This is a genomic window from Streptomyces sp. NPDC049585, from assembly GCF_040675615.1.
Lineage (GTDB): Bacteria > Actinomycetota > Actinomycetes > Streptomycetales > Streptomycetaceae > Streptomyces > Streptomyces luteosporeus.
Genome location: NZ_JBFAPE010000001.1, coordinates 168,827 through 283,197, shown reverse-complemented (window position 1 = coordinate 283,197; position 114,371 = coordinate 168,827). Strand labels below are relative to the sequence as shown.

Sequence of the window (114,371 nt, the reverse complement as noted above, 5' to 3'; positions counted from 1 at the left end):
ATCATGGATCCGCCCGGGATCACGCCGATCTTCCTCGCGCTCACGGCGGGCCGCCCCGCCAAGGTCCAAAAGCGCATGGCCTGGCAGGCGGCCACGGTCGCCTTCGGTGTGATCACCGTCTTCGGCATCTGCGGCCGCCAGATCCTGGACTACCTGCACATCACCACCCCGGCGCTGATGATCGCGGGCGGTCTCCTGCTGCTGCTGATCGCGCTCGACCTGCTGACGGGCAAGTCCGAGGAGCCCAAGCAGACCAAGGACGTCAACGTCGCCCTCGTGCCGCTCGGCATGCCGCTGCTGGCCGGCCCCGGTGCGATCGTCTCGGTCATCCTCGCGGTGCAGCGCGCCGACTCCTTCGCCGCGCAGACCTCCGTGTGGTGCGCCATCGCCGCCATCCACGTCGTGCTGTGGCTGGTGATGCGCAACTCGCTGCACATCATCCGCGTGATCAAGGACGGCGGCGTGGTGCTGGTGACCCGGCTCGCCGGCATGATGCTCTCCGCCCTCGCCGTCCAGCAGATCATCAACGGCATCACCCAGGTGATCGCCAAGCACTGAGGCGCCGCGGCGCGCAGCACGCGAAACGCCCCCGTACGGACCTTGCCGTACGGGGGCGTCGTGCGTACTCGGAGGTGACGCCGGGCGCTACCGGACCGAGGAATCTGCTGGGCGGATGTAGATGCGCTGGCCGATGGAGGCGGCCTGCTGCACGATCCGGTTGACGGAGGCGGCGTCCACGACGGTGCTGTCCACGGCGGTGCCGTCGACGTCGTCCAGGCGCATGATCTCGAAGCGCACGGCTTCTCCCTTCGTCTGATCCTCCTGAGGAGAACTGTAGGTTTCACCCTGTCCAACGGGTTGAGGGACTCAAACATTCCCTACGCTAAAGAAATTTTTCTGCTGTCTAACGACTGGGCTCGTGGGCCGCGCGCCGGAGTGCGCTCGGGGAGTGCGAGTGGAACCCTGACAGTGGGGCGGTCGCCGCATGGCCGGACGGCCTCCTCGCCACCTGTGGCATCCCCGGAACAGAAGCGAGGTGATCGGCCATGTCCGCCACGGAGCGCACGGGGCTCGGCCAGCCCTGCTGGGTGAGCCTGCTGACGGCCGACCTCCCCGCCGCGCAGGACTTCTACAGCGCCGTGCTCGGCTGGACCTACCGGCCCGGCTCCCTCGGGGAGGGCTTCATGGTGGCGCTCTCCGACGGCCAGCCCGTCGCCGGCCTCAGCGACGCCGCCCGCGGCCTCGGCGTCGCCGTCAACTGGACCTGCTACTTCGCCGTCGGTGACGCCGACCTCGTCGCCTCCCGCGTCCGCGAACGCGGCGCCACCGTCGCCGTCGGACCCCTCACCGTCGGCCGCGGCCGCGTCGCCCTCGCCGCCGACCCCGCAGGCGCCGTCTTCGGCTTCTGGGAGGGCGAGAAGCTCTCCAGCTGGAGCATCGGCGCCGGCTCCGCCCCCGCCTGGCTCGAACTGCGCACCCGAGACGCCTTCGCCGCCGCCATGTTCTACGGCGAGATCTTCGAGTGGGCCGTCGAACGCCCCGACCGCTGCGAGGTCCGCTACGAGGACGACGCCGTCACCGTCGAGTCCCACGGCCGCACCGTCGCCTGCCTGCGCGGCGGAGCCGTCGAGGCCGACCCCGACCCCCGCATCCGGCCGCGCTGGCACGTGTACTTCCGCGTCGAGGACGTGGAGAAGGCCGTCGAGGCCGCCCTCGCCGCGGGCGGCGCACTCGTCTCCGAACCCGCCCACTCCCGCGCCGGTCGCGCAGCGACCCTGCGCGACCCCGAAGGCGGCCTCTTCACGATCACCGACCGCGACGAGACGGGTTGCGCGTAGCGCCCCGTAGGGGCGCGGGGAACTGCGCGCTCGGCCAGCGACGGCCCGCAGCCTAGGCGCCGGGGCGCAGCGCGGCACCCCCTCTGCGGGTGCGTCGTGGCTTGTCGCGCAGTTCCCCGCGCCCCTGACGGGGCGCCGTGGTGGCGCGTGACGAAGATCCGCCGGGCACGGGCTAGGCCGAGGTCGAAGTCCAGAAGGCGAGCAGGGCGCGCGCCGTTGCCGCCGGTTGCTCGGCGTTGGGGGAGTGGCCGGCGCCCGGCACCACCGTGCGCACCGCGCCCAGCTCCTCGGCCATCGCGTCGATGTGCGGCACCGGCCAGGCGTAGTCCAACTCCCCCGAGATCACGTGCTTGGCCAGCGGCACCCGCGCCAGCTCCGCGGTACGGTCCGGCTCCTCGGTCAACTGCCGCCCGGTGACCAGCAGTTGCTCCGGCACCGTGCCCAGCCAGCGGCGGTGCAGGAACTCCGTCACGCCGGGCGCGGCGGCGGCAACGTCCGTGTCCTCGGGCGGGTTCGCGGCGCCCTCGCGCTGCATCTCCCGCCAGATGCTCTCCATGTCCAGCACCGGCAGCGCCTGCAGCAGACGCCGCGTACGGGCCTGCTGCGACGCGGAGATCGCCCCCGGACCGCTGCTCATGACCGTCAACGAACGGAACGGCGCCACGTCCTTCAGGACGGCGGCCCGCGCGATCAACCCGCCCAGCGAATGCCCGAGCAGATGCACACCGCCGCCCACCGCCTCAGCCTGGGCCAGCACGTCGAGCGCCAGCTCCTGCTGGTCGTACGCCGCCTCGTCCCGCGGCCCCGGCGTCTCGTACTGCCCGCGCCCGTCCACGGCCACGGCCCGGAAACCGGCGTCCGCCAGGGGTGCGAGCAGGGCGATGAAGTCCTCCTTGCTCCCGGTGAACCCCGGCACGAGCAGCACGGTGCCGCGCACGTCACCGCCTTCGGGGCGGGCATCGTGCACGGCGAACTCACCGCGGGCGGTACGGAGGCGGTACGCGGAGGCGCACCCGGGCAGGGCGAGGAACGGGGGCCGGCTCATGCGCCGAGGCTAGCGCGGCCCCACAACGCACGGTGCCGGCCACCCCCGAGGGAGTGACCGGCACCGTCACGGCGTGGCGCGAACCTTACGCGTCGGCCTTCTTCGCGGCCGCCCGCGTCCGTCGCGGCTTCGGCACGGTGGCCTCGACCGCCTCGACGACGGGCTCGGCCGTCTTCTTGGCGACGCGGGTCCGCTTGGGCTTCTCCTCGGCCGCCTCGACGGTCTCGACGACCTTCTTGGCGCGGGTGCGCTTCGGCTTCTCCTCGGCGACCTCGACCGTGTCCACGACGGCCTCGGCAACCTTCTTCGCGCGGGTGCGCTTCGGCTTCTCCTCGACGACCGCCTCGACGACGGGCGCCGCAGCGGCCTTCTTGGCGACGCGGGTGCGCTTCGGCTTGGCCTCGGCGGCTTCCGCCGTCTCGACGGCGGCCTCGGCCGTCTTCTTGGTGGTGCGGGTGCGCTTGGGCTTCTCCTCGGCCGCCTCGACGGTCTCGACGACCTTCTTGGCGCGGGTCCGCTTGGGCTTCTCCTCGGCGACCTCGACCGTGTCCACGACGGCCTCGGCAAACTTCTTGGCGCGGGTGCGCTTCGGCTTCTCCGCGACCGTCTCGACGGCCTCGACCGTCTCGACGGCGGCCTCGGCGGCCTTCTTGGTGACGCGGGTGCGCTTGGGCTTCTCCTCGGCGACCTCCACCGTCTCGACGACGGGCTCGGCCGTCTTCTTGGCGGCGCGGGTGCGCTTCGGCTTGGCCTCGGTGGCCTCCGCCGTCTCGACGACGGTCTCGGCGGCCTTCTTGGCGCGCGTGCGCTTCGGCTTCTCCGCGACCGGCTCGACGGCCTCGACCGTCTCCACTGCCACAGCCGACTCCGTCGCCTCCGTCACCTCCGGCGCCGGGCGCGTGGTGCGGGTGCGGCGGCGGCGCGGCGTGGCCGGGGTCTCCGGGACCTCGGTGGCGACGGTCTCGACAGTCTCGACGGTCTCCGTCGCCGCCTCCGCCTCCGGCACCGTGGCGAGCGGCGTCGCCGCCGCGGTACCGGCCGCGCTCAGGCCGCCGCGGGTGCGGCGGCGCCGGCGCGGGCGGGCCGGGGTCTCGGGCGCGCCCGGTGCGGTCGCGGTGGTCTCGGCGACCGGCGCCGCGTCCACGGCCGCGAGCGGGGCCCCGCCGCGGGTGCGGCGGCGCTGGCGGGTGCGGGTGCGGGCCGGCCGCTCCTCCGCCACCGCCTCGCGGCGGTCGCGGTCGCGGTCACGGCCGCGGCGGCCGCGGCCGCCCACCTCACCGAGGTCCTCGATCTCCTCGGCCGCGAGGCCGGCGAGGGTGCGCTCGGAGCGGGGCAGGATGCCCTTGGTGCCGGCGGGGATGCCCAGCGCCTCGTACAGGTGCGGGGACGTGGAGTACGTCTCCTCCGGCTCGTCGAACGACAGCTCCAGCGCCTTGTTGATGAGCTTCCAGCGCGGGATGTCGTCCCAGTCGACGAGGGTGACGGCCGTGCCCGACTTGCCCGCGCGGCCGGTGCGGCCGATGCGGTGCAGGTAGGTCTTCTCGTCCTCGGGGGTCTGGTAGTTGACCACGTGGGTGACGTCGTCGACGTCGATGCCGCGCGCGGCGACATCGGTGCAGACCAGGACGTCGACCTTGCCGTTGCGGAAGGCGCGCAGCGCCTGCTCGCGGGCGCCCTGGCCGAGGTCGCCGTGGACGGCGCCCGCGGCGAAGCCGCGCCGGGTGAGCTGCTCGGCGATGTCGGCGGCGGTCCGCTTGGTGCGGCAGAAGATCATCGCGCGGTTGCGGCCCTCGGCCTGCAGGATGCGGGCGACCATCTCCGGCTTGTCCATGTTGTGGGCGCGGAAGACGTGCTGCGCGATGTTCGCGTGGGTCTGGCCCTCGTCGTCCGGCGCGGTGGCGCGGATGTGCGTGGGCTGCGACATGTAGCGGCGGGCCAGCGAGATGACCGCGCCCGGCATGGTGGCCGAGAACAGCATGGTCTGCCGCTTGGCCGGCAGCATGGTGATGATGCGCTCGACGTCGGGCAGGAAGCCCAGGTCGAGCATCTCGTCGGCCTCGTCGAGGACGAGGGACTTGACGTGGGCCAGGCTCAGCTTCTTCTGGCCGGCGAGGTCGAGGAGGCGGCCGGGGGTGCCGACGATGACGTCGACGCCCTTCTGCAGGGCCTCGACCTGCGGCTCGTAGGCGCGGCCGCCGTAGATGGCCTGGACGCGCACGTTGCGCACCTTGCCCGCGGTGAGCAGGTCGTTGGTGACCTGCTGGCACAGCTCACGGGTGGGGACGACGACCAGGGCCTGCGGGGCGTCGGTGAGGTCCTCCGGGGCCGCGCGGCCGGCCTCGACGTCGGCGGGGACGACGACGCGCTCCAGCAGGGGGAGGCCGAAGCCCAGGGTCTTGCCGGTGCCGGTCTTGGCCTGGCCGATGACGTCGGAGCCGGAGAGGGCGACCGGGAGCGTCATTTCCTGGATGGGGAACGGATGCACGATGCCGACGGCTTCGAGGGCCTCGGCGGTTTCGGACAGAATCCCGAGTTCGCGGAAAGTGGACAGAATCTTGCCTCTTCTGTGAGACGCGGCGCGAGGCGGCGAAGGGGGTCGTACGCAAGGGACGTACGGACCGCGCCGGGGTGGCGCACCGGCCACGGGGGGCCGGGGTGGCGCGGGACCACTGCCTTCGCTCGTGCACACGAGCCGCGAGCGGACCCTCCTGGTATGCGTACGTCTCGTACGCACCGCGGGGAGGGCGGTCGGTTGTGTGGAAGCCGATCGGGCCACCGACCGGGCATCCGCTGGAGCCCTGGAGACTCGCCTCCAGAAGACACAGCATGAGTTGGGCCGGCCGAATACTCGGCTGGCCTTTTATCACTGTACCCCGGAATCGCGTATCCGTGTCGGGACGATCGCGTGTCCGGATCGGTGCGAACTGTCTGACCAGGGGCTTCGTCGTGGCGCGCGGCGGGCTATCGTTCGCTGCATGGACACGCCCGACACGCCAGAGAACGTCACCGGTGCCCCTGCCGAGGACACCGGCATCGCCGCCCAGGACTGGGCCCAGGCCTCGGCCGACCCGCAGTACCGGGCGGCCGTCGTGGACCTGCTCGGCGCGCTCGCCTACGGCGAGCTGGCCGCCTTCGAGCGGCTCGCGGAGGACGCCAAGCTGGCGCCCACGCTGGACGACAAGGCCGCCCTGGCCAAGATGGCCGCGGCGGAGTTCCAGCACTTCCAGCGGCTGCGGGACCGCCTGGAGGCCGTCGACGCGCCGCCGACGGCGGCCATGGAGCCGTTCGCGGCGGGCGTGGACGAGTTCCACCGCCAGACCGCGCCCTCGGACTGGCTGGAGGGCCTGGTCAAGGCGTATGTGGGCGACTCGATCGCCAGTGACTTCTACCGCGAGGTCGCCGTCCGCCTGGACACCGACACCCGGGCCCTGGTGCTGGGTGTGCTGGACGACACCGGGCACGCCTCCTTCGCGGTCGAAAAGGTCCGGGCCGCCATCGAGGCGGACCCGCGCGTCGGCGGGCGGCTCGCGCTGTGGGCGCGCCGCCTGATGGGCGAGGCGCTCTCCCAGGCGCAGCGCGTGGTGGCCGACCGGGACGCCCTGTCGACGATGCTGGTGGGCGGCGTGGCGGCCGGTTTCGACCTGGCCGAGGTCGGCCGGATGTTCTCGCGGATCACCGAGGCGCACACCAAGCGCATGGCCGCGCTGGGCCTGGCGGCCTAAGGGTCGGGGGCGCAGCACCGCGGGATCCGCAGCGGGCGCTCAGGCCGTCGCTGATCGGCGGGGCCGGCCGGCGGGCCGCAACAGCAGGGACAGCAGCGCCACGGTCACTCCCAGCGACACCCCCAGGGTGCCCAGGGTGTGGCCGGGGCCCAGCACCGTGTGGCCCAGCAGGGCGCCGAAGAGGGCTGCGACCGGGCCGGTGGCCAGGGTCAGCGGCCGGGAGCGGAACTGCCCGTAGCGCGCGGGAAGCCTGCGCAGGGCCGTCCAGGAGACGGCGAGTCCGATGAGGACCGAGCCGAACGCTTCCCAGAGGATCATGTCTTCACCCTCCTTTGAGGTGGCCGAGAAGCGGGGTGCAATTCGGTCGTAGCGGTCCTACCCCGGGCCCGCCGCGGGCAACCCTCGCGCCCCGGCCGTGCACCACGACGCGTGAACGGTGCCACGCGAACGACGACGGGTGAACGGCGGCGGCTGAACGACGACGGGTGAAGAAAAACGGTGGGGCCCCGGGTGCTCGCGCACCCGGGGCCCCACCGTCACGTCGCCGCAGCGACGCGTCGCATCACATCGCGCCGAAGCCGACCTTGCGGACCGTGGGCTCGCCGATCTCGACGTACGCCACGCGGTCGGCCGGGACGATGACCTTGCGGCCACGGTCGTCCTCCAGGGTCAGCATCTGCGTCTTGCCGGAGAGCGCCTCGGCAATCGCGCGCTCGACCTCCTCGGCAGCCAGTCCGCTCTCCAGAACGATCTCGCGGGGCGCGTGCTGCACGCCGATCTTGACCTCCACGGCCTGTCCCTCCGAAGGTGTGCGGTCCCCCTGGCCCTGGGCCATGGGGAGGGGTGCGCGGCCAGCCGCGCCGTACGCTGCACACATTAGCCCGCGACCACCCGGTGCCGGGCGCCCGCCCGCACGCTCGCAGCGAACACGGCGACGTGGCCGAAAACGCCCGTACCCGGCGTCAGTGCTGCTCGGGGGCCACCTTGGGGAAGCCGGCGATGCCGCGCCAGGCCAGGGAGGTCAGCAGCTGCACCGCGGTCTCGCGCGGCACGGTGCTCTCGCTGGAGAGCCAGTAGCGGGCCACCACCTGGGAGACGCCGCCCAGGCCCACGGCCAGCAGCATGGCCTCGTCCTTCGACAGGCCGGTGTCCTCCGCGACGACCTCGCTGATCGCCTCGGCGCACTCCAGCGACACGCGCTCCACGCGCTCGCGCACGGCCGGCTCGTTGGTCAGGTCGGACTCGAAGACCAGCCGGAAGGCGCCGCCCTCGTCCTCGACGTAGGCGAAGTAGGCGTCCATGGTGGCCGCCACGCGCAGCTTGTTCTCGGTGGTGGAGGCGAGCGCCGTGCGCACGGCCTGCAGGAGGTTCTCGCAGTGCTGGTCCAGCAGGGCGAGGTAGAGGTCCAGCTTGCCGGGGAAGTGCTGGTAGAGCACGGGCTTGCTGACACCGGCGCGCTCGGCGATGTCGTCCATCGCCGCCGCGTGGTACCCCTGCGCCACGAAGACCTCCTGGGCGGCGCCCAGGAGCTGATTGCGTCGGGCTCGGCGCGGCAGGCGCGTGCCCCGCGGGCGCGCCTCGGTCTGCTCGATGGCTGTCACGCCGCCTCCCATGAGTTCTTCTGTGCACGGTGTGCACCGCGTCCGCCATCGTACTTTTCGGTAACCGGGCCGTGCGTGGCCGGAGCGGAGAATTTCACGAACCCCCCGCTGTGGGGAGTCGACAAATCCGCGCAATCGGCACGATGCGCCCGGCGACCGGGCCCCGCGGCGAGCGGGCCGCGGGGCCCGGTGCCGTCAGCGGTAGTCGTCCTCGTCCAGCTCCACCACCCGGGCCTGCTCGGCGCGGTCCGCCTCGCTCGCCGAGGCCGGGTCGATGTGGGTCAGCGGCTCGTCCTCCTCCGGCCTGATGTCGGCGTGCTGTTCGGCGGCGTCCGCTTCGGGGGCCTCGACGTCGAATTCCATGTCCTCCGCCTCGTCCTCGTCCTCGAAGGTGTCAGGGTCCGTCGGATCGACAGGCATATCGGAATCCTTCCGGCATCCGGTGTGGGGTGCCCTCAGCACTCCTTGATACCTCTCCCTCACCGCAGCCTAGGAGACAGCGCCCCGGGCCGCCAGGCGATCTGTGAGCGCCGCCACAAGGGTTCGCGCGTGACCCTCTCGTAACATTGCCCGCATGTCGTCGATCGAGCCGTCCGATGCCCGTGCCGTACCGGTGGTGCCACCCACGCGCCCCGCGCGGGTCGCGCCCGGCGAGACGCTGCGCTCCGTGGCGCTGCCCGGCGCCACGCTGACCGTGCGCTCCCGGCCGCCCGCCCGGCCGGGCCTGGCCCCGGCGCTGTTCGTGCACGGCCTGGGCGGCTCCTCGCAGAACTGGTCCCAGCTGATGGAGACCCTCGCGGGCGACGTCGACGGCGAGGCCCTGGACCTGCCGGGCTTCGGCTACGCGCCCCCGCCGGACGACAGCGACTACTCCATCACGGCCTACGCCCGCGTCGTCATCCGCCACCTCGACGCAAGCAGCCGCGGGCCGGTGCACCTGTTCGGCAACTCCATGGGTGGCGCGGTCGTCACCCGGGTCGCCGCCGTCCGTCCCGACCTGGTGCGCACCCTCACCCTCGTCTCGCCCGCCCTGCCCGAGCTGCGCCCGCAGCGCTCCGCGGTGCCCACGGGACTGATGGCCGTGCCCGGCCTGGTCTCGCTCTTCGCCCGCATGACCAGGGACTGGACCCCCGAGCGGCGCACCCGCGAGGTCCTCGCCCTGTGCTACGGCGACCCCGCCCGGGTCACGCCGGAGGGCTTCGCCCTCGCGGTCGCCGAGTACGAGCGCCGGCTGCAGCTGCCGTACTTCTGGGAGGTCATGGGCCGCTCGGCGCGCGGCATCGTCGACGCCTACACGCTCGGCGGACAGCATTCGCTGTGGCGGCAGGCGGAACGCGTCCTTGCCCCTACTCTGCTCGTGTACGGAGCGCGCGACCAGCTCGTGTCCATCCGCATGGCCCGCCGGGCGAGCAAGGCATTTCGCGACTCGCGGCTGCTGACGCTTCTCGAAGCGGGACATGTCGCCATGATGGAGGACCCGGACGCGGTGGCCCGCGCCTTCCGGGAACTGCTCGCGGACACTGCCACGACATCTGAACGGAGCGCCCCGCCCCGTGGGTAAACACAGCGCACGCGCCGACCGGTCCCCCTCGGGGCCCGCCGCTGCCGCCCCCGGTACGGGCCGCCGCCGCGCCCACGACGGACCGGGCCAGCCGGCCCGCGGCCACGAGACGGCGCCGCCGCCCGTGCCCGGGCCCGGCCCCGGACGCCGGCGCGGCGGTGGCTGCGACGAGGAGGCCGCACGGCTCGCGGACGCCTTCGACTCCTTCGACCCGGGCCTCGCACCGGGCATCGGTGCGGCCGTCGACTCCGGCTTCGGGCCCGACTTCGACGCCGGGTACGACGCGGGCTACGGGGCCGGCCCCGGGGCCGAGGGCGGCACCCGTCCCTCCGCCCGCACCGGCCACCCCGAGCCGCGCGAGACCGCGGGCTGGGGCGTCATCGGCGCCCAGCGCGACGGGGCCACGGCCCCGGCCGCCCCCGCGGGGCCCACCCACGCGACGACCGGCTTCCTGCAGGGCGCGCCCGTGCCCGCGCCCGTACCCGCCCCCGCGCCGCCCCCGGCCGCACCGGCACCGGCGTCCGCGCCGCCGCGCCGGGTGTTCGGCGGGGCGCTGCGCACCGCGACCGGCGTGGCCGCGGCGCTGGTGACCGCCGTGCTGGCCGTCGCCGTGGCCGGGCAGGTGCAGGACAGCACCCAGAGCAAGGCGCAGGCGCGCGCGGCGGACCCCACCGGCCAGCGCGACGACCCCGAGGCGCCCTCGCGCTCGGACTCCCGGCCCACCCCCAACGGGGGCGCCCGGCCGCCCGCCACCTACGAGGAGGCGATGGCCAGGAAGTACCCGCTCGCCCCGGATGCCCGAGGATCGGGCGACTTCGTCACCATCGAGGGGCACGACCGGGCCCCCGGTAAGGGTGAAGTGCGGCGGTACCGCATTGACGTGGAGAAGGGGCTGCCGCTCGACGGCTCGCTCTTCGCCACCGCCGTCCACCGCACCCTCAACGATTCCCGCAGCTGGGGCCACGGCGGCAAGTACACCTTCGAGCGCGTCTCCTCGGGTGACGCGGACTTCGTGGTGACCCTGGCGAGCCCGGGCACCACCCACGTCTGGTGCGCCAAGTCGGGCCTCGACACGTCCGAGGACAACGTCTCCTGCGACTCCGCCGTCACCGACCGGGTGATGATCAACGGCTACCGCTGGGCGCAGGGCTCGGAGACCTACGGCGACGCCATGCACGCCTACCGCCAGATGCTGATCAACCACGAGGTCGGCCACCGGCTCGGCCACGACCACGAGTCGTGCCCCGCCAACGGCGCCCTGGCCCCGGTGATGATGCAGCAGACGAAGTTCCTCAACACCGGGGACAAGGTCTGCCGACCCAACCCCTGGCCCTTCCCCTGACCTGGCGCCCTCTCTTTTCATCTCTCTTTTCGAGACATCCGATCTCGCTTCATGAGACGCCTTTGCTGCGCGGCGAAAATTCGTTCACTCTTCTCCGCATGTCGTACCGCCACGTCCCCGCGAGCAACGCCGGCCTCGAGCTGGCGCTGATCGGCGTGGCCGTGCACTCGGTCGCCGACATCCTCTGTCGCTGAACCCGCCTGTTCCGGCATCTTCCCCTGCGCCGTCCGCGCTTGCGCGGCGTTGCGCCCGGGGGCGGTACGGCGCCGTTCGCGCTGCAGGTCCTTCGCGTACTCCTCGCGTACTCCACCGCCTTCACGGGTGCCGCCGTGCCTCCCGGCATCTCCGCCACCCCTCCACCCGTGAAAGGGCTGACCCCTCATGCGTCAATTGTCCGTCGTGTCCCGCAGTGTGGCCGCGGCCGCCGTCAGTGCGGCCCTGATCGGCGGCGCCGTGGCGTGCGGCCCCGAGAAGAACGGCGCCGGATCCGGCAGCGGCGGGGAGGGCGGTGCCCCGAAGAAGGGCGGCACCCTCACCGTCCTCAACCGCGGGCCGCAGAAGCAGTTCGACCCCGCCCGCCTGTACACCTCCGGCGGCGGCAACCTGCCCTCCCTCGTCTACCGCACGCTGACCACCCGTCACCGCGCGAACGGCGCCGAGGGCACCAAGGTCGTCCCCGACCTCGCCACCGACACCGGCCGGCCCACCGACGACGCCAAGACCTGGACGTTCACCCTCAAGGACGGCCTGACGTACGAGGACGGCACGCCCATCACCTCGGCCGACATCAAGTACGGCGTCGAGCGCTCCTTCGCCCCCGAACTCTCCGGCGGCGCGCCCTACCTGCGCGACTGGCTGGTGGGCGGCGACACCTACCAGGGCCCCTACAAGGAGAAGAAGGGCCTCGACTCCATCGAGACGCCGGACGCGAGGACCATCGTCTTCAAGCTGCGCAAGTCCGAGGGCGACTTCCCCTACTTCGCCACCTCCACCCAGTTCGCACCCGTGCCCAAGGCCAAGGACACCGGCGCGAAGTACGCCGAGCACCCCGTCTCCTCCGGCCCGTACAAGCTCGTCAAGAACGTGGGCGACGGCCAGCAGATGCTCTTCGAGCGCAACACCCACTGGTCGCAGGACACCGACAAGGAGCGGCACGCCTACCCCGACCGCATCGAGGTGAAGTCCGGCCTGGACTCCGCCGTGATCAACCAGCGGCTGTCGGCCGGCCAGGGCGCCGACGCCGCCGCCGTCACCACCGACACCAACCTCGGCCCCGCCGAACTCGCCCAGGTCACCGGCGACAAGAAGCTGGCCGCCCGCGTCGGCACCGGCCACTTCGCCCAGACCAGCTACCTGGCGTTCAACCCCGAGGCCAAGCCCTTCGACAACCCGAAGGTCCGCCAGGCGATCGCGTACGCGATCAACCGCACGAGCGTCGTCAACGCCGCCGGCGGCTCCTCGCTCGCCGAGCCCGCCACCACCTTCCTGCCCCACCAGAAGCCGCTCGGGTACACGCCGTACGACCCCTTCCCGGCGGGCGCCAAGGGTGATGCCGGCAAGGCCAAGGAGCTGCTGAAGGAGGCCGGTTACGACAACGGCCTGGAGATCACCCTCACCCATTCCACCGCCCAGAACTTCGAGACCAGCCCCGAGATCGCCACCGCGATCCAGGCCGCGCTCAAGGAGGCCGGCATCAGCGTGAAGCTGGAGGGTCTGGAGGACAACGACTACGACGAGAAGATCCACAGCCTGGAGAAGCAGCCGGGCCTGTTCATCGCCCACTGGGGTGCCGACTGGCCCTCCGGCGGCCCCTTCCTCGCCCCGATCTTCGATGGCCGCCAGATCGTCAAGGACGGCGCCAACTTCAACACCGCCCGCCTGAACGACGCCTCCGTCAACGACGAGATCGACGCCATCAACAAGATCACCGACCATGACGAGGCCGCCCGCCGCTGGGGCGCCCTCGACAAGAAGATCGGTGAGCAGGCGCTGACCGTGCCGCTGTTCCACCCCGTCTACAAGCGGCTGTTCGGCAAGGACGTCAAGAACGTCGTCATCAGCGACTGGACCGGTGTCCTCGACGTCTCGCAGGTCGCGGTCAAGTGAGCACGCTCGTCACCGTGAAGGAGACGGAGACGGAGGCGGGGGCCGGCGCCCCCGCCTCCGGGGCCCGGCAGTTCCGGCGGCGGCTGCGCAGCCGCAAGGCCGTCCTCGTGGCCGCCGCCGTGCTCGCCCTCCTCGTCCTGCTCGCCCTCTTCGCCCCGCTGCTCGCCGCCCTCGAAGGCCAAGACCCGGGCGCGTACCACGACACCCTCGTCGACTCCGCGCGCGGCGGCGTGCCCCTCGGCGACCTCGGCGGCGTCAGCGCCGAGCACTGGCTGGGCGTCGAACCCGGCACCGGCCGCGACCTGTTCGCCCGCCTGGTGTACGGCGCCCGCGTCTCGCTGCTCGTCGCCCTCGGCGCCACCCTCGTCCAGGTGCTCGTCGGCGTCGGCATCGGCCTGGGCGCCGCCCTCGGCAACCGCGTCGTCGAGTCCGTGCTCAGCCACGTCACCGACGTGATGGTGGCCATGCCGCTGCTGGTCTTCGCCATCGCGCTCATGGCCGTCGTCCCCGCCGACTTCCCCCGGCCCCTGCTGCTCGTCGTCGCCATCGGGCTGCTGCAGTGGGGCGGCATGGCCCGCATGGTGCGCGCCCAGGCCCTGAGCCTGAAGAAGCTCGACTTCGTCGCGGCCGCCCGGCTCACCGGCGCCTCCACCTGGCGCGTCGCCCGCCGTGAGCTGCTGCCCTCGCTCGCCGCCCCCGTCATCACCTACGCGGCCGTGCTGCTGCCCACCAACATCGTGCTGGAGGCGAGCATGTCCTTCCTCGGCGTCGGCGTGAAGCCGCCGACCCCCTCCTGGGGCCAGATGCTCTCCACCGCCACCACCTGGTTCCGTGCCGACCCCCTCTACGTCCTGCTGCCCGCCCTGATGCTCTTCACCACCACCCTCGCCTTCACCGTCCTCGGCGACGGGGTGCGCACCGCCCTCGACCCGCGCGAGGCGTCCCGCCTGCGCGTCGGCACCGGCCGGCGCACGGCCCGCGGGCGCGGCGCGGGAGGCCCCGCGTGATCGGATACCTGCTGCGACGCGCCCTCGGCGCGCTCGTCGTCGTCCTCGTCCTGACCGCCGTCGTCTACGCGACCTTCTACATCGCCCCCGGCGACCCCGCCCGCCTGGCGTGCGGCCCGCGCTGCAACCCCGAGCAGATCGCCCAGGTCCGCGAGCAGCTGTCCCTGAACGACCCCGTGTACGTGCAGTACTGGCACTTCCTGCAGGGCATCGTCACCGGCCACGACTACTCCACCGGCACCGGCACGCTGCACTGCGACGCGCCCTGCTTCGGCCTGTCGTACCAAAGCGATCAGCAGGTCACCGACCTGCTGATCCAGCGCCTGCCCGCCACCGCCTCCCTCGCCGCCGGCGCCATGGTCGTGTGGCTGGTCCTGGGCACCGGCACCGGGCTGGTCTCCGCCCTGCGCCGCGGCGGCGCCACCGAGCGCGTCCTGACCTGGCTCACCCTCGCCGGCACCGCCACCCCCGTCTTCCTCAGCGGCCTGGGCCTGCTCATGCTCTTCTGCGCCTACCTGCAGTGGCTGCCCTTCCCCTCCTACGTGGCGCTGACCGACGACCCCGAACAGTGGGCGTGGAACATGCTCCTGCCCTGGGCCGCCCTCGGCCTGCAGGAGTCCGCCAAGTACGCCCGGCTCACCCGCAGCTCCCTGCTGGAGACCCTCGCCGAGGACCACATCCGCACCTTCCGCGCCTACGGCATCGGCGAGAAGGCCCTGATCGGCCGGCACGCCCTGCGCGGCGCCCTGGCCCCCGTCATCGCCCTGACCGCCGCCGACTTCGGCTCGATGTTCGGCAACGCGATCCTCACCGAGATGATGTTCGGACTTCCCGGCATCGGACAGCTCATGGTGGGCGCCACCCGCACCATCGACCTGCCCGTCGTCGTCGCGATCGTCACCGTCACCGGCACCGTCGTCGTCCTCGCCGGCATCGTCGCCGACCTCCTGTACGCCGCCGCCGACCGAAGGGTGGTCCTGCGATGACCGCACCCGCCACCGAACCCCTCGTCAGCGTCACCGACCTGACCGTCGCCTTCCCCACCGGCGGCGAGGGCGCCGTACGGGCCGTGGACGGCCTGTCCTTCGAGCTCGCCCCCGGCGGCGCCCTCGGCATCGTCGGCGAATCCGGCTCCGGCAAGTCCACCGCCGCCTACGCCCTGCTCGGCCTGCACCGCGGCACCGGCGCCCGGGTCACCGGCTCCGTGCGCGTCGCCGGCCACGACGTCGAGGCCCTCGACGAGCGCGGACTGCGCCGGCTGCGCGGCGGGGCCGCCGCCATGGTCTTCCAGGACCCCCTCTCCTCCCTCGACCCCTACCAGGCCGTCGGCGACCAGATCGCCGAAGTGCTGCGCGCCCACCGCCCCGGCACCACCCGGCGCGCCGCACAGGTCCAGGCCGTCGCCGTCCTGGACCGCGTCGGCATCCCCGACGCCGCCCGCCGCGCCCGCTCGCGCCCCCACGAGTTCAGCGGCGGCATGCGCCAGCGCGTCCTGATCGCCATGGCCGTCGCCTGCGAGCCGAAGCTGCTGATCGCCGACGAACCCACCACCGCCCTCGACGTCACCGTCCAGGACCGGATCCTCGCCCTCCTGCGCGAGGTGCGCGAGGAGACCGGCGCCGGCCTTCTCCTGGTCACCCACGACCTGGGCGTGGCCGCCGGCAGCGTCGACGAACTGCTGGTGATGAAGGACGGCCGCGCCGTCGAGCACGGCTCCCTGCGCACCGTCCTCGACCGCCCCCGCGAGCCGTACACCCGCGACCTGCTGGCTGCCGTGCCCCGCGTCGGCGACCGTCGCGAGCGGCCCGCTCCGCTCGCGGACGAGGCGCCCGTGCTGCTCCAAGCCACCGGCCTGCAGCGGCGGTTCGGCCGCGGCCGGCACGCCGTCACCGCCGTCGACGACATCTCGCTGACCGTGCGCGCCGGGGAGACCGTCGGCATCGTCGGCGAGTCCGGCAGCGGCAAGACCACCCTCGGCCGGATGCTGGTGCGCCTCCTCGAACCCACCGGCGGCACCCTGCACTACCGCGGCCGCGACATCGGCACTGCGAAGGACCGCGCCCTGCGCCCCTTCCGCAGTGAGCTGCAGATGGTCTTCCAGGACCCGGTCTCCTCCCTCAACCCCCGCCGCAGCATCGGCGAGTCCATAGCCGACCCGCTGCGGGCCGCCGGCACCCTCGACGACGCCGCCGTCCGCGCCCGCGTGCGCGAACTGCTCACCCGCGTGGGCCTGGACCCGGACGCCTACCACCGCCACCCGCACGAGTTCAGCGGCGGCCAGCGCCAGCGCGTGGGCATCGCCCGCGCCCTCGCGCCCGAGCCCCGGCTGATCGTGTGCGACGAGCCCGTCTCCGCCCTCGACGTCACCACCCAGGCCCAGATCGTCCGGCTGCTGGGCGAGTTGCAGCGCGAGCTCGGCCTGGCGCTGGTCTTCATCGCCCACGACCTCGCCGTCGTCCGCCAGGTGAGTGACCGGCTCGTCGTCATGCGCGGCGGTCGCGTCGTCGAGGAGGGGCCCGCCGACCGGGTCTACGAGGACCCCCGCGACCCCTACACCCAGGGCCTGCTGGCCGCCGTACCGCGCCTGGAGGCGGTGGCCTAGGGCCCGAAGGGGCGCGGGGAACTGCGCGATCGGCCACCGACGGCCCGCAGCCGACACGCCACCTCCGGACCCCGTCTGCGGGCGCGTTGTGGCTTGTCGCGCAGTTCCCCGCGCCCCTTACGGGGCGTAGCCCAGAAGAACGCCCCAAGGGGGCGGAAGTCACGCCCGTTCACCCCTTCCGGTGGCGCGACGGACAACCGTCCGCCGCGCCACGGGCGAGCCCGCATAGCGTGCTCCCGCTGCCGCAACGGCGGCTTCCGACAAGGGAGAACGGGGGTGCTTTCGTGCGTGTGGGCCTGCTTTCCGAGGGCGGCTATCCGTATGCCGCGGGCGAGGGCGGTGAGTGGTGCGACCGGCTCGTGCGCGGGTTGGCCCAGCACGACTTCGAGCTCTACGCCCTGAGCCGGACGGCCCGTCAGGAGGACAGCGGCTGGCCCGCGCTGCCCGGCAACGTCCGGCGCGTCCGGGCGGCCGCGCTGTGGGGCGTCCCCCCCACCGGCGCCGCCGGGCGCGGGTACGGGCCCGGTGGCCGCGACCGGCGCCGGCGCTTCGCCGCCCACTTCGGGGACCTGGCCGCGGCCATCACCCTTCCCGGCGATCAGGCGTACCGTTTCACCGACGGTCTCAACGGCCTGGCCGACCTCGCCCGCGACGAAGGCGGACTCGCCACCGCCCTGCGCTCCGAGGACGCCCTGCGCGTCCTGGAGAACGCCTGCCGGGCCCCCGGCGCCCACCCCGCCGCCTACGACATCCGTGTCCCCGACCTGCTCCTGGTCACCGGCCACCTCGAACGCGCCCTGCGCCCGCTGTCCCTCGACTGGTACGGCACCGCCGACGGCGACCGGGGGCTGGCGGCCGTCGACCTGTGCCACGCCACCTCCGCCGGACCCGCCGCCCTCCCGGGCCTGATGGCCAAACGCTTCTTCGGAACCCCCCTGCTCGTCACCGAGTACGAGGTCGGACTGCGCGCCCACCACCTCGCCTCCCTCGACTCCGCCGACGACCTCTCCCGCCCCGTCCGCACCCTGCTCGCCGCCTTCCACCGGCAGCTCGCCGCCCTCGTCTACAGCGAGGCCGCCCTCGTCACCGCCGGCGACGGCCAGGGCCGCCGCTGGCAGGAGCGCTGCGGCGCCGACCGCTCCCGGCTGCGCACCGTCCACCCCGGCACCGACGCCGGCCTGTACGGGACCGCCGGCGAGACCGAGGAGGCCGAACCCCCGGGCGACCCCCTCCTCGTGTGGACCGGCGGCCCCACCGAACCCCACCTGTGGGAAGCCCTCGCCGCCCTGCGCACCGACCACCCCGGACTGCGCCTGAGAGTCGTCGGAGCACCCCCGGATACCGCCGACGGCGCCGACCGGGTCGAATACACCCCCGCCCGCGGCCCCGAGGACTACCCCGCCGGCAGCATCGTCCTGCTCTCCGGAGCCCAGGACGGCTTCCCCACCGCCCTCACCGAGGCCATGTTCTGCGGCCGCCCCACCGTCTCGCCCGACGTCGGCGCCGTCCGCGAGGTCATCGGCGGCACCGGCCTCGTCGTCCCCGCCCGCCGGGCCGGCCACCTGGCCGAGGCCTGCCGCGCCCTGCTGGAGGACCCCGCCCGCCGCGCCCGCCTCGGCGCCGCCGCCCGCGCCCGCGCCCTCGAACTGTTCACCGTCGAGCAGAACGTCGCCGCCTTCGGCGCCCTCTACCTCGAAGTCCTCTCCCGCGCCCCCGTCACCCACACCGCCTGCGACCCCGCCGTCCCCTTCTCCCGCGCCGCCGGCGACAGCACCCCCCTCGCCGTGTCCCCCCGCTCCGCCTCACCCACCTGGGCAGGACGCCCGTGACGGCACCCACCTCCTCCCTGCACCCCGCCGCCCCCGCCCCGGCCGGGATAACACCGGACCCCACCCCGCCGCCCACGCCCGCCGACCCCGTCAAGGCCCTCCTCGCCCGCCACCACGCCCTGTGCGCCCGCGCCGTCGAACCCCTGGAGATCGCCGCCGGCCTCGAAGCCCACGGCATCGACGACCGGCAGGCCGCCGAGTACCGCCACCGCGACGTCTTCTCCCTCGCCGAGGAGCTCCACGCCCGCGTCGAACGCACCGACGACCCGCCGCCCGCCCCGGGCCCCGCCCCGCACACCCCCGCGCGCCCGTACGCGACCTGCGCGACCCTGCGCGGCCCGGGAACCGTCCCCGTCGCCCTGGCCTGCCTGTGGCTCGTCGCCTACGGACTCCTCGGCGACTGGCTCCTCACCGCCCTGCTGCACGGCCGGCGCGCCCTCGGCGGCCCCACCCTGCTGTCCTCCGCCGCCCATGCCGCCGCCCCCACCGCCCTCGCCCTGGCCTGCGCCACCGTCCCCGCCGCCCTGACCGCCCACTGGTTCGCCGCCCACGCCCGCCGCGCCCTCGACGACCGCGACCTGGCCGGCTTCGCCCGCCGCGCCCGGCCCGCCCTGCTGCTGGCCGCCACCGCCTTCCTCGCCGCCCTGCTCGCCTTCTGGTGGCCCGCCCGCACCGGCCTGCCCGCCGGCCCCGCGCAGAGCACCGCGCCCCTCGCCGGCGCCGCCCTCGCCGGCCTGGGCACCCTGCTCTACCTCGCCCTGCTGCTCACCGCCCACGGCCTGACCCGCCCCGCCACCACCGCCCTCCTCGCCGCCGCCCTCGCCGAGGCCCTCGCCCCCGCCTCGCTGCTCGCCGCCCGGCTTCCCGGCTGCGAGGCCCTGCGCTGGCCCGTCGCCTGGGCGGTCACCGCGCACGGCCCCGCCGCCGTACCCCTCCTGGCCTGTGTCCCCACCGCGCTGGCCCTGCTCGGCCACGCCGTCCCCGCGCTGTCCCGGGCCTCGGTGCACGGGCGCCGCCCGCACCCCCGCCACCCGGCGGCCGCCGCCCCGCCCCGGGAAACCGGTGGCCGCCCGGGTGACCCCCCACCGTGTCAGAGGAGACCCACGAAGATGACACCGCAACCCGGCACCGCCGCCACCGTCAGCCGGCCCGAGCGGGGGCACGACCGATGAGAGTGCTGCTCCTGGGCGCCAACGGCTACATCGGCCGCTTCGTGGCCGACCGGCTGCTCGCCGACCCCGCCGTCCAGCTCACCGCCCTCGGCCGGGGCGACGACGCCGACGTCCGCTTCGACCTCGCCAGCGGCAGCCCCGGCGCGCTGACGCGCTTCCTCAACGCCGTGCACCCCGGCGTCGTCATCAACTGCGCCGGCGCCACCCGCGGCGGCGCCCGCGACCTGACCCGGCACAACACCGTCGCCGTCGCCACCGTCTGCGAGTCCCTGCGCCGCAGCGGCTGCGGCGCCCGCCTGGTGCAGATCGGCTGCTCCTCCGAGTACGGGCCCTCCCAGCCCGGCTCCTCCACCGCCGAGGACGCCGTGCCCCGCCCCGGCGGCCCGTACGGCGTCAGCAAGCTCGCCGCCACCGAGCTCGTCCTCGGCTCCGGGCTCGACGCCATCGTCCTGCGCGTCTTCTCGCCCGTGGGCCCCGGCACCCCGGCCGGCTCCCCGCTCGGCCGGCTCGCCGAGGCCATGCGCCGCGCCATGCAGAGCGGCGACAACGAGCTCAAGCTCACCGGCCTCGGTGTCCAGCGCGACTTCGTCGATGTCCGCGACATCGCCCGCGCCGTCCACGCCGCCTCCCTCTCCGCCGCCCAGGGCGCCGTCAACATCGGTACCGGCCGGGCCGTGCGGCTGCGCGACGCCGCCACCCTCCTCGCCCGCGTCGCCGGCTTCGGCGGCGCCCTGCACGAACTCGACGACCCCCACCTCGGCGCCCCGCCCGCCTACCCCTACCCCGACGGCTGCGGCAGCTGGCAGCAGGCCGACGTGCGCACCGCCCGCGACCGGCTCGGCTGGCGGCCCCGCATCGGGCTGGAGGAGTCCCTCGCCGACATCTGGATGGAGGCTGCGTGTCGCATCTGATCCCCTCCGGCCACCGCCGCCCGCTCGCCGCCCGCCCCGCACCGCTGCGCCTGGCCGTGCCCGGCTTCGCCCACCCGCTGGTCGCCCCGGCCGAGTGGGGCGGCCTGCAGCGGGCCGGCCTCCCGCTGGACTGGGTCACCCTCGGCAGCACCGCCCTGCGCGAGGCCGACGGCGTCACCGGCGGCCCCGGCGCCCGCCAGGACCCGTACTGGCTGGCCGCGGCCGTACCGCTGCGCACCGCCGGCATCCGGGTGCTGGGCCACCTGGACCTCGCGCACGGCGCCCGGCCCTTCGGGGAGCTGCTCTCCGACGCCCAGCGCTTCCTCAACTGGTACCGCGTCGACGGCTTCCTGCTGGCCCGCTGCCCCGCCGACGCCGATGCCCTGCCCGAGGTGCGGCGCGTCGCCGGCGCCCTGCGCACCGTCCTCGAACGAGCCCACCTCGTGCTCGCGCAGGGCACCCACCCGAGCCCCGGATACGCGGAATTTGCCGACCAGTTGGTCACCTTCGCCGGCCCCTGGTCCGGCTACCGCTGGTCCAGGGCGGCCGAGTGGACGACCGACCACCCGCCCGAGCGCTTCTGCCACCTCGTCCACGGGGTGCCGCGCTCCCACCTCCAGGAGGCGCTGCGCGTGGCCCGCTGGCAGGGGGCGGGCACGATCTACTTCACCGACCGCACCGACCACGGCGCGGTCGACCCCTGGGAATCCCTGCCCGGCTACTGGGACGAGATCGTCTCGACCATCGGACCCGGTCTCTCGGAATGAGACGGCGCGTGGCAGTGTTGCACCGAAGAACACTGCCTGCGTTCCCCGTCCCACGGGGATGACCCTGGAGTCGCCGTGTCGCTGCCACCCCTGGTCGAGCCAGCCGCCGAGCTCACCGTCGACGAGGTCCGTCGGTACTCCCGCCACCTGATCATCCCGGACGTCGGGATGGACGGGCAGAAGCGCCTGAAGAACGCCAAGGTGCTGTGCGTGGGCGCCGGCGGGCTCGGATCCCCCGCGCTGATGTACCTCGCGGCCGCGGGCGTGGGCACGCTCGGCATCGTGGAGTTCGACGAGGTCGACGAGTCGAACCTGCAGCGGCAGATCATCCACAGCCAGGCCGACATCGGCCGCTCCAAGGCCGCCTCCGCCCGCGACACCGTGCTCGGCATCAACCCGTACGTGAACGTCGTCCTGCACGAGGGCCGGCTCGAGGCCGACAACGTCATGGAGATCTTCTCCCAGTACGACCTCATCGTGGACGGCACCGACAACTTCGCCACCCGCTACCTGGTCAACGACGCCTGCGTGCTGCTGAACAAGCCGTACGTGTGGGGCTCGATCTACCGCTTCGACGGCCAGGCGTCGGTGTTCTGGAGCGAGCACGGGCCCTGCTACCGCTGCCTGTACCCCGAGCCCCCGCCGCCGGGCATGGTGCCCTCCTGCGCCGAGGGCGGCGTGCTGGGCGTGCTGTGCGCCTCGATCGGCTCGATCCAGGTCAACGAGGCCATCAAGCTGCTGGCCGGCATCGGCGACCCGCTGGTCGGCCGGCTGATGATCTACGACGCCCTGGAGATGACCTACCGCCAGGTCAAGGTCCGCAAGGACCCCGACTGCGCGGTCTGCGGCAAGAACCCCACCGTCACCGAGCTCATCGACTACGAGGCGTTCTGCGGCGTGGTCAGCGAGGAGGCGCAGGCGGCCGCGGCCGGCTCCACGATCACTCCGCGCCAGCTGAAGGAGTGGATCGACGGCGGCGAGAACATCGACATCATCGACGTCCGCGAGCCGAACGAGTACGAGATCGTCTCCATCCCCGGCGCCCGGCTGATCCCCAAGAACGAGTTCCTCATGGGCAACGCCCTGCAGGACCTGCCCCAGGACAAGAGGATCGTCCTGCACTGCAAGACCGGCGTCCGCTCGGCGGAGGTGCTGGCGGTGCTGAAGTCCGCGGGCTTCGCGGACGCGGTCCACGTGGGCGGCGGCGTGATCGGCTGGGTCAACCAGGTCGAGCCGCACAAGCCGGTGTACTGACGCCCCGAAGGGGCGCGGGGCAGGGTGGAGTGTCGGCTGCGGGCCGCCGGTGGCCGATCGCGCCCGCGGACGAAGTGCCGTGCGGCGGCAGCCGCAGATCGAACGCTGCCCCGCGCCCCTATGGGCCGCAGGTCGTCCCGTCCGCCGGGATCCTGCCGTCCAGCAGATGGGCGTTCACCGCCCTCGTCGCGCAGGAGCTCACCCCGTACGTCCCGTGGCCCTCGCCCTGCACCGTGAGCACCACGCCCACGCCCTTGCCGAGCTGCTCCGCCATGCTGCGGGCGCCGGCCACGGGCGTCGCCGGGTCGCCGGCGTTGCCCACCACCAGGATCGGCGGCGCGCCCGCGGCCCGGACGTCCGGGGTGCGCCACTTGCCCTTCACCGGCCAGTCCGTGCACGTCAGCAGCGACCAGGCCGCGGACTCCCCGAAGACGGGGGAAGCCGCCTTGAACTCCGCCATGGACCGGCGCACGTCGTCGACGGTGTAGCGCTGCTCGGCGTCCGCGCAGGAAATGGCCCGGTTGGCGGCCGTGAGGTTGCTGTAGCGGCCCTCGGGCGAGCGGCCGGACATCGCGTCGAAGAGCAGCAGCAGGGTGTTGCCGGTGCGCTTGACCATGGCCTCCTGCAGGCCCGCCGTCAGGTATTTCCAGGTGTCCTTCGAGTACAGCGCGGCCGCGATGCCGCCGGTGGCCTCGTCCTGGGTCAGCCTGCGGCCCTGGCTGGTGGGCAGGGGGCGCTCGTCCAGGTCGCGCAGCAGCGTCGTGATCTGCCCGAGGGTCGGGCAGCCGGCCGTACCGCGGCAGTCCTTGAGGTAGTCCTCCAGGGCCAGCTGGAAGCCCTTGGTCTGGGCGATGTTGCCCTGGACCGGGTCCTGGGTGGGGTCGACGACGGCGTCGAGCACCGTCCGGCCGACGTTGCGGGGGAACAAGTGGGCGTAGACACCGCCCAGTTCGGTGCCGTACGAGATGCCGAAGTAGTTGAGCTTGGCGTCGCCCAGTGCCGCGCGGATGCGGTCCATGTCGCGGGCGGCGCTGGCGGTGTCCACCTGGGGCAGGACCTTGGCGGAGTTCTTGGCACAGGCGTCGGTGAACGCCTTGTTCGTCGCCAGCGTCGCGCGCAGCTCGGCGTCGTCGTCCGGCGTGCCGTCCACCTGGTAGGCGGCGTCGAGCTCCTTGTCGCTCTGGCAGCGCACCCCGGCGCTCTCGCCCACCCCGCGCGGGTCGAAGGAGACGAGGTCGTAGCGGCGGTGCAGCGTGTCGTAGGTGTCGGCGAGCGAGGGCAGCGTCTGCACCCCGGAGGCGCCCGGGCCGCCGAAGTTGAAGACCAGCGAGCCGATGCGGTGCGCGGTGTCCGTCGCCCGGCTGCGGATCAGGGCGAGCTCGATCTTCTCGCCGTCCGGCCGGGCGTGGTCCAGCGGCACCGGGAGCTTTGCGCACTCCCACGCCTTGCCGGGTGCCTTGCCGCCGCCCTGGGCGGGCGTGGGGGCGGCGCAGCGCTGCCACTGCAGGGCGGGGGAGGCGGCGGACGTGGCGTTCTTGCCGTCACCACTGCCGCCGCCGCTTCCGCCGTTGCCGGGGCTCCCGTCGTCGCTGCCGCACGCGGTGGCGGTGAGGGCGATCGCGAGGGCCGCGGAGGCGAGGGCCGCCGCCCTGGGCCGTGGCCGCTGGATACTCATTCCACCGACTCTACGGAGGAATGGGCCATTCCCAACGCACTGGCCCCCGGCGTACGGTCGCCGTCGGAGGGAGCGCAGGGGCGCACGGGCGACGCTGCGGCCCGGCCGGTGGGCGGTGCGGAGGCCGTTCCGGGGGCGGGCCCGGCCCCGGGGCCGGTGGGCCAGCCGGGGACACCGGTGGCCGGCGCCGGTAAGCCGCTGTTGCCCGCGGGCGTGCCCCGGCACTGGTCGGGCTGCTCGTCGAGCGGCCTGGACTGCGTCTGCCACAGTGCCATCAGGGCGGCCAGCAGCGCCGCTATGGCGAGGGCACCGGTGAGCATCCTGTACCTGTCGTCCGCGGTGTGCTCGGCGTCCGGCTCCACCTCGGCCCCCTCCCCGGGCGTTCGTACGACCTGTGTTACCAGTCTTATGTGTTACCAGTCTTACCCGTGTGAAGTGCTATGGGTGCTATGAGCACACCTTCCCGGGTGCCGGAACAGTACCTTCCAGCAGGTATGCGTCAACCGTGCTCTTCACGCACGCATTGCCGCTGTCGTACGCTCCGTGCCCCTCTCCCCGGTACGTCATCTCGACTCCGACGCCCTGGCCCAGCTCCTGCGCCATCTTGTGCGCTCCCTCGTAAGGAGTCGCCGGGTCACCGGTGTTGCCCACGACGAGGATGGGTGCGGCCCCCTTGGCGCTGACGTCCGGCGTCTGCCACTCGCCCTTGGCGGGCCAGCCGGTGCACTGCAGCAGGCTCCAGGCCATGAAGTCGCCGAAGACGGGACTGGTCCTGCGGAACTCGGCCGCCTTCTTCTGCACGTCCGCCACGGTGTAGCGCTGGGCGAAGTCGGCGCAGGTGACGGCGTTGAGCGAGGCCTGCAGTGAGCTGTACTTGCCGTCCTGGCCACGGCCGTTCATGGTGTCGCCGAGAGCCAGCAGGATCTTCCCGTCGCCGTTCTCGGCGTCCTCCACGCCCTCGGTCAGGTAGTCCCAGAAGTCCTTCGAGTACAGCGACTGCGCGATGCCGCCGGTGGCCAGGGTCTGTGTGAGGTCGCGGCCCTCGCCGCCCGGGATCGGCTTCTTCTCCAGGCGGTCGAGGAGACCGGTGATCTGCTGCTCGGTCGGGCAGTTGTCGGACGTCTTCCCGCACGCGGTCATGTAGTTGCCGAGCGCCAGCTGGAAGCCGCCGGCTTGGGCGAGGGCGCTCTGCACGGGGTCGCTCGCCGGGTCGACGACGGCGTCGAGCACGGCGCGGCCGACGTTGCGGGGGAACAAGTGGGCGTAGACGCCGCCCAGTTCGGTGCCGTACGAGATGCCGAAGTAGTGCAGCTTCGCGTCGCCGAGCACCTGGCGCATCAGGTCCATGTCGCGGGCGGCGTTCGTCGTGCCGACGTACGGGAGGATCTTGCCGGAGTGCTTGCGGCAGCCGTCCGCGTAGGTCGCGATGCGGTCCTGGAGCTCCTTCTCCTGGTCCTTGGTGGTGGGGGTGGCGTCGGCCGCGTAGTACGCGTCGAGCTCCTTGTCGGACAGGCAGGTGATCCCGTTGCTGCGGCCGACGCCGCGCGGGTCGAAGGACACCAGGTCGTAGCGGGTGCGCAGGGTGCTGTAGTCGTCCGCGAACGCCGGCAGCGTCGTGACGCCGGAGCCGCCGGGGCCGCCGAAGTTGAACACCAGCGAACCGATGCGGTGGGCCTGGTCGGTGGCACGCGCCCGGATCATCGCGATGCCGATCGTGTCCTTGTCGGGGTGCGCGTAGTCCAGCGGGGCGCGCAGCGTCGCGCACTCCCAGTCGTTGCCCGGCGGGCGGCCGGCCGCGTTGCTGTCCTCGGCGCGGCTGGGGGCCGGGCACTTCTTCCAGTCGAGCTTCTGGGTGGAGAAGGGGGTCGGGGCCGCGCCCGCCGTGTCCGCGGCCGGTGCCGGGGTCGCGGTGGCCGCGTCGGCGTCCGGGCGTCCGCCGCCGGAGCAGCCCGTCGCCGTTGCCGCGGTGAGGAGCAGGAGCGCGGCTGCGGGGAGGGCTGCCGCCCGTGCGGATCTGGACACGGGGTCCATCCTGGGCGCGGGGGTGGGGGTGTGCGCGCGGGGTGGGGCGTACGGGTTACGTGGCCGGATTGCGTGGCGTGGTTGCGTAGCTGGGTTGCGTGGTCTGGTTGCGTAGCCGGGTCAGGTGGCGATGAACGTTACTTCTGTGGCTTTGACCGTGATCCAGACGGTCCGGCCCTCCTTGAGGGCCAGGTCGGCCACCGCCGCCGGGGTGACCTCGGCGATCACTTGCGGCTGCCCTTCGACGAGGACGCGGACGCGGCTGCCGTGGGGCGTCAGCTCGCGGATCGTGCCCTGCCAGATGTTGCGGGGCGAGCCCGGGGACGGGTGGGTCGTGTGCACGGCCACGGCGGCGGGGTCGACCAGGGCGATGCCGGTCGTGCGGGTCGTACCGGTCGTGCGGGTCGTGCCGGTCGTGCGGGTCGTGCCGGTCGTCCCCGGCGGGGGTGGGTCGGCCGGGGTGAGGGTGCCGCCGCCGTGGAGGTGCAGGGTGCCGTCGGCTGCCGCCGTGGCGTGCCACGCGTTGCGGCCCAGCATGCGGGCCGTCCACGGGGAGCGGGGGTGGCGCGTCAGCTCGGCGGGGGGTGCGTACTGGGTCGTACGGCCGTCCTCCAGGACGAGGACGTGGTCGGCGAGGGAGACGGCCTCGACGGGGTCGTGCGTGACGATCAGGCACACGCCGGGGAAGTCGGCGAGATGCGTGCGCAGGGTGTGGCGCACGTGGGCGCGGGTCGACTGGTCGAGCGCCGCCAACGGCTCGTCGAGCAGCAGGAGTCGGGGCCGGGCGGCGAGGGCGCGGGCGAGCGCCACGCGCTGGGCCTGGCCGCCGGAGAGGTGGGCGGGTCGGCGGTGGGCCAGGTCGCCGACGGCCAGGGTGTCCAGCCAGTGCTGGGCCTCGGCGAGGGCTTCGCGTTTCGGTACGCCCTGGGCGCGCAGGCCGTACGCCGTGTTGGCGAGGGCGGTCAGGTGCGGGAAGAGGGCGCCGTCCTGGGGGACCCAGGAGATGCGGCGGCGGTGGGGCGGGGTGGTCGAGCCGTCCGTGGCGCGGGTGGTGAGGCCGAGCAGGGCGCGCAGGAGCGTCGTCTTACCGGCGCCGTTGGGGCCGACCACGGCGATGGTCGTGCCGGCGGGGGCGTCGAGGGTGGCGTGGACGGTGCCGGTGACGGTGGTGCGCAGAGGGTGCGGGGTGGGTCGGGGGCGGGGCGGGGACGACCCTCCGGGGACTGCCATATTCGCGGCCGTTGCCCCATGTTGCTCGGAGTGCCCCGAACTTGGCCGCAAATATGGCTTTACGTCCCTCTCCGGGTCATCCCCGCCCCGCCCCCTCCGGTCCGTCGGCGGGTGCAGCCAGTTGCCGCGGAGGGAGATGAGGACGGTTGCGGCTGTGGCGAGGAGGAGGAGCGAGAGTGCCGTGGCTCCTTCCGGGTCGTCCTGGAGGAGCAAGTAGACCTGGAGGGGGAGGGTTTGCGTCTCGCCCGGGAGGTTGCCCGCGAAGGTGATCGTTGCGCCGAACTCGCCCAGCGCCCTTGCCCAGCAGAGCGCGGCACCGGCCAGGAGGCCCGGGGCGATGAGGGGGAGGGTGATCGTGCGGAAGGTGCGCAGCGGTGAGGAGCCGAGTGTTGTCGCTGTTTCTTCGTAGCGGGGGTGGAGGGTTTTGAGGGCTCCTTCGATGCTGATCACCAGGAACGGCATCGAGACGAACGTGGAGGCGACCACTGCGGCCGGGGTCGAGAAGGGGAGGGTGATGCCCAGTTGCGCGAGGGTGCCGCCCAGGACGCCGTTCCTGCCGTAGCCCTGGAGGAGGGCCACGCCCGCCACCGTGGGGGGCAGGACCATGGGCAGCATCACCAGGGAGCGGATCAGCGCCTTGCCGCGGAACGTTCCCCTGGCCAGCACCCATGCCAGGGGGACGCCTAGGGTGAGGGAGAGCGCCAGTGCCGTCAGGGACACCTTCAGGCTCAGCGTCAGTGCCTGGGTGACCGGCTCGCTTGTGAGGCGGGACGGCAGGGTGCTCCAGGGGGTGCGGGCCAGGATGCCCGCGAGGGGGACGAGCAGGAACGCCACCGCTACGGCGGCGGGGAGGGCGAGGGGCAGGGGAGTGCGGGCCCTCATGGCTTCTCGAAGCCTGCTTTTCGCAGAAGTTGCTGGGCCTCGTCGGACGTCAGCCACGTGATGAAGTCGTCGGCTTGCTTGGTGTGTTTCGCATTCCTGAGCGTCGCCGCGGGGTAGGTCGCCACGGCGTTCTGCGTCGCAGGGATCTCGACCGTGGTGGTTTTTGCTGCGGTGGCGTCCGTTTGGTAGACGATGCCTGCGTCGGCCTCCTTCATGGAGACCTTGCTCAGAACCGCGCGGACGTTGGGCTCCTGCGACACCGGTTTCACCGTGATGTGCTGGTTGTCGAGGATCTTCTTGCTGTAGCGGCCCGCGGGGACCTCCGGGGCCGCCAGGACCACCTTGAGGTCGGGGCGGGCGAGGTCCGCGAGGGTGTGGATGTTCTTGGGGTTGCCCGGGGTGGTGACGATCGTCAGTTTGTTCCTGGCGATGGTGACCGGCGTCGTCGTGCTGCTTTTGAGGCCGTCCATCGTCTTGGTGTCGGCCGTCACCAGGGCGTCCGCCGGGACACCCTGGCGTACCTGGGCGGCCAGTTCCTGGGAGCCGGCGAAGGAGAACGTGAGCCTCGTGCCGGGGTGCGACTTTTCGTAGGTCGCCCGGGCCTGCTTGAAGACGTCCGTCAGGGATGCCGCTGCCAGGACTGTGACGGTGGTCTGTTTCTCCTCGGTGGCGCTGCAGGCAGCCGTCAGGGTGATGAGCAGGGCTGCGGCCAGGGCCGCGCGGGTGCGGTTCATCGGGTCTCCGTCAGGCGCGATCGATGTGCACGTTGGTGGCCTTCACCCGGGCCACCGCTTCCATGCCCACCTCGAGCCCCAGCTCCTCGACGGCCTCGCGGGTCAGGAGCGAGACCAGGCGGTGCGGGCCCGCCTGGATCTCCACCTGTGCGGCCACGTCGCCGAGCTTGACGGCGGTGATGATGCCCGGGAAGGCGTTGCGGGCCGTGGTGTACGCCGGTTCGTCCTCGGTGGCGGTGAGGGTGACCGAGAACGCCGCCAGGTCCTTGCCGGAGATGTGGCGTTTGCCTGCCTCGTCCCGGGTGGTGGGGAGGCGGCCGGCGTCGGCCCAGCGACGGACGGTGTCGGGGCTGACGCTGAGCAGACGGGCCGCCTGCCCGATGGTGTACGACCGCATGTGCGGCACGGTATGGGGTTCAGGGTTGCAGGTGCAAGCCTAGATGGCTGCTTTACGTGTCAGGTGCGTGAAGGACGCCCAGCCGGGGAGGACGGGCAGCCACAGGGTCATCAGGCGGAAGAGGAGGACGGCGGGCGCCGCCTGTTCGGCCGGCAGGCCGGCGAAGGTGAGGGCACCGGTGAGGGCGAACTCGACCGCGCCGACGCCGCCGGGAGTGGGCGCTGCCGAGCCCAGGGCGTTGGCGGTCAGGAAGACCACGGCGATGCTCGCGTAGCTCAGCTCGCCGCCGAAGGCCCGGATCGAGGCGTCCAGGCACATGACGTTGGCGGCGGTCAGCAGCAGCATGCCGCCGATGCCGATGCAGAGCTTCTGCGGGCGCTGCAGGACGTCGAGCATGCGCGGGACGACGCCGGCGAACAGCGAGCGCACCCGGGTGGAGACGAACTTGCGCAGCACCGGGATCGCCGCCACGACCAGGACCAGCACGGCGGCGGTCAGCAGGCCGCCGATCACCGTGCGGGAGGGGCCGAGGGAGTCGCTGCGCTCGGTGCCGGTGATGTAGCCGAAGGACAGCAGCAGCATGATGTGGCAGGCCAGGCCGAACAGCTGGGAGGCGCCGACGCTGGCGACCGCCAGGCCCGGGCGGATGCCCGCGCGCTGCAGGAAGCGGGTGTTCAGGGCCACGCCGCCGACCGCGGCCGGGGCGACGATCTTGACGAACGAGCCGGCGACCTGGGCCAGCACGGTGCGGCCGAAGGTCACCTTCTCCGGCACGAAGCCCAGCAGGCTCATGGCGGCCGCCACGTAGGTCAGCGCCTGGAAGGCCACGGCGACCGCGACCCAGCCCCAGTTGGCCTTGTCGACGAGGTCGCCGAACTTGACGTGGGTGAGCTGCGAGAGCAGGAAGTACGCGGCGATCGCGCCCGCCACGAAGCTGATCAGCGTGCGGGGCTTGATGCGCTCCAGGCGTACCGGCTCTATGGGCGCCTGGGGGCGGACGAGGAGCACCTGGCGGCGGATCTGCGCCAGCAGGTCCTCCTCGCGGGCCTCCTCCAGCGCCTCCTCCAGGGCCTTCTTCTCGGCGTGGCGCTCGGCCTTGAGGGCCTTGCGGCTCTCCGGCTCGCGGGCCTCCTTCGCCGCCTTCAGGACGCGCTCGCGCTCGCGCTCGGAGCGCTCGCGGGCCAGCTGGCGCAGTGTGGCGCGGCTGATGCGGGTGAGGGCCAGGGGCTGCAGCAGGGGCAGGCTGTCGGCGATGGCGTCGGGGCCCAGGACCGCCACTCCGGTGGCCACGGCCCGTTCGGCGCCCACGCGCAGGCCGAGGGTCACCAGGAGCTGGGCGACGTCCATGCGCAGCACGAGGTCGCCGGCGGCGATCTCGCCGGAGCGCAGGTCGGTCAGGACGACATTGCCGGAACGATCCACCAGGAGGGCGTCGCCGTCGAGCCTGCGGTGCGCGATGCGGCGCGACTGCAGGGCCCGCAGCTGGCGCCAGGCGGAGGTGAGCAGCTCGTCGGTGATCTTGTCGTCCGGCACGGCGTCCAGGGGACGGCCGCCGGTGTGCTCGTAGACGAGCATCACCGCGTCCGGGCCGAGCTCGGAGGTGGCGATCAGCTTGGGGGCGTTGGCGCCGGCCGCGATGGCGGCGTAGGCGAGCAGCGCCTCCTGTTCCAGGGCCTGGCGCAGGGAGAGCAGGCTGCGCCGCTGGATCGTCTCGCGCAGCGCGAGGCGCTGCCAGACGCGGTAGAAGAAGCCCTGGGCCTGCTGCTCGCGGTCGACGACGGTGACGTCGAGGGGCGGGCCGTCCTCCAGGGTGACGATGTAGCGGCGGCCGCGGTCGGGGTGGGCCTCGTCCGCGGCGGTGTCCTCCGCGCGCAGGGCGCTCTCCGGCCGGAAGCCGACGCGCCGCAGCCCGGCCAGCAGGTGCCGGCCGGTGGGGCGGACGTTGGGGGAGCCGACCGCGTACAGGGTGCCGTACGCCACCGTCCAGCCGATCAGGACGGTGACGGCGATGGAGAACGGCGTGGTGTAGCCGTTGACCAGCACCGCGAAGGAGTCGAGCAGCAGGACGGCCCACATGGCCACGCGCCAGCGGGGCCGGCGGGACATGCCGACGGCCGTCATGTAGGCGATCACGGGCGCCAGGTAGCCGTGCACCGGATCGGTCACGCCGCCGCTGGGCGCGCGCTGGGTGAGCGCGTCACGGATCGAGTCCGGGGCCGCCTCGGCCACCCACAGGGCGGTCGCCAGCGACACCCCGTGCGCGAGCACGGCCGCCAGCACGCCGTCGGCGATGCGCAGGCCGTCGCGTTTGACCAGGCGCTCGACGGCGAACGCCACCGGGACGATGAAGACCGCGATGTTCGCCGTCAGGCCGGCGAAGTTCGCCAGCAGCTCGGGCACCGTGCCCGTGCTCTGCCGGATGTCCTGCGCCACTCCCTGGGTGGTGGAGTGGGCGAAGGCCGCGAGGGCGAGCACCAGGGCGATCCCGAGGATGCCCAGGAACAGCCGCACCAGGTCCGCGGGACGGTGGACCCGGGCGGGCAGCAGCGGCTCGTCGCCGGAGACCTTGTCGATGCGGCCCTCCCCGTCCTTGGCGCAGTCCTTGTCCCAGGACAGCACTCGACGGGCGCGCGCCCCGTCATGAGGCTGCGCGCCCTGCTCGTCGTCCGTCTCGTCTCGGTCTCGTATCACCAGTCACCGCCCGGAAGATGGTGGCACGACCCGGCCGGGCAAGGGGGTATCAGGGTGCATTTCGGGGGCGCGGACTGGAGATCGTACGCCCTGTAGTGCGAAGGCGCACTCTGGGTGATCTTGCAGAGGGCTGCTTCCGGCCCCGAGCGGCACTGTCGGTGGCCTGCGGCAGTATGGACCGGATGAGCGAGCTTCCGGAGTACGCCGAGCGGGTCCTGTCGCTCGCCGAGCGCATCCCGCCCGGCAAGGTGATGACCTACGGCGACGTCGCGGAATGGCTCGGCGACGGCGGGCCCCGGCAGGTCGGCCGCGTCATGGCCCTCTACGGCGGTGCCGTGCCCTGGTGGCGCGTCGTGCGCGCGGACGGCCGGCTGCTGCACGGCCACGAACGGCGGGCCCTGGAGCACTACCGCGCCGAGGGCACCCCGCTGCGCCCCGGCGACACCCCGCGCGTGGCCATGGCCACGGCCCGCTGGGACGGTGTGACGCACGACACGTGACCGGGGCCACGGCCGCGGTGTTTCCCCAGTAACCCGAAGGGATGAGCCACCGGCCGCCGGACGGCACCCCGCGGGACGCCCTGCGTCCCGGGCCGCTCCTGGCGTAGCGTCGGTGACCGCCCTGCGCACCGGGCCCCTCCCGACACACCAGACCCACCAGGACCGGCACCACACGTGAGCTCCTCCACCTCGTCGCCCCAGCCCGCCCCGGGCGCGTACCGCCTGGTGCGCACCCGGCCGGGTCCCGCGGCCCCCCTCGAGCTGGACGCGGCCCAGCGCGCGGTGGTTGAGCACGAGCGGGGACCCCTGCTGGTCCTCGCCGGCCCCGGCACCGGCAAGACCACCACCCTCGTCGAGGCCGTCGCCGAACGGGTGCGGCGCGGCACCGACCCCGAGCGGATCCTCGTCCTCACCTTCAGCCGCAAGGCCGCCGTCGACGTCCGCGACCGCATCGCCGCCCGCCTCGGCGGCACCCTCGGCCCCCAGGCCACCACCTTCCACTCCTACTGCTACGCCCTCGTGCGCGCCCACCAGGACGCCGAGGCGTTCGCCGAACCCCTGCGCCTGCTGTCCGGCCCGGAACAGGACGTCATGGTCCGCGAGCTGCTGGAGGGCGAGCTCGCCCTCGCCCGCGAGGGCCGCGGCCGCGTGCGCTGGCCCGACGAACTGCGCGCCTGCCTGACCACCCGCGGCTTCGCCGACGAGATGCGCGCCGTCCTCGCCCGCACCCGCGAGCTCGGCCTCGGCCCCGGCGACCTCGGCGCCTTCGCCCACCGCAGCGGCCGCCCCGACTGGCGCGCCGCCGCCGCCTTCCTCGCCGAGTACCTCGACGTCCTCGACGCCCGCGGCGTCCTCGACTACGCCGAGCTCGTCCACCGGGCCGTCCTCCTCGCCGAACGCGACGACGTCGCCGCCGACCTCGCCCGCCGCTACGACGCCGTCTTCGTCGACGAGTACCAGGACACCGACGCCGCCCAGAACCGCCTCCTGCACGCCCTCGCCGGCGGCGGCCGCACCCTGGTCGCCCTCGGCGACCCCGACCAGTCCATCTACGCCTTCCGCGGCGCCGACGTCGGCGGCATCCTCGACTTCCCGCACGCCTTCCCCACCGCCGACGGCACCCCCGCACCCGTGGCCGTCCTCACCACCTGCCGCCGCTCCGCCGCGCACCTCCTCCAGGCCACCCGGCTGCTCACCCGCCGCATGCCGCTGACCCGCCTGCCCGCCGACGCGGTACGCGCCCACCGCGACCTGACGGCCGTCCGCGACGGCGGCCGCGTGGAGACGTACACCTACCCGACGGCCGGCGCCGAGACCGACAACATCGCCGACATCCTGCGCCGCGCCCACCTGGAGGACGGCGTCCCCTGGCAGGACATGGCCGTCCTCGTCCGCGCCGGCACCCGCTCGATCCCCACCCTCCGCCGCACCCTGACCGCGGCAGGCGTCCCCGTGGAGGTCGACGGCGACGACATCCCCCTCCGCCACGAACCGGCGGTGGCCCCCCTGCTGACGGCCCTCCGCGTGGCCGCGGAGGCGGCCCTGCGGGAGGCGGTGGGGGCCGCGGAGGCCGCGGACGGCACGGGCCCGTCGGGGCCCTCCGTGACGGCCGAGGCCGCCGGGGCTGCCGGGTCTCCTGCGGCACCCACGACCCCCGGATCCGGCGGGTCTCCTGCGGCGGCCGGGTCCGCCGGCTCCCCGGCGGCGCCCGCGGCGCCGGTGACGTCCGCAGCTGCTGCGACTGCCGGGGGCTCCGGGGCTTCCGAGGCGGCCGGCTCCGCCGGCTCCGCCGCTCTTGCGGCGACCGTGCCGTCAGCGACGTCCACAGCCGCCGCTGCGGCTCCCGCGGGTTCCGAGGCTGCTGGCGCGGCGCCTGCGGCAGTCGGCGCGGCCCCCGGGGCCAGTGGGGCGGCCGAGGCCGCCGGTCCCGCCGCCCGCGCGGCGGCCGAGGTGCCCGGGGGCGCCGCCGCTTCCGCGGCCGCCGAGGAGGCCGTCGTGGGGGGCGCCCCCGCGCCGGAGGCGCGGGGGCGGCTGGCCGCCGAGACGGCCATCGGGTTGCTGACGTCGCCCCTCGGCGGCATGGACGCCGCCGATCTGCGGCGGCTCGGGCGGGCTTTGCGGGAGGAGGAGCGTGCCGCCGGGGAGGTTGCTCCACGGCCCTCGGACGAGCTCATTGCGCGGGCGCTCGCCGAGCCCGAGCGCCTCGTCGCGCACGACCCGGCGTACGCGCGCGCCGCCCAGCGCCTGGGTGGGCTGTTGCGGGACGCGCGCGCGATCCTGGTGCGCGGCGGCACCGCCGAGGACGCCCTTTGGGCGCTGTGGGACGGCACCCCGTGGCCCTCGCGTCTGCAGCGGGCGGCGCACCGCGGCGGTCCCGCGGGCCGCAACGCCGACCGTGATCTCGACGCGGTCTGCGCCCTGTTCGAGACGGCCGCCCGCGCGGAGGAGCGCACCGGCGGGCTCGGTGCCCTCGGTTTCCTCGACGAGGTCGAGGCCCAGGACATCGCCGCCGACACGCTCACGCGCCGCCCGGTGCGTCCGGACGCCGTACGTCTGATGACCGCGCACCGCTCCAAGGGCCTGCAGTGGCGGCTGGTCGTCGTCGCCGGCGTGCAGGAGGGCCTGTGGCCGGACCTGCGCCGGCGCGGTTCCCTGCTGGAGGCCGACCGCATCGGGCGGGACGGGCTTGCCGAGCCGCTGCCTGCGGGCGCCCTGCTCGCGGAGGAGCGCCGCCTGTTCTACGTGGCGGCGACCCGTGCCCGCGAGCGGCTGGTCGTCACCGCCGTGCAGGCGGCCGCGGAGGACGGCGACCAGCCGTCGCGGTTCCTGGCCGAACTGGGCGTCGAGCCCGTGGCCATAGCGCACCGTCCGCGCCGGCCCCTGGCCGTGGCCGCGCTGGTGGCCGAGTTGCGTGCGACGACCGTGGACCCGGCGGCGACCCCGGCGCTGCGCGCCGCCGCGGCCCGGCGGTTGGCCACCCTGGCCGCGCTGCGGGACGAGGACGGCCAGCCCCTCGTACCCGCCGCCCACCCCTACCGCTGGTGGGGGCTGCACGAGACGACGCACAACGAGACCCCGCTGCGGGATCCCGAGCGGCCGGTGGCCCTGTCGCCGTCGGCCGTCGGCCAGCTGACCGGCACGGGCTGTTCGCTGCAGTGGTTCCTGGGCCGGGAGGTCAAGGCGGACGCCCCGGCGACGGCGGCGCAGGGTTTCGGCAACGTCGTCCACGTCCTGGCCGACGAGGTCGCCTCCGGCCGTACGCCCGCGGACCTCGCCGTGCTGATGGAGCGCCTCGACGGCGTGTGGGACGCCCTCGCCTTCGACGCGCCGTGGAAGTCGCAGCAGGAGAAGGAGACGGCCCGCGCCGCCCTGGAGCGTTTCCTGCGCTGGCACGTGATGGAACGCGGCCGGCACCCGGTCGCCACCGAGCACCCCTTCGACGTGACCCTCAAGGCCGAGCAGTACCTCGTGCGCGTGCGCGGCTCCATGGACCGCGTCGAACGCGACGACCACGGCCGCGCCTACGTCGTCGACTTCAAGACCGGCAAGAACGCGCCGACCGCCAAGGAGGTCGCCGTCCACCCCCAGCTCGCCGTCTACCAGCGGGCCGTCGCCGAGGGCGCCGTGGACGACGTCTTCGACGGCCGTCGCCCGGAGCCGGGCGGCGCCGAACTCGTCCACCTGCGCCAGGGTGCGGCCAAGAAGGAGGGCGGCGACGCCCTGCCCAAGGTCCAGGCCCAGGACGCCCCGGACGGCGAGTGGATCGGCTCCCTCCTCGCGGAGGCCGCCGGCCGTGTCCTCGAGGAACGCTTCACCCCCCGCCCCGGCCAGCACTGCACCCACTGCACCTTCCGTGCCTCGTGCAGCGCCCGGCCCGAGGGCCGCCACGTCGTCGAGTAGAAGCAGCGTCGAGTAGAAGCAGCGTCGAGTTAGAAGCAAGAGTGATGTCAGTGGCCCCCGGTAGCGTTCCCGGTGTGACCCCGCGCCTGACCGATCCCGAGGAGCTCAAGGAGCTCCTCGGCATTCCGTTCACCCCGGAGCAGACGGCCTGCATCACCGCGCCGCTCGCCCCGCAGGTGATCGTGGCCGGTGCGGGTTCCGGCAAGACCACCGTCATGGCCGCCCGTGTCGTCTGGCTCGTGGGCACCGGGCAGGTGGCTCCCGAGCAGGTGCTCGGCCTGACCTTCACCAACAAGGCCGCGGGCGAGCTGGCGGAGCGCGTCCGCAAGGCCCTGGCCGCGGCCGGCACGGTTGCGGAGGACGCCGACGGCGAGCCGCGCATCTCGACGTACCACGCGTTCGCAGGTCAGCTGCTGAAGGAGCACGGCCTGCGCATCGGCCTGGAACCGAGCGCCCGGCTCCTCGCGGACGCCACCCGCTTCCAGCTGGCCGCCCGCGTGCTGCGCTCCTCCCCGGGGCCGCACCCGGCCCTGACCCGCTCGTTCGCCGACCTCGTCGCCGACCTCCTCGCGCTCGACGGCGAGCTGGCGGAGCACCTGGTCACCCCCGCCCGTCTGCGCGCGTTCGACCAGGGCCTGCTGGAGGAGCTGGACGGGGTCCGGCTGACCAACGCAGACCTGCGCAGGATCCCGGAGACCGCCCGCGCCCGCGGGGAGCTCCTCGGGCTCGTCGAGGACTACCGCCGCGAGAAGCGCTCCCGCGACCTGCTCGACTTCGGCGACCAGATCGCGCTGGCCGCCGAGCTCGCCGGCACCCGGCCGGAGGTCGGCCGCATCCTGCGCGAGAGTTACGCCGTCGTCCTCCTCGACGAGTACCAGGACACCTCCGTCGCCCAGCGCCTGCTGCTGGCCGGACTGTTCGGCGCCGGCAGCGGCCACGCCGTCACCGCCGTCGGCGACCCCTGCCAGGCCATCTACGGCTGGCGTGGCGCCTCCGTCGCCAACCTCGACGACTTCCCCCGCCACTTCCCGCACGCCGACGGCACCCCCGCCCGCCGCCAGGCCCTCAGCGAGAACCGGCGCAGCGGCGGCCGCCTCCTGGAGCTCGCCAACGGCCTCGCCGCGCCCCTGCGCGCCCGGCACGAGGGCGTGGAGGCCCTGCGCCCGGCCCCCGGCGCCGAGCGCGACGGCGTCGTGCGCTGCGCCCTGCTGCCCACGCACGCCGAGGAGCTCGCCTGGCTGGCCGACTCCCTCGCCCACCTGGTGCGCACCGGCACCCCGCCCGGGCAGATCGCCGTCCTGTGCCGTACGGCCACGGATTTCGCCGGCATCCAGGCCGCCCTCGTCGAGCGCGACGTCCCCGTCGAGGTCGTCGGCCTGTCCGGGCTGCTGCACCTGCCCGAGATCGCCGACCTGGTCGCCGTGTGCGAGGTCCTGGACGACCCCACCGCCAACGCCGCCCTCGTCCGCCTCCTGACCGGCCCCCGCTGGCGCATCGGCCCCCGCGACCTGGCCCTGCTCGGCCGCCGCGCCCGCACCCTCGTCCCGTACGCGGGCACGGGCACCGATCCCGGGCGCCGGCTGGCCGAGGCCGTCGAGGGCACCGATCCCACCGAGACCGTCTCGCTGGCCGACGCCCTCGACACCTTCCTGACCACCGCGCCCGACGACGGCCTGCCCTTCTCCAAGGAGGCCGCCGTCCGCTTCGCCCGGCTGGCGGCCGAGCTGCGCGACCTGCGGCGCAGCCTCGCCGACCCGCTCATGGACGTCCTGCACCGCGTTCTGGCGACCACCGGTCTGGAGGTCGAGCTCTCCGCCTCCCCGCACGCCCTGGCCGCCCGCCGCCGCGAGACCCTCACCCGCTTCCTGGACGTGGCCGCCGGTTTCGCCGCCCTCGACGGGGAGGCGACCCTGTCCGCCTTCCTGGGGTTCCTGCGCACGGCCGCCCAGTACGACAAGGGTCTCGACGGGTCCCTGCCCGGCGGCGAGGACACCGTCAAGATCCTCACCGCGCACAAGTCCAAGGGCCTGGAGTGGGACGTCGTGGCCGTGCCCGGCCTGGTGGCCAAGAGCTTCCCGAGCGAGCAGGGCCGCGAGGCCTGGACGGCCCAGCCCAAGGTGCTGCCGCATCCCCTGCGCGGCGACGCCACCACCCTCCCGGAGCTGACCGGCCCGGACGCCAAGGGCATGACCGCGTTCAAGGAGGCGATGAAGGAGCACCAGCACACCGAGGAGCTCCGCCTCGGCTACGTCACCTTCACCCGCCCCCGCTCCCTCCTGCTGGCCTCGGGCCACTGGTGGGGGCCCAGCCAGCGCCGGCCGCGCGGACCCTCCGTCTTCCTGGAAGCCCTGCGCGAGCACTGCGAGGCGGGCCACGGCGAGATCGAGGCCTGGGCCCCGGCCCCGGAGGAGGGCGAGGAGAACCCCGCCCTGGCCGAGGACGACCGCGAGCACTCCTGGCCCCTGCCCCTGGACGCCGCCTCCCTCGCCCGCCGCCGTGCGGCCGCCCGCGCCGTCCTGGACCACCTCGCTGCCGACGGCACCGATGCGCAGGAGGCGGAGGACGACGAGCTGCTCCCCGAGGAGGCCCGCGTCGTCGCTTCCTGGGACCGCGACCTCGACGCCCTCGTCGGCGAGCTGCGCCGCGCCCGCGCCACCGTGCGCGAGGTCGAGCTGCCGGCCGCCCTGACCGCCTCCCAGGTCGTGCGCCTGGCCGCCGACCCCGACGGTTTCGCCCGCGACCTGGCCCGCCCCATGCCCCGGCGCCCGCAGCCCGCGGCCCGCCGCGGCACCCGCTTCCACGCCTGGGTCGAATCCCGCTTCGAGACGCTGCCGCTGCCCCTGCTCGGCCCCGACGAGCTGCCCGGCGGCGAGGACGACGATTCCCGCATTGCCGACGAGCGCGACCTGGCCGAGCTGAAGGAGGCCTTCCGCCGCACCCCGTACGCCCACCGCACCCCCTACCGCGTCGAGGCGCCCGTCCAGATCACCCTCGCCGGCCGGGCGATCCGCGGCCGCATCGACGCCGTCTACCGCACCCCCGCCCCGGACGGCGGCCACCATTACGAGATCGTCGACTGGAAGACGAGCCGGGAGGGCGAGGCCGACCCCCTCCAGCTCGCGATCTACCGCGTGGCCTGGGCCGAGCAGCACGGCATACCGCTGGAATCCGTCGGCGCCGCCTTCGTGCACGTCCGCGACGGCCTGACCGTTCACCCGCCGGGCCTGCCCGACCGCGCCGGCCTCGAAAAGATCATCCTGGGGGAGGAAGTGTGAGGAAACCCGCTCCGAGCCGCACCGCGGCTCCCGATAGGCTCGATGCATGAGCAACACCCCGGACACCGTCGTCCGCGCGTACCTCGCCGAGCACCGCGCCGCCTTCCTCCAGGACCTGGCCGAGTGGCTGCGCATTCCCTCCGTCTCGGCCGACCCGGCCCACGCCCCGGACGTACGCCGCAGCGCGCAGTGGCTCGCGGACAAGCTCAAGGAGACCGGCTTCCCCGTCGCCGAGGTCTGGGAGACCGGTACGCAGGAGGCCCCCGGCGCCCCCGCCGTCTACGCGGAGTGGCCCTGCGGCGACGCCGCCGCCCCCACCGTCCTGGTCTACGGGCACCACGACGTGCAGCCCGCCGCCCGTGAGGACGGCTGGCACACCGACCCCTTCGAGCCCACCACCGTCGGCAACCGCCTCTACGCCCGCGGCGCCGCCGACGACAAGGGCCAGGTCTTCTTCCACGCCCTCGGCGTACGGGCCCACCTGGCCGCCACCGGCCGCACCACGCCCGCCGTCAACCTCAAGCTGCTGATCGAGGGCGAGGAGGAGTCCGGCTCCCCGAACTTCCCCGCCCTCCTGCACGCCCACCGCGACCGCCTCGCCTGCGACGTCGTGATCGTCTCGGACACCGGCATGTGGTCCGAGGACACCCCGACCGTCTGCACGGGCATGCGCGGCCTGGCCGAGTGCCAGATCGACCTGTACGGCCCCGACCAGGACATCCACTCCGGCTCCTTCGGCGGCGCGGTGCCCAACCCCGCCACCGAGGCCGCCCGCCTGGCCGCCGCCCTGCACGACGAGGACCGCCGCGTCACCCTCCCCGGCTTCTACGACGGCATTGTCGAGCTCACCGACCGCGAGCGCGAGCTGATCGCCGAGTTGCCCTTCGACGAGAAGCGCTGGCTGGGCGCCGCCCACTCGCACGGCACCCTCGGCGAGAGCGGCTACAGCACCCTGGAGCGCATCTGGGCCCGCCCCACCGCCGAGGTCAACGGCATCGGCGGCGGCTACCAGGGCCCCGGCGGCAAGACCATCGTCCCGTCGAGCGCCCAGCTGAAGCTGTCCTTCCGGCTCGTCGCCGGCCAGGACGCCGAGCGCATCCAGGACACCCTGCGCCAGTGGGTGGCCGGCCGGCTCCCCGCGGGCATCCGGCACGAGATCACCTTCACCGGGTCCACCCGCCCGTGCCTGACGCCCCTGGACCACCCGGCCCTGACCTCGCTCGCCCGCGCCATGGGCCGCGCCTTCGGGCAGGAGATCCGCTTCACGCGCGAGGGCGGCTCCGGCCCCGCCGCCGACCTGCAGGACGTCCTGGGCGCCCCGGTGCTGTTCCTCGGCATCTCGGTGCCCTCCGACGGCTGGCACGCCCCGAACGAGAAGGTCGAGCTGGACCTGCTCCTGAAGGGCGCCGAGAGCGCCGCCCACCTGTGGGCCGACCTCGCCGCCACCTGCGCCGGCGGGCCGGCGGCCCGCGCCTAGCCGCGGACGCCGCCCGCCGCACCACACGCCACCGGCGCCGGCCCGGCCACCGGCCCGTACCGCGGCACCAGCCGCAGCAGCACGACCACCGTCAAGAGGGGGAGTTGGAAGCAGCCGTGACCATGACCGACTGGACCGATCTCACAAGCACCCGGCCCATCACGCTCAGCGGCGCGAGCGGCATCGACAGAGCCGCCCACCACCGGCTCGACGAGGCCTGGCTCTCCGCCGCCTGGAGCCACCCCACCACCCGGGTCTTCGTGGTCTCCGGCGGTCAGGCGCTCGTCGACGACACCCCCGACGGCCGCACCGAACTGGTCATGACGCCCGCCTTCGAGGCGCCCGTCACCGAGACCCACCGCTACTTCCTGGGCCAGGACGCCGACGGCGTCGCCTACTTCGCCGTCCAGAAGGACAGCCTGCCCGGGCGCATCGACCAGTCCGCACGCCCCGCCGGGCTGCGCGAGGCCGGCCTGCTGCTCTCCCCGCGCGACGCCGGGCTGCTGGTGCACGCGGTGGCCCTGGAGAACTGGCAGCGCCTGCACCGCTTCTGCTCGCGCTGCGGCGAGCGCACCGTCATCGCCGCGGCCGGCCACGTCCGCCGCTGCCCGGCCTGCGGCGCCGAGCACTACCCGCGCACCGACCCCGCCGTGATCATGCTGGTGACCGACGAGAAGGACCGGGCCCTGCTCGGCCGGCAGATGCACTGGCCCGAGGGCCGCTTCTCGACCCTGGCGGGCTTCGTGGAGCCGGGGGAGTCCATCGAGCAGGCCGTGCGCCGCGAGGTGGCGGAGGAGGCCGGCGTGAGCGTCGGCGACGTCGAGTACGTCGCCAGCCAGCCCTGGCCCTTCCCCTCCAGCCTCATGCTGGGCTTCATGGCCAGCGCCACCTCCTGCGACATCCAGGTCGACGGCGAGGAGATCCACGAGGCGCGCTGGTTCTCCCGCGACGAGCTGCGGGCCGCGTTCGAGTCCGGGGAGGTGCTGCCCCCCACCGGCATCTCGATCGCGGCCCGGCTGATCGAGCTCTGGTACGGCGAGCCCCTGCCGTAGACCCCTGCCGCAGAGCCTGCTCAGACCCCGCTGAGGCTGCCGATCTTGGCCTTGACCTGGGCGAGGGAGGGGTTGGTGAGCGTGGAGCCGTCCGCGAAGAGAACGGTGGGGACCGTCTGGTTCCCGCCGTTCGCCTTCTCGACGAACGCCGCCGAATCGGCGTCGAGCTCGATGTTGACCTCGTTGTAGGCGATGCCCTCGCGCTCCATCTGGCTCTTCAGCCGGCGGCAGTAGCCGCACCAGGTGGTGCTGTACATCGTCACGGCGTTCGACATGCGACCCGCGCTCCTTCTGATCGGTGCTGCTCCGAGGGAGCAACCTGGTGTTTCCGGACGGTCAACGCGGACCGACGATGGCGCATTCCCGTCGCCCCCGTCGTAGTGGCGCACAGCACGTCCTGACTTGTACGACCGGCGGGTCACCCCTGTGGACAACATTCCCGCTCGCCCCGGTGGACCTGGCAGCATGGCGGGGTGACAGCAGCAACGCACTCCCCCCTCTTCTCCCAGGGCTTCCCCCAGGTGCCGGAGACGGCCGACGCGGTGCTCGACGGGCTCGACCCCGAGCAGCGCGAGGTGGCCACCGCCCTGAGCGGGCCGGTGTGCGTCCTCGCCGGTGCTGGCACCGGCAAGACCCGGGCCATCACCCACCGCATCGCCTACGGCGTGCGCTCGGGGATCCTGCAGCCCGCCAGTGTGCTCGCCGTCACCTTCACCAACCGGGCCGCCGGGGAGATGCGCGGCCGGCTGCGGCAGCTGGGCGCCGGCGGCGTCCAGGCCCGTACGTTCCACTCCGCCGCCCTGCGCCAGCTGCAGTACTTCTGGCCCAAGGCCGTCGGCGGGGAGATGCCCCGGCTGCTGGACCGCAAGGTCCAGGTGGTCGCGGAGGCCGCCGCCCGCTGCCGCATCCGCCTCGACCGCAACGAGCTGCGCGACGTCACCGCCGAGATCGAGTGGGCCAAGGTCACCCAGACCGTCCCCGAGGACTATCCGGCCGCCGCCGCCAAGGCCGGCCGCGAGGCGCCCCGCGACACCGCCGAGATCGCCCGCGTCTACGGCATGTACGAGCAGCTCAAGCGCGAGCGCGGCGTGATCGACTTCGAGGACGTGCTGCTGCTGACCGTCGGCGTCCTGCAGGACCGCCACGACATCGCCGAGACCGTGCGCCGGCAGTACCAGCACTTCGTCGTCGACGAGTACCAGGACGTCAGCCCCCTGCAGCAGCGGCTGCTGGAGCTGTGGCTGGGGGAGCGCGACACCCTGTGCGTGGTCGGCGACGCCAGCCAGACCATCTACTCCTTCACCGGCGCCACCCCCGACCACCTGCTGAACTTCCGCACCCGGCACCCCCACGCCACGGTGATCAAGCTCGTCCGGGACTACCGCTCCACCCCCCAGGTCGTCCACCTCGCCAACGGGCTGCTCTCCCAGGCCCGCGGCCGGGCCGCCGAGCACCGCCTGGAGCTGGTCTCCCAGCGCGGCCCCGGCCCCGAGCCGACCTACGCCGAGTACGCCGACGAGCCCGCCGAGGCCGAGGGCACCGCCCGCCGGGTGCGCGAGCTGATCGCCTCCGGCGTCCCCGCCAGCGAGATCGCCGTCCTGTACCGGATCAACGCCCAGTCCGAGGTCTACGAGCAGGCCCTGGCCGACGCCGGGGTGCCCTACCAGCTGCGCGGCGCCGAGCGGTTCTTCGAGCGGCCCGAGGTCCGCGAGGCCGGGCTGCTGCTGCGCGGCGCCGCCCGGGCCGGCGGCCACGGCGACGCCCAGCTCGCCGACGCCGAGGACCTGCCCGCGCAGGTACGGGCCGTGCTCGGCACCCGCGGCTGGACGCCCCAGGCCCCCGCGGGCTCCGGAGCCGTCCGCGACCGCTGGGAATCCCTGGCCGCCCTCGTGCGCCTCGCCGAGGACTTCGCCCGCGCCCGCCCCACCGCCACCCTCGCCGACCTGGTCGCCGAGCTGGACGAGCGGGCCGCCGCCCAGCACGCCCCCACCGTCGAGGGCGTCACCCTCGCCTCCCTGCACGCCGCCAAGGGCCTGGAGTGGGACGCCGTCTTCCTGGTGGGCCTCACCGAGGGCATGCTCCCCATCACCTACGCCAGGACGGACGAGCAGGTGGAGGAGGAGCGCCGCCTCCTCTACGTCGGCGTCACCCGCGCCCGGGTGCACCTGACCCTGTCCTGGGCGCTGTCCCGGGCCCCCGGCGGGCGCCCGGGCCGGCGCCCCACCCGCTTCCTGACCGGGCTGCGGCCCGGCACCACCGCGGCCCGCGCCGGGCACGCCGCCGCGCCCGCCCCCGGGCGGGGCGGCATCGAGCGCGGAGTGCGGCGCAAGCGCGGCCACGCCCGCTGCCGGGTCTGCGGGCGGACGCTGACCGACGCCGGCGAGATCAAGCTGATGCGCTGCGAGGACTGCCCCTCGGAGCTCGACGAGGCGCTCTACGAGCGGCTGCGCGACTGGCGGGCCGAGCAGGCCCGGCTGCTGGGCCAGCCCGCGTTCTGCGTCTTCACCGACAAGACGCTGCTCGCGATTGCCGAGGCCGTTCCGGGAACCGAATCGGAGCTGGCGTGCATCTCAGGTGTCGGAGGACGGAAGCTCGACCGGTTCGGGTCCGACGTCCTCGCCCTGTGCGCACGCACGGAGCCGTCTTCGGATGTGTCCCCGGACACCTCCGAAGAATCTCCGGAAAAATAGTTTGCGCCCGTGGAGGCAGTGCCCATAGCCTTCCGAGCAGGGAAACGACGGGTCCTTTACGGATCCGCCGGGTTCCTGCTGCACTCAACCGAAGACGACCGCTCGCAGCGGTCCCCGAGACGCCGAGAGGAGGCGGAGAAAATGATCAGCTTCAACAGCTTCGACAAAATGACCGATCGCCGTATCGGCTCCGCCATGCTCGGCTCCGGCTTCGGCTCCGTCCAGGGCACCGGTCTGTCCGGTGCCGGTCGGATCGTCCTCATCGAAGAGCGACCGACCAAGGCGTCCGAGGTCATGGCAGCAGCACAGGCACAGGCTCCGGCCTATGCCTTTGCGCCGGCGACCAATGGCGCCGAGTCGGTCACCGTCCAGCAGCAGCACCTTCCCAAGACGTGGGCCTTCCGTGGGCTCGAACCCTGGAGAGATCCAGCCTGATCGGCGCGATCAGGTCGGCACCTTCCAGGGCCGCGGAACCCACACCGGGATCCGCGGCCCTTCGCTTTGCCCCCAAGCCGGGGGACACCACTCCGGTCACCCGCCGGAACAACAGACGAGGAATCACACACCGTGCAACTCAAGGCGCACACCCCGTCCGTAGCCACCGACTTGATCCCCCCGCCCGTCCCCACGGAGGACTCCTTGACCGCCCTGACCACCCTGACGGACCTCGACGAGGCCATCGAGAACCTCGGCGTGCCGGTCCCGTGCCGCTCCTACGACCCCGAGGTCTTCTTCGCCGAGTCGCCGGCCGACGTCGAGTACGCCAAGTCCCTGTGCCAGACCTGCCCGCTGCGCGCCGCCTGCCTCGCCGGCGCCAAGGACCGCCGCGAGCCCTGGGGCGTCTGGGGTGGCGAGCTGTTCGTCCAGGGTGTGGTCGTCGCCCGCAAGCGCCCCCGCGGCCGCCCGCGCAAGAACCCGGTCGCCGCATGATCACCGCAGGCACCATCGACCGCCCCTCGACGCACGACCCCAAGAAGCAGGACCCGACCATGCAGCGCCCGACCCCCGAGCCCTTCGTCTCCCACGAGACCGCCACCGAGCATCGCCAGAACAGGAACCACGCCATGCAACTCATCCCAGAAGCCCTGGCCAGGGCTCATGTGCACGACAGGCTGCGCGAGGCCGAGTCCCAACGCAGGGCCGTGCGCCTGGCCGCCGCCCGGCGCATGCAGCGCCGTGCCGAGCGTGCCTCGCTGCGCGCCCGTCGCGCGCTGGCCATGGCCGTCATGCAGTGAGCGCCCGCGGGGCCGGTCCGAACGGACCGGCCCCGCGCCGCGTTGGGTGCGCCACCCGCACCCCGCCCGCTCGCGGGGCTATCGTCGGGGGCGTGGCCTCCAAGACGCATGAACCCGTGCAGCTGGGCCCCGAGCCCGCCGAGCCGGTCACCTGTGCCCGCTGCGGAACCCCGGCCCCCGGTGGCACCCCGCCCCCCACCTGGACCTGCTCCGTGGAGAACGGCAGCCGTCAGTACTTCTGCGACGCCTGCGCCCGGGCCAACATCCGGGCCATCGAGGGCCGCCTGGACTCCGCCTGGTGGTGAGGGCCCGGTGAGGGACCGGTCAGGCGGAGGTGTCCCGGCTGCGGGCGCTCGGCGCGAAGCCGGGCACCCAGGCCTCCATCTCCTCCCGGAGCCGGACCGTCGCGCCCAACTGGCAGAGCACCCCTATCGTGCTCATCGTCACCCGGTGGATCAGCAGATACGACGGCGGCAGGTTGAGCTGCCGCGCCAGCTGGTAGGCAGGGGACCGCGGGTCGGCGATGCGGGCCGCCTGCGAGCGCAGCCAGTCACGCGTGAAGGTGAACTCGTCCACCTGGGCCGGCTCGATGATGGGCACCAGGTAATCCAGCACCGCCTTCGGGTCCAGCTCGATCTCCGGCTTGACGAACCCCTCGGACCGCAGCAACTCGTGCACCGCGGGGGCGTCGCCCTCCAGCGCCAGCCGCAGGGCCGTCCCTATCTCCACCGGCAGCCCGCGCGGCAGCCGGTCGACCGTGCCGAAGTCCAGGACGCCCAGCCGCCACTTCTCCGGCGGGCCGTCGGGGGAGCCCTCGGTCAGCAGCCGGAAGTTGCCCGGGTGCGGGTCCGCGTGCAACAGGCCCGTACGGGCCACACCGGAGAACAGGAAGCGGGCCAGCAACTGCCCGGCGCGGTCCCGCTGCTCCCGGGTGCCGTGCGCTATCACCTCGGACAGCGGTACTCCCTCCAGCCACTCGGTGACCAGCACCTGATCGCCGTGGTGCACCACATCGGGCACCGCCACGTCGGCATCGCCCGCGAACTCACGGGCGTGCTCGCTCTGCGCCCGCGCCTCCAGCCCGTAGTCCAGCTCCTCCGAGACCCGGTCGCGCAGCTCCGTGATCAGCGGCTTGATGTCCATGCCCGGCACCAGCGGGCCCAGCAGCTTGGCGAATCTGCCCAGTTGGGTCAGGTCCGACAGCAGGGCCTCGCCCGCGCCCGGATACTGCACCTTCACCGCGACCTCGCGCCCGTCGTGCCAGACCGCCCGGTGCACCTGCCCGATGGAGGCCGCCGCGGCCGGCTTGTCCTCGAACTCCTCGAACAGATCCCGCCAGTCCTCGCCCAGCCGGTCCGCCAGGGCCGCATGCACCGACTTCACCGGCAACGGCGGCGCCGCCTCCTGAAGCTTGGTCAGCGCCGCCCGGTAGGGCCCGGCGACCTGCTCCGGAAGGGCCGATTCGAAGACGGACAGCGCCTGACCGAGCTTCATGGCACCCCCCTTGAGCTGCCCGAGCGTCGCGAAGAGCTGCTCGGCCGTGCGCTGCTGCAGCTCCGCGGCGATCATCTCCGCCGGCCGGCCGCCGATGCGCTTCCCCAGCCCGAGCGCCGTGCGCCCCGCGAACCCCAGCGGCAACGCGGCCAACTTGACGGTACGGGTGACCGCCTTGCGGGGTAGATCAGACATGCGCCCCTCCAACTAGCTGAACAGCCACGCCGCGGACGGCGGTTACCGGGTCATTGTCCCGTGCGGGCCGACGCGGCCCCGGCGTTCTCCGCAGGTGCGCAGTCCGCCGCTCCACACAGGCACCGCGGATGCGGCTCGACGGGACGGGGATCCCAGGCGGGCCCCGGCAGCGCCAGCTCCAGCCGTACCCCCGCGCCCGCGACGGGCCCACCGTCGAGGAAGGCCAGCGCCCGCGCCACGGTCAGCCCCGCCACGACCGTGGCCAGTGCCATGTCGCAAGACGGTACCCCCGCGGAGCGCCCCGACCGCCACTGGGCGAGCATCCGGGGCCAGGCCGGATCCCGGTCGGCCCGGGTCAGCTCGACGCAGCCCGCACAGGCCGACCGCCCCGGCAGCACCAGCGGCCCCACCACGCCGGTGGCCTCCAGCACCCCCGCGTACAGGTGCGGGGTGCCCAGGGCGACGAGGTCCTCCGCGGCCGCGGGGTCGGGGGCGTAGGCCGCGAGCCCGTCGCGCGGGGCGAGGATCACCAGGGCCGGCGCCGGCTCCGCCTCCTCCGCCTCCCGGACCCATGAGGCCCCGCCCGCCCGCGCCCGCGGCGGCGGCACCGGCACCGCCTGCTGCACCACGCGCCGGGCGGCGATGTCCCGTCGCTCGCCCGTGCGCTCGGGCCCCACCCCGCCCGGCGCCACGTCCCACGGCTCGACACGGCCCCCGTCCTGCACGTCGACGCGGCCCACCCCCGAGGCGGACAGCAGCGCCGCGACGGCCGCGCCCACCCTGCCCGCCCCGCGCACCCGCACCCGCGTCTCCTGGCGGGCCGCCAGCACCCGTAGCGCCGCACCCGGTCCGGGGTGGAGCACCGACAGCGACGCCAGGTCCGGGCGCAGCCGCTCCAGGCCCCCGCCCCGGCTGCGCAGCGCGGCGGCCCCCGTGCCGCCGCTCCGCGGGTCGTCGATCAGCCCGGCCGCGGACAGCCGCGCCACCAGGTCGTCGGCCCGGCCCTCCGGCAGCCCCATGCCCCGGGCCTCCTCCCGCAGCAGCTCCAGCCCGCGCGTCCCGTCGAGCAGGCCCATGAAGCAGCCCGTCGCGGTGTCCACCGGCCCCACCACCACCGCGTGCGCGGGGGCCACCCCGAACTGCACCGTGTCCCGGTTGCGCCAGGCCCGGCGCAGCGCCGGCTTGAGCATCGGATGCGGCCCGTGCGCCGCCGCATGCTGTGCTGCCTGCCGTGCCGCATGCTGTGTTGCTTGTTGTGCTGCCTGCCGTGCCGCCTGCTGTCCCGTTCCGAGTTCGCGTTGCTGCATGGTCTCCCCCTCGTCCGGACCCCAGCATGCCGACGGCGGGGCCGGCCCGCCCGGAGTTGTCCACAGGCCAGGGGGGATAGTCATACAAGCCGTGCGCCCTGCGGGTGGTTCCCCGACAACCGACCCGGAGGCGGGACTTCCCGCGCCGCCAGCGGGTAACGTCGGGGCGTGCCCGTCGACCCCCTGAACAGTGCCCCGAGGCCGCCGCGCAGTGCCCCGAGCCCGCTCACGCGGGCGGCGACACAGAGCGGTCCGGTCGAGGTCCGACGGAGCGCACGCCGGCGCAGGACGGTCTCCGCCTACCGCGAGGGCGACCGCACCATCGTCCTCATCCCCGCCCGCATGTCGGAGGCGGAGGAGCGGCGCTGGGTGTCGGTGATGCTGGACAAGCTCGCCGCACAGGAGAGCCGTCGGATGCTGGGCGACGGCGAGCTGCCCGAGCGCGCCCGGCGCCTGTCCGAGCAGTACCTGGGCGGGCGGGCGCGGCCGGCGAGCGTGCGCTGGGTCACCAACCAGAACACCCGCTGGGGCTCGTGCACCCCTGCCGAGGGCAGCATCCGCCTTTCGCACCGTCTGCAGGGCATGCCCGAGTACGTCGTGGACTACGTCCTGCTGCACGAGCTGGCCCACCTGCTGGTGCCCGGGCACGGGCCCGAGTTCTGGCGGCTGCTGGAGGCGTACCCCCGCACCGAGCGCGCCCGCGGTTACCTCGAAGGCGTGGTCGCCGCCGACCGGCTGCCGCACCTGCCCGCCGCCCGCAGCGAGTAGCAGCCGAGCCGCACTCGAGCGGCACCACACGCAACGGCGGACCGCGCACCGGCGTGTAACGGTATGCGGCCGTCCCGTACCGGAATCGCCCCGGGATCACGGGCTGTCGCCGGCAGCGGTTAGCCTGGCGCAACGCGACGCGCCAGCAGGGCGTCCGCGGCAACGCCTTCGCACGGTACGGATGGGGGACGGTCGTCACGCATGTCCAGGGAATTCCAGCGCGGCCACAAGGCCAGGGTCAGTGACCTGACGGCGGGCACCGATCTGTACGTGGGAGTGCAGGTCGCCGGCCCCGGTCTGACCTTCGACATCAGCTGCTTCGGGCTCGACGCCGACGAGCGGCTCTCGGACGACCGGTACTTCGTCTTCTTCAACCAGCCAGCCTCGCCCGAGGAGGCCATCCAGCTGCTCGGGCCGCAGGCCGGGGACACGGAGTCCTTCCGTGTCACCCTCGACCGCATCCCCTCCCACATCCGCAAGCTGACCTTCACCGCAACCCTCGACGGCGACGGGCAGATGGGGCAGATCGGCCCGGGCCACCTGCGCCTGGTCGCGGGCGGCGTGGAGGTCGCCCGGTACGCGTTCACCGGCGCGGAGTTCAGCACCGAGCGCGCGGTGATGCTCGGGGACCTCTACCTGAAGGACGTGTGGCGCTTCGCCGCGGTCGGGCAGGGCTTCGACGGCGGTCTGGAGGCGCTGCTGAGGAACTTCGGCGGCGAGGTCCTGGAGGAGGAGCCCGCCCCGGCGCAGGCCCCGGCCGCGCCCGCCTTCGTACCCCCGGCACAGGCCACCCCGGCCGCGCCGCCCGCCTTCGCGCCGCCGGCCGCCTCCCAGGACCCGGCCCGCAAGCCCGCCGCAGCGGCCCCGCAGCCCGCCCCGGCCTTCGCGCCGCCGCCCGGCAGCACCCCGCCGCCCGGCAGCACCCCGCCGCCGGCCGCCCCGCAGGTGCATGCGGCCCCCACGCTGGCCGCCCCCCTCGCCCCGCCCGGCTACTTCTCCGGCGAGCCCGCGCCCGCCGCCGACCGCACCCCCGCCCGCGGGACCGTCCCGCCGCCTCCCGGCCCGCCCGGCATGCCGGGCCAGCACGCCTCGTACGGCCACTCCGCGACCCCGGCACCGGCCCCGGCGTACGGCAACCCCCAGCAGTACGGCGCCCCGCCCGCGCCCCCCGCCCCGCCGGCGCCGACCCAGCCGTACCCGGTCGGCCAGCCCCCGTACGCCCCCGGTACGCCGCCCCACGGCACCGGCGCGCCCGCCGGCGCCCCGGGCGTGCAGGCCGCCTTCGGCCCGTACCGCGAGGCGCCCACCGGCCAGCGCTGGACCCTGCAGAACCCCAAGCTCATCCGCGCCGACCTCGGCGCCGACCCGCAGCCCGTGCTCGCCCGGCAGGGCAGCATGGTGCTCTACCAGGGCAAGGTCGAGTTCGGCTACAAGGGCGCCGGCTTCATGGGCCGCATCGTCGGCAACGCCACCGGCCAGGAGATGCAGCTGATGCGCTGCACCGGCCGCGGCCAGGTCTTCCTCGCGGAGAACGCGGCCCACCTGCACCCCATCCAGCTGGAGAACGACGCGATCTGCGTCAGCGCCGACGCCGTCCTCGCCTTCGACGAGTCGCTGCACCACGAGGTGCGCCGGATCGACGGCCACGGCATCCCCGGCGGGGCGCTGTTCACCATGCAGTTCCACGGCACCGGCACCGTCGTGCTGAAGACCCGCGGCACCCCCGTGGTGCTGCCGGTCACGCCCACCACCTTCGCCGACGCCAACGCCGTCGTCGCCTGGTCGGCCGGCGCCCAGGTCGTCGTCACCAGCCAGGTGCGGCTGCGCCGCCACGCCTACCCCGGCCACAGCGGGGAGACCGTGAACCTCCAGTTCCGCGGTGCGCCCGGCAACTTCATCGTCGTCCAGCCCTACGAGGTCTGAGGGAGCCCGTCATGGACCAGTCACTGATCGCGGGCCACGCCCCGACCCCGCCCGCCGCCCGCATGGAGAACCACGGCAGCAGCATGCTGAAGGTCGCCATGCAGAGCGGCCACGACCTGTTCGCCCGCACGGGATCGATGGTCGCCTACGAGGGCTTCGTCCAGTACGAGCCCAATCCGCCCGCCCTGCGCCAGATGGCCTCCCAGTGGCTGACCGGCGAGGGCGTGCCGCTCATGAAGTGCAGCGGCGACGGCCTGCTCTACCTCGCCGACTACGGCGCGGACGTCGTGTGCATCCAGCTGGCGGGGGAGTCCGTCTCCGTCAACGGCACCAACCTGCTCGCGTTCGACGCCCACCTGCAGTTCGGCGTCGAACGCGTCAAGGGCATGGCCAAGTTCGCCGGCCAGGGCCTGTTCAACGTCGTCGTCAGCGGCACCGGCTGGGTCGCGCTCACCTCGCGCGGCACGCCCATCGTCGTCGACTGCGGCAGCGGCGAGGACGAGACCTACGTGGACCCCGACGCGCTCGTGGCCTGGTCCACCAACCTGCGGATGAAGGGGAAGCGCAGCTTCAAGGCGTCCTCCATCATCGGCCGCGGCAGCGGCGAGGCGTACCAACTGGGTTTCTCCGGCCAGGGATTCGTGGTCGTGCAGCCCAGCGAGGACAGTACGGACCGGCTCCGGGCCCGGGGCTGAGGGGGACGGAAGAGACCATGCAGAGCCCGCTTTTCGCCTACACCGAGGCCCAGACGCAGGACCGCTACGCCCTGCAGAACGCGTACATGCTGCGCGTCAGCCTGAACGGCCACGAGGACGTCCTGGCCCGCAAGGGCGCGATGGTGGCCTACCAGGGCCTCATCGAGTTCGACGGTGAGTACATGTCGGCCCAGCGGCAGTACCAGCAGGCCTACACCGGTGAGGGCCTGGACCTGATGCGCTGCTCCGGGCAGGGCACCGTCTACCTCGCCAACCTCGCGCAGCACGTCCACGTGGTCGACGTCGACCACGACGGCCTGACCGTGGACAGCGCCTACGTCCTCGCCATGGACTCCACCCTCCACTGGGACTCCGTCGCCGTGGACAGCCAGTACGGCATCTCCGGCACCGGGTCGTACAACCTCGCCATCAGCGGCCGCGGCAAGGTCGCGCTGATGACCTCCGGGCAGCCGTTGATGATGCAGGTCACGCCCGACAAGTACGCCTACGCGGACGCGGACGCCGTCGTCGCCTGGTCCTCCTCGCTGCGCGTGCAGATGCAGGCGCAGACCTCCTCCTCCGGCGTCTGGCGGCGCCGCGGCGGCACGGGCGAGGGCTGGGAGCTGGCCTTCATGGGCACCGGCTACGTCCTCGTGCAGCCCAGTGAGTTGATGCCGCCGCAGGGCGCGCAGATCGGCCAGGGCCTGGCCGCCCAGTACGGCTTCGGTCAGCACGGCGCCCACGCGCAGAACCAGGGCAACATCTGGACGAACTGAATCGGGCATGCGTAAGGGGCGGTCACCATGGGTGACCGCCCCTTACGCATGCTTCTACAGCCGCGCCAGCGTGCGCCGCACCAGCTGGACGACCGACTCGTCGGCCACGTCCGCGACCTCGTCGTAGGTGAACCAGCGCAGGTCCAGCGACTCGTCGCTGATCGCCTCGACCGCGCCCTGCGGCACCAGCGCCGCGTACTGCACGTCCAGGTGCCAGTTGCAGGGGGCCGGGATCGGGTGCCGGTCCAGGCGCACCGGGCCGCCGGGCAGCAGCGTCAGCCCCGCGATGCCGGACTCCTCGGTGGCCTCCCGAAGGGCCGCCTCCTCCACGGTGGCGTCACCGGGCTCGCAGTGGCCGCCCATCTGCAGCCACATGCCCAGCTTGCGGTGCAGGGTGAGCAGCACCTTGCCGCGCTCCGGGTCGATCACCAGGGCGCTCGCGGTGACGTGGCCCGCCTCGCACGGCTTCCACATGCCGTCGGGGTGGGCCGCCAGGTGGTCCAGGTAGACGGCGCGCAGCTCGTCCTGGTCCGCGTACTCCTTCAGCACGCGGACCGCGTTCTCGTGCAGGCTCACTTCTTCTCGTCACCCTCGGCGTCGTCGCCCTTGCCGTCGCCCTTGTCATCGCCCTTGGAGTCCTGGCGGGGCTCGTGGCGACCCTGTGCGGCCTCGCCGAGCATCTTGTCCAGCTCGGAGAAGTCCAGGTGCTCGCGGTGCACGAAGCCGTCCGGGTCGTCCAGGTCGGCGGCCGTGGGCAGCATGTCCGGGTGCTCCCACAGGGCGTCGCGGCCCTCGGTGCCCCGGGCGTCGGCCAGCGACGCCCACAGCCGCGAGGCGTCCCGCAGACGGCGCGGGCGCAGCTCCAGGCCGATCAGGGTGGCGAAGGTCTGCTCCGCCGGGCCGCCGGAGGCGCGGCGGCGGCGCAGGGTCTCGCGCAGCGCGCCGGCCGACGGCAGATGGGGCTCGGCCGCGGCGTGCACGACCGCGTCCACCCAGCCCTCGACGAGCGCCAGGGCGGTCTCCAGGCGGGCCAGGGCGGCCTTCTGCTCCGGGGTGTCCTCCGGCTGGAACATGCCCTGCTGGAGGGCCTCCTGCATCTGCTCCGGGTGCGTCGGGTCGAGCTGACCCACGACGTCCTCGAGCTTGGCCGTGTCGACCTTGATGCCGCGGGCGTAGCCCTCGACCGCACCGAACAGGTGCGAGCGCAGCCACGGCACGTGGGCGAAGAGCCGCTGGTGGGCGGCCTCGCGCAGGGCCAGGTACAGCCGCACCTCGTCCTGCGGGACGCCCAGGCCGGAGCCCAGCGCCGCGATGTTCAGCGGCAGCAGCGCGGCCTTGCCGGGCGGGGTCAGCGGCAGGCCGATGTCGGTCGAACCGACGACCTCGCCCGCGAGCACGCCCACGGCCTGGCCGATCTGGGTGCCGAACATCGCGCCGCCCATGCTGCGCATCATGCCCAGCAGCGGGCCCGCCATGGCCTGCATCTCCTCGGGCAGCACCTCGCCCATGGCCGCGCCGACGCGCTCGGCGACCGGGTCGACCAGGTCCCGCCACACGGGCAGGGTCGCCTCGACCCACTCCGCGCGGCTCCAGGCCACGGCGGTGCCCGCGCCCGAGGGCAGCGAGGTCACGCCGTCCAGCCACAGGTCGGCCAGGCGCACGGCCTCCTCGACCGCGGACCGCTCGCCGGCCGTGACGCTGGCGTCCTTGCTGCCGCCGGCCGTGCCCTGGGCCACCGTCTGGCGGGCGATCTGCTTGGCCATGTCCCAGTTCACCGGGCCGCCCTCGTAGGAGAGCATCTGGCCGAGCTGCTGGAAGGCGGCGCCGAGATCGTTGGGGTTCATGGAGCCGAACATCGCGGCGAACGGATTGTCCGCACCGCCGGCCGCGCCGAACCCGAAGGGATTCGCGGGCCCCTGGCCGCCTCCCTGGCCACCGCCCTTCTTCTTGCCGTCGTCGCCGTTCTCCGGCTCCTCCGGCGGAAGACCGAATCCGAATGGGGTGTCACTCACGGGTTTCCTCGGCTCGTAGGGCCACCGGCTCCGGACCGGCGGCGAATGCCCGACAACACCACCAAGCGTAGACACCCCGCCGCTATCCGGGCTTGGTGCTCCGCCCGCCCGGGGCCTGCGGCAGGATGGACGTCACCTGGTCCGTACGCGTCACGAAGAACGTGGCGTGCACGTACTGAAGACAACCGCTGGAGACGCCCGGTGAGTTCCCCCGACCGAGAAGCCGACCGAGAAGTTCGCGCAGCGCGAAACGGTTCCGCGCCCGACGACGCGCTGCGCACGTCCGGCGTGCCCGCGCCCGGCCCGGGCCGCGACGGCCGCCGCCCGGTGGTCGCGGTCACCGGCGCCGCCCGCGGCGTCGGCGCCCTGCTCACGCGCCGCCTGGCCGCGTCCGAGGAGATCAAGCACCTGATCGCCATCGACGAGCGCCGCGGCGACGTCACCGAGGCGCAGTGGCACGTGCTGGACGTGCGCGACCCGGCGATCGCCGAGCGGCTGCGCGGCGCCGACGTGGTCGTCCACCTCGCGCTCGACCTCGACCTGGAGGGCGACCCGGCCGCCCGCACCGCCTACAACGTGCGCGGCACCCAGACCGTGCTCACCGCCGCCGCGGCGGCCGGCGTGCACCGCGTGGTGCTGTGCACCTCCGCCATGGTCTACGGCGCCCGCCCCGACAACGACGTGCCGCTGTCGGAGGACGCCGAGCTGCGGGCCACCGCCGAGGCGACCGGCGTGGGGGACCTGCTGGAGATAGAGCGGCTGGCCAGGCGTGCGCCCCGGGCGCACCCCGGCCTGAACGTCACGGTGCTGCGGCCCGCCGTCCTGGTCGGCGGCACGGACACCGCCCTGACCCGCTACTTCGAGTCGCCCCGCCTGCTGGTCGTCGCCGGCTCCCGGCCCGCCTGGCAGTTCTGCCACGTCGAGGACCTGGTGAGCGCCCTGGAGTTCGCCGCCCTGGAGAAGGCCGAGGGCGAGCTGGCCGTCGGCTGCGACGGCTGGCTGGAGCAGGAGGAGGTCGAGGAGCTCAGCGGCATCCGGCGCATGGAGCTGCCCTCGGCCGTCGCCCTGGGCGCCGCCTCCCGGCTGCACCGCCTGGGCCTGACCCCCTCCCCGGCGGGCGACCTGGAGTACACGATGCACCCCTGGGTGGTCAGCGGCCACCGGCTGCACGACGCGGGCTGGCGGCCCCGCTGGACCAACGAGGAGGTCCTCGCGGAGCTCCTGGAGGAGGTTTCGGGCCGGCGCACGGTCGCGGGCCGCCGCCTGGGCCGCAAGGACGCCACCGCCGCGGGCGCCGCGGGTGCGACCGTGGCCCTGCTCGGCACCGCCGCACTGGTCCGCCGGGCCCGCAAGGCCCGCCGCCGGCTCTAGACCGGCTCCGGGGCCCTGGGCCGGCTCCGGACCGGCTCCAGGGGTGCGCAAGGGGAACGGGGGAGCGGGGGATTCGTACGATGGGCGCCATGGCGCCTACCCCCCACCATCCCGGCGAGCTCGCCGCCGACGACCCCATACGACTGCTCGCGGTGCGGGAGACCCCGCTGTCCCTGGACGAGGTCTTCGCGGCCGTGGGCGATCCCGCGGCCGGCGGCACCGCGCTGTTCGTGGGCACCGTGCGGGACCACGACGGCGGCGCGGACGTCGCCGCCCTCGGCTACTCCGCCCACCCCACCGCCGAGGCCGAGCTGCGCAAGGTGGCCGAGAAGGTGGCGGGGGACTTCCCCGTACGGGCTCTGGCCGCCGTGCACCGGGTGGGCGAGCTGGCCGTGGGCGACCTGGCGGTCGTGGTGGCCGTGTCGTGCGCGCACCGGGGGGAGGCGTTCGCCGCGTGCCGGCAGCTGATCGACGACCTCAAGGCGAACGTGCCGATCTGGAAGCACCAGCGGTTCAGCGACGGCACGGACGAGTGGGTAGGGGCCTGAACGGCTGGATCTGTGTCAAAGTCGCCCACGAACGGGCCCTGCCTGGTTGCGTAACCGGGCCCCCGACGTAAGCGTTGAGACCGAAGATGACTAATCTGCTCATCACTTCAGTTGCGATTGCGTGAGGGGTCGGAGGCCGGCATGGCGGCGCTCGCTTGGTTGCTGATTCCGGTGGTGGCGGCCCTTGCCGCCGCCCTGTGGGGAAGCTGGGCAGCCCGGAACCGCAAGACCGGCGATGTCGCGGAACTGGCCGGTTATGCAAAGTTCCGGGAGGCGATGGAGCGGACCGAGTCCGGATCCGGCTCGGCGGGCTAGCAGCGGGCCGGCACCGGGCGATTTCCGCACCCGGAGGCCCACCTGCCCCGTACGGACCGCCCCAGCAGTGGACTGCCGGACCCGTCCCGTACTGTCGTTCCATGCCCCGCCGCACCGCGACGATGCTCGCGTCCCTCCTGATGCTGATCGCGCTGCTCTGCGCAGGCGTGCTGATCCCCGTGCCCTACGCGGAGATGTCCCCGGGCCCGACGGTCAACACTCTCGGCGAGCACGGGGGCGAGCCCGTCCTGCAGATCTCCGGGCACAAGACGTACCCCACCAGTGGCCACCTCAACATGACCACGGTCCGCGTGACCGGCTCGCAGTACCGGATGAACCTGGTGGAGGCCGTCTACGGCTGGCTGGCCCACGACAACCTGGTCGTGCCGCACAGCACGCTCTACCCGGACGACAAGTCGCCGGACGAGCTGAACCAGGAGACGGCGGAGGAGTTCAGCCAGTCGCAGGAGAGCGCCAAGGTCGCGGCTCTGAAACAGCTGGACATCCCCGTCGGCACGCGCGTGATCGTCTCCTCGGTGGTCAAGGGCAGCCCGGCCGAGGGCACGCTGCACGCCGGTGACGTCATCCGGTCCGTGGACGGTACGCGCATCGAGCAGCCCGGCGACGTGGCCAAGCAGGTCACCCGGCACAAGCCGGGCGAGAAGGTGACCTTCGTGATCGTGCCCGCCAAGGAGGCGGCCGCGGCCGAGAAGGAGAAGCGCGAGCCCAGGGGCGAGCAGAGCGTCACCCTGGTCACGGGCAAGGCGCCGGACGACAACCGGGCGATCGTCGGCATCCAGGCGGGGACGGACCACACCTTCCCGTTCACGATCAACATCAAGCTGGCGGACGTGGGCGGCCCGAGCGCGGGCCTGATGTTCGCGCTGGGGATAGTCGACAAGCTCACGCCCGAGGACCTCACGGGCGGCAAGTTCGTCGCCGGCACCGGCACCATCGACGACGACGGCAAGGTCGGCCCGATCGGCGGCGTGGAGATGAAGACGGTCGGCGCCCGCTCCAAGGGCGCCCAGTACTTCCTGACGCCCAAGGACAACTGCGCGGCCGCCGCCAAGGACACCCCCTCGGGCCTGACCCTGGTCAAGGTGGACACGATCAAGGACGCGCTGGCGTCCCTGGAGAAGATCCGCAAGGGGGACCGGGCCGGCCTGCCGCAGTGCACGGCAGGCCAGGCCCGCTGAGCTGAAGAAGGCTCCCGTCAGTCCGCGAAGGTGGCGGCGAGGGCGTCGGCCAGGCCCGGCACCAGGTCGGCACCGGTGAGGACCTCCTTGGCGGAGTCCTTCTCGCGCAGCCGCACCGCGGACTCGCGGGCGCCGTCGCGCAGCACCGCGACGGTCATCCGCACCTCCTGGCGGTCGGGGTGCCGGGCCACCCACTGGGCCAGCTGCTTCTCATTGAGGTTGTGCGGAACGGACGCCTCGGCCGACGGCGGCAGCATCAGCCGCTCCACGGTCAGGGCGCAGCCCGCCACCGCGTCGGGCCAGGCGATCGTGGCGAGGAACTCGTCGAGCGCGGTGCCGGCCGGCAGCTCCTCCTGCTCGACGGGGGTGTAGGAGACGGCGGCGGAGGCCGCGGAGGAGTCGAGGCCGAGCTGGGCGGCCAGGCCGGGCTCCTGGGCCCGCAGCCTGGCGGTGTCGACCAGGGCGAACAGCCGTGCGGGCTGGTCCCAGCCGAGACCCGCGGTGTACTCGTCGATCTCGAGCACGGCACGGGTCAGCGGGCTGGCCGCCATGGGGACGTCGGGCTCCTGGGAGCCGGGAAGGTTCGAACCGGTATTGCTGGACATGGTCAATATCGTGCCCTGAGAGAGGCCGAAAACGGGAACCGAGTAAAGCCTCGGTAAGTTGCCACAGTGGGTCCTACTATCACCGGGGCCTTCAATCCCAGCTCCACCGACAGCGAACTTCGAGGTGCGCACCTTGGCTTTCCAGATGCCGGACCGCGGCGGAGGCCCGTCAGGGCCACGGATCAGAGTCGGCCGGCCCTCCCGGCGCGTCCGGACCCTGCTGATGACCTTGGGCGTGCTGGCCGGTCTGGCCCTGCTCTTCGTCATGTTCGCCGGGTTCTGGACGGACTGGCTGTGGTACCGGTCGGTGGACTACTCCTCGGTCTTCACCACCACCCTCGGCACGAAGATCGGCCTGTTCGCCGTCTTCGGCCTGCTGATGGCGCTGGCCGTCGGCCTGAACATCTGGCTCGCGCACCGCCTGCGGCCGCCGCTGAGCGCGATGTCGGTGGAGCAGCAGAGCCTCGACCGCTACCGGATGGGCATCGCGCCGTACAAGAAGTGGGTGCTGCTGGCGGTCACCGCGCTCGTCGGCCTGGTCGCGGGGGCCTCGGCCGCCGGCCAGTGGCGCACCTGGCTGCAGTGGATCAACGGGGTGTCCTTCGGGCAGCGGGACCCGCAGTTCCACAAGGACATCTCCTTCTACACCTTCGACCTGCCCTGGTACCGCTTCCTGCTGAGCTTCGGCTTCGCGGCGACGGTGCTGTCGCTGATCGCCGCCGCCCTGGTGCACTACCTGTACGGCGGGCTGCGGCTGACCAGCCCCGGCCACCGGGCCACCGCGGCGGCCACCGGCCACCTGTCCGTGCTGCTGGGCGTCTTCGTCACGCTCAAGGCCGTCGCCTACTGGCTGGACCGCTACGGGCTCGCGGTGAAGTCCAGCGGGCTGAAGTCCACCGACGGCTGGACGGGTCTGCGGTACGTGGACGCCAACGCCTATCTGCCGGCCAAGACGATCCTGTTCATCATTGCGCTGATCTGTGCGGTGCTGTTCTTCGCCACCCTGTGGCGGCGCACCTGGCAGCTGCCGGTGATCGGCTTCGGCCTGATGGTGCTCTCGGCGGTGCTCATCGGCGGGCTCTACCCGGCGATCGTGCAGAAGTTCCAGGTGCAGCCGAACGAGCAGGCCAAGGAAGCGCCGTACATCAAGAAGAACATCGCGGCCACCCGCGAGGCGTACGGCATCGACGGCTCCGAGGTGCAGGACTACGCGGGCCGCAGCGACCTGCAGGGCAAGGACAAGCAGAAGCTGCGCGACGCCGCCGACTCCACCGCCAGCATCCGGCTGCTCGACCCCAACATCGTCTCGCCCACCTTCCAGCAGCTCCAGCAGGTCAAGGGTTACTACCAGTTCCCCTCCACGCTGGACGTCGACCGCTACAAGGTCGACGGCAAGGAGCAGGACACGGTCATCGGTCTGCGCGAGCTGAACATCAACGGCATTCCCGAGCGCAACTGGATCAACGACCACTTCAAGTACACCCATGGCTACGGCGCCATCACCGCCAAGGGCACCACGGCCGTCGGCGAGGGCGATCCGGACTTCACCGAGTCCAACCTGCCGACCAAGGGCAAGCTCGGCACGTACGAGCAGCGGGTGTATTACGGCGAGAAGACCACCCAGTACTCGATCGTCGGCGGCCCGCAGAAGGAGCTGGACTACTCCGGCGACAAGGGCGAGAAGAGCTACAGCTATCAGGGCCGGAGCGGGGTGAGCCTGTCCAACCCGGTCAACCGGGCCGCGTACGCGGTGGCCTTCGGCGAACCGCAGATCCTGTATTCGGGCGCCATCGGCGACGGTTCGCGGATTCTGTACAACCGCACGCCCAAGGAGCGCGTCGAAGCCGTCGCCCCGTGGCTGACGATCGACGGCGACGCCTATCCGGCGGTCGTCGACGGGCGCATCCAGTGGATCGTGGACGCCTACACCACGACCAACGGATATCCGTACGCCTCGCGCACGACCCTCGGTGACACCACCGCCGACTCGCTGACCACCGGTCAGCGCGCCGTCGTCGCCCAGCAGAACCAGGTCAACTACATCCGCAACTCGGTCAAGGCCACGGTCGACGCCTACGACGGCACGGTCACGCTCTACCAGTGGGACACCAAGGACCCGGTGCTCAAGACCTGGATGAAGGCCTTCCCCGGCACGGTGAAGGCCAAGAGCGAGATCAGCAAGGGTCTGCTGGACCACCTGCGCTACCCGCAGGACCTGTTCAAGGTGCAGCGCGAGCTGCTGACCCGCTACCACGTCACCAAGGCCGACACCTTCTACACGGGCAGCGAGCGCTGGGAGGTGCCGGACGACCCGACCAACAAGTCCGGCAATGCCGTCCCGCCGTTCTACCTGAGCATGCGGATGCCCGGTCAGCAGGCGCAGTCGTTCTCCCTGACCACGACGTTCACCCCCAAGGGCCGTGAGAATCTCGGTGCCTTCATGGCGGTGGACGCCGATGCCACCAGCGCCGATTACGGGAAGATCCGCATTCTGAAACTGCCGTCGGAAACGACGACGTCGGGCCCGCAGCAGGTGCAGAGCAAGTTCAACGGCGATCCCGAGATCGCCAATAAGATCAATATTCTGAAGCGCGGCGATTCCGAGATCGAGTACGGAAATCTGCTGACCGTGCCGCTGGACGACGGTCTGCTGTACGTCGAGCCGGTCTATGTGCGCGGTGCGGGGTCCAACTTCCCGCGACTGAAGAAGGTTTTGGTCACCTACGGCAACAAGACCGCCTTCGAGGACGATCTCGCCACCGCGCTCGACGCCGTGTTCGAGGTCAAGGGTGCCAAGCCCGGCACCCAGCCGCCCACCCCCGGCACCACGCAGCCGCCGGCGGCCAATCCCTCGGTCAAGGAAGCCGTCAAGGCCGCGCAGGACGCCTTCGACGCCGGCCAGAAGGCGCTCGACAAGAAGGACTGGGGGGCCTACGGCAAGGCCCAGGAGGACCTCAAGGCCGCCCTCGACCGGCTCGCCAAGGCCGAGCAGGCCGCCGCGGCCGGTGGTGCCAGGCCCGGCAGCTGACCGACGCGGCCCCGCCCCGCGCCGTGGTACGGTTGTTCCACAACGGCGCGGGGTGGAGCAGCTCGGTAGCTCGCTGGGCTCATAACCCAGAGGTCGCAGGTTCAAATCCTGTCCCCGCTACTGAAGGACAAGGCCCGGAGTTCTCGCAACTCCGGGCCTTGTCGCATCTCGGGCCGGGTCGCTCGGCGCGGTCGGCCCCCGCCCGCCCGGGCGTCGGGGGCGCACGGGAGCCCGCGGCCCGCCACGCGGCGGACTGTGCGGGTTGTGTGCGGGGGTTTTGATTAGAGTTTGGAGCACCGCCGTGTCGGGAAGTCGGGAAGTCGACAAAACGCTGAAGTGACCTCACTGGCTGCGGTATTCCAGGTGTACGCAGGTTGCGGGAGTGCGACGATGGGACTTATGGGGGACAGGGCGAGGCTGTTGAGCACCCGTCGGCTTGTAGCGGCTCCCGGCAACGGGAGCCAGACGCCAGAGCAGGACCCGTCGTCGTACGCCCTGGGCGGCACCGCCCTGGCCACGGCCCCGGACCGCACCGCGACCGCGGCGGCCCACGCCGCACCGGCGGCGGCCGAACCCCGCGCACCACAGGAGCCACGGGATCCCCAGGACACGGCCTGCGCCACCGAGGCGGCCGACCTGGAGCTGGAGACCGCCCGCCGCCGCGCCGCCGAGTCCGGCGACCCCGCGTCGCTGAGCATGCTCGGCGCCCTGTTGCTGCGCCGCGGCGACCTCGACGGTGCCGAGCGCCACCTGCGCGCCGCCACCGCCGCCGGGGACCGCTCCGCCGCCAACAACCTCGGCGTCCTGCTGCACCAGCGCGGCTACGCCGACGAGGCCGCCGGCTGGTGGCGGGTCGCCGCCGTCGCCGGCTCCGCCGCGGCCGCCCACGCCCTCGGCCGCTACCACCGCGAGCGCGGCGACGAGCCCGCCGCCGAGTACTGGCTGCGGCAGTCCGCCGAGTCCGGGCACGCCCTCGGTGCGTACGCGCTGGCCGACCTGCTGGAGCACCGCAGCGACGTGGGCGCCGAGCGCTGGTTCCGTGCCGCTGCCGAGCGCGGCCACCGCGAGGCCGCCTACCGGCTCGCCCGGATACTCGACGGACGCGCGCCGCGGCCCCCGGCCGACGACGTCTGCGAGGGGCTGGCCGCCTCCCTCGGCCCGGCCACCCGCAACCGGCGGATCTCCGCCGGCGGCGGTGACACCTCCGTGCGCGAGCTGCGTGCCGCGGCCGCCGGCCGCCAGGACGGCCCGGCCGGCGAGGCCGAGCAGTGGTACCGGCAGGCCGCGGCCCGCGGCCACCGCCGCGCCGCCCTGCACCTGGGCACCCTGCTGGAGGGCCGGGGCGAGACCCAGGAGGCCGCCCGCTGGTACCTGACCTCCGCCAAGGACGGGGAGCCGCGCGCCGCCTGCGCCCTGGGCTTCCTGCTGCGCGACGCCGGCGACACCGACAGCGCCGCCGTGTGGTGGCGCCGCGCCGCCCAGGAGGGCGACGGCAACGCCGCCAACGCCCTGGGCGCCCTGCACGCCGACCGCGGCGAGTCCCAGCAGGCCGAGCGCTGGTACCGCGAGGCCCTCGACGCCGGCGACATCAACGGCGCGTACAACCTCGGGCTGCTGTGCGCCGAGCAGGACCGCACCGCCCAGGCCGAGCAGTGGTACCGCCGCGCCGCCTACGCCGGACACCGCGAGGCCGCCAACGCGCTGGCCGTCCTGCTGATGCAGGGCGGCGACGCCGCCGGGGCCGAGCCGTGGTTCTCCAAGGCGGCCGAGGCCGGCAGCGTGGACGCGGCCTTCAACCTCGGCATCCTCTACGCCGGCCGGGGCGAGGAGCACCTGGCCCTGGAGTGGTACGAGCGGGCCGCCGCGGCCGGCCACACCGAGGCCGCGCTGCAGGTCGCCATGGCCGTGCTGCGCGACGGCGGGCCCGGCGGTACCGAGGAGGCCGAGCGCCACCTGCGGGTGGCCGTGCAGGGCGGCAGCGCGGAGGCCGCCTTCCGGCTGGGCGCGCTGCTCGACCGCGACGAGGAGCGCAGCCGCGAGAGCGAGCAGTGGTACGAGCGGGCCGCCCGCCAGGGCCACCGGCGCGCCCAGGTGCGCCTGGGGATGCTGGTGGCCGAGCGGGGCGACACCGCCGGGGCCGCGCACTGGTACCGGGAGGCCGCCGAGGCCGGCAGCCGCAACGGCGCCTTCAACCTGGGACTGCTGCTGGCCCGCGAGGGCAGCGAGCCGGAGGCGGCGATGTGGTGGACGCGGGCGGCGGAGGCCGGCCACGGCCGGGCCGCCCTGCGCCTCGCCCTCCTCGCGGCCCGGCGCGGCGACCTCTCGGCGGGCCGGCAGTGGTGCGCGCGGGCGGTGGAGCTGGGCCCGGCGGAGGTCGCCGAGCGCGCGGCGCGGCTGCGGGACGCCCTGCAGCAGGAGCTGTCCGCCTGAGCGCCGGCAGGCGTGTTTGCGTCGGGAGACACGGACGGGTTAGGGTGGGTCTAACGACGCGGGGTGGAGCAGCTCGGTAGCTCGCTGGGCTCATAACCCAGAGGTCGCAGGTTCAAATCCTGTCCCCGCTACTGAAGGCCAAGGGCCCGGATCCCAGGATCCGGGCCCTTTGTCATGCCCTCATGCTCTCGGTACTCGTCGTGCCCTCGGCGCCGTCATGCCGTCGCCCCCCCCGGGCGCCTTGATCAGGGCCCCGCGCAGGACGGGCAGATTCCGCGGTACGTCACCTCGACCGCCGACACCTCGAAGCCGAAGCGCTCGGCGGTGGGCAGCCCGGCCAGCAGGTCGCCGGCGGGATGGACGTCGCGGATCGTGCCGCACCGCGAGCACACCAGGTGCTGGTGCGCGTGGTGGGCGTTGGGGTCGTAGCGCTTCGCGCGGCCGTCCGTGCTCACCTCGAGGACCTCGCCCAGCGAGACCAGCTCGCCCAGGGTGTTGTACACCGTCGCGCGCGAGATCTCCGGCAGCAGCTCGGCCGCCTTGGCGTGTACTTCGTCGGCGGTGTAGTGCACGTGGTCCCCGTCGAGCACTTCGGCGACGACGCGTCGCTGCGCGGTCAGCCGCCAGCCGCGTCCCCGGAGCCTTTCCAGCAGGTCACTCATGCCATTTCACCTATCAGTCAGATAGGACCAAGCGTAGCAGCGGCGCCTGTCCACCCCTGGATCCCGTTTTTATGTGGGAAGCATCTTGACTTAGACATAGTCCAATGTAGGATCGATCTCGGCTCAGGCCAAGGGGGTCCCACCCCCGGATCCCGGCGGGGCCGACAGAGACGATGAGACGACGGAGGCGTAGGTGTCGGTGCAGGGCGAGACGACGACGGGCCCGCTGACCACGGAGTCCGGTGCTCCGGTCGCGGACAACCAGAACAGCGAGACGGCGGGTCTCGGCGGCCCCATGCTCATCCAGGACCAGCTGCTGCTGGAGAAGCTCGCGCACTTCAACCGCGAGCGGATCCCGGAGCGTGTGGTGCACGCCCGCGGCGCCGGGGCCTACGGCACCTTCACCGTGACCGCCGACGTCACGCGCTGGACGCGGGCGAAGTTCCTCTCCGAGGTCGGCAAGCAGACCGAGGTCTTCCTGCGCTTCTCCACCGTCGCCGGCAACCTCGGGGCGGCCGACGCGGTGCGCGACCCCCGCGGCTTCGCGCTGAAGTTCTACACCGAAGAGGGCAACTACGACCTCGTCGGCAACAACACCCCGGTGTTCTTCATCAAGGACGCCATCAAGTTCCCCGACTTCATCCACACCCAGAAGCGCGACCCGTACACCGGCTCGCAGGAGGCGGACAACGTCTGGGACTTCTGGGGTCACTCGCCGGAGTCCACCCACCAGGTGACCTGGCTGTTCGGCGACCGCGGCATCCCCGCCTCGTACCGCCACATGAACGGCTACGGCTCGCACACCTTCCAGTGGAACAACGAGGCCGGCGAGGCCTTCTGGGTGAAGTACCACTTCAAGACCGACCAGGGCATCGAGAACCTCACCCAGGACGAGGCCAACAAGCTCGCCGGCGAGGACCCCGACAGCCACCAGCGCGACCTGCGCGAGGCCATCGAGCGCGGCGAGTTCCCGACCTGGACCGTGCAGGTGCAGATCATGCCGGCGGACGAGGCGGCCACCTACCGCTTCAACCCGTTCGACCTCACCAAGGTCTGGCCGCACGAGGACTACCCGCCGATCGAGATCGGCAAGCTGGAGCTCAACCGCAACCCGGAGAACATCTTCGCCGAGGTCGAGCAGTCGATCTTCACCCCCGCCCACTTCGTGCCGGGCATCGGCCCCTCCCCGGACAAGATGCTCCAGGGCCGCCTCTTCGCCTACGGCGACGCCCACCGCTACCGCGTCGGCGTCAACGCCGACCACCTGCCGGTCAACCGCCCGCACGCGACCGAGGCACGCACCTACGGCCGTGACGGCCTGATGTACGACGGCCGGCACAAGGGCGCGAAGAACTACGAGCCCAACAGCTTCGGCGGGCCGGCCCAGACCGACCGCCCGCTGTGGCAGCCGGTCGCCGTCACCGGCGCCACCGGCAACCTCGCCGCTCCCTCGCACTCCGAGGACAACGACTTCGTCCAGGCCGGCAACCTCTACCGCCTGATGTCCGAGGACGAGAAGGAGCGCCTGATCGCCAACCTCGCCGGCTTCATCGCCAAGGTGTCGCGCGACGACATCATCGAGCGGGCGATCAACAACTTCCGCCAGGCGGACCCCGACTACGGCAAGCGGTTGGAGGCCGCGGTCCAGGCCCTGCGCGGCTGAACAACCACTGGACGCTTGCCGTAAGAAACCGAAGAGGCCGGACGCCATGGGGCTCCGGCCTCTTCGGCCTTTTTCCTTCGCTTTCCCTTTGCTTCCCCTTCGGCCTGCCTTCCGTGGCGCCTCAGGCGGTGACCGCCGGCGCCTGGGTACGGCCGCGCAGGGGAAGCCAGCAGCGGATGATGTCGCGGACCGAGACCACGCCCACGGCCTCGTGCCGGTCGAGGACGATCAGGTGCCGGAACTCGCCGCGCGACATCGCGGCCGCGGCCTCCTCCAGCGTCCAGTCGGGGGCTGCGAAGACCACGTCGGTGGTGGTGTGTCCGTGGGCCGTCTCGTGGTCGGGGTCGTGCCCCGCCCCGAGCGCGTTGAGGATGTCCCGCTCGGTGAGGATGCCGAGGCCGCTGGTGTCGGGGTCGAGGACGACGGCGGCGCCCACCCTGCGGGCGGACATCAGCCGGGCCGCCTGCCGGAGGGTGTGGGCGGGCCCTATGGTCAGGACCACCGTGCTCATGGCGTCGCGGACGAGCATGGTTGCAAGCCACCTCCTGGAGGGAGCGAGGGCTTCACATGTTCACAAGCCTGTGGCCGTCATCGTCACACGCCCCGGGAGGGCGGACAAGGTCTTCAGAAGGCTGAATTTTGCCAGATTTTTACGACCATATGATGGGTTTAAGAACCCGGCGGTCGCAAATAGTTGAGCAGTTCGTCGTGCAGCAATCCGTTCGAGGCCGCCGCGTTGCCGCTGTGCGGCCCCGGGCGCCCGTCCAGGCCGGTGAAGCGGCCGCCGGCCTCCTCCACGATGACGACGTTCGCCGCCATGTCCCACAGGGACAGCTCCGGCTCCGCACACAGGTCCACCGAGCCCTCGGCGACCATCATGTAGGGCCAGAAGTCGCCGTAGCCGCGCGTGCGCCAGCAGTCCCGCGTGAGGTTCAGGAAGCCCGGCAGCATGCCGCGCTCCTCCCACCCGGACAGCGACGAGTACGCGAACGACGCGTCGTCGATCCGCTCCACCCGCGAGACCTGCAGCCGGCTGGCGGACGTCAGGCTGCGCCCGGTGAAGGCGCCCGATCCCTTCGCCGCCCACCAGCGCCGCCCGAGTGCCGGCGCCGAGACCAGACCGACCACCGGCTGGTAGCCGCCCTGCTCCATCACCATCAGGGAGATCAGCGTGGCCCAGACCGGCACCCCGCGCACATAGTTCTTGGTGCCGTCGATCGGGTCGATCACCCAGCGCCGCGGGCCCGCGCCCTCGCTGCCGAACTCCTCGCCCAGCACGGCGTCCCGCGGGCGGGCACGCTGCAGCTGGCCTCGGATCAGCTCCTCGGCGGCCTTGTCCGCCTCGCTCACCGGTGTCATGTCCGGTTTGGTGTCGACCTTCAGGTCGAGGGCCTTGAACCGGTCCATGGTGGCCGCGTCGGCGGCGTCCGCCAGGACGTGGGCCAGACGCAGATCATCGTGGTAGTCGGACATGTAACGCACACTACCTGCGGCCGGGGCGGGGGCGCGTGCGCGGCGCGGCCGGCCGGGCCTCTTGACACCCTCTGGCGCCGCGTCAATTCTGTGGGCTGCCCCAACCGTCGTGCGGCCCCACGGCCGAGGAGGCGACGATGCCCGCGGCACGAGAGCTCTTGCTGGACGCGGCCTTCACGGCACTCGCCGCCCGGCCCTGGCACGGGGTCCGGATGGTGGACGTCGCGGCCGCCGCCGGCGTGTCCCGCCAGACCCTCTACAACGAGTTCGGCAGCAAGGACGGGCTCGCCCGCGCCCTGGTGCGCCGCGAGGCGGAGGCCTTCCTCACCGGCGTCGAGCGCACCCTGACCGACGCCGCGGCCCGCGCCGGCACCGACGCCGGCGACGCCCTGGCCGCCGCGGCCCTGTGGACGCTGCGCGCGGCCCGCGGCAACCCGTTCGTACGCGCCGCCCTGACCGGCTGCCGTGGCGACCGCCTGCCACCCGCCGCCGCACCCCCCTTACCGGGGCCGCGCACACCGCGCGACGCGCGGCCCTTCCGCGGTGCCCCGCCCACGCCCGCCGCGCTCGCCGAGCGGATCCGCGGCAGCGCGGTGACCGCCCTCGGCGGCCCGCCGCAGCACCCCGAGGAGCTCCCGGAGGCCGGCGAATGCGCCCTGTGCCGGGCCTGCGAGGCCGCCGTCCGGCTGATTTTGTCCTACGTCGTCGCCCCCGCCGCCTCGGACGACGAGGCCGCCGGAGAGGTCGCCCGGCTGGTCCGGGCACTGCTCGCGACCAACGGTTCCTAGACGCTCAGTGCGAGGAGCCGGACAGCTGCAGCCCGATGACCCCGACGATCACCAGGCTGATGGAGACGATCTTCAGCGTGGAGACCAGGTCGCCGAGGAAGACCATGCCGTAGATGGCCGTACCGGCCGCGCCGATGCCCGTCCACACGGCGTACGCCGGCCCCACGTCGAGCTTGCGCAGGGAGAGCGTGAGCAGCCCGAAGCTGCCGAGGGCGAAGCAGGCGAAGGCGATCGTGGGCCACAGGCGGGTGAAGCCGTGCGAGAGCTTCAGACAGACGGCGAAGCCGGTCTCCAGCAACCCGGCGACGACGACCAGCAGCCACGCCATCTGTGTGCCTCCCGTTCCGCGGACCGCCGCGCGGTCCCGGTGCGGGCGCGCCCTTGCATGCCCTTGCCAGTGGCGGTCACTCGCAAACGTAGGCGATCAGTCGCCTTCGCGCCGCTCCCGCGTTGCCAGCAGCCGGCGCAGGGAGTACAGCCGCTGCGGGTCGGCGTGCCCGTCCGCCACCCACTCGTCCAGCGCGCAGTCCGGCTCGTCGTGGCTGCAGGCGCGCGGGCAGTTCTCCGCGCCCGGCTCCAGGTCGGGGAAGGCATGGATGACGCGGGCCGGGTCGACGTGGTGCAGCCCGAACGAGCGGACGCCGGGGGTGTCGATGACCCAGCCCGAGTCGTCCGGCAGCGGCAGGGCCAGCGCCGAGGTGGTGGTGTGCCGGCCCCGGCCGGTGACCTTGTTGACGTGGCCGGTGGCCCGCTGACGGTCCGGCACCAGGGCGTTGACCAGCGTCGTCTTGCCGACGCCGGAGTGCCCGACGAAGGCGGTCAGACGACCCGTCAGCCGCTCGCGGACGCGGTCGGCCGCGTCCCCGTTCGCCAGCTCCTCGCGGTTGGTGACCACGTACGGCACACCCAGGGAGCCGTAGGACTCCATGAGCTTCTCGGCCGGCGCCAGGTCCGACTTGGTCAGCACCAGCAGCGGCTCCAGCCCCGCGTCGTAGGCGGCCACCAGGCAGCGGTCGATCAGGCGGGGCCGCGGCTCGGGATCGGCGAGTGCGGTGACGATGGCCAGCTGGTCGGCGTTGGCGACGACCACCCGCTCGAACGGGTCGTCGTCGTCGGCCGTGCGGCGCAGCACCGAGCTGCGCTCCTCGACCCGCACGATCCGGGCGAGGGTGTCCTTGGCGCCGCTGAGGTCGCCGACGACCGCCACGCGGTCGCCCACGACGACGCCCTTGCGGCCCAGTTCGCGCGCCTTCATCGCCATGACGGTGCGGTCCTCGACGAGGACGGTCAGCCGGCCGCGGTCGATGGTGAGGACGAAGCCCTCGGCGGCGTCCTCGTGTTTGGGGCGGATGTTGGTGCGGGGGCGGTTGCCCTTGCGGTTGGGGCGTACGCGGACGTCGTCCTCGTCGGTGTGCTTGCCGTAGCGGCGCATGGTGCTTCCAGGTCTCTTCAGCTTCTCGGCGCCGCCGTCGCCCCCGCGACGGAACCGAGCATCCCGGTCCACAGCCCCGGGAAGTCGGGCAGGGTCTTGGCGGTGGTGGCGACGTTCTCCACCCGGACGCCGTCCACGACGAGGCCGAGCACGGCCGCCGCGGTGGCCAGCCGGTGGTCCTCGTAGGTGTGGAAGACACCGCCGTGCAGGGGACGGGGCCGGATGTGCAGCCCGTCCTCGGTCTCGGTGACGTCGCCGCCGAGCTCGTTGATCTCCTTGGCCAGCGCGGCCAGCCGGTCGGTCTCGTGCAGGCGCAGGTGGGCGATGCCGCGCAGGACGGACTCGGAGTCCGCCAGCGCCGCGACCGCCGCGATCACCGGGGTGAGCTCGCCGACCTCGTGCAGGTCGGCGTCGATGCCGGTGATCCGGCCCGTTCCGGTGAAGGTCAGGCCCGCCTCGGTCAGCTCGCAGCGGCCGCCCATGGCGGTGAAGATCTCGCGCAGCGCGTCGCCCGGCTGGGTGGTGCGCTCGGGCCAGTCGGTGACGGTGACCCGGCCGCCGGTGATCAGGGCGGCGGCCAGGAACGGCGCCGCGTTCGACAGGTCGGGCTCGATGACCAGGTCGCGGCCGAGCAGGGCGCTGGGGGAGACCCGCCAGACGTTCGGCTCGCCCCCGGATTCGGGGGTGTCGACCTGGGCGCCGGCCGCGCGCAGCATCTCCACGGTCATGCGGATGTGCGGCAGCGACGGCAGGGTGGGGCCGGTGTGGCGGACCTCGACGCCCTGGTTGAAACGCGGGCCCGACAGCAGCAGGGCGCTGACGAACTGCGAGGACGAGGAGGCGTCGACCTCCACCGGGCCGCCGTCCAGGGCGCCGGCGCCGTGCACGGTCAGCGGCAGGGCACCGCGTTCGTTGTCGTCGATGCGCGCGCCCAGGGCGCGCAGCGCGTCGATCACGCCGTGCAGGGGGCGCTCGTAGCTGCGGGGATCGCCGTCGAAGTGCACCGGCCCGTCGGCGAGCGCGGCGACCGGCGGCAGGAAGCGCATCACGGTGCCGGCGTTGCCGACGTCGACGGTGGCCGGGCCGTGCAGCTGGGCCGGGATGACCCGCCAGGCCTCGCCGGTGCCGTCGGGGCCCACCCCCTCCTCGATGCCCACGCCCATGGCGCGCAGCGCGTCGGCCATCAGGACGGTGTCGCGGGAGCGCAGCGGGCGGCGCAGCCAGCCGGGCTCGGCGGCGAGGGCGGCCAGCACCAGGGCGCGGTTGGTGACCGACTTCGAGCCGGGCACGGTGACGGTGGCGTCGACGGCCCCGGTCGCAAGGGGAGCGGGCCAGAGGTCGGGGTGCGCGGGGCTCTCGGTCATGCCTTTACCTTACTGACGTTCCGCGTGGGGTTCGGCCCCGGCGGTCACGGGCCGGTCATGCGCCCGTCACGGACCTCATCGGTCTCACAGGCCGAGCAGCCAGCGTCCGCCTCCCGTCAGGGCGCACAGGGCGACGAGGTGGAACATCGCGAGCCACACCACGGCCGGCACATTGGTCAGCCGGGCGAGCTGGTCGGCGTCGGAGTCGGCGGCGCCGCCGTGCCGCCGCTTGCGCTGCAGCTCGAAGGCCGGCCGCACCCCGCCGAGCAGCAGGAACCACACCACCCCGTACGCGAACGCCGCCTGCACCGGGGGCCCGGTCAGCCAGGAGACCAGGACGAAGGACGCCCCGGCCAGCACCACCGTCAGGGCCCCGTAGGCGTTGCGGATCATCACGAGCACGGCGGCCAGCAGGGCGGTCGCGCCCCACAGCAGGGCGGTGATGTGCCCGGCGGCCAGCAGCCAGGCGCCGGCCAGGCCCAGCAGCGAGGGGGCGGGGTAGCCGGCGGCCGCGGTGAGGACCATGCCGAGGCCGGTCGGCCGGCCGCGGGAGACGGTCAGCCCGGAGGTGTCGGAGTGCAGCCGGATGCCGTCCAGGCGCCGCCCGCTGAGCACGGCCACCAGGGCGTGACCGCCCTCGTGGGCGATGGTGACGGCGTTACGGGTGATGCGCCAGACGCGGAAGGGCACGACAGCGGCGAGGGCTATGAGCCCGGTGACGAGAACCAGCCAGAGGGACGGGTGCGGCTGGGTGCCGACGACGCGGCTCCACAGGCCGGTGGCACTGGTACTGCTGTCCATTTCTGGGCCGCTCCTTGCGTCGTCGTGGCAGTGTGGCACTCATGTGCGGTCGATATGCGGCGAGCCGGCGGCCGGAGGACCTTGCCGGGCTCTTCGAGGTGGAGAAGTGGGAACCGGAGGAGACGCTCGCTCCGGACTGGAACGTGGCGCCGACGAAGAGCGTCCACGTGGTGCTCGAGCGTCCCTTGAAAGACGCCGCGGACCGGCGTCCGGTTCGGCAGCTCAGAGCGCTGCGCTGGGGCCTGGTGCCGTCCTGGGCCAGGAACCCGGAGGGCGCCGCCCGGATGATCAACGCCCGGGCCGAGACCGTGCACGAGAAGCCCTCCTTCCGCAGCGCCTTCGCCTCCCGGCGCTGCCTGCTGCCCGCCGACGGCTACTACGAGTGGGTCACCGGCGCCCAGGAGCGGGAGCTGGAGGAACAGGGCCGCCGCAAGCGCACCCGCAAGCAGCCGTACTTCGTCACGCCCGTCGACGGCTCGGTGATGGCGATGGCCGGGCTGTACGAGTTCTGGCGCGACCCCACCCTGCCGCCGGACCACCCCCAGGCGTGGTGGGCGACCTGCTCGGTGATCACCACCGAAGCGCACAGCGAACCCTTCGCCGCCACCGGGGCCGCGAAGGAGCCCGGGCCCCGCTCGCTCGCCGAGATCCACCCCCGCATGCCGCTCCTGCTCACCCCCGACCGGTGGTCGGCCTGGCTGGACCCGGCGAACACCGACGTCGAGGCCCTGCGCGGACTCCTGGAGCCGCCGCCCGCCGGGCTGCTGCGGGCCCACCCGGTCGCCACGGCCGTCAGCGACGTGCGCAACAACGGGCCGGAGCTGCTGACGGAGCTGCCGGCCCCGGAGGAGGCGACGCTGTTCTGACCGGCGACGCTGTTCTCACCGGCGACGCTGTTCTCACCGACGACACTGTTCCGACCGGCGACGCTGTTCCGACCGGTGAAGCTGTTCCGACCGGACGGCGGGGCAGGATGGACACGTGACCACGAAGATCGCAGTGACCGTGCAGGACGTCGAGACCCCCGTGGGCGAGGCCCGCATCCACTGGCACCCGGCCCCCGCGGCCCGCCTCGTGCTCGCCCTCGGGCACGGCGCCGGCGGCGGGGTGGAGGCGCGCGACCTGCAGGCGCTCGCGAGCACGCTGCCCGGCGAAGGGGTGACCGTGGCCCTGGTCGAGCAGCCCTGGCGGGTGGCCGGCAAGCGCGTGGCGCCCGCGCCGAGGACACTCGACGCGGCGTGGCGCGCGGTGTGGCCCGCCCTCACCGCCCCCGGGCTGCCCGTCGTGGCCGGCGGCCGCAGCGCCGGGGCACGCGTCGCCTGCCGTACCGCCGGGGAGCTGGGCGCCGCCGCCGTGCTCGCCCTGAGCTTCCCCCTGCACCCGCCGGGCCGGCCCGAGAGCTCCCGCGCCGAGGAGCTGACCGGCGCGGGCGTGCCCGTGCTCGTGGTGCAGGGCGCCCGCGACCCGTTCGGGCGCCCCGAGGAGTTCCCCGCGGGCACCGAGCCCGTCGAGGTGCCCTGGGGCGACCACGGCTTCGCGGTGCCGAAGAAGGCGGACATCACCCAGGAGGAGGCGCTGGCGGCAATCGTCCGCGCGGTCGGGTTGTGGCTCAGGGCGATCTGAGGCTCCCGGCCTCCCACCGCTGACCAGCGGGTCCCCGGAAACGAAACCGTACCGCCGGGAATGATCCACGGGCCGGTGCTGTTGTTGCGTCTGACACGCGTACGCAGTGCTGCAACCGGCAAGACGAAGGAATGGGAGCTCGCCAGCATGGGTTCGATCGCATGCCCGTCCCGCCCGCAGACGGCCGACCTGGACTGGGCGGTGCTGAGGGTGGCCCAGCCGGCTGCGGCTGGAGCGGCGGGCGCGCCGGATCGTCGTCTATTCTCCGATTCGAGCGGGTCCGGTGCGGGCGCCGCCATGGCATTGGAGGAGGAGGTGGGTCCGGTCACTGGGACCGACGCGGAGAACACCGCGAGCGGACGCGGCGCCGAGACCGATGCGGAGCGCAATGCCCGTTTCGAGCGCGACGCGCTGACCTACCTCGACCAGATGTACTCCGCCGCGCTGCGTATGACGAGGAACGCCGCCGACGCCGAGGACCTCGTGCAGGAGACGTATGCCAAGGCGTACGCGTCGTTCCACCAGTTCCGTGACGGCACCAACCTCAAGGCGTGGCTGTACCGCATCCTGACCAACACCTTCATCAACTCGTACCGCAAGAAGCAGCGCGAGCCGCTGCGCAGCGCGTCCGAGGAGATCGAGGACTGGCAGCTGGCCCGCGCCGAGTCGCACATGTCGACCGGACTGCGCTCGGCGGAGTCCCAGGCGCTCGACCACCTGCCCGACTCCGATGTCAAGGAGGCCCTCCAGGCCATTCCCGAGGAGTTCCGCATCGCGGTCTACCTCGCGGACGTCGAGGGGTTTGCCTACAAGGAGATCGCGGACATCATGGGTACCCCCATCGGCACGGTGATGTCCCGGCTGCACCGCGGTCGCCGGCAGCTGCGCGGGCTGCTGGAGGACTACGCCCGCGAGCGCGGCCTGGTGCCGGCGGGGGCCGGTTCCGCGCCGAACGGTTCCGACGAGTCGCACAACCGGAAAGGGTCGGACTCATGAGCTGCGGAGACCCGCACGAGACGGACTGCTCTGAAGTCCTCGACCACCTCTACGAATTCCTCGACCACGAGATGCCCGCCGGCGAGTGCGCCAAGTTCGAGGTGCACATCGACGAGTGCTCGCCCTGCCTGGAGAAGTACGGCCTGGAGCAGGCGGTCAAGAAGCTCGTCAAGCGCTGCTGCGGCCACGACGACGTGCCGGCCGACCTCCGCTCCAAGGTCATGGGGCGCATCGAGCTGATCCGCTCGGGTGCCTCCCTGCCCGAGCGCGACGTGGTCGCCGAGGCCCGCGCGGAGGCGGCCGAGGCCGCCGGCCGGCAGGACTGAACCGCCGGCGGGACCGAGCGGACGCCGCCGCCGGCCGGCAGGACTGAACCGCCGGCGGGACCGAGCGGACGCCGCCGCCGGGCGCCATCGTCCGCCGCCGGCACTGATCCAAAACACCGCACCCGGGAACGTCACCCGAACGGACGGCGCAATACCCTCAGGGCGGCTGCGAGGGCTCCGCGGAGCCTATTCTCACCGTCCAGACGCCACGCCGACGGTCGGGGAGGACGCGCCATGGGGCCACTTCCGGCGGCGGCCCGCGCGTACATCGCGTGTGCCGTGCTCGCCGCCGCGCTGTGCGCCGCGCCCGCCGTACGCGATCCGTCCGCCGTTCCCTGGTCCTCGGTCGTCCTGCTGGCCGCCGCCGGCGCCGCCTGCGAACTCCTGCCGCGCTGCAGGCTGGCCCTGCCCCTGCTGCTCGCCGGCGCCTTCCTGCTGCCGCCCCAGGCCGCGGGCCTGGTCGCGGTGCCCGGTGCGCTGGCCGCCCGGGACGTCCGGCCCCCGGCGCGCGTACGCCGGCTGTGGCACGCCGCCCAGTACGCGCTCGCCACCGGCGCCGCCTCCTTCGCCTACGGGCTCGCCGGCCCCCGCCTGGTCACAGCCCCCGGCTTCCCCGCCGCCCTGCTGCCGGCCCTGGCCGCCGCCCTCGTCCTGGCCGCCGTGGTCGCCGCCCTCGACGGCGGCGCCCTCGTCACCGCCGAGGGCCGCTCCCCGCGCACCGCCTGGCGCACCCCGCTGCCCGAGGCCCTGCTGCCGGCGCTGCTGTACGGGCCGACGGCGCTGCTCATGGCCGTGCTGTGGCACAGCCCCTACGGGCCCCCGGCCGCCCTGCTGGTGCTGCTGCCCATGGCCCTGTCCTCCTGGGTCCTCGACCGCTGCCACCGCGAGCGCGCCGCCCACCGGGCCACCGTGCGCGCCCTGGTGCAGGCCGTCGACCTCAAGGACCGCTACACCCGCGGCCACAGCGAGCGCGTGGGCCGCGCCGCCGTCCTGATCGCCCGCGAACTGGGCTTCACCGGCGCCCGCCTGGAGTCCCTACGCTTCGCCGGCACCCTGCACGACATCGGCAAGCTGGGCGTGCCCACCCGGGTGCTGCGCAAGGACGGCCCGCTGACCCCCGAGGAGCGCCGGGTCATCGAACTGCACCCCGAGTACGGGCACGAGATGGTGCGCGGCATCGGCTTCCTCGACGAGGCCCGCGCCGCGATCCTGCACCACCACGAGCGCTTGGACGGCACCGGCTACCCGCACGGCCTGAAGGGCCACCAGATCCCCGAGGCCGCCCGGGTGGTCTCCGTCGCCGACGCCTTCGACGCGATGACCTCGACCCGCAGCTACAGCAGGGCCCGACCGGTCCCGGCCGCCCTCGCCGAGCTGCGCCGCTGCGCCGGCTCGCACTTCGACCCGCGCATGGTCGCCGCCCTGTGCCGGGCCCTGGACCGGCACGGATGGCGTACCGGAAGCCCGGTTCCGGTACGCCGAAACGTCCCTGTTGATCAGCGTTCGATCACCGCCGAGATCACCGCCGAGATCCCGGCCGACGTCCCGGTCGAGATTCCCGCCGAGATCACTGCCGACATCGGTACCGAGATCAGCGCCGAGATCACCGCCGCCCCCGGGCCGGCCCCCTCCGCCGGCGGCCCCCGATGACCCGGCCCCCGCCGGCCGCCCCCAGGGCCTGCGCCGGCGTGCCCCTCGTCCGGTGCGTGCACGCCACCGCCGGCGCGGCCGCCGTGGCCGCGCTGGCCTGGACCGCCTGGCGCGGTCTCGCGCAGCCGCACGTCGCCCTCGCCTACGGGGTGCTGATCGCGCTCGGGGAGGCCGCCCGGCGCCCCCGCCCCGCCGCCGGGATACGCGAGACCGCGCCCCTCGGCTCGGCGGGCACCCTGGCCTACGCCCTGCTCGGCGAGGTGGGCGGGGAGCCCACCTCGCACGGCGCGCCCCAGGTCGTGGCCGTCGTCCTCGGCGCCACCCTCGCCGGTGCGGTCGGCCGCCCGCCCGCCGCGGACCGGCTCGCCCGCCGGGTGCTCGGCGCCGGGTTCGCCGCCGTCTGCTTCCAGCCGCTGCACGCCTGCGGGGCGCTCGACCGGTGGCCCGCGCACAGCCCGTACTACGCGCTGTTCCTGCTGGTCCTGCTCGGCCTGACCACCCTGTACGACGCCGTGCTCGCCGCCGCCCTGGCGTGCGCCCGCGGCGCGGGGGCGTACGGGGCCGCCCTGCGCGAGGAACTGCGCGCCGTGCCCGGGACCGGCTGGGCCATCGGGGCCAGCGGCGTCGTCCTCGCGCTGGCCGTGGCGGCGGCCGGCCTGTGGGCGCTGCCCGTCCTGTGCCTGCCGCTGCTGGTCACCCAGCTCTGCGCGCACCGCTACGAGGCGGTGTGGGCCACCCGCCGGCAGACGGTCGCCTCCCTGGCCCGCACGACCGAGATCGCGGGCTACACGGCCGCCGGCCATGCCCGGCGCGTGGCCGTCCTGGCCCGGGCCGTGGGCCGGGAGCTGGGCCTGTCCCGGGCCGACCTCGCCGTCCTGGAGGACGCGGCGCTGATGCACGACATCGGCCAGCTCTCGCTGGTCGACCCGGTGCCCGCCGGCGCCACCGAGCCGCTGCCCGCCGAGGAACGCCGCCGCATCGCCCGGCTCGGGGGCGCGGTCGTGCGCAGGACCGGCGTACCCCCCGAGGTCGCACTGGTGGTCGAACAGCAGGCGGAGCCGTACCGGCAGCAGCCGCTCCCGGCGCGCATCGTCCGTACCGCCAACGCCTACGACGACCTGGCCAGGGACCCCGCGTGCGGCCCGCTGCGCGCGCTGGAGCGCCTGCGCCTGGCGACCGCGCACGACCACGAACCCAGGGTCGTGGAGGCGCTCGCCGGGGTGCTCGCCCGGGGCGATTCCGCGCCGCCGGGCCCCTGAGCGCACCGCCGAACGCGACTGGCCCGCCGAACCCGCGGGTAATGAGCGGGCGTCCGGAGGGGCATGGTTGGATGCGAAGAAGAAGCGAGAATGGCGAGAACGCAGAAGACGCGTAAATCGGGGGGTGTCGTGCGCGCCGTCATCGGCAAGAAGGCCAAGAGGACATCCGGGGCGGGCACGGCAGCGCTCCCCGGTACGCACGCGGTGTGGCGGGCGGTCCCCGTGCGGGACGGCGGCCCCCACCCGGTCCATCCGGCGTGGTTGCACGCACAAACCGGCAGGCGGGAATCGTGAGGATCTTCGGCAGGGTGCGGCACCGGCCTTCCGCCTCGTGGCGGCAGGCCACCGACCGTGCCTTCACGCTCATCGGCGACGGCCGTTACGAGGACGCGGGTGCGCTGCTCACCCGCGCCGCCGACATGGAGCCGTGGCTGTCCGAGTCGTGGTTCAACCTCGCGCTGCTGCACAAGTTCCGGCACGACTGGGAACAGGCCCGCGCCGCGGGCCTGCGTGCGGTGGCGCTGCTGGAGCGGGAGACGGGCGCCCCCGACTGGTGGAACGTGGGCATCGCCGCCACCGCCCTGCAGGACTGGCCGCTGGCCCGGCGCGCCTGGCAGGCGTACGGCCTGAAGGTGCCCGGCGAGGGCGGCCCGGCCGGGGAGCCGGCCGGCATGGAGCTGGGCAGCGCGGCCGTGCGGCTCTCCCCGGAGGGCGAGGCGGAGGTCGTCTGGGGCCGCCGCCTGGACCCGGCCCGCATCGAGGTGCTCTCCATCCCGCTGCCGTCCTCCGGCCGCCGCTGGGGCGAGGTCGTGCTGCACGACGGCGTCCCGCACGGCGAGCGGGTGACCGCCGCCGGGCCCTCCTACCCCGTCTTCGACGAGATCGAGCTGTGGGCGCCCTCGCCCGTGCCGACGTGGGTGGTGCTGCTGGAGGCCGCCACCGAGGCCGACCGCGACGCCCTGGAGCGCCTCGCGGCCGACGCCGGCTTCGCCGCCGAGGACTGGTCCTCCTCCGTGCGCCTGCTGTGCCGTACCTGTTCGGAGAGCCGGATGCCCAGCGACGAGGGCGACGGCGAGCACCTCGACCCGCACGACCACAGCGAGCCCGGCCACCCCGGCCCGCTGGGCCACCGCACGGCGGGCTCCGGATCCGGGTCGCTGTGGGTGCCCGAGCGCGAGTGCGGCATCGCCGCCCCGCCCGGCCTGGTGCGCGGCCTGCTGGACGGCTGGGTGGCCGACAGCCCGGACACCCGCGAATGGCGTGATCTCGAAGAGGTCTGCTGAGCCGTCGCCCCGCCCCCTTACCCTGTATGAGGCCCAGTGGATTCAGGGCAAGATATTGCTTTCTGGTTGTGAGAGAGGCATACGGCGGACATGGCGCAGCAAGAGACCGAACACCGGGCGACCGGAGAGTTCATCGACGACGTGACGGACGCCGAGAAGCGTGAGGCGGAGCACCGCGAGCGCGGCACCTCGCGCCCGATCACGGTCGTCGGCAACCCCGTCCTGCACAACGAGTGCAAGGACGTCACCGAGTTCGACGACGAGCTCGCCCGGCTCATCGACGACATGTTCGCCAGCCAGCGCACCGCCGAGGGCGTGGGCCTGGCCGCCAACCAGATCGGCGTGGACCTGAAGGTCTTCGTCTACGACTGCCCCGACGACGAGGGCGTCCGCCACGTCGGCCACGTCGTCAACCCCGTCCTGGACGAACTGCCGGCCGAGCGCCGCGTCCTGGACGACTCCAACGAGGGCTGCCTGTCCGTTCCCACGGCGTACGCCCCGCTGGCCCGCCCCGACTACGCCGTCGTGCGCGGCCAGGACATGCACGGCAACGCGATCGCCGTCGAGGGCACCGGCTACTTCGCCCGCTGCCTGCAGCACGAGACGGACCACCTCTACGGCCGCCTCTACATCGACCGCCTCTCCAAGCGCGAGCGCAAGGACGCCCTTCGCCAGATGGCCGAGGGCACCCCGCGCTACCCGGTCGTCCCCAACGACTGATCTTCTGCAGCACGCGAAAGGGCCCGTACGGATCGCTCCGTACGGGCCCTTTCGTCGTGCGACTAGAACTCGTCGTCGAAGGAGACCGAGCCCTCGACCGCCACCTGGTACGCGGAGGCGCGGCGCTCGAAGAAGTTGGTCAGCTCCTGGACGTTCTGCAGCTCCATGAAGGAGAACGGGTTCTCCGAGCCGAACACCGGGGGGAAGCCCAGGCGCTGCAGGCGCTGGTCGGCGACGCACTGCAGGTACTCGCGCATGGAGTCGGTGTTCATGCCGGGCAGGCCGTCACCGCACAGGTCGCGGGCGAACTGCAGCTCGCACTCGACGGCCTCCTTGAGCATGTCGGTGACCTGCTGCTGGAGCTCGTCGTCGAAGAGGTCCGGCTCCTCCTCGCGGACGGTGTCCACGACGGAGAACGCGAAGTCCATGTGCATGGACTCGTCGCGGAAGACCCAGTTGGTGCCGGTCGCCAGGCCGTGCAGCAGGCCGCGGCTGCGGAACCAGTAGACGTAGGCGAAGGCGCCGTAGAAGAACAGGCCCTCGATGCACGCCGCGAAGCAGATGAGGTTGAGCAGGAAGCGACGGCGGTCGGCCTTCGTCTGCAGGCTCTCCAGCTTCTCGACCTCGTTGATCCACTTGAAGCAGAACTGCGCCTTCTCGCGGATGGAGGGGATGTTCTCCACGGCCGCGAAGGCGGCGGCGCGGTCGTCCGGGTCGGGCAGGTAGGTGTCGAGCAGCGTCAGATAGAACTGGACGTGCACGGCCTCCTCGAACAGCTGCCGCGACAGGTACAGGCGCGCCTCGGGCGAGTTGATGTGCTTGTACAGCGTCAGCACGAGGTTGTTCGCCACGATCGAGTCGCCGGTCGCGAAGAAGGCGACCAGGCGGCCGATCATGTGCTGCTCACCCGGGGACAGCTTGGCGAGGTCGGCGACGTCCGAGTGGAGGTCGACCTCCTCGACGGTCCAGGTGTTCTTGATCGCGTCGCGGTAGCGGTCGTAGAAGTCCGGGTACCGCATGGGGCGCAGGGTCAGCTCGAAGCCCGGGTCGAGCAGGTTCTTGGGGCGGTCGGATGCCGTGGTCATTACTGGCAGGCCTCGCAGGACTCGGGGTTTTCGAGGGAGCAGGCGATGGCGTCCGCGTCGGGCGCGGCCTGCTGCACGGGGATGGTCGTGGCGGCACCGGCGCTCGCGCCGGAGGCGGCGCGGGCGATGCGGGTGGCCGGGCGGGAGCGCAGGTAGTACGTCGTCTTGATGCCCTGCTTCCAGGCGTACGCGTACATCGAGCTGAGCTTGCCGATGGTCGGCGAGGCCATGAACAGGTTCAGCGACTGGCTCTGGTCCAGGTACGGCGTACGGGCCGCGGCCATGTCGATCAGGGCGCGCTGCGGGATCTCCCAGGCCGTGCGGTACAGGTCGCGGACTTCCTGCGGGATCCACTTCATGTCCTGGATGGAGCCGTTGGCCTCGGTCATGGCCTCGCGGGTGGCGCGGTCCCACACGCCCAGCTCCTTGAGGTCGTTCACCAGGTAGGTGTTGACCTGCAGGAACTCACCCGAGAGCGTCTCGCGCTTGAACAGGTTCGACACCTGCGGCTCGATGCACTCGTACACGCCCGCGATGGAGGCGATGGTGGCCGTCGGCGCGATGGCCAGCAGCAGCGAGTTGCGCATGCCGACCGCGGCGATGCGGGCGCGCAGCGCCTCCCAGCGGTCCTGCCACGCGGCGACGGCGTTGGGGTAGTGGTCCGGGTGCAGCACGCCGCGGGCGGTGCGGGTGGCCTCCCAGGCCGGGTGCGGGCCGTGCCGCTCGGCGAGGTCGGCGGACGCCTCGTACGCGGCGAGCATGATCCGCTCGGAGATCTTGGTGGACAGCTCCTTCGCCTCGGCCGAGTCGAAGGGCAGGCGCAGGCGGAAGAAGACGTCCTGCAGACCCATCAGGCCCAGGCCCACCGGGCGCCAGCGGCTGTTGGAGCGGCCGGCCTGCTCGGTCGGGTAGAAGTTGATGTCCACGACACGGTCGAGGAAGGTGACGGCCGTGCGGACGGTCGCGTCGAGCTTCTCCCAGTCCATGTCGCCGTCGGCGCCCAGGTGCTGCGCCAGGTTGACCGAACCGAGGTTGCAGACCGCCGTCTCGCCGTCGTTCGTGACCTCGAGGATCTCGGTGCACAGGTTCGAGGAGTGGACGACCGCGCCCTTCTCGGCCGTCTGGTTGGCCGTGCGGTTGGCGGCGTCCTTGAACGTCATCCAGCCGTTGCCGGTCTGCGCCAGGGTGCGCATCATCCGGGCGTACAGCACGCGCGCGGGGATGGTGCGGACGGCCTTGCCCTCGGCCTCGTAGCGGCGGTAGGCGGCGTCGAACTCGTCGCCGTACAGGTCGACCAGGTCGGGCGTGTCGGCCGGGGAGAACAGCGACCAGTCGGCGTCGGCCTCGACGCGGCGCATGAACTCGTCCGGGATCCAGTGCGCGATGTTCAGGTTGTGGGTGCGGCGGGCCTCCTCACCGGTGTTGTCGCGCAGCTCCAGGAACTCCTCGATGTCCGCGTGCCAGGTCTCCAGGTACACGCAGGCGGCGCCCTTGCGGCGGCCGCCCTGGTTCACCGCGGCGACGGAGGCGTCCAGGGTGCGCAGGAACGGCACGATGCCGTTGGAGTGGCCGTTGGTGCCGCGGATGAGCGAGCCGCGGGAGCGGATGCGCGAGTACGACAGGCCGATGCCGCCGGCGTGCTTGGAGAGCCGGGCGACCTGGTGGTAGCGGTCGTAGATCGAGTCCAGCTCGTCCAGCGGGGAGTCCAGCAGGTAGCAGGACGACATCTGCGGGTGGCGGGTGCCGGAGTTGAAGAGCGTGGGGGAGGAGGGGAGGTACGACAGCGTGCTGGTGAGCCGGTACAGCGCCGCCACGTCCTCCAGGGCCCGCTCGCTGTGGTCCTCGGCCAGGCCGCAGGCCACGCGCAGCAGGAAGTGCTGCGGCGTCTCGATCACGTCGCGGTGGATCGGGTGGCGCAGCAGGTAACGGCTGTGCAGGGTGCGCAGGCCGAAGTAGCCGAAGCGGTCGTCGGCGCCGTCGGCCAGGGCCGCGTCCACGAGCGCGTCCAGGCGCGCGGCGTGGGTGGCGACGAACGCGGCCGTGTCGTCGGCGATGAGGCCCTCGCGGTGGCCCACGGCGACCGAGGCGGAGAAGGAGGTGGCGCCCTGGCCGGCCGCCTCCTCGGCGATGGCGTGGGTGAGCAGGCGGGCGGCGAGCTTGGAGTACTCCGGCTCCTCGGCGATCAGGCCGGCGGCCGCCTCGGTGGCGAGGGAGCGCAGCTCCGCCTCGTCCGCCGCGGCGCTGCGGCCGCGCAGCGCGGCGGCGGCGACCTTGCCCGGGTCGGTGGCGGGCAGATCGGCGGTGAGGTCCGTCAGGGCACGCAGCAGCGCGGTCCCGGGGCCGTCGGCCGCTTCCGCGTTCGCTGAGACGGGACCTGCAACCGGATCTGCGGGCGCGATGGTCACGAGTGGCTCTCCTCGCTCGGCTGTGGTGGCCGGGCGGGTGCGCGCGACGGTCGCGTACGGGCACGTCCGACTCGGAGCTCGGGAGCGTGCCGCGCAGCGTCCGCCGGCCCAACCCGCGAGGCCCGGACGTGTTCAACGCCCATAGCCGAGCCCGGGACGGGCTCGGTGGTGGGCGCGCTGCCGGCAGGTCCTCGGACTGGTGGTGCGGTGTTTGTGCGCACTCGTTCACCGTTGCGGGACAGTTCCGGATTTGCACCGGATTCCCCTGCGGCGACAGCGAGGACGAGCATACATCTAGTGCCGGGCCTCGCACGCGCCCCCACATGTTGTGTCGGCGCGTCATGAGGTGGTTGCGGAATGTGGTAGAGGCGGCGTCCTTGCAGGCAAGAGCCGGACGGGCTGCGCCGCAGCCCGTCCGGCTCTTGGTGGTCTCTTGACGGAGTCTTCCGGTGGAGTTTCCCGGCGGGCGGGGCTCAGCCCGCCGCAGGCGCCTCCACCGTGGCCGGCGGCAGCTTCTCCTGGACGCCGGGATCCCCCGCATCGGCCGTGTAGTCCGACGGCCGCGTGAGGTCGACCCCGTCCGGCGCCCCCACCGCCCGCAGGACGACCGTGGCGACCACCGCCACCAGCACGTTGACCACGAACGCCGTCAGGCCGATGTACCCCTTCTCCCCGATGAGCGGAATGAGGTTGGTATTGCCGAAATGGTCCTGGGTGGCGCTGGGCGTCGCATATGCCCGCCACGTCCCGTACGCCATGCCTGCGGCCCACCCCGCCAGCAGGCCCCAGCGGTGGAACCAGCGCGTGAAGAGCCCGCCCACCAGCGCGGGCACGGTCTGCAGGATCCAGATGCCACCGAGCAGCTGGAAGTTGATGGCGACCGTTTTGTCCATGGTCAGCACGAAGGCGAGGGCGCCGACCTTGACCAGCAGGGATGCGATCTTGGACACCTTCGCCTCGTGCTCGGGCGTGGCGTCCGGCTTCAGGAAGTCCTTGTAGATGTTGCGGGTGAACAGGTTCGCCGCCGCGATCGACATGATCGCCGCCGGCACCAGCGCCCCGATGCCGATGGCGGCGAACGCCACGCCCGTGAACCAGTCGGGGAACATGTCCTCGAACAGCTGGGGGATCGCCAGCTGCCCGTTGCTCACCTTCACCCCGGCGGCGATCGCCATGAAGCCGAGCATGGCCAGCAGGCCGAGCATGAGGGAATACAGCGGCAGGATGGTGGTGTTGCGGCGGATGACGTTGCGGTTCTTGCTGGAGAGCACCGCGGTCACCGAGTGCGGGTAGAGGAAGAGGGCCATGGCGGAGCCGAGGGCGAGGGTCGCGTACGCCCACTGCGCATTGGATCCGGTGACGAGCGCACCGCGCGGTTTGCCGGTGGCCGGATTCTCGGTCGCGAACGCCTTGGCCGCCTTGGCGAAGATCTCGTCGAAGCCGCCGAGCCGCATCGGGATGTAGATGATCGCGACCGCGATGACGATGTAGATGAGGGCGTCCTTGACGAACGCGATCAGCGCCGGCGCACGCAGCCCGGAGGAGTAGGTGTAGGCGGCCAGGACACCGAAGGCGATCAGCAGCGGCAGGTCCTTGACGAACCAGTTGGCGTTCTCGCCGCCGCCCACGCCCAGTACGTCCAGTACTGCCTGGATTCCCACCAGTTGCAGTGCGATGTACGGCATGGTGGCCAGGATGCCGGTGACGGCCAGGGCGAGGGACAGGCCGCGGGAACCGAACCGGCCCCGGACGAAGTCCGAGGAGGTGACGTAGCCGTGCCGGTGCGAGACCGACCACAGGCGCGGCAGGAAGGTGAAGACGAGCGGATAACAGAGGATGGTGTACGGCACGGCGAAGAATCCGGCCGCTCCGCCCGCATAGACGGCGGCCGGGACGGCGACGAAGGTATAGGCCGTGTAGAGGTCGCCGCCCAGCAGGAACCAGGTGATCCAGGTACCGAAGGAACGGCCGCCCAGGCCCCACTCGTCGAGGCTGTCGGCGCTCTCCGCCTTTCGCCATCGCGCGGCCCAGAAGCCCATGACCGTCACGGCCAGGAAGAAGAAGACGAAGACGGCCAGTGCCACACCGTTGACCCCTTCCTTCACTTCGATTCACCTCCCTTGAGCAGGCGTTCGCGACGGCGAACGAGGACATAGGCGATCGCGGTCAGCAGTGTCGCGATGAGCACCCACAACATCTGGTACCAGTAGAAAAAGGGAATACCGATGAACGCCGGGGAGACGCGGGCGTAGGAGTCGACCCACAGCATGGCCACGAAGGGGATGGCCAGGCAGATCCCGGCGACGATCAGGGGCGCCGGGGAGGCGACCGCGCGCGTGCGCGGGCCGTCCGCGGCCGTATGGGCAACCGGTCGTCCGGCTTGTTGCTCGGGGGGTTCCGACATCAGTGGCTCCGTCCCTGGGTGCGATCACATGTGTAATGCGCTGGAAATCTAGGGGAGCTCCTGCCCGGCGTCACCCCTCTTCCGCATATCGGGACGACGACCGTCGGCGGAATGACGTCTTCCGTTGCATCCCGGGTTGCCTCGCCGCAATGGACTGGACCAAGTGATCGTCAACTGTCAACTCTTGTCCAGGATTTGACAAGAACTTTTATCTCCCCTCCTGGGGTAATGCACTGGTAAAGTGCTGGTCGCAGCAAGCTCTTGATCCGACCCGACCACACCGCGCCCCGGCGAAGAGCCGCAGTGGCGCAGGAGGCAGGCCCATCATGAAGTCACTGATCGACAAGGCCCGGTCCTTCGCGACCACCCACGTGGCCGACCCCCGGTACGCCGAGGCCTTCCGGGCCCTGGAAGCGGGGCAGTCCCCGGAGGTCCTCTTCATCACGTGCTCCGATTCGCGCGTGGTGCCCGCGCTCATCACCGGCGCACGCCCCGGCGAGCTGTTCGAACTGCGCACCGCCGGCAACGTCGTTCCCCCCTACCCCACCAGCGGCGGGTCCACGGGGGAGGCGGCCACCATCGAGTACGCCGTGAGCGTCCTCGGCGTCCGCGACGTCGTCGTCTGCGGACACTCCCACTGCGGCGCGGTGGGAGCCGTCGTCCGCGGCGAGGACCTCTCCGGCGTCCCGGCCGTGCGCGAGTGGCTCGACCGCTCGGTGCCGCCGCACGCCCCGGTCCGTACGGTCGTCCCGGACGCACCGGACGTCGCCACCGCCGTACAGGCCCATGCCGTCGCGCAGTTGGAGACGCTGAGCGCCTACCCCTGCATCGGCGAGCGGATGGCGGACGGCGACCTGGCGCTGCACGCCTGGTACTACGAAGTGCACACGGGTGCGGTGAGAGTGCACCGGCCCGAGGAGGGCCTCCTGGCGTTCGGACCCCTGTGACCCGGCCCGACACGAAGACCGAGGGATCCTCACCCATGTTCTCCGCTTCCTCCTCCACCTCCTCCACCTCCTCCACCTCCTCTCCTTCCTCCAGCTTCTCCTCCGCCTTCTCCGCTTTCAGGAACCCGGCGGTCCTGCGTCAGGACGTCCTGGCCTCGCTCGTCGTCTTCCTCGTGGCCCTGCCGCTGTGCGTCGGCGTGGCCGTGGCATCGGGCGTGCCCGCCGAACTGGGCCTCATAACCGGCATAGTCGGCGGGCTCCTCGTCGGCCTGATGCCGGGCAGCACCATGCAGGTCAGCGGGCCGGCCGCGGGCCTGACCGTGCTCGTCTTCGAGGCCGTCCGGGAGTTCGGTCTCGGCATGCTCGGCGCGATCGTGCTGCTCACCGGCGTGCTGCAGATAGGGCTGGGCGCCGTGCGGTTCGGCCGCTGGTTCCGGGCCATCTCCGTCTCGGTCGTCCAGGGCATGCTGGCCGGCATCGGGCTCGTCCTGATCTTCGGCCAGCTGTACACCATGGCCGGCGTCAAACAGCCGCGCTCCGGGCTCGAGAAGATCTTCGGCATTCCCGGGCTGGCCGCCGACATCGCCACCAGCAGCACCGCGCTGACCGCCTTCGCCGTGGGCCTGGGCACCATCGCCGTTCTCGTCGGCTGGAAGAAGCTGCCGGCCAAGGCCCAGGTGGTGCCCGCCCCGCTCGCGGCCGTCGCCCTGGCCACCGCCGTCAGCGCGGGCTTCGGCCTCGACGTCGCCAAGGTCAAGGTCCAAGGGCTCCTCGACGCCGTCCAGCCGCCCGGCCTGAACGACCTGACCTCCCTCGGCAGCGCCGGCGTCGTCGGCACGGTCGTCGCCTTCACGCTCATCGCCTCCGCCGAGTCGCTGTTCAGCGCGGCGGCGGTCGACCGCATGCACGACGGCCCGCGCACCCAGTACGACAAGGAGCTGATCGCCCAGGGCCTGGGCAACGCGGTGTGCGGCGCGCTCGGGGCCCTGCCGATGACCGCCGTCATCGTCCGCAGCTCCGCCAACGTCCAGGCCGGCGCGCGGACGAAGCTCTCCCGCGTCCTGCACGGCGCCTGGCTGCTGCTGTTCACCGCGCTGCTGCCCACGGCGATCGGGATCATCCCGCTCGCGGCCCTGGCCGGCGTCCTGGTGCACGCGGGGTGCAAGCTGATACCGGTCAAGGAGATCGGCCCGCTGTGGCGCAAGCACCGCGGTGAGGCGGCCGTCCTCGCCGTCACGGCGATCGCCATCGTGACGACCAGCATGTTCGAGGGCGTCGTCCTCGGTCTGGTGCTGGCCGTGGCGAAGTCCGCCTGGGAGACCTCGCACGTCCAGGTCGACGTCCGGGAGCTCACCGGCGGCCGGACGGTGGTCACCCTCACCGGGAACGCCACGTTCCTGCGGCTGCCGCGCATCCTGGAGACGCTGGAGGCGCTGCCCAAGGACCGCCCCATCGAGCTGGACCTGTCGGCGGTGCGCCATCTGGACCACGCCTGCCGCACGGCTCTGGAGAACTGGTCCGTCCGTCACAACGACATCGGTATCGAGCCGGTGTTGCTGAGGGAGCCCGTCTCCCAGGCGTAGGCGCTCAGTGAGGGCTGCCCGTCGGCACGAGGCCGGCGGGCGGCTCCGCCATGCCCAACCCCGGTGAGTTAAGGGGCACTTGGGCGGCTCGTATCGCATGGCAGTTCATTGACACTCCATTGGCCAGGCCTTTACCTTCGGTGCGGCGGTACATAAGCAAGCGCATCGCTGTATTCGCCGCATTCCTTGCATTCATTGCATTCTTGACCAATCCGGAGGTTCTCCATGGAGCAGCTGATCAAGAAGATGGCGCAGGACGAGGTCTGGAAGGGCTGGGTGGCCGCCAACTCCGCCCAGGGCGCGAAGGACGGCTGCATCAGTGCCGCCCCGAAGGCCGGCTGCATCAGCGTCGCCGGCAAGACCGGCTGCATCTCCTGAACCGGCCCCCACAACGACCGGAGCGGGCCGCCGGGGCCACGGCGCCCCGACGGCCCGCTCCACCGTCCCCGCCCCGGAAGGTGGCAAGGAACGCCATGAACGGTCAGCCGTCGCCCGACATCGTCGACCGCGTGCGGGACATCCCGGTCTACCGCGCCTCGGTCGACCGAGGACACTTCCCCATCCTGGAGAAGCCCGAGATAGCGCGCGGATTCCCCGACAACTGGATGACGCCGCAGCTGGCGCGGGCCCTGGAGGCCGGCGAGGCGGAGTTCGTGCTCTCCACGGGCACCAACCACGCCCGGATGCAGCTCATCCGGCCCCCGTACTTCCTGCTGCACTCCTACTACCGGCTGTGGAGCGAGCACCCCGACATCGGCTGGACGTGGCACGAGGGCTGCCGGCGCGTCTCCCTGACCACCGTCCTGGCCACGGAACACGTGGCGCGGGTCAACGCCGCCCGGCGGGGCGCCGCGCCCGAGCCCGTCCCGCCGCTGGACCAGCGGTGGCTGGACGACCGCACGCTCTACCTCAACCTCCGCCTCGACCCCGCCCGGTGGGACCGCGCCGACGTCGAGCGGATGCTCGCCGAGGTGCGGGCCGTCAGCGCGGCCCACCCCCACGGCGGCTACCACCTCGACTGCTCGGCCCACCACCTCGCCCACCTCGTGCAGAAGGTCGAGCAATGGGGACTGCAGGACGCGCTGCCGCGGCCGTCCAGCATCATCCACGCCTACGAGTACGCACCGCGCAACGTACGCCGCCACCTGCGCGCGTACTTCGACTGCCCGGTCATCGACCTCTTCGGCAGCACCGAACTCGGCTACCTCTACTACAGCGACCGGCACGGCCGGTACCGGCCCTACCTCGACGACATGAGCGTCGAGCTGATCCCCGTCGCACCCGGCAGCTCCATCCACAGCCTCATCGTCACCAGCGTCCGCAACCCGTACATGCCGCTCGTGCGCTACCGCTCCGGCGACTGCGTCCGCACGCTCGACGGCACACCCGACCCCGGGCGCATCGCCGCCTTCTGCGGCCGGGAGAAGGAACTGCTCGCCACCCCGCACGGCCCGGTGGCGCACGCCGACCTCGACGACCGCGTCGCGGCGGTGTCGGACCGCGTGTTCCTCCACCAGCTGCAGCTCACGGGCGAAACCGACTGCCGGCTGGCGTACACGACGTTCGACGGCCGACCGCTGGACGCTCCCCGGGCCGCGGCCCTGGAACGGTCCGTGGCCGACCTGACCGGACGGCGCTGCTCGCTCGTGCACCGCACCCACATCCCCATCGGCGCGTCCGGCAAGTACGCCTGGCTCGCCACCGACGCAGGACAGGACGCCCCATGAGCACACCCCGGCACACGAGCCCCGCCGACCTCCGCGCCCTGCTCGGCGAGGAGCTTCATGAGGAAGCGGTGCGGTACGTCGTCCACCGGACGGGGCACGAGCGGACGTACGCCGAACGCCAGGTCCTGGAGTGCCTGCGCTACCTCTACCTCGTCTCCCGCCACCGCGAGCGGCTCGGCGGGCTCTTCCTGCCGGTCGAGCAGGAGATCGACGAGATCTGGCACTACCTGATCCTGCAGACCCGCGAATACCGCGAACTGTGCGAGAAGCGCCTGCCGGGACGTTTCCTCATCCACCACCGCAGCGTCGCCTACGAGACCCACACCGGCAACGGAGACGGCGACCGCGAGCAGGCGATCGAGGAAGCACTGCGCTGGATACCCCTGTACTGCGCGGAGTTCGGCCCCTTCGACGAAGGAGCACTGCCGCACTGGACCGTCGTGCGCTTTCTCCACGAGCGGATGGACATGACGCTCGCGCAGATCTCCGCCCTCGCACCGCTCGCGGCCGCGTGACCGCCCGGCAGGCCGAAGCCCCCGAGCAGCGGCGCATCCTCGCCGTCCTGGTGATCTCCCAGGTGCTCAGCGGCGCGGGCCTGGCCGCCGGCATCACCGTCGGAGCCCTGCTCGCCGAGGACCTGCTCGGCTCGGCCGGCCCCGCCGGCCTGCCCACCGCGCTCTACACCGCCGGCGCGGCCCTCGGCGCGATGGCCATCGGCCGGCTGTCCCAGCGCCTGGGCCGCCGCCCGGGCCTGGCCCTCGGCCACGCCACGGCGGCCGCCGGCAGCCTGGGCGTCGTGGCCGCGGCGAGCGCCCGCAGCGCGGTCCTGCTCTTCACCGCCCTGTTCGTCTACGGCGCCGGCACCGCCACCAACCTCCTCGCCCGCTACGCCGGCGCCGACCTCGCGGCACCGGCCCGGCGCGGGCGCGCGGTCAGCACGATCCTGCTCGCCACGACCTTCGGCGCGGTCGTCGGCCCCAACCTGGCCGGCGTCACCGGCGAGGTGGCCCACGCCTGGGGCCTGCACCGCCTGACCGGCCCCTTCCTCCTGGCAGCGGCCGCCTACGCCGCGGCCGGCATCGTCCTGGCCGTCCTGCTGCGCCCGGACCCGCTGCTGAGAGCAAGGGAATTGACGCCCCGGCCGGCAGGCGAGCAGGCGACGGCACGCGTCCTGGCCCCGGGCGTCGTCACGGGCACCGCGGTGATGATCACCGGCCAGCTCGTGATGGTCGCCGTCATGGCGATGACGCCCGTCCACATGACCGGCCACGGGCACGGCACCCAGGCGGCGGGCCTGGTCATCGCGGTGCACGTGGCGGCGATGTTCCTGCCGTCCCCGTTGTCGGGGCTGCTGGTCGACCGCGTCGGCAGCCTGCGGGTGGCGGCCGCCTCCGGGGTCGTCCTGGCGGCCGCCGGGCTGCTCGCCGCCCTGGCCCCACCGGACCGTGTCCCGGCCCTCGCCGTGGCCCTCGCCCTGCTGGGCCTGGGCTGGAACCTGGCCCTGGTCAGCGGTACGGCCGTCGTCACCGACGCCGTACCGCTGACCGCCCGCGCCTTTGTCCAGGGCCTGGCCGATGTGGGCATGGCCATCGCCGGCAGCACCGGCGGCCTGCTCTCGGGCCTGGTCGTCGCGACCGCGGGCTATCCGGCCCTGGCGGCCGGCGGCGGCGTACTGGCCCTGGCAACCCTGCCGATCGCCGCCGCGGCTGCTCAGCCCCGACGTCGCTGACGCGCCACCACGAGCATCCCCGCACCGGCGGCGAGGGCGACGGCACTGCCCCCGACGGCCCACGGAAGCGCGGCCCCGGCACCGGTGGCGGCCATCTCCCCGCCGCCGGCGGGCGCCGCCTTGGTGCCGGTGTCCTGCTTCCTACCGGCGCCGTCGACCACCGGAGCGGCCGTGCTGCCACCGGTGGCCGACCCACCGTCCTTGCGACCGCTCGCGCCCGCCTCCTTCTCCTTCGCCTTGTCCTTCTCCTTCTTCTCCTTCTCCTGCGCTTCCTTGGCGGCCTTCGCAGCGGCCTCGTCCTTGGCGCGCGCCTCGTACTGCCCCACTTCGAGGAAGCGCCGCACGTCCTCGGGCGTCCCCTTGAGCGCCTTCTTCGCGGCCTCCCGCACGGCAGGCCCACCGGCGCTCAGAACCTGAACGGCCCGCACCCGATCGTCCGCGACCCGCGCCCGCTGATACCCGCTCTCCAGGAACGCCACCCGGTCCTCGGCCGTCCCGTTCATCGCCTTCTCGGCGGCTTCCCGGACACCCGGCCCGATGTCCTTGCCCGTCCCGAGAATCCGCAGGATGGCCACACGGTTGTCCTCGTCCCGGGCCTTGTACTGCCCGGTGACAAGGAAGGCCCGCATCCCCTCGGGCCCACCACTGAGCGCCTTCTCCGCCGCCGCCTTGAGCCCACGACCGATGTTCGGCTCGGCCAGGATCTTCAGGATCGCGGCCTTGTCCTCTTCGGCCTGCTTGGCCTCGGCCCCCGTGTCCGGCACGGAAACCCCGGCCTCCTTACCCCCATCGGCAGCCACGGCGGGGGAGGAGAACAGAACGGCCGGAGCGAGCGCTGCGGCAACAACGGCCGTGGAAACACGAGCCAACTTCACAGGAAACACACTCTCTTTTATCTGTAGATCAAATGCGATGTTGTGCATGGGGTATCGATACGTATGTGGTATCGATGGCGAAACCGAGCCGGGCTCGTAGGCAGTTGCCTGCGAGCCCGGGCACTGTTTGTCATAGGCAGGCTTTGTCAGCGCCATTCAGGAGGCAGATCGGCCAGCTGCTTCTGCGGGTCCCAGCCCTCCGGTTTGGACTTCGGCTGCCACCACTGCGCGCCATGGCGTAGCCAGTGCTCGCGAATCGCGCGGACCTGGTCGATGTCGTCGTCCCCGATCCCGGCCTCGGTGCCACAGCAGTGGCAGATCGTGCCGACGGACCATCCGTCCTCTCGGAAGGGCGTACCGTCGGAGTAGCCGCAGACCCGGCATACGTCTTCGAAGTCGTCCGTGCTGTCCATGGTCGTCCTCATGACCGGGCACTCATCAGTGCCCCTTCTCGTACTTTCCCTGAGATTTCAAATGCTCTTCAAGGGTGCCCTTGTATCCGCTCGGATTGGTCTCCTTGTCGAATGGCTTGGGCTTGTGCATGGTAATCGGTAGGCCCTTGTTGTCGAACGTGGTGAGAGTGTTCGTCTTTTCTTCGTACACGGCCCACCCTGTGATGTCGGAGTCCTTCTGGCGGACGAACACACGGAACCCCGCCGGGGGGACATCCGGGTCTATGGCCTGGCGGTAGCTGTGGGCCTTCGTCACGTAGTCCTTTGCGCCGTTCAGCTCCGGGAACTCACCTCCGTGCTTGCGCCAGTGCTCGACGGCCTGCTGGAAACGGTTGCCCCGCTTGGCGTTCTTGGGAGTGGCCCACACCTCGGCCGGCCTACCGGCCTCGCGGTTCGCCTTCAGGAAGGCCTCGAGCGTCTCGGCGCCCTTCTTGCCGTTCTTCGCGTCCTTGAGAGCCCACTTGGCTCCCGTGGCCCACCACCCGTAGAAGGGAATCGCCGCACTGCAGGTCAGTGTCGCTTCGGTGCCCTTGCCCCGCGCCCCGTAGATCCCGCAGTTGGCGATGTCGAACGGTTCGCCGACACCCGGTACCAGGCCGACCCAGTCGAGCCCCTTCTGGAGGTGTTCGAGCCAGTTGTCCGTGCTCCAGAACTTGTCCCAGCCGCTGCGCTCATCCTTCTTCAGCGCGGCCCGGAGACCGTCCTCCATCCCTTGAAGAAGGCTTGACAGCTCCTGGTTCTCGAAGTCCTCCCATGCCTTCCGCCTTTCCTTCTCCTGCAGGACGGCGTGCGCGTACCAGGCATCGCTCGAGGCCTGGGACGCCGCGGCGGAGTCCTTGCCCGCCTGCTCGGCCGAGGCGCGGGCCTGGCTGGCGGCGGCGTAGGCCTCGGCGGCCGAACCGCGGGCCGAGACGGCGGAGGATTCCGCGCGAGCGGCGGCGTTGTCGGCGTCGAGAGCCGCCTGGTGGGCGTCGGCCTCGGCCTGGCGCGCCTGCTTGGCCGACTCGGCCGCCTGGGCGGCGGAGGCCGCGGCGTCCTTGGCGGACTGTGCGGCCTGCTTGGCGTACTTGTCGGCTTCCTCGGCGGAGGCCTTCGCCTGCTTGGCGTACTTGTCCGCCTCGTCCGCCGCCTTGGCGGCGCGAAGGGCGGCTTCCTGTGCCTGTGCCGCGTTCTGCTGCGCGGTCGCCGCGGCTGCCGCGGCCTCGGCGATGAGGCTCTGAACCTGGGCGACATGGGTTGCCGCCAGCTGGTCCTTGCGCTTGGCCATGTACTGGCCCCGCTGAAGGAAGTCGTGCAGCAGCTGCGGCGGGCCTGCGAGGGCTATGCGGGCGGCGGCCTGGAGCTCCGGGCCGCCGCTGCTGACCAGCTGAGCGGCACGTACTCGCTCGTCGGCCTCCCGAGCGACGAACTGTCCCTCGTCGAGGAAGGCGAGGAGCTTGTCGGGCGACCCCGACTTCAGGGCGGCCTGTGCGGCTTCCTGCACACCCGGCCCGCCGGCGCTGGAGATCTGTGCCGCACGTACGCGGTATTCGATGGCTGCTGCCTTGTGCTGGCCGTTGAGAAGGAAATCGACGATCTGCTCGGGACCGCCGTCGAGTGCCTTCTTGGCCTCCTGCTTGACCTTGTCCGACAGGCCGTCCTCGGCGATCCGTGCCGTACGCGACCGGCCGTCCTGATCAGCAGCCTGCTTCCAGCCGGCGCGCACGTAGTCACGCATGGCGTCGTCCGAGCTCGCGAGCGCGACCTCTGCTGCGGTTTGGCTCCAGGGACCGGAGGTCCGCGCTGTCAGAAGGGCCAGCCGGCGCCCCTTGGAGATCACTTCCTTGGCATCGGTCCCCGGCTTGGCGGCCTCGGCGGCGAGCCGTGCGGCTTCGTCCTCCAGGGCTTGTGCGTCCTTGGCCTTGCCGGCCATCTCCGCCTTGCGCCGGTCGTTCTCGGCCTTGAGGTCCTTGGCCTTCTCGACGGCCGCGTTGGTACGGGCGTTGAGCTGCTCGGCCTCGATCTTGCGGGCGAGGTCGTGGACGTCCCGAGCCTTCTTCACCGCACCGGTTGCGATGTCGGCCGCCTCCTTGGCGGCCTTGGCGTGCTCCTTGGCCTGATCGGCGGCCTTGGCCGCCTCCCCGGCGTGCTTGGCCGCCTCTTCGGCAGCGTCGGCAGCCTTCCGTGCGTGGCCGGCCGCCGAACGAGCCCAGGTCTGGGCCTCCTGCGCAGCCTGTGCGGATTCCTCGGCCAGAGCCGCCGCGGCGTTCGCCGCGCGGGTCGCCTCGCGGGCGTGGCGGTGAGCCGCGGCCGCGGCGGCAGCCGCCTCGGCCGAGTGGGCTCCGGCGGCGTCGGCGAGGGTGTTGGCCTCGTCCGCCGCGCTGGCAGCAGCGTCGGCGTTGCTGCCGGCGCCGGCCGCGGCCTTCGCCGCGGCCGCGGCCTGCCGGGAAGCGTCCATCGCGTGACCGGCGGCGATTCCCGAGTCGTCGGCGGCCTGAGCGGCCTTGCGCGCATCCTCGGCGGCGCGCCGTGCGGCCGAGGCGTTGCCCGCGTCCACGGCCGCGTCGGCGGCGGCCCCCCGTGCCCGGGCTGCGGCCTGGGCGGCACCCGCCGCCGCTGCGGCGGCCTGCTCGGCGGCGGCAGCCGCCACCCGAGCCGACTGATTGGCCGCGCGAGCCGCGCTGATGGCTTCCTGCGCCGCGTCGGCCGCTTCCTTTGCAGCCGTCGCGGCGCGGCCGGCCGCACTCGCCGCCCGGTTGGCGTCCTTGCGGGCCTCCTCCGTCTCCTTCGCCGCCTTCTGAGCGGCTTCCTTGGCCAGCTGGGCAGCGGCCACCGCGCGGTCCGAGGCGGCCCTCGCGGCGATGGTCTCCCGCTTGGCCTGGGCGCCCGCTTCCTTGGCCTGCTCGGCCAGCTGGGAGACGGTCGCACGTTCCTGATCCCGCGAACGGGCGATGTACTGGCCCACATTCAGGAACTCCTGGATGTCGTCAGGAGTCCCCTTCAGGGCGAGTCGCGCGGCCTCCTTGGTCGCCGACCCGCCGCTGCTCAAGATCTGGACGACGCGGACGCGGTTGTCCGCCTGACGAGCGGTGTGCTGACCCTTGTCGAGGAACTTCCTGACGTCCTCGACGGTGCCCTTCAGCGCAGCATTGCCGGCCTCCTGCACTCCGGGGCCGCCGGCGCTGACGAGTTGGGCGACCTGGACGCGCTGGTCCTGCTCGAGCGGCTTCTTCCAGCCGTCCTTGAGGAACTTTCGCAGGTCGTCATGTGTGCCGGCCAGTGCCTTCTGGGCAGCTTCACGGACCCCTTGGCCGCCCATGGAATGCAGCTGAACCGCGGTGACCCGATCGTCGTGGCGCTCGGCGATTTCCTGCTCGCTCTCCAGGAAGCGTCGCAGGTCGGCGTCCGATCCCAGGAGCGCGGCCTCCGCCGCGGCCTTGACGCTCGGCCCGCCATCCATCCAGAGCTGGACCACTCGGCCACGATCGGTGGCCGGAATGGGATTGATGGGCTCGTCGTCGTCCCATGATTCCACCGCATGAGCGGGATTGGCACCCATGATGCCGGCGACGAGCGCCAGAGGTAGTACACCTGCGGACAACGCACGTATGCCGCGCGACCGCACCCCTCTCGCCCAGGTTGCGTAGACGGTTCCTCTCACCAAAAAGCCTTTCTCATCCCACTGGCTGTCCGATGCCATGTTCGGCGGGGTGAGCATAACCTTGCCGATCTCCACCATTGCCATCTTGTTTCAAGATGCAAGCACCCTTCTGATGGAGAGTCAGAATTCTGGGCAGGAAATGACGCGATCATGACACTCCCTCCCCTTGGTAAAGGGGAGGGAGTGTTGCGACAGTGCGCCCGGGGGGCCGGGTTGATGCCCCCTCATCGCCTTGCGGTCCGTTCGTGGTGATAGCGTCTTGACTGGTCCTTTAACTGATCATTACTGGCGGCATTGCTGCCACCTGCACAATCCGGAGAGGAATCCCTGTGATATCTCGCGCGCGCGGAATGCTGATCGCCGGGGCCGTCGGTACGGTCACTGCTACTGCTGTCGCAGTCTCGGTCAGTACTGCTTCCGCGGCCCCCACGCCGGCCGATGAGGCCACTCCGCCCTCGGCGGTGGAGACCTTCGAGTACCCGAATGCAGAAAAGATCTTGAAGGAGAAGGGGATCGCTCTCCGCAAGGGTGACGGGCACATCCTCCTGGCCGACTGTGCCGCTTCTCAGGACATCGTGGTGATGACGCGCCAGAACGAAGAAGGCCAGTACTGCTTCAAGGTCACCGGTAACGGCAAGTCCGGCTATCTGACCCTTGAGGTCCCCAAGGCCTTCTACCTCACGACCGAGGACTACGCGATCCGGGCCAAGCTCACCGCCGACGGCAGGACGGAGACCGTCGACGTGCCGAAGAACGGGTACAAGGGCGTCGGCGAGGGGGGCTCCCCGCCCGGTAAGGCCACCACCCTGGTCGAGCTCCGTGTCACCGGCTGACCAGCAGAAATTCCGGAGAGCCAGTCCTTTGGCGTCCCGTAGGCCTTCGGCCACCCCCGAACCGAGAAAGAAAAGAAGAGACATGCCTGTCAGCCGTACGCGTGCCGCGTGGTCCGCAGGGCTTCTCGCGACCGCTGTCGGAACCGGTCTGCTGACCGCCGCTCCGGCGAGCGCCGTCGCGGGCCCGAGCGCCAAGGACGGCTCGTTCCCCTTCGTCGCGAAGCTCGACATCGGCGGTGAGCGCAGCTGCTCGGCCACACTGGTCGAGAAGCAGTGGCTGGTCACCGCGGCCAGCTGCTTCGCCGACGATCCCGCCAAGGGCTTCAAGGTTGCCGCGGGCGCGCCGAAGCTGAAGACCACCGCCGTGATCGGCCGTGCGGACCTGACGCGGGATTCCGGGGTGGTGGCCGATGTCGTGGAACTCGTCCCGCGCGAGGACCGCGACCTGGTAATGGCGAAGCTGGACAAGCCGGTCACCGGCGTGGCTCCCGCAAGCCTGGGCTTCAGCGCCCCGCTGGCCGGTGAAGAGCTGTGGGCGGCCGGTTACGGCCGTACCAAGAGCGAGTGGGTGCCGGACAACCTGCACTACGCGAAGTTCACTGCGGGTGCGGTCAAGGACACTTCGCTCGGCCTCACTGGCAAGGCCGAGGACGCCGTGCTGTGCAAGGGCGACACCGGTGGGCCCGCCTTCCGTGAGGTCGGGGGCCGTTACGAGCTCGTCGGGGTCAACAGCACCTCCTGGCAGGGCGGCTGTTTCGGCAATGAGGACGAGACGCGCAAGGGTGCCGTCGAGGCGCGGGTCGACGACATTGCCGGGTGGGTGCAGTCCGTCTCCTCCCGTACGCTGCTGTCGCGCTCGAACTGGAAGTACGCCGCTCACACCGCGTCCGGCTACTTCACCGGCGACTCTCACGACGGCAAGCGCCGCATGGACCTGTTCGTCGTCTGGCAGGACGGCGAGGCCACGCTCTTCCAGGGTGCCGACCACGACGACCCGAAGCAGCCTTTCTCCGCCGAGTACAAGATTGCCGACAAGGGCAGTTACTGGCGGGACGCCCGCGCCGTCACCGGTGGCCGGTTCACCGAGAGCGGTTCCGACGGCATCACCGTGCGCTGGGCCAGCGGCAAGCTCTCGACGTACACCCACGTCGACGAGAAGGGTGTCCACGACGAGAAGACCCTCGCCCGCAGCGACTCGTGGAAGAACGCCCGTCTCATCACGGCCGGTCGTTTCACCTCCAACGCCCTGCGCGACGACCTGCTCGTGCTGTGGGAGGACGGCTCCACGTCGATGTACTCCGACACCGATGTCAACGGGGTCAAGAAGGAGAGCCAGCTGACGAAGGCGGACAACGGCTGGAAGAACGCCGTGTCCATCGCCGCCGGTGAGTTCACCGGCAAGAAGACCGCCGACCTCCTCATCCGCTGGAACGACGGCCAGGCGCAGCTCTTCCCGGGTGTCGACACCGCCGGGTACCACGGCAGCCGGATCACCGTCCGGCCCGTCGGTTCCGCGTGGAAGAACACCCGCACGCTGACGGTGGGTTCCTTCACCGCCCCCGGCAAGGCTCCCGACGACCTCCTCATCGGGTGGAACGACGGCAACGTCAGCTACTACCCGGGTATCGACGCAGACGGTACGCACGGCGAGGTCCAGCTCGTCGGCTGAGCCCGGCATTCCCTCATGCCTCCGGTCGCCGCCGCCCCCCCCGCGGCGGCGACCGGATCGGTGACTCTCAAGGAAAGACACATGAACCGCACTCGTCCGCGCGCAGCGTGGGCAGCCGGCTTCCTCACCGCTGTCGTCGCGGCCGGCGCACTGGGCACGGCCCCCGCACACGCCGTCATCGGCGACGTGGCCAAGGACGGCCAGCACGTTTCCACCGTCAAGCTCGACATCGGCGAAGGCCTGCGTGCCTGCACCGGCACGCTCGTGGACGAGCAGTGGGTGCTGACCGCCGGCAGCTGCTTCACCGACACCGCGCAGCCGGCCGGCAAGGTCGCCGCGGGCGCGCCCCAGCTGAAGACCCGGGCGACCGTCGGCCGGACGGACCTCGCCACCGAGGCCGGGCAGGTACGGGACGTCGTCGAGCTCGTCCCGCGGGACGATCGCGACCTCGTCATGGCACGGCTCGCCGCCCCCGTCGCCGACGTCGAGCCCGCGCCACTGGCCACCGCCGCTCCCGCCAAGGGAGACGTCCTGCGGGCCGCCGGCTACGGCCGTACGAAGGACGAGTGGGTGCCGGACCGCGTGCACTCGGGTGCCTTCGGCGTCGATGCCGTGAAGAGCACGGGCCTCGACATCACCGGCAAGGACGGGGCCGTCTGCAAGGGCGACACCGGCGGGCCGGTGCTCCGGGAGCGCGACGGACGCCAGGAGCTGGTGGCCGTCAGCAGCACCTCCTGGCAGGGCGGCTGCTTCGGCAACGAGGGCGAGACCCGCAAGGGCGCCGTCGCGAGCCGGGTCGACGACGTCGCCTTCTGGGTCCAGCAGGTGCGTGGTCTGCCGAAGCGCTACACGACGACCACCGGCGACTTCGACGGCGACGGCAAGGCCGACGTCGCCATGCTGACCGACTACGGTCCGTCGAAGGACGGCCGGGGCCGGGCGGCACTGTGGGTCCACACCGCCACCGGCGAGGGCTTCCAGGAGCCGCGCGCCGTGTGGGACACCGGCTCCGACAGCTGGCGGTGGGACGCCGTCAAGCTGACGTCCGGTGACTTCAACGGTGACGGGAAGACCGACATCGGAGCCCTGTACAACTACGGCAGGACCGCCGACGGCCTCAACCGGACCGGTCTGTTCACCTTCACCAGCAACGGGAACGGCTTCAACGCTCCCGTGAGGGCCTGGGAGAGCGGTTCCAGCGCCTGGAAGAGCTGGAACTGGGACGCCAGCAAGATCGCCGCCGGCGACTTCGACGGCGACGGCAAGAGCGACATCGCCGTCCTCTACAACTACGGCAAGAGCGGATCCCGCAACGAAAGCGGCCTGCTGACCTTCACCAGCACCGGCAGCGGCTTCGCCGAGCCCCGCAAGGCGTGGGAGAGCGGCTCGACCAGCTGGAACTGGAACAGCAGCAAGATGGTCGCCGGTGACTTCAACGGCGACGGCAAGAGCGATATTGCCGTCCTCTACGGCAACGGCACGACCTCGGACAGCCGCAACGAGACGGCGCTGTGGCTCATCGCCGACAACAGCAACGGCTTCGTCGAGCACCGCAAGGTCTGGAACAGCCTGACCTGGGAGGGCCGCAGCTGGAGCTGGGAGGCCAGCAAGGTCGTGGCCGGTGACTTCGACGGTGACCGCAAGGCCGACATCGCCGTTCTCTACAACTACGGCCCGGTCTCCGGCAGGAACAAGACCGGCCTGTGGGTCTTCTCCGGCACCAAGGACGGCTTCTCCGACCCGCGCAAGGTCTGGGAGAGCGGCACCTCGGTCGACAGCTGGACCTGGGACGCGAGCGAGCTCGCCGCCGGTGACTTCAACGGTGACGGCAAGGCCGACATCAGCGTCACGTACGACTACGGGCAGGGCACCGACGGCCGTACGTCGACCGGACTGTGGACCTTCACCAGCAACGGAAGCGGCTTCAACGCTCCCGTGAAGGTCTGGAACAGCGGCCTCAAGCGCTGATCCGTCCCGTGGGGCCGGCACACCCGAGTGCCGGCCCCGCAGCCCGTTCACCAGCAATCCCAGGACATCGCACCCCCATGAAGTTCCTACCGGTGAAGCTCGCCCCCGCCTTCCTCCTCACCCGCCGTGCCCGCCGGGGGCTGTGCGGGGCCGCGCTCGCCGCGTCGTTGACGACGGCCGCCGGGGCGGGGCCGCTCACCGCCGACGCCCGGCCGGCCGCGCCCGGGCCGGACAGCGCGCAGGCCGCACCCTCGAGGGGGGTGCCCGACCTTGCGCTGCCCGACCTGCGCAAGCCCGCTGGATCCGGAATGTCCGCCGGTGGTGAGGCCGGCATTCCGGCCACCGCGCTCGATGCGTACAAGAAGGCCGCCCAGGCGCTGGCCGCGAGCCAGCCGGGGTGCCGCATCCCGTGGGAGCTGGTCGCCGGGATCGGGCGGGTGGAGTCCGTGCACGCCTCCGGTTACGGGCTGCGCACCGACGGGTCGACGGAGCGGCCGATCCGGGGTCCGCGGCTGGACGGGAAGCAGTTCGCGCTCATCGGCGACACCGACGGCGGGCGCTGGGACGGGGACACAGAGTACGACCGTGCCGTCGGACCCACCCAGTTCATCCCCTCCACCTGGGGCACCTGGGGCGCCGACGGCAACGGTGACGGGGTCGAGGACCCCAACAACATCTACGACGCCGCCCTCGGCACCGCCCGGTACCTCTGCGCGGGCGACCGGAACCTCACGGATCCTGCCGACCTCGACAAGGCGATCCTCAGTTACAACAACTCGCGGGAGTACGTCAACGCCGTCCTGCAGTGGATGCGGACGTACCAGGGGGGCAAGGTCACCGCTCTCCCCGACGACACCCCGGCGGTTCCGCACCACCCCGATCCGGCGGACGGGCGGTCCGGGGCTCCCACCCGTGTGGCCGTACGCACCGCGGCGGTCACCGCATCCGTGGACAAGCCGCAGCCCGAGCCCGAGCCCAAGCCCAAACCCAAGCCCAAGCCCCTGCCGACGCCGAAGCCGACGCCCGAGCCCGACGCTCGTACCGTCACCCGTCTCGTTCCTCTCGGGGAGCAGAGCCGCGACGCCGAGACCGGCCAGGACCTCGACCAGGTCGCGCGCGTCCGGGCGAGCAATGCGCGCGGTGACGCCGTCGCCGGAGCCGGCGTCACCTTCGAGATCGTCGGCGCCGTCACGGATGCCCGGTTCCCGGGACACGGTGACGCCACGACCGTCACCGTCACCACCGACGCCCAGGGCATCGCCGTCGCGCCGCGGCTGCGGGTCGGTGACCGGCCGGGCGGCTTCCTCGTCACGGCCGGCACCGCCGGGAAGGAGGTGACGTTCCGGGTGAACGCCGGGCTGTCCGCCACTGCCACCGCCAACACCCTGGCACGGGTCGGTGAACAGGCCCTCACAGCACCGGCGAACGGCACCTTCGCCGAGGGCCTGCGGGTTGCAGCCACCCGCTACGGGCAGGCCGCCCGCGGCACCGTGCTCACCGCCACCTTCCTCACGAGCAAGGAGAACGCAGCCGAGAACACCCTCGGCCCGTACTTCACGGACGCCTCGGGCAAGGCCGTCCGCACCCTCGTGCTGCCGCCGCCCGGCGCCGACGGCGTGATCGGTCTGCCGGTGATCCATGCCGACGGGCAACCGGGCACGTACGTCCTGCGGCTCGCCACCGCCGACGGCGTCGTCCTGGACGTCGAGCTCACCGTCACGGCGTGAGCGCTAACGCCCCGCGCCCCCCGCGTGGTTGAGGGCCATGACCATGACCGCGCCCGTCATGACGAGGCGGTCGGTCAGGGCGTCGAGTTCGCGGCGTTGTTCCTGGGGGAGGTGCCAGTCCTCCCACCAGGTGGTCTGTTCCTGGGTCGGGGGTGCCTGCCATTCGGTGGCCCAGTCCTGGGCGAGGCGGGCGGCCAGGGGGGTGGCCGTGCGGGCCAGGGTGGCGTAGGCGGTGAGGAGGGCCACCATGTGGCCGTCGGCGAGCCAGGGGCGCCAGCCGGTCAGGAAGGCGTCGGCGAGCTGGGCGACGTCCTCCAGCCACAGCACGTGCTGGGTCACCCAGCCCTGGGGCGAGGGGGAGGGCGGCATGGCCGGAAGGAGGCGGGGGTCCAGGGCGTCGCGGTGGGCCAGGAAGTCCCGGGCGAGACTCAGTTCGAGGTCGGCGGGGGTCCAGGTGCCCTGGTGGAGGGCGCTGGCGGCGGCATCGACGGCTTCGACGGCGTGGCTCATTCCGATACCGTACGCGCTGGGTTCAGCGGCCGCGGTGGGCCTGGCGGCCGGCGGCGAGCCAGGCCGTGCGCAGCCGTTCGTAGACGTCGCGCTCGGCGCTGGTGAGGGTGCGTCCGGTGCGGGCGGCCAGGAAGGTGCGGATCTCGGCGTTGAGCTGCTCCGGGGTCGGGGGCGTGAGCGTGTTGCAGGACATGGCCACAGGCTACGAGGGCCCACTGACACCGGACGCCACCGTGCGTGCATGTTTGCGGAACGCTCATCGAATGGTCATGAAGGGCCCCCGGCCCCTTAGCCCTCCTTTACGCCGAGGGCCTCACTCCTGCGCCGGCCTGCGCAGGCGGGCCACGAACTTGTAGCGGTCCCCGCGGTAGACCGAGCGCACCCATTCCACCGGGTTGCCCTCCGCGTCCAGCGAGTGGCGGGAGAGCATCAGCATGGGCAGGCCCACGTCCGTGCCGAGCAGACCGGCCTCGCGGGGGGTGGCCAGGGAGGTCTCGATGGTCTCCTCGGCCTCGGCGAGGCGGACGTCGTAGACCTCGGCCAGCGCGGTGTAGAGCGAGGTGTACTTGACCAGGTTGCGGCGCAGGGCCGGGAAGCGCTTGGCCGACAGGTGGGTGGTCTCGATGGCCATCGGTTCGCCGCTGGCCAGCCGGAGCCGTTCGATGCGCAGGACGCGGCCGCCGGCGGTGATGTCCAGGAGCGCGGCGAGGCGGTCGTCGGCGGTGACGTAGCCGATGTCGAGCAGCTGCGAGGTGGGCTCCAGGCCCTGGGCGCGCATGTCCTCCGTGTAGGAGGTCAGTTGGAGGGCCTGGGAGACCTTGGGCTTGGCCACGAAGGTGCCCTTGCCCTGGATGCGCTCCAGCCGGCCCTCGACGACGAGCTCCTGCAGGGCCTGGCGCACGGTCGTGCGCGAGGTGTCGAACTCGGCGGCGAGGGTGCGTTCGGGGGGCACGGGGGTGCCGGGGGGCATGGTTTCGGTCATGTCCAGCAAGTGCCGTTTGAGGCGGTAATACTTGGGAATGCGCGCGGTCCGCGCGCCTCCCGCGCCGCCGCTCTCCGCCGTACCGCCCTCGGTCGCCATGGCGTGCCTTCCCGACTCCGATGGTCCTGCTGCCGTCACCGGCTCCTCCGTCCGTAGCGGTCACATGGTGGCACGGGCATGGCCCGGGACGGCCGGAGCTGCCCCCGGCCGGTGCCGAGGTGTCGGTCCGGTAACGGAGCCGAGGCGACTCTTATACACCCTTGACACCCCAAAAGGTCTAGGCCAAGCTGCGGGCACTGGTCTAAACCATTAAAGACCACAGTCGGTCCTTGAGGGAGAGTGCCGTGAAGCGAGGGCTCATAGCGGCGACGGGTGTCGCGGCCATGCTGGTGAGTGTTGCTGCCTGTGGGTCCAGCGACAGTGACAAGGAGAAGGCCGCCGACGGTTCCAAGGGCAAGACCCTCACCGTCTGGTTCATGGATGGCTCGAATCCGCCGGGCTGGACCAAGGCCGTCCAGGCCGAGTTCGAACAGAAGACCGGTGCGAAGCTGGACATCCAGGTCCAGAAGTGGAACGGGATCCAGCAGAAGGTCACCACCGCCCTCTCCGAGTCCAACCCGCCGGACGTCCTGGAGATCGGCAACACCCAGACCCCCTCCTACGCCCAGACCGGCGGCCTCGCCGAGCTCGACGACCTGAAGAAGGAGATCGGCGCGGGCTGGACCGAGTCCCTCAACAAGGCGGCCGTCTTCGAGGGCAAGCAGTACGCCGCCCCCTGGTACGCCGCCAGCCGCGTGGTCATCTACAACAAGCGCATCTGGGCGGACGCCGGCATCAAGGACGTGCCGAAGACGCGCGAGGAGTTCTTCAAGGACCTGGAGGCCATCCAGAAGAAGGGCGACGCCGAGCCGCTCTACCTTCCCGGCCAGAACTGGTACTTCTTCGACGGCCTGACCATCGGCACCGGCGCCGACCTGGTGAAGAAGGACGGCAAGAAGTACGTCTCCAACCTCGCCGACCCCAAGGTCGCCAAGGCCATGGAGATCTACAAGCAGTACCAGGCCTTCAGCAAGGCCCCCAAGGACAAGGACGAGGCCACCCCGCAGCAGGCCGACATCTTCGCCAAGGGGAAGACGGGCGCGTTCATCGGCATGGGCTGGGAGGCCCAGACGGCGATCAAGGCCAACCCGCAGATCGAGAAGGAGATCGGCTACTTCACCATCCCCGGTGAGAGCGCCGACAAGCCCGAGGGCGTCTTCCTCGGCGGCTCCAACCTCGCCGTCGCCGAGGGCAGCAAGAAGAAGGACCTCGCCGAGGAGTTCCTGAAGATCGCGCTCTCCGACAAGAACGAGGCGGCACTCGCCAAGGAGGTCGCCTCGATCCCCAACAAGGAAGCGCTGCTGACCAACGTCAAGGGCAACGCCGCCGCCGAGGCCGCCGCGCCGGCCGCCAAGGGCGGTGGCACCACGCCGCTGATCCCCGAGTGGGCCAACGTCGAGAACGCGCCCAACCCGATCAAGGCGTACATGACGGCCGTCCTCGAAGGAAAGTCCCCGGCCGACGCCGCCCAGCAGGTCGAGGCCGAGATGAACAAGCGCCTCAGCCAGAAGCAGTAGGGCAGCGCATCGGGCCCGGGCCCCGGCCCGGGCCTCGAGCCACGCACCACCGTTCCACAGGTCCACAGGGAGAAGGCGGACGACGATGTCAGCGCAGATCGAGGAGGTGCCGGCCACCGCGCCTGCGCCCCGGACCGGCAAGGGCACCGCGCCGCCGCCCCGCCGCGGCCGTGAGCGCGCTGCCGGCAGCGTGCCGTACCTGCTGATCCTGCCCACCGTCGCGCTGACCGTGCTGCTGCTGGGCTGGACGATGGTCAAGAACGGCCTGCTGTCCCTGCAGAACCTCAACAAGCGCCAGCTGATCCGGCATGTCACCGAGTGGACGGGCCTCGACAACTACTCCGACGTGCTGCGCAGCAGCGAGTTCTGGCACGTCACCGGCCGGACGGTCGTCTTCACGGCCGCCAACGTCGCCCTGATCATGGTGCTCGGCTGCCTGATCGGCCTGCTGCTGGCCCGGCTGGGCGGCAAGGCCCGCCTGCTGCTCTCGCTCGGCCTGGTGCTGGCCTGGGCCATGCCGGTCGTCGCCGCGACCACCGTCTTCCAGTGGCTGTTCGACCAGCGCTTCGGCGTCGTCAACTACCTGCTCGATGCCCTCGGCTGGCACTCCATGGCCGGCTACAACTGGACCAGCGGACAGCTGTCCACGTTCTTCGTCATCACCGTGCTGATCGTCTGGCAGTCGATCCCCTTCGTGGCGATCAACCTCTACGCGGCGACGACCACCATCCCCAAGGAGCTGTACGAGGCGGCCTCCCTGGACGGCGCGGGCACCTGGAAGAAGTTCACCTCCGTGACCTTCCCCTTCCTCAAGCCCTTCTTCCTCGCCACGACCTTCCTGGAGGTCATCTGGGTCTTCAAGGCCTTCACCCAGGTCTTCGCCATCAACGAGGGCGGCCCCGACCGGCTCACCGAGACCCTGCCGGTGTACGCCTTCGCCGAGGGCATGGGCAGCCAGCACTTCGGCATGGGCGCCGCCATCTCCATCCTGACCATCGTGATCCTGCTGGGCCTGACCGCCTACTACCTGCGCCTGGTGCTCAAGCAAGAGGAGGACGAGCTGTGAGGCGCTCGCTGATCGGCCGGATCTGGCCGCCCGTGACGGCGTGCGTCCTGTTCGTCGTCTTCGCCTTCCCCGTCTACTGGATGTTCGCCACGGCCTTCAAGGCCAACAAGGACATCGTCAGCGACACCCCGGTCTGGTTCCCGACCAGCCCCACCTTCGGGCACTTCGACAGGGCGGTGGCGGCGGACGGCTTCTGGACGTTCGTGGGCAACTCCCTGACCGTCACCCTGGTGGCCGTCGGGCTCTCGCTCGTCATCGCACTGCTGGCGTCCTTCGCGGTCGCGCGCATGCGCTTCAAGGGCCGCAAGGGCTTCGTCCTGGTGATGATGATGGCGCAGATGGCCCCCTGGGAGGTCATGACCATCGCGTACTACATGATCGTGCGCGACGCGGACATGCTCAACAGCCTGCCGCCGCTCATCGCCATCTACACCGTCATGGTGCTGCCCTTCACCGTCCTGACGCTGCGCGGCTACGTCGCCGCCGTGCCCAAGGAGCTGGAGGAGTCCGCCATGGTCGACGGCTGCACCCGCCTCCAGGCATTCCGGAAGGTGATCTTCCCGCTGCTGGCGCCGGGCGTCATGGCCACGTCGCTGTTCGGCTTCATCACCGTGTGGAATGAATTCCCGATGGTCCTCATCCTCAACAAGGACCCGGGCGCCCAGACGCTCCCGCTGTGGATCACCGGATTCCGCACCACCTTCGGCGACGACTGGGGCGCCACCATGGCCGCCTCCTCGCTCTTCGCCGTACCGATCCTCGTCCTCTTCGTCATCCTGCAGCGCAAGGCGGTCGGAGGGCTCACCTCCGGCGCAGTGAAGGGCTAGGAGACCGACATGACCACCGACATGACCGCACCCGCCCCCGCCGGCACGCTCACCCGCGACGCCCTCACCGTCCTGCAGCCCGGCTTCACCGGCACCACCGCCCCCGACTGGCTGCTGCGCCGGCTCGGCGAAGGACTGTGCTCCGTCGGCCTCTTCGGCCGCAACATCGCCTCGGCCGGGCAGCTGGCCGCGCTCACCGCCCGGCTGCGGGCCGAGTGCCCGGACGTGCTCGTCGCCATCGACGAGGAGGGCGGCGACGTCACCCGTCTGGAGGTGCGCACCGGCTCCTCCTTCCCCGGCAACCTCGCCCTCGGCGCCGTCGACGACACCGAGCTGACCCGCTCCGTCGCCCGCGAGCTCGGCCGGCGGCTCGCCGAGTGCGGCGTCAACCTCAACTGGGCGCCCTCCGGCGACGTCAACTCCGACCCCGACAACCCCGTCATCGGCGTACGGTCCTTCGGCGCCGACCCGCACCTCGTCGCCCGGCACACCGCCGCCTACGTCGAGGGGCTGCAGTCCGCCGGGGTCGCGGCCTGCACCAAGCACTTCCCCGGCCACGGCGACACCGCCGTCGACTCCCACCACGACCTGCCCCGGGTCGAGGCCGGCCTGGAGACCCTGCGCACCCGGGAGCTGGTGCCCTTCCGCGCGGCCGTCGCCGCCGGCACCAGGGCCGTGATGAGCGCACACATCCTGCTGCCCGCCCTCGACCCCGCCCTGCCGGCCACCCTCAGCCCCGCCGCCCTGCACGGCCTGCTGCGCGCACCCGTCGCCGACGGCGGGCTCGGCTTCGACGGGCTGATCGTCACCGACGGCATGGAGATGGCCGCCGTCTCCGCCACCTACGGGATCGAACGCGGCAGCGTCATGGCCCTGGCGGCCGGCGCGGACGCGATCTGCGTCGGCGGCGGGCTGGCCGACGAGGCCACCGTGCTGCGGCTGCGCGACGCGCTCGTCGCGGCGGTGCGCGCCGGCGAGCTGGCCGAGGAGCGCCTCGCCGACGCGGCCGCCCGGGTACGGGCGCTGGGCCGCTGGACCACCGGTACGGGTGCGGGCGCGGGGGAGGGGACCGCGCCCGCACCCGGCATCGGGCTCGTCGCGGCGCGGCGGGCCCTGCGGGTCACCCCGTCCGCGGGGTTCGCGCCGCTGACGCAGCCCGCGCACGTGGCGGCCTTCACCCCGGTGGCCAACATCGCCGTGGGCGACGAGACGCCGTGGGGCGTCGGTGCGGAGCTGGCGCGGCTGCTGCCGGGGACGACCACGCTGACGTACGGTCCCGAGGACGACGGCGCCGAGCAGGTGCTGGCGGACGCCGGTGAGCGGCGGATCGTGGCCGTGGTGCGCGACGAGCACCGCCACGGCTGGATGGGCCGGGCGCTGGACGCGCTGCTGGCGGCCCGGCCGGAGACGGTGGTCGTGGAGATGGGCGTGCCGCGGGCCGCGCCGCGCGGTGCGGTGCACGTGGCGACGCACGGGGCGGCGCGCGTGTGCGGCACGGCCGCCGCGGAGGTCCTGGCGGGGGTGCGGTAGGCCGTGTCCGGCGGGTCATGCAGCGCCCCGTAGGGGCGCCTGGCCCCGTTCATCACATCGCTGCTCCGACTAGACTTTTGTCAAGCACCCGGACGAGGGAACCTGCAGCTCGGCATGGTCCGTCTTCCCGGACGGAACATCCGTTACTGCCTTCGGGCAGCAGCCCTCTCGGGCCGGCAGCTGGAGCACGTGTGAACACACCCCCGACGACGCATCCGCCGTCCACCGCGCCGTACCAGTCACGGGGCCGGCGCCGTGCCACCCGTGCACGGCGCTGGATCGTCGCGGGCGCGTCGGTGGTCGCGCTCGGACTGGTCGCCTGGCCGGTGATGAGCTACTTCGAGATACCCCCCTTCACCGACGAGGGAGCCCCGGTCAGCTACGACCAGGGCGGCGGCGCGACCGACGGCAAGGGCGGAAAGCCGGCCGACTCGAAGACGCTGCTGCCCACAGGCCCGAAGGCCGATTTCCGCAACGCCAAGACGATGAGCGACGGCACGCAGGTCAGCGTCGTGTCGATCACCGGCGGGAAGTCGGGCTTCAAGGGCAAGGTGTGGGTCTGGGCGCCCAAGGAATACATGGACCCGAAGTTCGCCAAGAGCGGCTTCCCCGTGCTGATAGCCCTGCCCGGTGGCCCGGGCCACGACGGCAATTACTGGGCGTTCGGAGAGTTCGGCAACGACAAGCTCTCCCTGGAGGGCAGCATCACCAAGTGGTACCAGGAGGGGAAGAGCAAGCCCTTCCTCCTGGCGATGCCGATCCTCAATCCGGGCCCGGACGACGGCGGCATCTACTGGGACGGCAGTGACATCCCCGGCCAGCCCAAGATGGGCACCTGGCTGACGGAGGACGTCCCCGACCTCATGAAGGCGAATTTCCGCACGCTGAAGTCGCGTGACGGCTGGGCCTTCATGGGCTCCTCCACCGGTGGATTCGTGGGCCTGAAGTCCGTGCTGCAGAAGCCGGACAAGTTCAAGGCCGTCATCGCCTCCGGCCCCGACATCGTGCCCGACTCCCCGCTGTGGAAGGGGCACGAGACCGAGCGGCAGCAGAACAACCCCGAGGTCCTGGCCAAGGAGCTGATCGCCCGCAAGGGCCCCGACGTCTACCTGGCGTTCCAGTACGGGACCAAGGAGAACAAGAAGATGATCAGCGACGTCACGAAGTTCATCGCGACGTACGGCGACAAGGGCCCGGTCCACACCAAGCTGAACGTCATCGAGGGCGGCACCCACAACGGCGCGACGTACCTGCGGGGCATGGACGCCGGACCGATCGAGTGGATCAGCGAGCACCTGGAAGGCCCGACCCCCGCCTCCTGACGGGCGCCGGGCCACCGGTGCGCCGTTGCTCCTACAGCCCCTGCCAGGCCGGCTTGGCCGCGTACGTGGCGCGGAAGTAGTCCGCGAGCTTCAGCTTCGAGGCCGCGGCCTCGTCGACGACCACCGTCGCGTGGGGGTGCAGCTGCAGGGCCGAGGCCGGGACGAAGGCGGAGACCGGCCCCTCGACGGAGCGGGCCACCGCCTCCGCCTTGCCCTCGCCCGTCGCCAGCAGCACCAGGTGACGGGCCTCCAGGATGGTGCCGATGCCCTGGGTGATGACGTGGTGCGGCACCTGCTCGATGTCGCCGTCGAAGAAGCGGGCGTTGTCGACGCGCGTCTGGTGGGTGAGCGTCTTGAGCCGGGTGCGGGAGGCGAGCGAGGAGCACGGCTCGTTGAAGCCGATGTGCCCGTCGGTGCCGATGCCGAGCAGCTGCAGGTCCACCCCGCCGGCCTCGGCCAGGGCGCGGTCGTACGCCTCGCAGGCGGCCGGGACGTCCGCGGTGTTGCCGTCGGGGCCCATGAAGGACTGTGCGGTCAGCCCGAGCGGCTCGACGACCTGGCGCAGGACGACCGAGCGGTAGGACTCGGGGTGGTCGGCCGGCAGCCCCACGTACTCGTCGAGCTGGCAGACGCGGGCGCGGGAGACGTCGACCGCGCCGCCGCGGACCTTGGCGGCGAGCGCCTCGTAGACGGGCAGCGGGGTGGAACCGGTGGCAACCCCGAGCAGGGCGTCGGGCTTGCGGCGCAGCAGAGCGGCCATGGCCTCGGCGATGAGCTCGCCGCCTGCCTTGGCGTCCGGGACGATGACAACTTCCACGCTGGGCCTGCCGATCTCAAGAGGGGTGTGGTATAGACCAATTTAGCAGAGCGCCTCGAACGCCTCCCGTACGACCGGGAGCCCGTACGGCCCCCAATGTGGTCCCGGATACGGCCCGGATACGACTACGGGCCGCGGCGCCTGCCGGGACCCTCGACCCAGCGGGCACCGCAGCCCGGAGCGACACCGGCCGGTGGGTGGCGCGGGGTGTGCGGGCCCCGCGGCCCGACGGGCCGGCCGGAGGCCGGGGTGCCGCGCGTGGCGCGGGCCGGCCTCGTTCCGCCTCCCTTGTGCGGAGGGGGCGGAAGACTTTGCCGTTTCATTGTGGACTAGACCATTCGCCGCTGTCCATGGGAGTTCCCCCATCGGGTGGTCCGGACGGGAAATCCCGCCGCCCGCCGCCCCGGGTAGGCTCGCTGGCGTGCCCTCCATGAACGATCTCGTACGCCAGCACACCGACCTCGACGACTCCGACCTGGAGTGGCTGCATCTGCTGGTCTCGGAGTGGCAGCTGCTCTCCGACCTCTCCTTCGCCGACCTCGTGCTGTGGGTGCCGACGCTGGACGGGACGCGGTACGTCTCCATCGCCCAGATGCGCCCCAACACCGGCCCGACCTCGTACCAGAACGACATGGTCGGCCACATGGTGCCGCGCGGCCGCCGCCCCATGCTGGATGCCGCCCTCGACGAGGGCCGGATCGTGCGCGAGGGCGACCCCGAATGGCGCGAGGAGGTCCCCGTGCGGGTGGAGTCCATCCCGGTGCGCCGGGAGGGCCGGGTGCTGGGTGTCATCGCCCGCAACACCAACCTGCTGACCGTCCGCACGCCCAGCCGGCTGGAGCTCACCTACCTGCAGAGCGCCTCCGACCTCGCGCAGATGATCGCGGCCGGCACCTTCCCGTTCCCCGATCAACAAGTCGACATGGACGCCTCGCCCCGGGCCGGCGACGGGCTGATCCGGCTGGACGCCGACGGCATCGTCCAGTACGCCAGCCCCAACGCGCTCTCCGCGTACCACCGGCTCGGGCTGGCCGCCGATCTCGTCGGCCACCATCTGGGCGAGACCACCGCCCGGTTGGCGCCCTCCCGGGCCCCGGTCGACGAGGGCCTGGCCAAGCTGGCCAGCGGCTGGGCCCCGCGCGAGTTCGAGGTTGAGGCGAACGACGGGGTCATCCATCTGCGCGCCATCCCGCTCAAACCCAAGGGCAGCCACATCGGTTCGCTCGTGCTGCTGCGCGACGTGACCGAACTGCGACGCCGCGAGCGCGAGTTGATCACCAAGGACGCCACCATCCGGGAGATCCACCACCGGGTGAAGAACAACCTGCAGACCGTGGCCGCCCTGCTGCGCCTGCAGGCCCGCCGCATCGGCTCCGCCGAGGGCAGGGAGGCGCTGGAGGAGGCGGTCCGCCGGGTCGGCTCGATCGCGATCGT

The 114,371-nt window shown here is 72.5% G+C and carries 99 protein-coding genes, 2 tRNA genes and 1 riboswitch (2 of these 102 running past the window's edge); of the genes, 63 read left to right on the top strand and 38 right to left on the bottom strand.

What is annotated here, in order from left to right:
• A protein-coding gene (locus tag AB0K17_RS01305) for a MarC family protein (RefSeq protein WP_365981716.1) crosses the window boundary here: on the top strand, positions 1-558 show its 3' portion. It extends 48 nt beyond the left edge of the window; the window shows 558 of its 606 coding nt (coding positions 49-606); the start codon falls outside the window, past its left edge; the stop codon is at positions 556-558.
• An 87-nt stretch (positions 559-645) separates the two neighbouring features.
• Here the strand turns inward: AB0K17_RS01305 and AB0K17_RS01300 are convergent, their stop codons facing one another.
• On the bottom strand, positions 646-798 hold the full coding sequence (locus AB0K17_RS01300) for a hypothetical protein (protein ID WP_164737832.1): 153 nt from the start codon (positions 796-798) through the stop codon (positions 646-648).
• Positions 799-1,046: 248 nt separating this feature from the next.
• On the opposite strand from AB0K17_RS01300, the gene AB0K17_RS01295 reads away from it, so the two are divergent.
• Positions 1,047-1,838 (top strand): VOC family protein, encoded by a 792-nt coding sequence (locus AB0K17_RS01295; protein ID WP_365969427.1) that lies wholly within the window; start codon positions 1,047-1,049, stop codon positions 1,836-1,838.
• A gap of 172 nt (positions 1,839-2,010) precedes the next feature.
• Here the strand turns inward: AB0K17_RS01295 and AB0K17_RS01290 are convergent, their stop codons facing one another.
• Together AB0K17_RS01290 and AB0K17_RS01285 are read right to left on the bottom strand one after the other, a co-directional pair.
• Complete coding sequence (locus tag AB0K17_RS01290) at positions 2,011-2,883, bottom strand: alpha/beta hydrolase (protein WP_365981715.1); 873 nt, start codon at positions 2,881-2,883, stop codon at positions 2,011-2,013.
• An 85-nt stretch (positions 2,884-2,968) separates the two neighbouring features.
• The gene (locus tag AB0K17_RS01285; protein WP_365981714.1) at positions 2,969-5,344 is read right to left on the bottom strand and encodes a DEAD/DEAH box helicase; all 2,376 of its coding nucleotides are present in this window, start codon (positions 5,342-5,344) and stop codon (positions 2,969-2,971) included.
• A gap of 514 nt (positions 5,345-5,858) precedes the next feature.
• Here AB0K17_RS01285 and AB0K17_RS01280 point away from each other — a divergent pair.
• Entirely contained in the window at positions 5,859-6,605 is a 747-nt protein-coding gene (locus AB0K17_RS01280) for a ferritin-like fold-containing protein (RefSeq protein WP_365969938.1), read from the top strand.
• A gap of 39 nt (positions 6,606-6,644) precedes the next feature.
• Here the strand turns inward: AB0K17_RS01280 and AB0K17_RS01275 are convergent, their stop codons facing one another.
• From AB0K17_RS01275 to AB0K17_RS01260, 4 genes are all read right to left on the bottom strand, one after another.
• A complete protein-coding gene (locus tag AB0K17_RS01275; protein WP_365969937.1) occupies positions 6,645-6,923 on the bottom strand; it encodes a hypothetical protein in 279 nt (92 codons plus the stop codon).
• Positions 6,924-7,167: 244 nt separating this feature from the next.
• On the bottom strand, positions 7,168-7,395 hold the full coding sequence (locus AB0K17_RS01270) for a DUF3107 domain-containing protein (RefSeq protein ID WP_365969936.1): 228 nt from the start codon (positions 7,393-7,395) through the stop codon (positions 7,168-7,170).
• Between the two features lie 172 nt (positions 7,396-7,567).
• Complete coding sequence (locus tag AB0K17_RS01265) at positions 7,568-8,206, bottom strand: TetR/AcrR family transcriptional regulator (RefSeq protein ID WP_365969935.1); 639 nt, start codon at positions 8,204-8,206, stop codon at positions 7,568-7,570.
• A gap of 195 nt (positions 8,207-8,401) precedes the next feature.
• Complete coding sequence (locus AB0K17_RS01260) at positions 8,402-8,626, bottom strand: hypothetical protein (protein ID WP_365969933.1); 225 nt, start codon at positions 8,624-8,626, stop codon at positions 8,402-8,404.
• 154 nt (positions 8,627-8,780) lie between these two features.
• On the opposite strand from AB0K17_RS01260, the gene AB0K17_RS01255 reads away from it, so the two are divergent.
• From AB0K17_RS01255 to moeZ, 12 genes are all read left to right on the top strand, one after another.
• On the top strand, positions 8,781-9,767 hold the full coding sequence (locus tag AB0K17_RS01255) for an alpha/beta hydrolase (RefSeq protein ID WP_365981713.1): 987 nt from the start codon (positions 8,781-8,783) through the stop codon (positions 9,765-9,767).
• Positions 9,760-11,109, top strand: coding sequence for a DUF3152 domain-containing protein (locus AB0K17_RS01250; RefSeq protein WP_365981712.1), 1,350 nt, complete (start codon positions 9,760-9,762; stop codon positions 11,107-11,109). Before AB0K17_RS01255 ends, AB0K17_RS01250 begins: the two co-directional genes overlap by 8 nt.
• A 98-nt stretch (positions 11,110-11,207) precedes the next feature.
• On the top strand, positions 11,208-11,303 hold the full coding sequence (locus AB0K17_RS01245) for an Ms4533A family Cys-rich leader peptide (RefSeq protein ID WP_365981711.1): 96 nt from the start codon (positions 11,208-11,210) through the stop codon (positions 11,301-11,303).
• 187 nt (positions 11,304-11,490) lie between these two features.
• Complete coding sequence (locus AB0K17_RS01240) at positions 11,491-13,215, top strand: ABC transporter substrate-binding protein (protein WP_365981710.1); 1,725 nt, start codon at positions 11,491-11,493, stop codon at positions 13,213-13,215.
• A complete protein-coding gene (locus AB0K17_RS01235; protein ID WP_365981709.1) occupies positions 13,212-14,222 on the top strand; it encodes an ABC transporter permease in 1,011 nt (336 codons plus the stop codon). Before AB0K17_RS01240 ends, AB0K17_RS01235 begins: the two co-directional genes overlap by 4 nt.
• Entirely contained in the window at positions 14,219-15,208 is a 990-nt protein-coding gene (locus AB0K17_RS01230; protein ID WP_365981708.1) for an ABC transporter permease, read from the top strand. The genes AB0K17_RS01235 and AB0K17_RS01230 overlap by 4 nt, the downstream gene beginning before the upstream one ends.
• Positions 15,205-16,824, top strand: a complete 1,620-nt coding sequence (locus AB0K17_RS01225; RefSeq protein WP_365981707.1) for an ABC transporter ATP-binding protein — start codon at positions 15,205-15,207, stop codon at positions 16,822-16,824. Before AB0K17_RS01230 ends, AB0K17_RS01225 begins: the two co-directional genes overlap by 4 nt.
• A gap of 290 nt (positions 16,825-17,114) precedes the next feature.
• Positions 17,115-18,653 (top strand): DUF3492 domain-containing protein, encoded by a 1,539-nt coding sequence (locus AB0K17_RS01220; RefSeq protein WP_365981706.1) that lies wholly within the window; start codon positions 17,115-17,117, stop codon positions 18,651-18,653.
• Entirely contained in the window at positions 18,650-19,825 is a 1,176-nt protein-coding gene (locus AB0K17_RS01215) for a hypothetical protein (protein WP_365981704.1), read from the top strand. The genes AB0K17_RS01220 and AB0K17_RS01215 overlap by 4 nt, the downstream gene beginning before the upstream one ends.
• Positions 19,822-20,736: an NAD-dependent epimerase/dehydratase family protein gene (locus AB0K17_RS01210; RefSeq protein WP_344438247.1), complete on the top strand. Its 915-nt coding sequence runs from the start codon at positions 19,822-19,824 to the stop codon at positions 20,734-20,736. The genes AB0K17_RS01215 and AB0K17_RS01210 overlap by 4 nt, the downstream gene beginning before the upstream one ends.
• Positions 20,733-21,503 carry a spherulation-specific family 4 protein gene (locus AB0K17_RS01205; protein ID WP_365981824.1) on the top strand — a complete coding sequence of 257 codons (771 nt, stop codon included), beginning with the start codon at positions 20,733-20,735 and terminating at the stop codon, positions 21,501-21,503. Before AB0K17_RS01210 ends, AB0K17_RS01205 begins: the two co-directional genes overlap by 4 nt.
• Positions 21,504-21,578: 75 nt before the next feature.
• Positions 21,579-22,757, top strand: a complete 1,179-nt coding sequence (moeZ, locus tag AB0K17_RS01200; RefSeq protein ID WP_365969923.1) for an adenylyltransferase/sulfurtransferase MoeZ — start codon at positions 21,579-21,581, stop codon at positions 22,755-22,757.
• A gap of 118 nt (positions 22,758-22,875) precedes the next feature.
• Here moeZ and AB0K17_RS01195 read toward each other — a convergent pair whose 3' ends face one another.
• From AB0K17_RS01195 to AB0K17_RS01165, 7 genes are all read right to left on the bottom strand, one after another.
• Entirely contained in the window at positions 22,876-24,432 is a 1,557-nt protein-coding gene (locus AB0K17_RS01195) for an alpha/beta hydrolase (protein ID WP_365981703.1), read from the bottom strand.
• Positions 24,429-24,794 (bottom strand): hypothetical protein, encoded by a 366-nt coding sequence (locus AB0K17_RS01190; RefSeq protein WP_365981702.1) that lies wholly within the window; start codon positions 24,792-24,794, stop codon positions 24,429-24,431. The genes AB0K17_RS01195 and AB0K17_RS01190 overlap by 4 nt, the downstream gene beginning before the upstream one ends.
• An 85-nt stretch (positions 24,795-24,879) precedes the next feature.
• A complete protein-coding gene (locus AB0K17_RS01185; RefSeq protein ID WP_365981701.1) occupies positions 24,880-26,463 on the bottom strand; it encodes an alpha/beta hydrolase in 1,584 nt (527 codons plus the stop codon).
• 111 nt (positions 26,464-26,574) lie between these two features.
• Complete coding sequence (locus AB0K17_RS01180; RefSeq protein ID WP_365981700.1) at positions 26,575-28,566, bottom strand: ABC transporter permease; 1,992 nt, start codon at positions 28,564-28,566, stop codon at positions 26,575-26,577.
• A complete protein-coding gene (gene modA, locus AB0K17_RS01175) occupies positions 28,563-29,300 on the bottom strand; it encodes a molybdate ABC transporter substrate-binding protein (protein WP_365981699.1) in 738 nt (245 codons plus the stop codon). The genes AB0K17_RS01180 and modA overlap by 4 nt, the downstream gene beginning before the upstream one ends.
• Positions 29,301-29,310: 10 nt before the next feature.
• Complete coding sequence (locus AB0K17_RS01170; protein WP_365965345.1) at positions 29,311-29,697, bottom strand: helix-turn-helix transcriptional regulator; 387 nt, start codon at positions 29,695-29,697, stop codon at positions 29,311-29,313.
• A gap of 39 nt (positions 29,698-29,736) precedes the next feature.
• Entirely contained in the window at positions 29,737-32,388 is a 2,652-nt protein-coding gene (locus AB0K17_RS01165; protein ID WP_365981698.1) for a lysylphosphatidylglycerol synthase transmembrane domain-containing protein, read from the bottom strand.
• A 182-nt stretch (positions 32,389-32,570) separates the two neighbouring features.
• On the opposite strand from AB0K17_RS01165, the gene AB0K17_RS01160 reads away from it, so the two are divergent.
• From AB0K17_RS01160 to nudC, 5 genes are all read left to right on the top strand, one after another.
• A complete protein-coding gene (locus AB0K17_RS01160) occupies positions 32,571-32,888 on the top strand; it encodes an MGMT family protein (RefSeq protein WP_365981697.1) in 318 nt (105 codons plus the stop codon).
• Positions 32,889-33,113: 225 nt separating this feature from the next.
• On the top strand, positions 33,114-36,788 hold the full coding sequence (locus AB0K17_RS01155; protein WP_365981823.1) for an ATP-dependent DNA helicase: 3,675 nt from the start codon (positions 33,114-33,116) through the stop codon (positions 36,786-36,788).
• Between the two features lie 74 nt (positions 36,789-36,862).
• Positions 36,863-40,063, top strand: coding sequence for an ATP-dependent DNA helicase (locus tag AB0K17_RS01150; protein WP_365981696.1), 3,201 nt, complete (start codon positions 36,863-36,865; stop codon positions 40,061-40,063).
• A gap of 46 nt (positions 40,064-40,109) precedes the next feature.
• Entirely contained in the window at positions 40,110-41,540 is a 1,431-nt protein-coding gene (locus AB0K17_RS01145) for a dipeptidase (RefSeq protein ID WP_365981695.1), read from the top strand.
• A 122-nt stretch (positions 41,541-41,662) separates the two neighbouring features.
• On the top strand, positions 41,663-42,592 hold the full coding sequence (gene nudC / locus AB0K17_RS01140; RefSeq protein WP_365965362.1) for an NAD(+) diphosphatase: 930 nt from the start codon (positions 41,663-41,665) through the stop codon (positions 42,590-42,592).
• Between the two features lie 20 nt (positions 42,593-42,612).
• Here the strand turns inward: nudC and AB0K17_RS01135 are convergent, their stop codons facing one another.
• Positions 42,613-42,867 carry a mycoredoxin gene (locus tag AB0K17_RS01135; RefSeq protein ID WP_365965340.1) on the bottom strand — a complete coding sequence of 85 codons (255 nt, stop codon included), beginning with the start codon at positions 42,865-42,867 and terminating at the stop codon, positions 42,613-42,615.
• Positions 42,868-43,065: 198 nt separating this feature from the next.
• Between AB0K17_RS01135 and AB0K17_RS01130 the strand changes: the two genes are divergently transcribed.
• The 5 genes from AB0K17_RS01130 (at position 43,066) to AB0K17_RS01110 (ending at position 46,822) form a co-directional block, all read left to right on the top strand.
• Positions 43,066-45,282 carry an ATP-dependent DNA helicase UvrD2 gene (locus tag AB0K17_RS01130; RefSeq protein WP_365981694.1) on the top strand — a complete coding sequence of 739 codons (2,217 nt, stop codon included), beginning with the start codon at positions 43,066-43,068 and terminating at the stop codon, positions 45,280-45,282.
• Positions 45,283-45,423: 141 nt separating this feature from the next.
• Positions 45,424-45,717, top strand: a complete 294-nt coding sequence (locus tag AB0K17_RS01125; protein ID WP_365965338.1) for a hypothetical protein — start codon at positions 45,424-45,426, stop codon at positions 45,715-45,717.
• A 132-nt stretch (positions 45,718-45,849) separates the two neighbouring features.
• Positions 45,850-46,212 carry a WhiB family transcriptional regulator gene (locus AB0K17_RS01120; RefSeq protein WP_344438215.1) on the top strand — a complete coding sequence of 121 codons (363 nt, stop codon included), beginning with the start codon at positions 45,850-45,852 and terminating at the stop codon, positions 46,210-46,212.
• Positions 46,209-46,517 carry a hypothetical protein gene (locus AB0K17_RS01115; protein ID WP_365965337.1) on the top strand — a complete coding sequence of 103 codons (309 nt, stop codon included), beginning with the start codon at positions 46,209-46,211 and terminating at the stop codon, positions 46,515-46,517. Before AB0K17_RS01120 ends, AB0K17_RS01115 begins: the two co-directional genes overlap by 4 nt.
• A 92-nt stretch (positions 46,518-46,609) precedes the next feature.
• Positions 46,610-46,822, top strand: coding sequence for a hypothetical protein (locus AB0K17_RS01110; protein WP_365965336.1), 213 nt, complete (start codon positions 46,610-46,612; stop codon positions 46,820-46,822).
• Between the two features lie 19 nt (positions 46,823-46,841).
• Here AB0K17_RS01110 and AB0K17_RS01105 read toward each other — a convergent pair whose 3' ends face one another.
• Both AB0K17_RS01105 and AB0K17_RS01100 read right to left on the bottom strand, forming a co-directional pair.
• Positions 46,842-48,206: an AarF/ABC1/UbiB kinase family protein gene (locus AB0K17_RS01105; protein ID WP_365965335.1), complete on the bottom strand. Its 1,365-nt coding sequence runs from the start codon at positions 48,204-48,206 to the stop codon at positions 46,842-46,844.
• 50 nt (positions 48,207-48,256) lie between these two features.
• Complete coding sequence (locus tag AB0K17_RS01100; protein WP_365981693.1) at positions 48,257-49,396, bottom strand: ThiF family adenylyltransferase; 1,140 nt, start codon at positions 49,394-49,396, stop codon at positions 48,257-48,259.
• 285 nt (positions 49,397-49,681) lie between these two features.
• Here AB0K17_RS01100 and AB0K17_RS01095 point away from each other — a divergent pair, with 285 nt between their 5' ends.
• From AB0K17_RS01095 to AB0K17_RS01080, 4 genes are all read left to right on the top strand, one after another.
• On the top strand, positions 49,682-50,281 hold the full coding sequence (locus AB0K17_RS01095; protein ID WP_365965333.1) for a M48 family metallopeptidase: 600 nt from the start codon (positions 49,682-49,684) through the stop codon (positions 50,279-50,281).
• Between the two features lie 201 nt (positions 50,282-50,482).
• Entirely contained in the window at positions 50,483-52,204 is a 1,722-nt protein-coding gene (locus AB0K17_RS01090) for a TerD family protein (protein ID WP_365981692.1), read from the top strand.
• A gap of 11 nt (positions 52,205-52,215) precedes the next feature.
• Positions 52,216-52,899 (top strand): AIM24 family protein, encoded by a 684-nt coding sequence (locus tag AB0K17_RS01085; RefSeq protein ID WP_365965331.1) that lies wholly within the window; start codon positions 52,216-52,218, stop codon positions 52,897-52,899.
• Positions 52,900-52,916: 17 nt separating this feature from the next.
• Positions 52,917-53,675 (top strand): AIM24 family protein, encoded by a 759-nt coding sequence (locus AB0K17_RS01080; protein ID WP_365965330.1) that lies wholly within the window; start codon positions 52,917-52,919, stop codon positions 53,673-53,675.
• A gap of 54 nt (positions 53,676-53,729) precedes the next feature.
• On the opposite strand, the gene AB0K17_RS01075 is transcribed toward AB0K17_RS01080, so the two are convergent.
• Complete coding sequence (locus AB0K17_RS01075; RefSeq protein WP_365981691.1) at positions 53,730-54,251, bottom strand: NUDIX hydrolase; 522 nt, start codon at positions 54,249-54,251, stop codon at positions 53,730-53,732.
• Positions 54,248-55,687 (bottom strand): zinc-dependent metalloprotease, encoded by a 1,440-nt coding sequence (locus AB0K17_RS01070; protein WP_365981690.1) that lies wholly within the window; start codon positions 55,685-55,687, stop codon positions 54,248-54,250. The genes AB0K17_RS01075 and AB0K17_RS01070 overlap by 4 nt, the downstream gene beginning before the upstream one ends.
• Positions 55,688-55,888: 201 nt before the next feature.
• Between AB0K17_RS01070 and AB0K17_RS01065 the strand changes: the two genes are divergently transcribed.
• The 4 genes from AB0K17_RS01065 (at position 55,889) to AB0K17_RS01050 (ending at position 59,120) form a co-directional block, all read left to right on the top strand.
• Entirely contained in the window at positions 55,889-57,058 is a 1,170-nt protein-coding gene (locus tag AB0K17_RS01065; RefSeq protein WP_365965327.1) for an SDR family oxidoreductase, read from the top strand.
• Positions 57,059-57,147: 89 nt separating this feature from the next.
• Positions 57,148-57,606 carry a molybdenum cofactor biosynthesis protein MoaE gene (locus tag AB0K17_RS01060; protein ID WP_365981689.1) on the top strand — a complete coding sequence of 153 codons (459 nt, stop codon included), beginning with the start codon at positions 57,148-57,150 and terminating at the stop codon, positions 57,604-57,606.
• Positions 57,607-57,747: 141 nt separating this feature from the next.
• Positions 57,748-57,921, top strand: coding sequence for a hypothetical protein (locus tag AB0K17_RS01055; RefSeq protein WP_344438190.1), 174 nt, complete (start codon positions 57,748-57,750; stop codon positions 57,919-57,921).
• 101 nt (positions 57,922-58,022) lie between these two features.
• Complete coding sequence (locus AB0K17_RS01050; RefSeq protein ID WP_365965325.1) at positions 58,023-59,120, top strand: PDZ domain-containing protein; 1,098 nt, start codon at positions 58,023-58,025, stop codon at positions 59,118-59,120.
• A 17-nt stretch (positions 59,121-59,137) separates the two neighbouring features.
• Here the strand turns inward: AB0K17_RS01050 and AB0K17_RS01045 are convergent, their stop codons facing one another.
• Positions 59,138-59,725, bottom strand: coding sequence for a PPA1309 family protein (locus AB0K17_RS01045; RefSeq protein ID WP_365965324.1), 588 nt, complete (start codon positions 59,723-59,725; stop codon positions 59,138-59,140).
• 145 nt (positions 59,726-59,870) lie between these two features.
• On the opposite strand from AB0K17_RS01045, the gene AB0K17_RS01040 reads away from it, so the two are divergent.
• The 4 genes from AB0K17_RS01040 (at position 59,871) to AB0K17_RS01025 (ending at position 65,314) form a co-directional block, all read left to right on the top strand.
• Positions 59,871-62,753: a UPF0182 family protein gene (locus AB0K17_RS01040; protein ID WP_365965361.1), complete on the top strand. Its 2,883-nt coding sequence runs from the start codon at positions 59,871-59,873 to the stop codon at positions 62,751-62,753.
• 46 nt (positions 62,754-62,799) lie between these two features.
• A tRNA-Met gene (locus tag AB0K17_RS01035) sits at positions 62,800-62,873 on the top strand.
• Positions 62,874-63,143: 270 nt separating this feature from the next.
• Entirely contained in the window at positions 63,144-65,183 is a 2,040-nt protein-coding gene (locus AB0K17_RS01030; protein WP_365965323.1) for a tetratricopeptide repeat protein, read from the top strand.
• A gap of 57 nt (positions 65,184-65,240) precedes the next feature.
• Positions 65,241-65,314, top strand: a tRNA-Met gene (locus AB0K17_RS01025).
• Between the two features lie 114 nt (positions 65,315-65,428).
• Here the strand turns inward: AB0K17_RS01025 and AB0K17_RS01020 are convergent.
• Positions 65,429-65,845: a Fur family transcriptional regulator gene (locus AB0K17_RS01020; protein WP_365965322.1), complete on the bottom strand. Its 417-nt coding sequence runs from the start codon at positions 65,843-65,845 to the stop codon at positions 65,429-65,431.
• Between the two features lie 193 nt (positions 65,846-66,038).
• Here AB0K17_RS01020 and AB0K17_RS01015 point away from each other — a divergent pair, with 193 nt between their 5' ends.
• A complete protein-coding gene (locus tag AB0K17_RS01015; protein WP_365965321.1) occupies positions 66,039-67,508 on the top strand; it encodes a catalase in 1,470 nt (489 codons plus the stop codon).
• 121 nt (positions 67,509-67,629) lie between these two features.
• Here AB0K17_RS01015 and AB0K17_RS01010 read toward each other — a convergent pair whose 3' ends face one another.
• Together AB0K17_RS01010 and hisN are read right to left on the bottom strand one after the other, a co-directional pair.
• Entirely contained in the window at positions 67,630-68,037 is a 408-nt protein-coding gene (locus tag AB0K17_RS01010) for a CBS domain-containing protein (RefSeq protein ID WP_365965320.1), read from the bottom strand.
• A 140-nt stretch (positions 68,038-68,177) separates the two neighbouring features.
• Complete coding sequence (hisN, locus tag AB0K17_RS01005; RefSeq protein ID WP_365965319.1) at positions 68,178-68,981, bottom strand: histidinol-phosphatase; 804 nt, start codon at positions 68,979-68,981, stop codon at positions 68,178-68,180.
• 137 nt (positions 68,982-69,118) lie between these two features.
• On the opposite strand from hisN, the gene AB0K17_RS01000 reads away from it, so the two are divergent.
• Positions 69,119-69,769: a helix-turn-helix domain-containing protein gene (locus tag AB0K17_RS01000; RefSeq protein ID WP_365965318.1), complete on the top strand. Its 651-nt coding sequence runs from the start codon at positions 69,119-69,121 to the stop codon at positions 69,767-69,769.
• A gap of 4 nt (positions 69,770-69,773) precedes the next feature.
• Here the strand turns inward: AB0K17_RS01000 and AB0K17_RS00995 are convergent, their stop codons facing one another.
• The 4 genes from AB0K17_RS00995 to AB0K17_RS00980 form a co-directional block, all read right to left on the bottom strand.
• Positions 69,774-70,097, bottom strand: a complete 324-nt coding sequence (locus tag AB0K17_RS00995; protein ID WP_344438169.1) for a multidrug efflux SMR transporter — start codon at positions 70,095-70,097, stop codon at positions 69,774-69,776.
• Between the two features lie 96 nt (positions 70,098-70,193).
• The gene (rsgA, locus tag AB0K17_RS00990; RefSeq protein ID WP_365965317.1) at positions 70,194-71,201 is read right to left on the bottom strand and encodes a ribosome small subunit-dependent GTPase A; all 1,008 of its coding nucleotides are present in this window, start codon (positions 71,199-71,201) and stop codon (positions 70,194-70,196) included.
• A 17-nt stretch (positions 71,202-71,218) separates the two neighbouring features.
• A complete protein-coding gene (gene aroA / locus AB0K17_RS00985) occupies positions 71,219-72,565 on the bottom strand; it encodes a 3-phosphoshikimate 1-carboxyvinyltransferase (RefSeq protein ID WP_365981688.1) in 1,347 nt (448 codons plus the stop codon).
• Positions 72,566-72,649: 84 nt separating this feature from the next.
• Positions 72,650-73,366, bottom strand: a complete 717-nt coding sequence (locus tag AB0K17_RS00980; protein WP_365981687.1) for a M50 family metallopeptidase — start codon at positions 73,364-73,366, stop codon at positions 72,650-72,652.
• 41 nt (positions 73,367-73,407) lie between these two features.
• Here AB0K17_RS00980 and AB0K17_RS00975 point away from each other — a divergent pair, with 41 nt between their 5' ends.
• The 8 genes from AB0K17_RS00975 to def all read left to right on the top strand — a co-directional run bounded on the left by AB0K17_RS00975 (position 73,408) and on the right by def (position 81,223).
• Entirely contained in the window at positions 73,408-74,232 is an 825-nt protein-coding gene (locus AB0K17_RS00975; protein WP_365981686.1) for an SOS response-associated peptidase, read from the top strand.
• Positions 74,233-74,347: 115 nt separating this feature from the next.
• Entirely contained in the window at positions 74,348-74,989 is a 642-nt protein-coding gene (locus tag AB0K17_RS00970) for an alpha/beta family hydrolase (RefSeq protein WP_365981685.1), read from the top strand.
• A gap of 147 nt (positions 74,990-75,136) precedes the next feature.
• Complete coding sequence (locus AB0K17_RS00965; protein WP_344438162.1) at positions 75,137-75,985, top strand: sigma-70 family RNA polymerase sigma factor; 849 nt, start codon at positions 75,137-75,139, stop codon at positions 75,983-75,985.
• Entirely contained in the window at positions 75,982-76,311 is a 330-nt protein-coding gene (gene rsrA / locus AB0K17_RS00960; RefSeq protein WP_365965312.1) for a mycothiol system anti-sigma-R factor, read from the top strand. Before AB0K17_RS00965 ends, rsrA begins: the two co-directional genes overlap by 4 nt.
• Positions 76,312-76,545: 234 nt before the next feature.
• Complete coding sequence (locus tag AB0K17_RS00955; protein ID WP_365981684.1) at positions 76,546-77,961, top strand: HD-GYP domain-containing protein; 1,416 nt, start codon at positions 76,546-76,548, stop codon at positions 77,959-77,961.
• 56 nt (positions 77,962-78,017) lie between these two features.
• Positions 78,018-79,220, top strand: a complete 1,203-nt coding sequence (locus tag AB0K17_RS00950; RefSeq protein WP_365965310.1) for an HD domain-containing protein — start codon at positions 78,018-78,020, stop codon at positions 79,218-79,220.
• A 290-nt stretch (positions 79,221-79,510) separates the two neighbouring features.
• Positions 79,511-80,503: a hypothetical protein gene (locus tag AB0K17_RS00945; protein WP_344438157.1), complete on the top strand. Its 993-nt coding sequence runs from the start codon at positions 79,511-79,513 to the stop codon at positions 80,501-80,503.
• 90 nt (positions 80,504-80,593) lie between these two features.
• Positions 80,594-81,223, top strand: coding sequence for a peptide deformylase (gene def, locus AB0K17_RS00940; RefSeq protein WP_365965309.1), 630 nt, complete (start codon positions 80,594-80,596; stop codon positions 81,221-81,223).
• Positions 81,224-81,285: 62 nt separating this feature from the next.
• Here def and AB0K17_RS00935 read toward each other — a convergent pair whose 3' ends face one another.
• From AB0K17_RS00935 to AB0K17_RS00920, 4 genes are all read right to left on the bottom strand, one after another.
• Positions 81,286-82,308: a ribonucleotide-diphosphate reductase subunit beta gene (locus AB0K17_RS00935; RefSeq protein WP_365965308.1), complete on the bottom strand. Its 1,023-nt coding sequence runs from the start codon at positions 82,306-82,308 to the stop codon at positions 81,286-81,288.
• Positions 82,308-84,713, bottom strand: coding sequence for a ribonucleoside-diphosphate reductase subunit alpha (locus AB0K17_RS00930; RefSeq protein WP_365965307.1), 2,406 nt, complete (start codon positions 84,711-84,713; stop codon positions 82,308-82,310). The genes AB0K17_RS00935 and AB0K17_RS00930 overlap by 1 nt, the downstream gene beginning before the upstream one ends.
• A gap of 164 nt (positions 84,714-84,877) precedes the next feature.
• Positions 84,878-85,016, bottom strand: a riboswitch (cobalamin riboswitch).
• Between the two features lie 170 nt (positions 85,017-85,186).
• Positions 85,187-86,818: a monocarboxylate uptake permease MctP gene (gene mctP / locus AB0K17_RS00925; RefSeq protein WP_365965306.1), complete on the bottom strand. Its 1,632-nt coding sequence runs from the start codon at positions 86,816-86,818 to the stop codon at positions 85,187-85,189.
• A complete protein-coding gene (locus AB0K17_RS00920) occupies positions 86,815-87,117 on the bottom strand; it encodes a DUF3311 domain-containing protein (protein ID WP_365965305.1) in 303 nt (100 codons plus the stop codon). The genes mctP and AB0K17_RS00920 overlap by 4 nt, the downstream gene beginning before the upstream one ends.
• A 326-nt stretch (positions 87,118-87,443) precedes the next feature.
• On the opposite strand from AB0K17_RS00920, the gene AB0K17_RS00915 reads away from it, so the two are divergent.
• The 6 genes from AB0K17_RS00915 to AB0K17_RS00890 all read left to right on the top strand — a co-directional run bounded on the left by AB0K17_RS00915 (position 87,444) and on the right by AB0K17_RS00890 (position 93,103).
• Positions 87,444-88,064: a carbonic anhydrase gene (locus tag AB0K17_RS00915; RefSeq protein ID WP_365965304.1), complete on the top strand. Its 621-nt coding sequence runs from the start codon at positions 87,444-87,446 to the stop codon at positions 88,062-88,064.
• 35 nt (positions 88,065-88,099) lie between these two features.
• Positions 88,100-89,647, top strand: a complete 1,548-nt coding sequence (locus AB0K17_RS00910) for a SulP family inorganic anion transporter (RefSeq protein ID WP_365981683.1) — start codon at positions 88,100-88,102, stop codon at positions 89,645-89,647.
• 225 nt (positions 89,648-89,872) lie between these two features.
• Complete coding sequence (locus AB0K17_RS00905; RefSeq protein WP_344438144.1) at positions 89,873-90,025, top strand: hypothetical protein; 153 nt, start codon at positions 89,873-89,875, stop codon at positions 90,023-90,025.
• Positions 90,026-90,120: 95 nt separating this feature from the next.
• Positions 90,121-91,374 carry a hypothetical protein gene (locus tag AB0K17_RS00900; RefSeq protein WP_365981682.1) on the top strand — a complete coding sequence of 418 codons (1,254 nt, stop codon included), beginning with the start codon at positions 90,121-90,123 and terminating at the stop codon, positions 91,372-91,374.
• Positions 91,371-91,889: a hypothetical protein gene (locus AB0K17_RS00895; protein WP_365981681.1), complete on the top strand. Its 519-nt coding sequence runs from the start codon at positions 91,371-91,373 to the stop codon at positions 91,887-91,889. The genes AB0K17_RS00900 and AB0K17_RS00895 overlap by 4 nt, the downstream gene beginning before the upstream one ends.
• Positions 91,886-93,103 carry an MFS transporter gene (locus AB0K17_RS00890; RefSeq protein WP_365981680.1) on the top strand — a complete coding sequence of 406 codons (1,218 nt, stop codon included), beginning with the start codon at positions 91,886-91,888 and terminating at the stop codon, positions 93,101-93,103. The genes AB0K17_RS00895 and AB0K17_RS00890 overlap by 4 nt, the downstream gene beginning before the upstream one ends.
• Here the strand turns inward: AB0K17_RS00890 and AB0K17_RS00885 are convergent.
• From AB0K17_RS00885 to AB0K17_RS00875, 3 genes are all read right to left on the bottom strand, one after another.
• Positions 93,085-94,026 (bottom strand): ALF repeat-containing protein, encoded by a 942-nt coding sequence (locus AB0K17_RS00885; RefSeq protein ID WP_365981679.1) that lies wholly within the window; start codon positions 94,024-94,026, stop codon positions 93,085-93,087. The two genes, AB0K17_RS00890 and AB0K17_RS00885, sit on opposite strands and share 19 nt — an antisense overlap.
• A 98-nt stretch (positions 94,027-94,124) precedes the next feature.
• Positions 94,125-94,391, bottom strand: coding sequence for a hypothetical protein (locus tag AB0K17_RS00880; protein WP_365981678.1), 267 nt, complete (start codon positions 94,389-94,391; stop codon positions 94,125-94,127).
• Positions 94,392-94,416: 25 nt separating this feature from the next.
• A complete protein-coding gene (locus AB0K17_RS00875; RefSeq protein WP_365981677.1) occupies positions 94,417-98,148 on the bottom strand; it encodes an ALF repeat-containing protein in 3,732 nt (1,243 codons plus the stop codon).
• A gap of 503 nt (positions 98,149-98,651) precedes the next feature.
• Here AB0K17_RS00875 and AB0K17_RS00870 point away from each other — a divergent pair.
• From AB0K17_RS00870 to AB0K17_RS00855, 4 genes are all read left to right on the top strand, one after another.
• The gene (locus AB0K17_RS00870; protein WP_365981676.1) at positions 98,652-98,903 is read left to right on the top strand and encodes a hypothetical protein; all 252 of its coding nucleotides are present in this window, start codon (positions 98,652-98,654) and stop codon (positions 98,901-98,903) included.
• Between the two features lie 82 nt (positions 98,904-98,985).
• Entirely contained in the window at positions 98,986-100,572 is a 1,587-nt protein-coding gene (locus tag AB0K17_RS00865) for a trypsin-like serine protease (RefSeq protein WP_365981675.1), read from the top strand.
• Positions 100,573-100,653: 81 nt separating this feature from the next.
• Positions 100,654-102,540: an FG-GAP-like repeat-containing protein gene (locus AB0K17_RS00860; protein ID WP_365981674.1), complete on the top strand. Its 1,887-nt coding sequence runs from the start codon at positions 100,654-100,656 to the stop codon at positions 102,538-102,540.
• Between the two features lie 77 nt (positions 102,541-102,617).
• Complete coding sequence (locus AB0K17_RS00855) at positions 102,618-104,267, top strand: lytic transglycosylase domain-containing protein (protein WP_365981673.1); 1,650 nt, start codon at positions 102,618-102,620, stop codon at positions 104,265-104,267.
• 3 nt (positions 104,268-104,270) lie between these two features.
• Here the strand turns inward: AB0K17_RS00855 and AB0K17_RS00850 are convergent, their stop codons facing one another.
• The 3 genes from AB0K17_RS00850 to AB0K17_RS00840 form a co-directional block, all read right to left on the bottom strand.
• Entirely contained in the window at positions 104,271-104,777 is a 507-nt protein-coding gene (locus AB0K17_RS00850; RefSeq protein ID WP_365981672.1) for a hypothetical protein, read from the bottom strand.
• Positions 104,778-104,799: 22 nt separating this feature from the next.
• Positions 104,800-104,970: a hypothetical protein gene (locus AB0K17_RS00845; RefSeq protein WP_365981671.1), complete on the bottom strand. Its 171-nt coding sequence runs from the start codon at positions 104,968-104,970 to the stop codon at positions 104,800-104,802.
• Positions 104,971-105,090: 120 nt separating this feature from the next.
• A complete protein-coding gene (locus AB0K17_RS00840) occupies positions 105,091-105,858 on the bottom strand; it encodes a GntR family transcriptional regulator (protein ID WP_365965296.1) in 768 nt (255 codons plus the stop codon).
• A 245-nt stretch (positions 105,859-106,103) separates the two neighbouring features.
• Between AB0K17_RS00840 and AB0K17_RS00835 the strand changes: the two genes are divergently transcribed.
• The 5 genes from AB0K17_RS00835 to AB0K17_RS00815 all read left to right on the top strand — a co-directional run bounded on the left by AB0K17_RS00835 (position 106,104) and on the right by AB0K17_RS00815 (position 112,120).
• Positions 106,104-107,375 (top strand): extracellular solute-binding protein, encoded by a 1,272-nt coding sequence (locus AB0K17_RS00835; protein ID WP_365965295.1) that lies wholly within the window; start codon positions 106,104-106,106, stop codon positions 107,373-107,375.
• An 85-nt stretch (positions 107,376-107,460) separates the two neighbouring features.
• The gene (locus AB0K17_RS00830; protein ID WP_365965294.1) at positions 107,461-108,441 is read left to right on the top strand and encodes a sugar ABC transporter permease; all 981 of its coding nucleotides are present in this window, start codon (positions 107,461-107,463) and stop codon (positions 108,439-108,441) included.
• Positions 108,438-109,268 (top strand): carbohydrate ABC transporter permease, encoded by an 831-nt coding sequence (locus AB0K17_RS00825; protein ID WP_365981670.1) that lies wholly within the window; start codon positions 108,438-108,440, stop codon positions 109,266-109,268. Before AB0K17_RS00830 ends, AB0K17_RS00825 begins: the two co-directional genes overlap by 4 nt.
• Before the next feature lie 9 nt (positions 109,269-109,277).
• On the top strand, positions 109,278-110,798 hold the full coding sequence (locus AB0K17_RS00820; protein WP_365981669.1) for a glycoside hydrolase family 3 N-terminal domain-containing protein: 1,521 nt from the start codon (positions 109,278-109,280) through the stop codon (positions 110,796-110,798).
• Positions 110,799-110,989: 191 nt separating this feature from the next.
• Entirely contained in the window at positions 110,990-112,120 is a 1,131-nt protein-coding gene (locus AB0K17_RS00815) for an alpha/beta hydrolase-fold protein (protein WP_365965291.1), read from the top strand.
• 31 nt (positions 112,121-112,151) lie between these two features.
• On the opposite strand, the gene nagB is transcribed toward AB0K17_RS00815, so the two are convergent.
• A complete protein-coding gene (gene nagB / locus AB0K17_RS00810) occupies positions 112,152-112,937 on the bottom strand; it encodes a glucosamine-6-phosphate deaminase (RefSeq protein ID WP_365965290.1) in 786 nt (261 codons plus the stop codon).
• A gap of 430 nt (positions 112,938-113,367) precedes the next feature.
• Here nagB and AB0K17_RS00805 point away from each other — a divergent pair, with 430 nt between their 5' ends.
• On the top strand, positions 113,368-114,371 hold the 5' portion of the coding sequence (locus tag AB0K17_RS00805; protein ID WP_365965360.1) for a histidine kinase N-terminal domain-containing protein. It continues 466 nt past the right edge of the window; 1,004 of the gene's 1,470 nt are visible here — the first part of the coding sequence; its start codon is at positions 113,368-113,370; its stop codon lies beyond the right edge, outside the window.

Bases quoted from the DNA above. Each gene is read 5' to 3' on its own strand.
- AB0K17_RS01295 (WP_365969427.1), top strand. From the start codon at position 1,047: ATGTCCGCCACGGAGCGCACGGGGCTCGGCCAGCCCTGCTGGGTGAGC.
- AB0K17_RS01290 (WP_365981715.1), bottom strand. From the start codon at position 2,883: ATGAGCCGGCCCCCGTTCCTCGCCCTGCCCGGGTGCGCCTCCGCGTAC.
- AB0K17_RS01285 (WP_365981714.1), bottom strand. From the start codon at position 5,344: ATGACGCTCCCGGTCGCCCTCTCCGGCTCCGACGTCATCGGCCAGGCC.
- AB0K17_RS01280 (WP_365969938.1), top strand. From the start codon at position 5,859: ATGGACACGCCCGACACGCCAGAGAACGTCACCGGTGCCCCTGCCGAG.
- AB0K17_RS01275 (WP_365969937.1), bottom strand. From the start codon at position 6,923: ATGATCCTCTGGGAAGCGTTCGGCTCGGTCCTCATCGGACTCGCCGTC.
- AB0K17_RS01260 (WP_365969933.1), bottom strand. From the start codon at position 8,626: ATGCCTGTCGATCCGACGGACCCTGACACCTTCGAGGACGAGGACGAG.
- AB0K17_RS01255 (WP_365981713.1), top strand. From the start codon at position 8,781: ATGTCGTCGATCGAGCCGTCCGATGCCCGTGCCGTACCGGTGGTGCCA.
- AB0K17_RS01245 (WP_365981711.1), top strand. From the start codon at position 11,208: ATGTCGTACCGCCACGTCCCCGCGAGCAACGCCGGCCTCGAGCTGGCG.
- AB0K17_RS01240 (WP_365981710.1), top strand. From the start codon at position 11,491: ATGCGTCAATTGTCCGTCGTGTCCCGCAGTGTGGCCGCGGCCGCCGTC.
- AB0K17_RS01225 (WP_365981707.1), top strand. From the start codon at position 15,205: ATGACCGCACCCGCCACCGAACCCCTCGTCAGCGTCACCGACCTGACC.
- AB0K17_RS01210 (WP_344438247.1), top strand. From the start codon at position 19,822: ATGAGAGTGCTGCTCCTGGGCGCCAACGGCTACATCGGCCGCTTCGTG.
- AB0K17_RS01195 (WP_365981703.1), bottom strand. From the start codon at position 24,432: ATGAGTATCCAGCGGCCACGGCCCAGGGCGGCGGCCCTCGCCTCCGCG.
- AB0K17_RS01185 (WP_365981701.1), bottom strand. From the start codon at position 26,463: ATGGACCCCGTGTCCAGATCCGCACGGGCGGCAGCCCTCCCCGCAGCC.
- AB0K17_RS01180 (WP_365981700.1), bottom strand. From the start codon at position 28,566: ATGAGGGCCCGCACTCCCCTGCCCCTCGCCCTCCCCGCCGCCGTAGCG.
- modA (WP_365981699.1), bottom strand. From the start codon at position 29,300: ATGAACCGCACCCGCGCGGCCCTGGCCGCAGCCCTGCTCATCACCCTG.
- AB0K17_RS01170 (WP_365965345.1), bottom strand. From the start codon at position 29,697: ATGCGGTCGTACACCATCGGGCAGGCGGCCCGTCTGCTCAGCGTCAGC.
- AB0K17_RS01160 (WP_365981697.1), top strand. From the start codon at position 32,571: ATGAGCGAGCTTCCGGAGTACGCCGAGCGGGTCCTGTCGCTCGCCGAG.
- AB0K17_RS01145 (WP_365981695.1), top strand. From the start codon at position 40,110: ATGAGCAACACCCCGGACACCGTCGTCCGCGCGTACCTCGCCGAGCAC.
- nudC (WP_365965362.1), top strand. From the start codon at position 41,663: ATGACCGACTGGACCGATCTCACAAGCACCCGGCCCATCACGCTCAGC.
- AB0K17_RS01135 (WP_365965340.1), bottom strand. From the start codon at position 42,867: ATGTCGAACGCCGTGACGATGTACAGCACCACCTGGTGCGGCTACTGC.
- AB0K17_RS01125 (WP_365965338.1), top strand. From the start codon at position 45,424: ATGATCAGCTTCAACAGCTTCGACAAAATGACCGATCGCCGTATCGGC.
- AB0K17_RS01115 (WP_365965337.1), top strand. From the start codon at position 46,209: ATGATCACCGCAGGCACCATCGACCGCCCCTCGACGCACGACCCCAAG.
- AB0K17_RS01105 (WP_365965335.1), bottom strand. From the start codon at position 48,206: ATGTCTGATCTACCCCGCAAGGCGGTCACCCGTACCGTCAAGTTGGCC.
- AB0K17_RS01100 (WP_365981693.1), bottom strand. From the start codon at position 49,396: ATGCTCAAGCCGGCGCTGCGCCGGGCCTGGCGCAACCGGGACACGGTG.
- AB0K17_RS01090 (WP_365981692.1), top strand. From the start codon at position 50,483: ATGTCCAGGGAATTCCAGCGCGGCCACAAGGCCAGGGTCAGTGACCTG.
- AB0K17_RS01085 (WP_365965331.1), top strand. From the start codon at position 52,216: ATGGACCAGTCACTGATCGCGGGCCACGCCCCGACCCCGCCCGCCGCC.
- AB0K17_RS01080 (WP_365965330.1), top strand. From the start codon at position 52,917: ATGCAGAGCCCGCTTTTCGCCTACACCGAGGCCCAGACGCAGGACCGC.
- AB0K17_RS01060 (WP_365981689.1), top strand. From the start codon at position 57,148: ATGGCGCCTACCCCCCACCATCCCGGCGAGCTCGCCGCCGACGACCCC.
- AB0K17_RS01055 (WP_344438190.1), top strand. From the start codon at position 57,748: ATGGCGGCGCTCGCTTGGTTGCTGATTCCGGTGGTGGCGGCCCTTGCC.
- AB0K17_RS01050 (WP_365965325.1), top strand. From the start codon at position 58,023: ATGCCCCGCCGCACCGCGACGATGCTCGCGTCCCTCCTGATGCTGATC.
- AB0K17_RS01045 (WP_365965324.1), bottom strand. From the start codon at position 59,725: ATGTCCAGCAATACCGGTTCGAACCTTCCCGGCTCCCAGGAGCCCGAC.
- AB0K17_RS01040 (WP_365965361.1), top strand. From the start codon at position 59,871: ATGCCGGACCGCGGCGGAGGCCCGTCAGGGCCACGGATCAGAGTCGGC.
- AB0K17_RS01030 (WP_365965323.1), top strand. From the start codon at position 63,144: ATGGGACTTATGGGGGACAGGGCGAGGCTGTTGAGCACCCGTCGGCTT.
- AB0K17_RS01020 (WP_365965322.1), bottom strand. From the start codon at position 65,845: ATGAGTGACCTGCTGGAAAGGCTCCGGGGACGCGGCTGGCGGCTGACC.
- AB0K17_RS01010 (WP_365965320.1), bottom strand. From the start codon at position 68,037: ATGCTCGTCCGCGACGCCATGAGCACGGTGGTCCTGACCATAGGGCCC.
- hisN (WP_365965319.1), bottom strand. From the start codon at position 68,981: ATGTCCGACTACCACGATGATCTGCGTCTGGCCCACGTCCTGGCGGAC.
- AB0K17_RS01000 (WP_365965318.1), top strand. From the start codon at position 69,119: ATGCCCGCGGCACGAGAGCTCTTGCTGGACGCGGCCTTCACGGCACTC.
- AB0K17_RS00995 (WP_344438169.1), bottom strand. From the start codon at position 70,097: ATGGCGTGGCTGCTGGTCGTCGTCGCCGGGTTGCTGGAGACCGGCTTC.
- rsgA (WP_365965317.1), bottom strand. From the start codon at position 71,201: ATGCGCCGCTACGGCAAGCACACCGACGAGGACGACGTCCGCGTACGC.
- aroA (WP_365981688.1), bottom strand. From the start codon at position 72,565: ATGACCGAGAGCCCCGCGCACCCCGACCTCTGGCCCGCTCCCCTTGCG.
- AB0K17_RS00980 (WP_365981687.1), bottom strand. From the start codon at position 73,366: ATGGACAGCAGTACCAGTGCCACCGGCCTGTGGAGCCGCGTCGTCGGC.
- AB0K17_RS00975 (WP_365981686.1), top strand. From the start codon at position 73,408: ATGTGCGGTCGATATGCGGCGAGCCGGCGGCCGGAGGACCTTGCCGGG.
- AB0K17_RS00965 (WP_344438162.1), top strand. From the start codon at position 75,137: ATGGGTTCGATCGCATGCCCGTCCCGCCCGCAGACGGCCGACCTGGAC.
- rsrA (WP_365965312.1), top strand. From the start codon at position 75,982: ATGAGCTGCGGAGACCCGCACGAGACGGACTGCTCTGAAGTCCTCGAC.
- AB0K17_RS00955 (WP_365981684.1), top strand. From the start codon at position 76,546: ATGGGGCCACTTCCGGCGGCGGCCCGCGCGTACATCGCGTGTGCCGTG.
- def (WP_365965309.1), top strand. From the start codon at position 80,594: ATGGCGCAGCAAGAGACCGAACACCGGGCGACCGGAGAGTTCATCGAC.
- AB0K17_RS00935 (WP_365965308.1), bottom strand. From the start codon at position 82,308: ATGACCACGGCATCCGACCGCCCCAAGAACCTGCTCGACCCGGGCTTC.
- AB0K17_RS00920 (WP_365965305.1), bottom strand. From the start codon at position 87,117: ATGTCGGAACCCCCCGAGCAACAAGCCGGACGACCGGTTGCCCATACG.
- AB0K17_RS00915 (WP_365965304.1), top strand. From the start codon at position 87,444: ATGAAGTCACTGATCGACAAGGCCCGGTCCTTCGCGACCACCCACGTG.
- AB0K17_RS00910 (WP_365981683.1), top strand. From the start codon at position 88,100: ATGTTCTCCGCTTCCTCCTCCACCTCCTCCACCTCCTCCACCTCCTCT.
- AB0K17_RS00905 (WP_344438144.1), top strand. From the start codon at position 89,873: ATGGAGCAGCTGATCAAGAAGATGGCGCAGGACGAGGTCTGGAAGGGC.
- AB0K17_RS00900 (WP_365981682.1), top strand. From the start codon at position 90,121: ATGAACGGTCAGCCGTCGCCCGACATCGTCGACCGCGTGCGGGACATC.
- AB0K17_RS00895 (WP_365981681.1), top strand. From the start codon at position 91,371: ATGAGCACACCCCGGCACACGAGCCCCGCCGACCTCCGCGCCCTGCTC.
- AB0K17_RS00885 (WP_365981679.1), bottom strand. From the start codon at position 94,026: ATGCACAACATCGCATTTGATCTACAGATAAAAGAGAGTGTGTTTCCT.
- AB0K17_RS00880 (WP_365981678.1), bottom strand. From the start codon at position 94,391: ATGGACAGCACGGACGACTTCGAAGACGTATGCCGGGTCTGCGGCTAC.
- AB0K17_RS00875 (WP_365981677.1), bottom strand. From the start codon at position 98,148: ATGGTGGAGATCGGCAAGGTTATGCTCACCCCGCCGAACATGGCATCG.
- AB0K17_RS00870 (WP_365981676.1), top strand. From the start codon at position 98,652: ATGACGCGCCAGAACGAAGAAGGCCAGTACTGCTTCAAGGTCACCGGT.
- AB0K17_RS00865 (WP_365981675.1), top strand. From the start codon at position 98,986: ATGCCTGTCAGCCGTACGCGTGCCGCGTGGTCCGCAGGGCTTCTCGCG.
- AB0K17_RS00860 (WP_365981674.1), top strand. From the start codon at position 100,654: ATGAACCGCACTCGTCCGCGCGCAGCGTGGGCAGCCGGCTTCCTCACC.
- AB0K17_RS00855 (WP_365981673.1), top strand. From the start codon at position 102,618: ATGAAGTTCCTACCGGTGAAGCTCGCCCCCGCCTTCCTCCTCACCCGC.
- AB0K17_RS00850 (WP_365981672.1), bottom strand. From the start codon at position 104,777: ATGAGCCACGCCGTCGAAGCCGTCGATGCCGCCGCCAGCGCCCTCCAC.
- AB0K17_RS00845 (WP_365981671.1), bottom strand. From the start codon at position 104,970: ATGTCCTGCAACACGCTCACGCCCCCGACCCCGGAGCAGCTCAACGCC.
- AB0K17_RS00840 (WP_365965296.1), bottom strand. From the start codon at position 105,858: ATGGCGACCGAGGGCGGTACGGCGGAGAGCGGCGGCGCGGGAGGCGCG.
- AB0K17_RS00830 (WP_365965294.1), top strand. From the start codon at position 107,461: ATGTCAGCGCAGATCGAGGAGGTGCCGGCCACCGCGCCTGCGCCCCGG.
- AB0K17_RS00820 (WP_365981669.1), top strand. From the start codon at position 109,278: ATGACCACCGACATGACCGCACCCGCCCCCGCCGGCACGCTCACCCGC.